109 protein-coding genes (2 of these 109 cut by a window edge) are annotated in these 110,780 nt (G+C 72.7%); 42 read left to right on the plus strand and 67 right to left on the minus strand.

The window, feature by feature from the left end; genetic code table 11:
• Positions 1-250: the final stretch of an alpha/beta fold hydrolase gene (locus tag AB0L33_RS03680; RefSeq protein ID WP_365677484.1), read on the plus strand. It extends 479 nt beyond the left edge of the window; only the last 250 of its 729 coding nucleotides appear in the window; its start codon lies off the left edge, out of view; it ends in the stop codon at positions 248-250.
• Positions 251-320: 70 nt separating this feature from the next.
• Here the strand turns inward: AB0L33_RS03680 and AB0L33_RS03685 are convergent, their stop codons facing one another.
• Both AB0L33_RS03685 and AB0L33_RS03690 read right to left on the minus strand, forming a co-directional pair.
• The gene (locus AB0L33_RS03685) at positions 321-1,502 is read right to left on the minus strand and encodes a hypothetical protein (protein WP_365677485.1); all 1,182 of its coding nucleotides are present in this window, start codon (positions 1,500-1,502) and stop codon (positions 321-323) included.
• Positions 1,503-1,657: 155 nt separating this feature from the next.
• Positions 1,658-2,458: a GNAT family N-acetyltransferase gene (locus AB0L33_RS03690; protein WP_365677486.1), complete on the minus strand. Its 801-nt coding sequence runs from the start codon at positions 2,456-2,458 to the stop codon at positions 1,658-1,660.
• Between the two features lie 113 nt (positions 2,459-2,571).
• Here AB0L33_RS03690 and AB0L33_RS03695 point away from each other — a divergent pair, with 113 nt between their 5' ends.
• The gene (locus AB0L33_RS03695) at positions 2,572-3,510 is read left to right on the plus strand and encodes an aldo/keto reductase (RefSeq protein WP_365677888.1); all 939 of its coding nucleotides are present in this window, start codon (positions 2,572-2,574) and stop codon (positions 3,508-3,510) included.
• Here the strand turns inward: AB0L33_RS03695 and AB0L33_RS03700 are convergent.
• On the minus strand, positions 3,507-4,364 hold the full coding sequence (locus AB0L33_RS03700; protein ID WP_365677487.1) for a helix-turn-helix transcriptional regulator: 858 nt from the start codon (positions 4,362-4,364) through the stop codon (positions 3,507-3,509). The genes AB0L33_RS03695 and AB0L33_RS03700 overlap by 4 nt on opposite strands.
• Before the next feature lie 144 nt (positions 4,365-4,508).
• Between AB0L33_RS03700 and AB0L33_RS03705 the strand changes: the two genes are divergently transcribed.
• The 5 genes from AB0L33_RS03705 to AB0L33_RS03725 all read left to right on the plus strand — a co-directional run bounded on the left by AB0L33_RS03705 (position 4,509) and on the right by AB0L33_RS03725 (position 11,192).
• Positions 4,509-5,291, plus strand: a complete 783-nt coding sequence (locus AB0L33_RS03705; RefSeq protein ID WP_365677488.1) for an NAD(P)H-dependent oxidoreductase — start codon at positions 4,509-4,511, stop codon at positions 5,289-5,291.
• A gap of 137 nt (positions 5,292-5,428) precedes the next feature.
• Positions 5,429-6,253 (plus strand): aldo/keto reductase, encoded by an 825-nt coding sequence (locus AB0L33_RS03710; RefSeq protein ID WP_365677489.1) that lies wholly within the window; start codon positions 5,429-5,431, stop codon positions 6,251-6,253.
• 46 nt (positions 6,254-6,299) lie between these two features.
• Entirely contained in the window at positions 6,300-7,094 is a 795-nt protein-coding gene (locus AB0L33_RS03715) for an SDR family oxidoreductase (protein WP_365677490.1), read from the plus strand.
• A 181-nt stretch (positions 7,095-7,275) separates the two neighbouring features.
• Complete coding sequence (locus AB0L33_RS03720) at positions 7,276-8,724, plus strand: glycoside hydrolase family 76 protein (RefSeq protein ID WP_365677491.1); 1,449 nt, start codon at positions 7,276-7,278, stop codon at positions 8,722-8,724.
• Positions 8,725-8,801: 77 nt separating this feature from the next.
• A complete protein-coding gene (locus AB0L33_RS03725; protein WP_365677492.1) occupies positions 8,802-11,192 on the plus strand; it encodes an excinuclease ABC subunit UvrA in 2,391 nt (796 codons plus the stop codon).
• A gap of 23 nt (positions 11,193-11,215) precedes the next feature.
• Here the strand turns inward: AB0L33_RS03725 and AB0L33_RS03730 are convergent, their stop codons facing one another.
• From AB0L33_RS03730 to AB0L33_RS03745, 4 genes are read right to left on the minus strand one after another with little or no spacing between them, the layout of a single operon-like run.
• The gene (locus AB0L33_RS03730) at positions 11,216-12,130 is read right to left on the minus strand and encodes a class I SAM-dependent methyltransferase (protein WP_365677493.1); all 915 of its coding nucleotides are present in this window, start codon (positions 12,128-12,130) and stop codon (positions 11,216-11,218) included.
• On the minus strand, positions 12,127-13,239 hold the full coding sequence (locus AB0L33_RS03735) for a zinc-binding dehydrogenase (protein ID WP_365677494.1): 1,113 nt from the start codon (positions 13,237-13,239) through the stop codon (positions 12,127-12,129). Before AB0L33_RS03735 ends, AB0L33_RS03730 begins: the two co-directional genes overlap by 4 nt.
• Positions 13,236-14,633 carry an aldehyde dehydrogenase family protein gene (locus AB0L33_RS03740; RefSeq protein WP_365677495.1) on the minus strand — a complete coding sequence of 466 codons (1,398 nt, stop codon included), beginning with the start codon at positions 14,631-14,633 and terminating at the stop codon, positions 13,236-13,238. The genes AB0L33_RS03735 and AB0L33_RS03740 overlap by 4 nt, the downstream gene beginning before the upstream one ends.
• 8 nt (positions 14,634-14,641) lie before the next feature.
• Entirely contained in the window at positions 14,642-15,397 is a 756-nt protein-coding gene (locus AB0L33_RS03745) for a (5-formylfuran-3-yl)methyl phosphate synthase (protein WP_365677890.1), read from the minus strand.
• 173 nt (positions 15,398-15,570) lie between these two features.
• Between AB0L33_RS03745 and AB0L33_RS03750 the strand changes: the two genes are divergently transcribed.
• On the plus strand, positions 15,571-15,858 hold the full coding sequence (locus AB0L33_RS03750; RefSeq protein WP_365677496.1) for a hypothetical protein: 288 nt from the start codon (positions 15,571-15,573) through the stop codon (positions 15,856-15,858).
• 66 nt (positions 15,859-15,924) lie between these two features.
• On the opposite strand, the gene AB0L33_RS03755 is transcribed toward AB0L33_RS03750, so the two are convergent.
• Positions 15,925-17,826: an RICIN domain-containing protein gene (locus AB0L33_RS03755; RefSeq protein WP_365677497.1), complete on the minus strand. Its 1,902-nt coding sequence runs from the start codon at positions 17,824-17,826 to the stop codon at positions 15,925-15,927.
• 317 nt (positions 17,827-18,143) lie between these two features.
• Between AB0L33_RS03755 and AB0L33_RS03760 the strand changes: the two genes are divergently transcribed.
• Positions 18,144-18,707: a TetR/AcrR family transcriptional regulator gene (locus AB0L33_RS03760; RefSeq protein ID WP_365677892.1), complete on the plus strand. Its 564-nt coding sequence runs from the start codon at positions 18,144-18,146 to the stop codon at positions 18,705-18,707.
• A 13-nt stretch (positions 18,708-18,720) separates the two neighbouring features.
• Here the strand turns inward: AB0L33_RS03760 and AB0L33_RS03765 are convergent, their stop codons facing one another.
• The 11 genes from AB0L33_RS03765 to AB0L33_RS03815 form a co-directional block, all read right to left on the minus strand.
• Complete coding sequence (locus AB0L33_RS03765; RefSeq protein WP_365677498.1) at positions 18,721-19,170, minus strand: GNAT family N-acetyltransferase; 450 nt, start codon at positions 19,168-19,170, stop codon at positions 18,721-18,723.
• A gap of 67 nt (positions 19,171-19,237) precedes the next feature.
• Positions 19,238-19,633 (minus strand): hypothetical protein, encoded by a 396-nt coding sequence (locus AB0L33_RS03770; RefSeq protein WP_365677499.1) that lies wholly within the window; start codon positions 19,631-19,633, stop codon positions 19,238-19,240.
• Positions 19,634-19,658: 25 nt separating this feature from the next.
• Entirely contained in the window at positions 19,659-21,050 is a 1,392-nt protein-coding gene (locus tag AB0L33_RS03775) for a phosphomannomutase/phosphoglucomutase (protein ID WP_365677500.1), read from the minus strand.
• Complete coding sequence (locus tag AB0L33_RS03780; protein WP_365677501.1) at positions 21,047-22,648, minus strand: glycoside hydrolase family 13 protein; 1,602 nt, start codon at positions 22,646-22,648, stop codon at positions 21,047-21,049. The genes AB0L33_RS03775 and AB0L33_RS03780 overlap by 4 nt, the downstream gene beginning before the upstream one ends.
• A complete protein-coding gene (locus tag AB0L33_RS03785) occupies positions 22,645-23,865 on the minus strand; it encodes a Gfo/Idh/MocA family oxidoreductase (RefSeq protein WP_365677502.1) in 1,221 nt (406 codons plus the stop codon). The genes AB0L33_RS03780 and AB0L33_RS03785 overlap by 4 nt, the downstream gene beginning before the upstream one ends.
• Entirely contained in the window at positions 23,862-24,941 is a 1,080-nt protein-coding gene (locus AB0L33_RS03790) for a glycosidase (protein ID WP_365677503.1), read from the minus strand. The genes AB0L33_RS03785 and AB0L33_RS03790 overlap by 4 nt, the downstream gene beginning before the upstream one ends.
• A gap of 5 nt (positions 24,942-24,946) precedes the next feature.
• Positions 24,947-25,804 carry a carbohydrate ABC transporter permease gene (locus AB0L33_RS03795; protein WP_365677504.1) on the minus strand — a complete coding sequence of 286 codons (858 nt, stop codon included), beginning with the start codon at positions 25,802-25,804 and terminating at the stop codon, positions 24,947-24,949.
• A 1-nt stretch (position 25,805) separates the two neighbouring features.
• Entirely contained in the window at positions 25,806-26,744 is a 939-nt protein-coding gene (locus AB0L33_RS03800; RefSeq protein ID WP_365677505.1) for a sugar ABC transporter permease, read from the minus strand.
• Entirely contained in the window at positions 26,741-28,033 is a 1,293-nt protein-coding gene (locus AB0L33_RS03805) for an extracellular solute-binding protein (RefSeq protein WP_365677506.1), read from the minus strand. Before AB0L33_RS03805 ends, AB0L33_RS03800 begins: the two co-directional genes overlap by 4 nt.
• A 90-nt stretch (positions 28,034-28,123) precedes the next feature.
• A complete protein-coding gene (locus tag AB0L33_RS03810; protein WP_365677507.1) occupies positions 28,124-29,143 on the minus strand; it encodes a LacI family DNA-binding transcriptional regulator in 1,020 nt (339 codons plus the stop codon).
• Positions 29,144-29,339: 196 nt separating this feature from the next.
• Positions 29,340-29,990 carry a ScbR family autoregulator-binding transcription factor gene (locus AB0L33_RS03815; protein ID WP_365677508.1) on the minus strand — a complete coding sequence of 217 codons (651 nt, stop codon included), beginning with the start codon at positions 29,988-29,990 and terminating at the stop codon, positions 29,340-29,342.
• A gap of 390 nt (positions 29,991-30,380) precedes the next feature.
• Here AB0L33_RS03815 and AB0L33_RS03820 point away from each other — a divergent pair, with 390 nt between their 5' ends.
• Positions 30,381-31,061, plus strand: coding sequence for an HAD family phosphatase (locus AB0L33_RS03820; RefSeq protein ID WP_365677509.1), 681 nt, complete (start codon positions 30,381-30,383; stop codon positions 31,059-31,061).
• 12 nt (positions 31,062-31,073) lie between these two features.
• Here AB0L33_RS03820 and dhaL read toward each other — a convergent pair whose 3' ends face one another.
• Positions 31,074-31,736, minus strand: a complete 663-nt coding sequence (gene dhaL / locus AB0L33_RS03825; RefSeq protein ID WP_365677510.1) for a dihydroxyacetone kinase subunit DhaL — start codon at positions 31,734-31,736, stop codon at positions 31,074-31,076.
• Positions 31,737-31,753: 17 nt separating this feature from the next.
• Positions 31,754-32,752, minus strand: coding sequence for a dihydroxyacetone kinase subunit DhaK (locus tag AB0L33_RS03830; RefSeq protein WP_365677511.1), 999 nt, complete (start codon positions 32,750-32,752; stop codon positions 31,754-31,756).
• 170 nt (positions 32,753-32,922) lie between these two features.
• Here AB0L33_RS03830 and AB0L33_RS03835 point away from each other — a divergent pair, with 170 nt between their 5' ends.
• From AB0L33_RS03835 to AB0L33_RS03845, 3 genes are all read left to right on the plus strand, one after another.
• Positions 32,923-33,477: a hypothetical protein gene (locus tag AB0L33_RS03835; protein ID WP_365677512.1), complete on the plus strand. Its 555-nt coding sequence runs from the start codon at positions 32,923-32,925 to the stop codon at positions 33,475-33,477.
• A gap of 105 nt (positions 33,478-33,582) precedes the next feature.
• Complete coding sequence (locus tag AB0L33_RS03840) at positions 33,583-34,092, plus strand: helix-turn-helix domain-containing protein (RefSeq protein WP_365677513.1); 510 nt, start codon at positions 33,583-33,585, stop codon at positions 34,090-34,092.
• Positions 34,093-34,148: 56 nt separating this feature from the next.
• Positions 34,149-35,003, plus strand: a complete 855-nt coding sequence (locus AB0L33_RS03845; RefSeq protein ID WP_365677514.1) for a M23 family metallopeptidase — start codon at positions 34,149-34,151, stop codon at positions 35,001-35,003.
• Here the strand turns inward: AB0L33_RS03845 and AB0L33_RS03850 are convergent.
• The 3 genes from AB0L33_RS03850 to AB0L33_RS03860 all read right to left on the minus strand — a co-directional run bounded on the left by AB0L33_RS03850 (position 34,991) and on the right by AB0L33_RS03860 (position 37,830).
• Entirely contained in the window at positions 34,991-35,602 is a 612-nt protein-coding gene (locus AB0L33_RS03850) for a dihydrofolate reductase family protein (RefSeq protein ID WP_365677515.1), read from the minus strand. The two genes, AB0L33_RS03845 and AB0L33_RS03850, sit on opposite strands and share 13 nt — an antisense overlap.
• A 124-nt stretch (positions 35,603-35,726) precedes the next feature.
• The gene (locus AB0L33_RS03855) at positions 35,727-36,197 is read right to left on the minus strand and encodes a hypothetical protein (protein WP_365677516.1); all 471 of its coding nucleotides are present in this window, start codon (positions 36,195-36,197) and stop codon (positions 35,727-35,729) included.
• Positions 36,198-36,360: 163 nt separating this feature from the next.
• Positions 36,361-37,830 (minus strand): MFS transporter, encoded by a 1,470-nt coding sequence (locus AB0L33_RS03860; RefSeq protein ID WP_365677517.1) that lies wholly within the window; start codon positions 37,828-37,830, stop codon positions 36,361-36,363.
• Positions 37,831-37,987: 157 nt separating this feature from the next.
• On the opposite strand from AB0L33_RS03860, the gene AB0L33_RS03865 reads away from it, so the two are divergent.
• A complete protein-coding gene (locus tag AB0L33_RS03865; protein WP_365677894.1) occupies positions 37,988-38,635 on the plus strand; it encodes a TetR/AcrR family transcriptional regulator C-terminal domain-containing protein in 648 nt (215 codons plus the stop codon).
• 10 nt (positions 38,636-38,645) lie between these two features.
• Here the strand turns inward: AB0L33_RS03865 and AB0L33_RS03870 are convergent, their stop codons facing one another.
• The 4 genes from AB0L33_RS03870 to AB0L33_RS03885 all read right to left on the minus strand — a co-directional run bounded on the left by AB0L33_RS03870 (position 38,646) and on the right by AB0L33_RS03885 (position 40,642).
• Positions 38,646-38,900 (minus strand): DUF6332 family protein, encoded by a 255-nt coding sequence (locus AB0L33_RS03870; RefSeq protein ID WP_365677518.1) that lies wholly within the window; start codon positions 38,898-38,900, stop codon positions 38,646-38,648.
• Positions 38,901-38,988: 88 nt separating this feature from the next.
• Positions 38,989-39,450, minus strand: a complete 462-nt coding sequence (locus tag AB0L33_RS03875) for a DUF1801 domain-containing protein (RefSeq protein ID WP_365677519.1) — start codon at positions 39,448-39,450, stop codon at positions 38,989-38,991.
• Positions 39,451-39,564: 114 nt separating this feature from the next.
• Positions 39,565-40,032, minus strand: a complete 468-nt coding sequence (locus tag AB0L33_RS03880; protein ID WP_365677520.1) for an AraC family transcriptional regulator — start codon at positions 40,030-40,032, stop codon at positions 39,565-39,567.
• A 70-nt stretch (positions 40,033-40,102) separates the two neighbouring features.
• Complete coding sequence (locus AB0L33_RS03885; RefSeq protein ID WP_365677521.1) at positions 40,103-40,642, minus strand: CGNR zinc finger domain-containing protein; 540 nt, start codon at positions 40,640-40,642, stop codon at positions 40,103-40,105.
• A gap of 151 nt (positions 40,643-40,793) precedes the next feature.
• On the opposite strand from AB0L33_RS03885, the gene AB0L33_RS03890 reads away from it, so the two are divergent.
• Complete coding sequence (locus AB0L33_RS03890; protein ID WP_365677522.1) at positions 40,794-42,047, plus strand: MFS transporter; 1,254 nt, start codon at positions 40,794-40,796, stop codon at positions 42,045-42,047.
• A gap of 86 nt (positions 42,048-42,133) precedes the next feature.
• Here the strand turns inward: AB0L33_RS03890 and AB0L33_RS03895 are convergent, their stop codons facing one another.
• The 3 genes from AB0L33_RS03895 to AB0L33_RS03905 all read right to left on the minus strand — a co-directional run bounded on the left by AB0L33_RS03895 (position 42,134) and on the right by AB0L33_RS03905 (position 45,244).
• On the minus strand, positions 42,134-42,787 hold the full coding sequence (locus AB0L33_RS03895) for a hypothetical protein (RefSeq protein WP_365677523.1): 654 nt from the start codon (positions 42,785-42,787) through the stop codon (positions 42,134-42,136).
• A gap of 109 nt (positions 42,788-42,896) precedes the next feature.
• Complete coding sequence (locus AB0L33_RS03900) at positions 42,897-43,724, minus strand: SDR family NAD(P)-dependent oxidoreductase (protein WP_365677524.1); 828 nt, start codon at positions 43,722-43,724, stop codon at positions 42,897-42,899.
• On the minus strand, positions 43,721-45,244 hold the full coding sequence (locus AB0L33_RS03905) for a DHA2 family efflux MFS transporter permease subunit (protein ID WP_365677525.1): 1,524 nt from the start codon (positions 45,242-45,244) through the stop codon (positions 43,721-43,723). The genes AB0L33_RS03900 and AB0L33_RS03905 overlap by 4 nt, the downstream gene beginning before the upstream one ends.
• 140 nt (positions 45,245-45,384) lie before the next feature.
• Between AB0L33_RS03905 and AB0L33_RS03910 the strand changes: the two genes are divergently transcribed.
• From AB0L33_RS03910 to AB0L33_RS03920, 3 genes are all read left to right on the plus strand, one after another.
• A complete protein-coding gene (locus tag AB0L33_RS03910) occupies positions 45,385-46,068 on the plus strand; it encodes a TetR/AcrR family transcriptional regulator (RefSeq protein WP_365677526.1) in 684 nt (227 codons plus the stop codon).
• A gap of 156 nt (positions 46,069-46,224) precedes the next feature.
• Positions 46,225-46,908 (plus strand): response regulator transcription factor, encoded by a 684-nt coding sequence (locus tag AB0L33_RS03915; protein ID WP_365677527.1) that lies wholly within the window; start codon positions 46,225-46,227, stop codon positions 46,906-46,908.
• A 204-nt stretch (positions 46,909-47,112) separates the two neighbouring features.
• A complete protein-coding gene (locus tag AB0L33_RS03920; protein ID WP_365677528.1) occupies positions 47,113-48,336 on the plus strand; it encodes a cytochrome P450 in 1,224 nt (407 codons plus the stop codon).
• A 63-nt stretch (positions 48,337-48,399) separates the two neighbouring features.
• On the opposite strand, the gene AB0L33_RS03925 is transcribed toward AB0L33_RS03920, so the two are convergent.
• The 13 genes from AB0L33_RS03925 to AB0L33_RS03985 all read right to left on the minus strand — a co-directional run bounded on the left by AB0L33_RS03925 (position 48,400) and on the right by AB0L33_RS03985 (position 60,565).
• Positions 48,400-49,239: an NAD(P)H-binding protein gene (locus AB0L33_RS03925; RefSeq protein WP_365677529.1), complete on the minus strand. Its 840-nt coding sequence runs from the start codon at positions 49,237-49,239 to the stop codon at positions 48,400-48,402.
• Entirely contained in the window at positions 49,236-49,904 is a 669-nt protein-coding gene (locus tag AB0L33_RS03930; protein ID WP_365677530.1) for an antibiotic biosynthesis monooxygenase, read from the minus strand. The genes AB0L33_RS03925 and AB0L33_RS03930 overlap by 4 nt, the downstream gene beginning before the upstream one ends.
• Entirely contained in the window at positions 49,901-51,139 is a 1,239-nt protein-coding gene (locus tag AB0L33_RS03935; protein ID WP_365677531.1) for an MFS transporter, read from the minus strand. The genes AB0L33_RS03930 and AB0L33_RS03935 overlap by 4 nt, the downstream gene beginning before the upstream one ends.
• The gene (locus tag AB0L33_RS03940; RefSeq protein WP_365677532.1) at positions 51,136-52,101 is read right to left on the minus strand and encodes an LLM class flavin-dependent oxidoreductase; all 966 of its coding nucleotides are present in this window, start codon (positions 52,099-52,101) and stop codon (positions 51,136-51,138) included. The genes AB0L33_RS03935 and AB0L33_RS03940 overlap by 4 nt, the downstream gene beginning before the upstream one ends.
• Positions 52,102-52,139: 38 nt before the next feature.
• Positions 52,140-52,910, minus strand: coding sequence for an SDR family oxidoreductase (locus tag AB0L33_RS03945; RefSeq protein ID WP_365677533.1), 771 nt, complete (start codon positions 52,908-52,910; stop codon positions 52,140-52,142).
• A 2-nt stretch (positions 52,911-52,912) separates the two neighbouring features.
• Positions 52,913-54,097: an FAD-dependent monooxygenase gene (locus AB0L33_RS03950; RefSeq protein WP_365677534.1), complete on the minus strand. Its 1,185-nt coding sequence runs from the start codon at positions 54,095-54,097 to the stop codon at positions 52,913-52,915.
• Positions 54,094-55,032, minus strand: coding sequence for an aromatase/cyclase (locus AB0L33_RS03955; protein WP_365677535.1), 939 nt, complete (start codon positions 55,030-55,032; stop codon positions 54,094-54,096). The genes AB0L33_RS03950 and AB0L33_RS03955 overlap by 4 nt, the downstream gene beginning before the upstream one ends.
• A gap of 38 nt (positions 55,033-55,070) precedes the next feature.
• Positions 55,071-55,856, minus strand: coding sequence for a 3-oxoacyl-ACP reductase FabG (gene fabG, locus AB0L33_RS03960; RefSeq protein WP_365677536.1), 786 nt, complete (start codon positions 55,854-55,856; stop codon positions 55,071-55,073).
• 9 nt (positions 55,857-55,865) lie between these two features.
• Complete coding sequence (locus AB0L33_RS03965; protein WP_365677537.1) at positions 55,866-56,147, minus strand: acyl carrier protein; 282 nt, start codon at positions 56,145-56,147, stop codon at positions 55,866-55,868.
• A 91-nt stretch (positions 56,148-56,238) separates the two neighbouring features.
• A complete protein-coding gene (locus AB0L33_RS03970; RefSeq protein ID WP_365677538.1) occupies positions 56,239-57,465 on the minus strand; it encodes a ketosynthase chain-length factor in 1,227 nt (408 codons plus the stop codon).
• Entirely contained in the window at positions 57,462-58,751 is a 1,290-nt protein-coding gene (locus AB0L33_RS03975; RefSeq protein WP_365677539.1) for a beta-ketoacyl-[acyl-carrier-protein] synthase family protein, read from the minus strand. Before AB0L33_RS03975 ends, AB0L33_RS03970 begins: the two co-directional genes overlap by 4 nt.
• Complete coding sequence (locus AB0L33_RS03980; RefSeq protein ID WP_365677540.1) at positions 58,748-59,074, minus strand: TcmI family type II polyketide cyclase; 327 nt, start codon at positions 59,072-59,074, stop codon at positions 58,748-58,750. Before AB0L33_RS03980 ends, AB0L33_RS03975 begins: the two co-directional genes overlap by 4 nt.
• Before the next feature lie 27 nt (positions 59,075-59,101).
• A complete protein-coding gene (locus AB0L33_RS03985; protein ID WP_365677541.1) occupies positions 59,102-60,565 on the minus strand; it encodes an FAD-dependent monooxygenase in 1,464 nt (487 codons plus the stop codon).
• Positions 60,566-60,923: 358 nt separating this feature from the next.
• On the opposite strand from AB0L33_RS03985, the gene AB0L33_RS03990 reads away from it, so the two are divergent.
• From AB0L33_RS03990 to AB0L33_RS04015, 6 genes are all read left to right on the plus strand, one after another.
• Positions 60,924-61,607 carry a response regulator transcription factor gene (locus AB0L33_RS03990; protein ID WP_365677542.1) on the plus strand — a complete coding sequence of 228 codons (684 nt, stop codon included), beginning with the start codon at positions 60,924-60,926 and terminating at the stop codon, positions 61,605-61,607.
• Positions 61,600-61,680: a putative leader peptide gene (locus tag AB0L33_RS03995; protein WP_365677897.1), complete on the plus strand. Its 81-nt coding sequence runs from the start codon at positions 61,600-61,602 to the stop codon at positions 61,678-61,680. Before AB0L33_RS03990 ends, AB0L33_RS03995 begins: the two co-directional genes overlap by 8 nt.
• A 202-nt stretch (positions 61,681-61,882) precedes the next feature.
• Positions 61,883-63,514: an ABC transporter substrate-binding protein gene (locus AB0L33_RS04000; protein WP_365677543.1), complete on the plus strand. Its 1,632-nt coding sequence runs from the start codon at positions 61,883-61,885 to the stop codon at positions 63,512-63,514.
• A 2-nt stretch (positions 63,515-63,516) separates the two neighbouring features.
• Entirely contained in the window at positions 63,517-64,473 is a 957-nt protein-coding gene (locus AB0L33_RS04005) for an ABC transporter permease (protein ID WP_365677900.1), read from the plus strand.
• The gene (locus tag AB0L33_RS04010; protein WP_365677545.1) at positions 64,470-65,387 is read left to right on the plus strand and encodes an ABC transporter permease; all 918 of its coding nucleotides are present in this window, start codon (positions 64,470-64,472) and stop codon (positions 65,385-65,387) included. The genes AB0L33_RS04005 and AB0L33_RS04010 overlap by 4 nt, the downstream gene beginning before the upstream one ends.
• On the plus strand, positions 65,384-67,057 hold the full coding sequence (locus tag AB0L33_RS04015; protein ID WP_365677546.1) for an ABC transporter ATP-binding protein: 1,674 nt from the start codon (positions 65,384-65,386) through the stop codon (positions 67,055-67,057). Before AB0L33_RS04010 ends, AB0L33_RS04015 begins: the two co-directional genes overlap by 4 nt.
• Here the strand turns inward: AB0L33_RS04015 and AB0L33_RS04020 are convergent.
• The 7 genes from AB0L33_RS04020 to AB0L33_RS04050 all read right to left on the minus strand — a co-directional run bounded on the left by AB0L33_RS04020 (position 67,025) and on the right by AB0L33_RS04050 (position 73,220).
• A complete protein-coding gene (locus AB0L33_RS04020; RefSeq protein ID WP_365677547.1) occupies positions 67,025-67,720 on the minus strand; it encodes a 4'-phosphopantetheinyl transferase superfamily protein in 696 nt (231 codons plus the stop codon). The genes AB0L33_RS04015 and AB0L33_RS04020 overlap by 33 nt on opposite strands.
• A 23-nt stretch (positions 67,721-67,743) precedes the next feature.
• Complete coding sequence (locus tag AB0L33_RS04025; RefSeq protein ID WP_365677903.1) at positions 67,744-68,667, minus strand: alpha/beta fold hydrolase; 924 nt, start codon at positions 68,665-68,667, stop codon at positions 67,744-67,746.
• 160 nt (positions 68,668-68,827) lie between these two features.
• Positions 68,828-69,661, minus strand: coding sequence for an ABC transporter ATP-binding protein (locus AB0L33_RS04030; RefSeq protein ID WP_365677548.1), 834 nt, complete (start codon positions 69,659-69,661; stop codon positions 68,828-68,830).
• Positions 69,658-70,737: an iron ABC transporter permease gene (locus AB0L33_RS04035; RefSeq protein ID WP_365677549.1), complete on the minus strand. Its 1,080-nt coding sequence runs from the start codon at positions 70,735-70,737 to the stop codon at positions 69,658-69,660. Before AB0L33_RS04035 ends, AB0L33_RS04030 begins: the two co-directional genes overlap by 4 nt.
• Complete coding sequence (locus tag AB0L33_RS04040) at positions 70,734-71,744, minus strand: iron ABC transporter permease (protein ID WP_365677550.1); 1,011 nt, start codon at positions 71,742-71,744, stop codon at positions 70,734-70,736. The genes AB0L33_RS04035 and AB0L33_RS04040 overlap by 4 nt, the downstream gene beginning before the upstream one ends.
• Before the next feature lie 36 nt (positions 71,745-71,780).
• Complete coding sequence (locus AB0L33_RS04045) at positions 71,781-72,824, minus strand: iron-siderophore ABC transporter substrate-binding protein (RefSeq protein WP_365677551.1); 1,044 nt, start codon at positions 72,822-72,824, stop codon at positions 71,781-71,783.
• 186 nt (positions 72,825-73,010) lie between these two features.
• Positions 73,011-73,220 carry a hypothetical protein gene (locus tag AB0L33_RS04050; protein WP_365677552.1) on the minus strand — a complete coding sequence of 70 codons (210 nt, stop codon included), beginning with the start codon at positions 73,218-73,220 and terminating at the stop codon, positions 73,011-73,013.
• Positions 73,221-73,415: 195 nt separating this feature from the next.
• Here AB0L33_RS04050 and AB0L33_RS04055 point away from each other — a divergent pair, with 195 nt between their 5' ends.
• From AB0L33_RS04055 to AB0L33_RS04075, 5 genes are all read left to right on the plus strand, one after another.
• Entirely contained in the window at positions 73,416-75,521 is a 2,106-nt protein-coding gene (locus AB0L33_RS04055) for a cellulose binding domain-containing protein (protein WP_365677553.1), read from the plus strand.
• A gap of 128 nt (positions 75,522-75,649) precedes the next feature.
• Positions 75,650-76,900, plus strand: a complete 1,251-nt coding sequence (locus AB0L33_RS04060) for an NAD(P)/FAD-dependent oxidoreductase (protein ID WP_365677554.1) — start codon at positions 75,650-75,652, stop codon at positions 76,898-76,900.
• Entirely contained in the window at positions 76,897-78,096 is a 1,200-nt protein-coding gene (locus AB0L33_RS04065; RefSeq protein WP_365677555.1) for a lycopene cyclase family protein, read from the plus strand. Before AB0L33_RS04060 ends, AB0L33_RS04065 begins: the two co-directional genes overlap by 4 nt.
• The gene (locus tag AB0L33_RS04070; RefSeq protein WP_365677557.1) at positions 78,093-78,827 is read left to right on the plus strand and encodes a methyltransferase domain-containing protein; all 735 of its coding nucleotides are present in this window, start codon (positions 78,093-78,095) and stop codon (positions 78,825-78,827) included. Before AB0L33_RS04065 ends, AB0L33_RS04070 begins: the two co-directional genes overlap by 4 nt.
• Positions 78,824-80,377, plus strand: coding sequence for an FAD-dependent oxidoreductase (locus tag AB0L33_RS04075; protein WP_365677558.1), 1,554 nt, complete (start codon positions 78,824-78,826; stop codon positions 80,375-80,377). The genes AB0L33_RS04070 and AB0L33_RS04075 overlap by 4 nt, the downstream gene beginning before the upstream one ends.
• A gap of 6 nt (positions 80,378-80,383) precedes the next feature.
• Here the strand turns inward: AB0L33_RS04075 and AB0L33_RS04080 are convergent, their stop codons facing one another.
• From AB0L33_RS04080 to AB0L33_RS04095, 4 genes are all read right to left on the minus strand, one after another.
• The gene (locus tag AB0L33_RS04080; RefSeq protein WP_365677559.1) at positions 80,384-81,391 is read right to left on the minus strand and encodes a DUF5914 domain-containing protein; all 1,008 of its coding nucleotides are present in this window, start codon (positions 81,389-81,391) and stop codon (positions 80,384-80,386) included.
• Entirely contained in the window at positions 81,388-82,374 is a 987-nt protein-coding gene (locus AB0L33_RS04085) for a phytoene/squalene synthase family protein (protein ID WP_365677560.1), read from the minus strand. The genes AB0L33_RS04080 and AB0L33_RS04085 overlap by 4 nt, the downstream gene beginning before the upstream one ends.
• On the minus strand, positions 82,361-83,914 hold the full coding sequence (gene crtI / locus AB0L33_RS04090; RefSeq protein ID WP_365677561.1) for a phytoene desaturase family protein: 1,554 nt from the start codon (positions 83,912-83,914) through the stop codon (positions 82,361-82,363). The genes AB0L33_RS04085 and crtI overlap by 14 nt, the downstream gene beginning before the upstream one ends.
• 135 nt (positions 83,915-84,049) lie before the next feature.
• A complete protein-coding gene (locus AB0L33_RS04095; protein WP_365677562.1) occupies positions 84,050-84,502 on the minus strand; it encodes a MarR family winged helix-turn-helix transcriptional regulator in 453 nt (150 codons plus the stop codon).
• 49 nt (positions 84,503-84,551) lie between these two features.
• On the opposite strand from AB0L33_RS04095, the gene AB0L33_RS04100 reads away from it, so the two are divergent.
• Positions 84,552-85,145 carry an isochorismatase family protein gene (locus tag AB0L33_RS04100; protein ID WP_365677563.1) on the plus strand — a complete coding sequence of 198 codons (594 nt, stop codon included), beginning with the start codon at positions 84,552-84,554 and terminating at the stop codon, positions 85,143-85,145.
• Positions 85,142-85,858 (plus strand): MBL fold metallo-hydrolase, encoded by a 717-nt coding sequence (locus AB0L33_RS04105; protein WP_365677564.1) that lies wholly within the window; start codon positions 85,142-85,144, stop codon positions 85,856-85,858. The genes AB0L33_RS04100 and AB0L33_RS04105 overlap by 4 nt, the downstream gene beginning before the upstream one ends.
• 3 nt (positions 85,859-85,861) lie before the next feature.
• Here AB0L33_RS04105 and AB0L33_RS04110 read toward each other — a convergent pair whose 3' ends face one another.
• The 3 genes from AB0L33_RS04110 to AB0L33_RS04120 form a co-directional block, all read right to left on the minus strand.
• Entirely contained in the window at positions 85,862-86,860 is a 999-nt protein-coding gene (locus AB0L33_RS04110; protein ID WP_365677565.1) for a right-handed parallel beta-helix repeat-containing protein, read from the minus strand.
• Positions 86,861-86,965: 105 nt separating this feature from the next.
• Positions 86,966-88,060, minus strand: coding sequence for a PP2C family protein-serine/threonine phosphatase (locus AB0L33_RS04115; RefSeq protein ID WP_365677566.1), 1,095 nt, complete (start codon positions 88,058-88,060; stop codon positions 86,966-86,968).
• Between the two features lie 123 nt (positions 88,061-88,183).
• The gene (locus AB0L33_RS04120; RefSeq protein WP_365677567.1) at positions 88,184-88,537 is read right to left on the minus strand and encodes a hypothetical protein; all 354 of its coding nucleotides are present in this window, start codon (positions 88,535-88,537) and stop codon (positions 88,184-88,186) included.
• A gap of 199 nt (positions 88,538-88,736) precedes the next feature.
• Here AB0L33_RS04120 and AB0L33_RS04125 point away from each other — a divergent pair, with 199 nt between their 5' ends.
• Both AB0L33_RS04125 and AB0L33_RS04130 read left to right on the plus strand, forming a co-directional pair.
• Complete coding sequence (locus tag AB0L33_RS04125; RefSeq protein WP_365677568.1) at positions 88,737-89,852, plus strand: SMI1/KNR4 family protein; 1,116 nt, start codon at positions 88,737-88,739, stop codon at positions 89,850-89,852.
• Between the two features lie 160 nt (positions 89,853-90,012).
• Positions 90,013-91,275, plus strand: a complete 1,263-nt coding sequence (locus AB0L33_RS04130; RefSeq protein ID WP_365677569.1) for a hypothetical protein — start codon at positions 90,013-90,015, stop codon at positions 91,273-91,275.
• Positions 91,276-91,306: 31 nt separating this feature from the next.
• On the opposite strand, the gene AB0L33_RS04135 is transcribed toward AB0L33_RS04130, so the two are convergent.
• Positions 91,307-92,476: an aromatic ring-hydroxylating dioxygenase subunit alpha gene (locus AB0L33_RS04135; RefSeq protein ID WP_365677570.1), complete on the minus strand. Its 1,170-nt coding sequence runs from the start codon at positions 92,474-92,476 to the stop codon at positions 91,307-91,309.
• 123 nt (positions 92,477-92,599) lie between these two features.
• On the opposite strand from AB0L33_RS04135, the gene AB0L33_RS04140 reads away from it, so the two are divergent.
• Positions 92,600-93,730, plus strand: a complete 1,131-nt coding sequence (locus tag AB0L33_RS04140; protein WP_365677571.1) for an NADAR family protein — start codon at positions 92,600-92,602, stop codon at positions 93,728-93,730.
• A gap of 22 nt (positions 93,731-93,752) precedes the next feature.
• Here AB0L33_RS04140 and AB0L33_RS04145 read toward each other — a convergent pair whose 3' ends face one another.
• Positions 93,753-94,454, minus strand: a complete 702-nt coding sequence (locus AB0L33_RS04145) for a VOC family protein (protein ID WP_365677572.1) — start codon at positions 94,452-94,454, stop codon at positions 93,753-93,755.
• A 106-nt stretch (positions 94,455-94,560) separates the two neighbouring features.
• Here AB0L33_RS04145 and AB0L33_RS04150 point away from each other — a divergent pair, with 106 nt between their 5' ends.
• Complete coding sequence (locus AB0L33_RS04150) at positions 94,561-96,141, plus strand: amidase family protein (protein ID WP_365677573.1); 1,581 nt, start codon at positions 94,561-94,563, stop codon at positions 96,139-96,141.
• 168 nt (positions 96,142-96,309) lie between these two features.
• Here AB0L33_RS04150 and AB0L33_RS04155 read toward each other — a convergent pair whose 3' ends face one another.
• Positions 96,310-96,675: a hypothetical protein gene (locus AB0L33_RS04155; protein WP_365677574.1), complete on the minus strand. Its 366-nt coding sequence runs from the start codon at positions 96,673-96,675 to the stop codon at positions 96,310-96,312.
• A gap of 258 nt (positions 96,676-96,933) precedes the next feature.
• Here AB0L33_RS04155 and AB0L33_RS04160 point away from each other — a divergent pair, with 258 nt between their 5' ends.
• Both AB0L33_RS04160 and AB0L33_RS04165 read left to right on the plus strand, forming a co-directional pair.
• Entirely contained in the window at positions 96,934-97,902 is a 969-nt protein-coding gene (locus tag AB0L33_RS04160) for a hypothetical protein (RefSeq protein WP_365677905.1), read from the plus strand.
• Between the two features lie 169 nt (positions 97,903-98,071).
• The gene (locus tag AB0L33_RS04165) at positions 98,072-98,626 is read left to right on the plus strand and encodes a hypothetical protein (protein WP_365677575.1); all 555 of its coding nucleotides are present in this window, start codon (positions 98,072-98,074) and stop codon (positions 98,624-98,626) included.
• Between the two features lie 61 nt (positions 98,627-98,687).
• Here the strand turns inward: AB0L33_RS04165 and AB0L33_RS04170 are convergent, their stop codons facing one another.
• Positions 98,688-99,284, minus strand: coding sequence for a TetR family transcriptional regulator (locus tag AB0L33_RS04170; protein WP_365677576.1), 597 nt, complete (start codon positions 99,282-99,284; stop codon positions 98,688-98,690).
• 63 nt (positions 99,285-99,347) lie between these two features.
• Here AB0L33_RS04170 and AB0L33_RS04175 point away from each other — a divergent pair, with 63 nt between their 5' ends.
• On the plus strand, positions 99,348-100,226 hold the full coding sequence (locus AB0L33_RS04175) for an NAD(P)H-binding protein (RefSeq protein ID WP_365677578.1): 879 nt from the start codon (positions 99,348-99,350) through the stop codon (positions 100,224-100,226).
• Here AB0L33_RS04175 and AB0L33_RS04180 read toward each other — a convergent pair whose 3' ends face one another.
• Genes AB0L33_RS04180 through AB0L33_RS04190 form a run of 3 tightly spaced genes read right to left on the minus strand, consistent with a single transcriptional unit; the run spans position 100,227 to position 104,079 of the window.
• A complete protein-coding gene (locus AB0L33_RS04180) occupies positions 100,227-100,739 on the minus strand; it encodes a GFA family protein (RefSeq protein ID WP_365677579.1) in 513 nt (170 codons plus the stop codon). It abuts the gene before it with no gap.
• Positions 100,727-102,169 (minus strand): NUDIX domain-containing protein, encoded by a 1,443-nt coding sequence (locus AB0L33_RS04185; protein ID WP_365677580.1) that lies wholly within the window; start codon positions 102,167-102,169, stop codon positions 100,727-100,729. The genes AB0L33_RS04180 and AB0L33_RS04185 overlap by 13 nt, the downstream gene beginning before the upstream one ends.
• Before the next feature lie 47 nt (positions 102,170-102,216).
• Positions 102,217-104,079, minus strand: a complete 1,863-nt coding sequence (locus AB0L33_RS04190; protein WP_365677907.1) for an ABC transporter ATP-binding protein — start codon at positions 104,077-104,079, stop codon at positions 102,217-102,219.
• A 403-nt stretch (positions 104,080-104,482) separates the two neighbouring features.
• On the opposite strand from AB0L33_RS04190, the gene AB0L33_RS04195 reads away from it, so the two are divergent.
• Positions 104,483-105,142, plus strand: coding sequence for an MSMEG_1061 family FMN-dependent PPOX-type flavoprotein (locus tag AB0L33_RS04195; protein ID WP_365677581.1), 660 nt, complete (start codon positions 104,483-104,485; stop codon positions 105,140-105,142).
• A gap of 135 nt (positions 105,143-105,277) precedes the next feature.
• Positions 105,278-107,023, plus strand: coding sequence for a protein kinase (locus AB0L33_RS04200; RefSeq protein WP_365677909.1), 1,746 nt, complete (start codon positions 105,278-105,280; stop codon positions 107,021-107,023).
• Between the two features lie 8 nt (positions 107,024-107,031).
• Here AB0L33_RS04200 and AB0L33_RS04205 read toward each other — a convergent pair whose 3' ends face one another.
• On the minus strand, positions 107,032-108,582 hold the full coding sequence (locus AB0L33_RS04205; RefSeq protein WP_365677582.1) for an alpha/beta hydrolase: 1,551 nt from the start codon (positions 108,580-108,582) through the stop codon (positions 107,032-107,034).
• A 277-nt stretch (positions 108,583-108,859) separates the two neighbouring features.
• Between AB0L33_RS04205 and AB0L33_RS04210 the strand changes: the two genes are divergently transcribed.
• Positions 108,860-109,504: a hypothetical protein gene (locus tag AB0L33_RS04210; RefSeq protein WP_365677583.1), complete on the plus strand. Its 645-nt coding sequence runs from the start codon at positions 108,860-108,862 to the stop codon at positions 109,502-109,504.
• A gap of 207 nt (positions 109,505-109,711) precedes the next feature.
• Positions 109,712-110,401, plus strand: a complete 690-nt coding sequence (gene lepB / locus AB0L33_RS04215; RefSeq protein WP_365677584.1) for a signal peptidase I — start codon at positions 109,712-109,714, stop codon at positions 110,399-110,401.
• On the opposite strand, the gene AB0L33_RS04220 is transcribed toward lepB, so the two are convergent.
• Positions 110,373-110,780, minus strand: partial view of a dihydrofolate reductase family protein gene (locus AB0L33_RS04220; protein ID WP_365677585.1) — the 3' portion only. The gene runs 156 nt beyond the window's last position; only the last 408 of its 564 coding nucleotides appear in the window; the start codon falls outside the window, past its right edge; its stop codon occupies positions 110,373-110,375. The two genes, lepB and AB0L33_RS04220, sit on opposite strands and share 29 nt — an antisense overlap.

Consider the following 110,780-nt stretch of genomic DNA (forward strand, 5'->3'; position numbering starts at 1 on the left):
CCTGATCTACACGACCTGCCAGCAGATGTACCCGGGCTCCTCGTTCATCTCGCAGATCAGCTCCGGTGACGAGACCCCCGGCGACACCAAGTACGCCACCTGGTACTCGGCGTGCGACGGCGTCATCCTCCCGTACACCAGCACCCGGCTGAGCGGCGCGACGAACAACAACGTGCTCTGCCAGAACCACATCGGGTTCCTGGCGGACACGATCGTCCTCGGTCAGATCGCGCGGTTCGTCGCCTCCTGACCCCGCGCGGCCCGGACGGGTCCGGTCACCGACGGCAGGGCGTCGGTGACCGGACCCGTCCGCCGTCCGCTCAGGCCCGGGCGCGGCGGCGGCGCACCGCGGTGAAGCCCAGGGCGCCCGCCCCGGCCGCGACGAGGCCCGCCGCGCCCACCGCGGTCGCCGAGAGGCCGCCGCTCCCCGTCTCGGCCAGCTGCGCGGACACACCGGACGACGTCGAGGTGGTGCCGGTGCCGGACGGGGTGGGGGAGGACGACACGGTGGCGGTCGGGGAGGGGGACGGGGTGGTGGCCGCCGCCTTCTTCACGGTGATCGTGGCCCCCTTGCCGCAGCTGGTCGTGCCCCGGAAGGTGCCCGGCCCCTCGTTGACGATCGCGCACGGGTTCAGGGTGGTCTTCCCGGCCGGTGCGTCCTTGAGGTAGGTCACCCGGACCTGCGCGGACGTGCTGCCGTGTGCCTTGAGGGAGACGTCCGGGCCGATGACGTTGAAGCCGTACACATCGGGTTCGGCGCTGTCGGTGATCGGCTTCAGCGTGGTCCACTTCCCCGAGCGCAGCACCTGGACGGAGGCATGGCGGCTCGTCATGAGCACATCGCTCACGTTCTCGTACGCGGACGGCGTCGGGTTGTCGACCGTGGCCGTGAAGGTGATCCCCGGCCCGCCCGCCACCGCGGTGGCGGGCACTCCCGACAGGTGGGTGTCCAGCCCGTCGACCGCGACGTCGTCCACATCGGTGTCGTTCGCCGCCCCCGCGGCACCGTAGGAGATCATCGTCGTGAGCTTCAGACGGTCGGTGCCGCCGTTGCTGTCGCCGTTGTGCGGGGTGCCCATGGGGAGCCCGAGGCGCAGCTGCACGGTCCGCGACTTCCCGGCGGCCAGCGGGAACTGCTCGGGCAGCTCACCGCCGTACACGGTGCCTTCGACGAGCGTCAGCGGCACGGACTTCCAGGTTGTCCCGTCGAGCCGGTACTCCAGGCTCAGCGCGTTCTCCGGCAGGCCGTTGCCCCCGTCGATGCGGTAGATGAGGCGCGCCGAGGAGGTGTCGTTCGGGCCGGTGTTGGACGCCGTGGTGGTGAAGGCGACGGGCAGACCGCCGCTTCCGATCAGCGCGGGCGCGTCGGTGGAAACGGCCAGTGTGGGCATTCCGGTGTCGGCCAGGGCGGCCGGGGCCAGAGCGGCGCCGGTGACGGTCAGCAGCAGTCCTGCGGCCGAGGCGACGAAGGTCGAACGCAGGGTGCGGGCAACGGTGTTCAAGGTTTTCCCCCCAAGACGTGTGGGTGCGCGGCCGGTTGCCGCGTCCCGTGGACGGCGGGTGGATCAGCCCGCCGTCTCACCCAGTTGGACAGGCCACCCCGGCTCCGGGTTGTGACCCCGCGTGTCATGGTTCTGTGACAGCGCTTTCGGGCACCTCACACCCGCAACCCGTAGAAGCGCAGGGCCGAGTTCGGGGTGAAGCCGATCCGCGGGTACACCGGAGCCCCCGCCGCCGTCGCGTGCAGCGTGGCGCGGGTCAGCCCGGTCGCGCGGGCCCCCTCGTACAGTGCCTTGCGCGTCACCGCCTCCCCGTACCCCCGGCGCTCCCACGCCGGATCGGTGGCGACGAGCACGACGAAGAGCCGGCCCGCCGCCTCCACCGTCGCGGCACACGTCACCGGAACGCCCTGCCGCAGCCCCAGATAGGCGTGCACCCCGCTCTTCCACAGCGAGGACCCGGCCAGCCCGTCCCGGCCCGCGTCCAGCGGGAAGCCGTACGCGCGCGAGTTCAGATCGGCGTACGCCAGCAGGTGATCGTCCTCGCTCACGCGGACGAACTCCAGCTCGGGGTGGGCCGGTTCGGGCAGCGGGAACAGGTCGCCCGCCATGCCCGTGCCGGGGAAGGCGTACGCGAGACCGGCCCGCTCGGCCGCCGTGTCCAGCGCGGCGCGCGCCTCCGCGTCGAGCAGCCCCTCGAAGACCCAGAGGAAGCCGGGCCGGCGCTTCGCCCGCATGATGTCGGCGGCCTCGGCCATGCGCCGTGCGGCCAGCGCCGCGTCCGCGCCGACGTCGGTCAGGGTGACGCAGTTCCAGAAGGCGAAGCCGCAGTCGGCCCAGCGCACGGCGATCCCGGGCAGGTCGCGTACGTCCGCGCGGCTGTCCCGGTCGAGCACCAACTTTCTCCATCCGGCGGTGAGTTGTTCCATCGATTCGACCGATTCCGCGAGATCCGCCACCACAACTCCTGAAGGTTTCGAACGACGGGCTTGACCTGGAGCGCACTTCAACGCCGAGCATGACGTACATGAACCGCACGGACACCAACCACGCGAACACGGACGGCACCCACATGAACGAGGCGGACACCCGGATCGTTCTGGGCACCATGGGCTTCGGCACCCAAGTGGACGCCGACACCTCCTTCGCCCTCCTCGACGCCTTCGTCGCCGGGGGCGGAGCATGGCTCGACACCGCCAACTGCTACTCCTTCTGGGCCGATCCGAGCGGCGTCGGCGGCGCCAGCGAGCGCGTCATAGGCGCCTGGCTGGCGGCCCGGCCCGGCGCCCGCGACGCCGTGCGGATCGCGACCAAGGTCCGGCAGAACCCGCTCGTTCCGCACTCCTGGCCGCAGAGCGCCGAAGGTCTCTCCGCCCGCGCCGTCCACGCGGGTGTGGCGGAGAGCCTGGAACGCCTCGGCGTCGACCACGTCGATCTGCTGTGGGCCCACGCCGAGGACCGCACCGTTCCGCTGGCGGAGACGGTCGGGGCCTTCGGTGAACTGGTCACCAAGGGCGTGGCGTTGCGCGTGGGCGCCGCGAACCACACCGCCTGGCGCGTCGAGCGGGCCCGGTCCCTGGCCCGCGAGCAGGGCGCGGAGCCGTGGACCGCCCTGCAACTGCGCCACTCCCTCGTCCAGCCGCGCCCGCTCACCCCGCTCGCCGAGGGCGGCCACCGCCTGCTCACCCCCGAGGACCTGGACCTCGCCGAGGCGGAAGGGCTCGACGTGTGGGCGTACAGCTCCCTGCTCTGGGGCTCCTACACGCGCCCGGACAAGCCGTTCCCCGACACGTACGACCACCCCGGCACCGCCAGGGTCCTCGCGGTCCTCGAAGAGGTGGCCGGTGAGGTCTCCGCGACGAAGAACCAGGTCGTGCTGGCGTGGCTGCTGCACCAGGGCATCGCCCCGATCGTCGGCGTGAGCCGCGTACAGCACGTCGGCGAAGCGCTCGTCGCCCGGGACGTCCGGCTCACCGACGACCACCTGGCGCGCTTCGAGGCGGCGCGCTAGCGGGGCCGTTCCTCACGGACCCGGGGCCGGGAGGGCGGCGCGTCGTCGCTCTCCGCCCCCAGGCCGGCCAGCAGCCGCAGCCCGTCCGCCGCCGGGCTGCCGGGCGCCGCCGACAGCACGATCATCTCCCGGCCCGGCGCGTCCGCCAGGGAGAAGTTCTCCTGGTGCAGTTCCAGCAGGCCGACGAGCGGGTGCCGGTACGCCTTGCGCCCATGCGTACGGGCGCGCACATCCGCGCGGGCCCACAGCCGGCGGAACCGGTCGCTGCCCATCGAGAGCTCCCCGATGAGCGACGCCAGCCGCGCGTCGTCCGGATACTTGCCCGCGGCCAGCCGCAGATGGCCGACCGCGTCCAGGGTGCACTGCTCCCACTCCGCGTAGAGGCCCCGCTCGGTCTCCTCCAGGAACAGGTGCCGGGCGGTGTTCAGCCCTGGCAGCGGCCGGCCGTACAGCAGCCGGGCGAGGCGGTTGCCCGCGAGGACGTCCATGCGGTGGTCCATGAGCAGCGCGGGTGCGTCGGTGACCAGGTCGAGCACGTGCAGCAGCTCCGGCCGCACGCGCCCGCCGGGTGCCTTCGCGCGCCGACGGCGCTGACGGGCCAGCCGGTCGAGGTGCTCGCGCTCGGTCTCGTCCAGGCCGAGGACCCGGGCGAGGGCGTCGAGGACCTGTTCGGAGGGCTGCGTCGCGCGTCCCTGTTCCAGGCGCACGTAGTAGTCGACGCTCACCCCGGACAGGTGCGCGACCTCTTCGCGGCGCAGCCCGTCGACCCGGCGGCGGCTGTCGGCGGCGATGCCGGCCGTGGCCGGGTCGACCCGGGCGCGCCGGGTGCGCAGGAATCCCGCGAGATCGTCCATGCCCCCAGTATGGCCGCGCCCGCCCCGCACGAGGGTGGCCCTGCCGGTACCAGGAAGTCCCGTCCGACGGAAGCGGCGCCCCTGAACAACGGGCGCCCCGGCGCCCAGGATCGAAGCCATCCGATCCGAAGGAGTGCGGTTCCCATGAAGACGCTCATCGTCCACGCCCACCCCGAGCCCAGGTCCCTCAACGGCTCGCTCAAGGACCTCGCGGTCTCGACCCTGGAGGCGGCCGGGCACGAGGTGCGGGTGAGCGACCTGTACGCCATGAACTGGAAGGCCACCGTCGACGCGGCGGACTACGGGCCCGACGCCTCGGACCCGCTCAGGCCGGCCCGGGACTCCGGCCGCGCCTTCGACGCCGGGACGCTCACCCCGGACGTGCGCGCCGAGCAGGAGAAGTTGCTGTGGGCGGACACCGTCATCTTCCAGTTCCCCCTGTGGTGGTACACGATGCCGGCGATCCTGAAGGGCTGGGTGGACCGCGTGTTCACGTTCCACTTCGCGTACGGCGTCGGCGAGCACAGCGACACCAAGTACGGCGAGCGCTACGGCGAAGGCACCCTCGCGGGCCGCCGGGCCCTGCTCTCGGTGACCGTCGGCGGCCTGGAATCGCATTACGCGCCCCGGGGCATCAACGGCCCCATCGACGACCTGCTGTTCCCGATCCAGCACGGCATCCTGCACTACCCGGGCCTGGAGGTGCTTCCGCCGTTCGTCCTGTACGGCACCGACCGGATGACCGACGCGGACTACCCGGAAGCGGCCAAGGCGTGGCGGGAGCGCCTGCTCACGCTGGAGACGACCGCCCCGGTCCCGTACCGCCGCCAGAACTTCGGCGACTACGAGATCCCGTCCCTGCACCTCAAGGAAGGGCTGGAACCGGCGGGCCGCACGGGCTTCGGGCTGCACGTCGGGACTGACTGACGCGGGAAGCCGTCGATTGCATTAATGAGCGTCTGCAAGTATTGTCGATGCATGTAAGGCGCTCTTGCATGCATGTGCGGCGAGCCGGCCCGGCTCGCCGCACGGCGCCCGACGAACACGAAAAGGACCACCCCCCCATGGCTTCCGTTCCCCACCTCACGCTCAACAACGGCGTCCGCATGCCCCAGCTCGGCTTCGGCGTCTTCCAGGTGCCCGACGACGAGACCGCCACCGCGGTCGGGCACGCCCTCGAAGCGGGCTACCGCAGCATCGACACCGCCGCGGTGTACGGCAACGAACGCGGTGTCGGCCGGGCCATCGCCGACTCCGGCCTGCCGCGCGAAGAGCTCTTCGTCACCACCAAGCTGTGGAACGCCGACCAGGGCTACGACCGGGCGCTCGCCGCCTTCGACGCCTCGCTGGACAAGCTCGGGCTGGACCACGTGGACCTCTACCTCATCCACTGGCCCACCCCCGCCCGGGACCTGTACACGGAGACGTACAAGGCGCTGGAGAAGATCCTCGCCGACGGCCGCGCCCGCGCGATCGGTGTCTCCAACTTCCAGGTCCCCCACCTGCGGCGGCTCATCGAGCACACCGGGACCGTCCCCGCCGTCAACCAGATCGAGCTGCACCCCGGGCTCCAGCAGGCCGAGCTGCGCGCCTTCCACGCCGAGCACGGCATCGCGACCGAGGCGTGGAGCCCGCTCGCGCAGGGCGCCGTTCTGGGGGACGAGGCGATCACGCGCATCGCTCAGGCCAATGGCGTAACCCCCGCGCAGGTCGTGCTGCGCTGGCACCTGGCGACGGGCAACATCGTGATCCCCAAGTCCGTCACCCCCGCCCGCATCCGGCAGAACCTCGACGTCTTCGGCTTCGACCTGACCGATGCCGACCTGGCCGGCCTCGCCGCTCTCGACCGGGGGCTGCGCACCGGCCCGGACCCCGACACGCTCAACTGACCCGCGCCCGGCCGTGTCGCCGGCCCCGGCGCGAGGAGGACCCGCCATGCACATCGATCTCTCCGGCCGCACCGCCCTGGTCACCGGCTCCACCCAGGGCATTGGCGAGGCCATCGCCGTCGGGCTGGCCCGCGCCGGCGCGCACGTCGTGGTGAACGGCCGCGGTCAGGAGCGGGTCGCCGCGGCCGTCCACGCCGTACGCACCGCCTCGGGGAACGACGAGGTCACCGGAGCGGCGGGCGATCTCGCGACCGAGGACGGCACCGCGGCCGTCCTGGAGGCCGCACCGGCGGTCGACATCCTGGTCAACAGCCTCGGTGTCTTCGGGTCCGCCGCCCCGCTGGGGATCGAGGACGCGGAGTGGCGCCGCTACTTCGAGACCAACGTCCTCTCCGCCGTCCGCCTCATCCGCGCCTACCTTCCGGGCATGAAGGACAACGGCTGGGGGCGCGTCCTCAACATCGCCAGCGACTCGGCCGTGGTCATCCCCGCCGAGATGATCCACTACGGCATGACCAAGACCTCGCTGCTCGCGGTCTCCCGGGGCTTCGCCAAGGAGGCCGCGGGCACCGGTGTCACGGTCAACTCCGTCATCGCGGGCCCCACCCACACCGGCGGCGTCGAGGACTTCGTCCGGGAACTCGTCGGCGACGACCTCCCCTGGGACGAGGCCCAGCACGCGTTCATGGTTCGGCACCGCCCGCAGTCCCTGCTGCAACGCCTGATCGAGCCCGAGGAGATCGCGAACATGGTCGTCTACCTCGCCTCCCCGTACGCCTCCGCCACCACGGGCGGCGCCCTGCGTGCCGACGGCGGATACGTCGACTCGATCCTGCCCTGAGCGCGCCGTCCGCCACCGCTCGTCCACGCAGGCGTCCCGCGCCGCCGCGGCGACCGCGGTCCGGCGCGCGGCCTGCGCCGCAGCGTTGACGTGCTCATGGTGCTTCGCTAGCGTCGGAGAGCGTTCTCCTGTGCGTCGGCGGAGCGCCCTCCGCCGCCCCCACTCGTTCCGGGAGTCCTCCATGAAGCCTGCACGTCCCCGGGCGGCCCTCATCGGCGCCGTACTGACAACGTTGTCCGCACTGCTCGCGGGCGCTGTGCCCGCCGCCGCTGCCCCGGAGGCGGCGGTGTGCAACAAGTACTGCGACGCGCGGGACCCGGCGCTCAGTCCGCAGGACCGGATTCCCGTCACGGCCACCGTCGCCTCCCGCGAGATCGCCCTCCACTTCGACGACACCGACGCGATGGGCTGGGGCTCCATCGACAACGGCGGCGCGGGCGACCACGTCTGGCTGGACCGGTCCATGGACGGCGGCCGGACCTGGGCGTCCGGCAGCAAACTGGGCGACACCGCCGTTCCCTCCGGCGGCCGGGGCTGGCGCACCCAGATGTACAACGTGGACGACTGGAACACCCAGGGCGTCGGAGCCCTGCGCGCCTGCGGGCAGCCGGCGGGCGGCGGCACCATCGCGTGCACCCCATGGGCCCGCACCACATGGAACGCGGGCAGCCGGAGCACCGCCGCCGCGACCGCCCTGATGATGTCGTACGACCGGGGCACCAAGCTCTTCGGCGGCAACGGCTGGTGGACGGCGGCCAACGCGCTGACCGCCGTCATCGACAACATCCGGATCACCGGCATGGGCAGCTACCGGTACGCCATCGCGGACACGTACGAGAAGAACATCAACGCCCAGGGCGGCCGGTTCCGCAACGAATACCTGGACGACACCGGCTGGTGGGGCCTCGCCTGGATCGCCGCGTACGACCTGACGGGGGAGAGCCGCTACCTCGACACCGCCCGGGCCGACGCGGACCACATGTTCGCCAACTGGAACGGCACCTGCGGCGGCGGGGTCCGGTGGAACACCGACGGCAACTACAAGAACGCCATCACCAACGAGCTCTTCCTCGGCCTCACGGCGGCCCTGCACAACCGCATCCCCGGCGACACGGTGTACCTGGAGCGGGCGAAGAACGAATGGGACTGGTTCCGGGGCAGCGGCATGATCAACGGTGACCGCATGATCAACGACGGCCTCGACGGCAACTGCGCCAACAACGGCCAGCCCACCTGGACCTACAACCAGGGCGTCATCCTCGGCGCGCTCACCGAACTGCACCGGGCCACCGGCGACCAGGCCCTCCTGACGACCGCGCGCGGCCTCGCCGACGCGTCGACGGTCCGGCTCCAGACCGACGGCGTCCTGCGCGAACCCGGCGAGGGCGACGGCTGCACGGGAGACGGCCCCAGCTTCAAGGGCGCCTATGTGCGCGGCCTCGGCACCCTCAACCGCGCGCTCTCCGACCACCCTTACGCCGCCCCCCTCACCCGCTGGGCCGACAGCGCCCACGCCCGCGACCGCAACGCCCTCGACCAGTACGGCCCGCACTGGAACGGCGGCGGCGGGACCACCGACTACGGCTGCCAGCAGAGCGCCCTCGACCTGCTCAACGCCGCCACCGGCTGACCTCCCGGGGCGCCCGGCACGCGAAATGCCGGGCGCCGTCACCCGTGAAGGAACACCCGGCTGAGTACGATCCCCTGATGAGCGATGCGCATGCGGCCGGGGTGATCCGCGTGGTCGGCGCGGCGACGAACAACCTCAAGGACATCACCGTAGACGTGCCCAAGAAGGCGCTCACCGTCGTCACGGGGGTGTCCGGCTCGGGCAAGTCCTCGCTGGTGCTGGACACGATCGCGGCCGAGGCCCAGCGGCTGGTCAACGACGCCTATCCGACGTTCGTACGCAACCGGCTGCCGCAGCTGCCCGCGCCCGAGGTCCAGTCGATGGACGGGCTCACGTTCACGGCGCTGATCGACCAGCGCCGCTTCACCGGCAACGCCCGCTCCGTCGTGGCGACCGCCTGCGACGTCGCACCACTGATGCGGCTCGTGTTCTCGCGGATCGGCGAACCCTCCGCCGGGTACACACCCGCGTACTCCTTCAACGACCCGACCGGGATGTGCCCGCAGTGCGAGGGCATCGGCACCGTCGTCGACATCGACCCCGCCGAACTCATCGACCCGGAGAAGTCCATCAACGAGGGGCCCGTCCGCTTCAGCCTCTTCCGGCGCGGCGGATACCGGTGGAAGAGGTACGCGTACAGCGGACTGTTCGACCGGGACAAGCCGCTGAAGGACTACACGAACGAGGAGATGGACCTCTTCCTCCACGCCGAGCAGCTGAAACTGCCCGACCCGGACCCCGAGTTCCCGAAGACCGCCCGCTTCGACGGCGTCATCACCCGCGTGCGCGACACCTTCGTCAAGAACCACCCGACGAAGATCTCCGCACAGGTCCGCGAGGAGCTCGACCGCATCACCACCCGGCACACCTGCCCGGAGTGCCACGGCACCCGGCTCAACGAGGCGGCCAGGGCCAGTCTGATCGACGGCCGTTCCCTCGCGGACTGGTCGGCCATGTCGGTCACCCGGTTACGGGAGCTGCTGGCGGACACCCACGACCCGCGCGTCGAACCCGCGCTCGACGGCATCCGCGCCACCCTCGACGCCCTCCGCTCCGTCGGCCTGGGCTACCTCTCGCTGGACCGGACCTCCTCCACCCTCTCCGGCGGCGAGGCCCAGCGCGTGAAGATCGTCCGGCACCTGGGCAGCGCCCTCACCGACGTCACCTACGTGTTCGACGAGCCCTCGGTCGGCCTGCACCCCGTGGACGTCCACCTCCTCACCCAGCTGCTGCTCCGGCTGCGGGACTCGGGCAACACCGTGCTGGTGGTCGAGCACCACCGGCAGCTGATCGGCATCGCGGACCACGTCATCGACATCGGCCCGGGCGCCGGGGCCGAGGGCGGGCGGATCGAGTTCGAGGGCACGCCCGACGCCCTCCGCGCGAGCGGCACGGTGACCGGGCGGCTGCTCGGGACCCCGCTGAAGGTCGCGGCCAGGGCCCGCCCGTGGCAGGGCTCCGCCCTCGTCCGCAAGGCCCGGGCCAACAACCTGACCGGCTTCGACGCCGAAGTCCCGCTCGGCGTCCTCACCGCCGTCACCGGGGTCGCGGGCTCCGGCAAGAGCTCCCTCGCCACCCGGGAACTCCCCGCCCAGCACCCCGGGTTCACCGTCGTGGGCCAGGACCCGCTGCGCGGCGGACAGCGGTCCACCTCGCTGTCCGTCCTCGGCGTGGCCGACCACGTCCGGGGCGCGTTCGCGCGGGCGTCGGACCTGGACCCGTCCTGGTTCAGCTTCAACTCCAAGGGCGCCTGCCCCGCCTGCCGGGGCAAGGGCCACCTCACCACCGAGCTGGCCTTCCTGGACGACGTTTCCACCCCGTGCGACGTGTGCCGGGGCCGGCGCTTCAACGACACCGCCCTCGCCGTCACGGTCGGCGGCAGCACCATCGCCGATGTGCTCTCCATGGCCGCGCACGAACTCGCGGACTTGTTCCCCGACGACCCCGGAATCGTCGCGGCGATGTCCTGGCAGCAACGCGTCGGCCTCGGCTACCTCGCCGTCGGCCAGTCCCTCGACACGCTCTCCGGCGGGGAGAAGCAGCGCCTTCTCCTCGCGCGCCACCTCTGCGGTGTGGACGACCTGTCCGGCGAGCGGATCGTCCTGGACGAGCCGACCACCGGACTGCACCCCAGCGACGTGGACCGAATCAATGTGCTCTTCGACGACCTGCTGGACGCCGGGGCCACGCTCGTCGTGGTCGAGCACAACCTCCGCGTCGTCGCCCGAGCCGACCACGTCATCGACATCGGGCCCGGGGCCGGCAGCGACGGCGGCCGGGTCGTCTTCACCGGCACCCCGGCCGCCCTGCTCGGCGACGACACCTCGCTGACCGGCCGCGCGCTCCGGCTCGCCGCCGCACCCGAGACCCCGTCGCCGGTCTCCTCGCCGGCACGGAGAACACCGGCATCGCCCTCCTCCCCGTCCAGCGCTGCGAGGAGGGCGACTTCATCGGATACCGCGGACTGAACACGCCCTGGGACCGGCAGGCCCTACATCCGGCGCCGGTACGCGAACACCCACCGGTTCCCCTCCAGCGCGTCGTTCGGCTCCGGCAGGGGGCCGCGCCCGTGGCGGCGGGTGAACTCGAAGGGCGTGTGCGTCGACGCGGACCAGCCCCGCGCGGCGAGCCGCCCCGCCGAGTCGGGCCGCGGGCCCTTGTCGAAGAGGTCGAGCAGGTCGATGCCGATCTGCTCGCGCGTCGCCGTGTAGATCGCGCTGTCCCGGTACGCCAGGAGGTCCGCCTCCAGCTTCGCCTCGAAGGCCAGCGCGCTGCCCTCGGCGGCCAGCAGGTCGACGGTGTCCACGAGATACGTTTCCGCTGGGCCCGGCAGGTAGAACAGCAGCCCTTCCGCCAGCCAGATGCTCGGCGCCGCCGGGTCGAAGCCCGACGTGGTCAGCGCGGTGACCCAGTCGTCGCGCAGATCCACCGGCACGAGCACGCGGCTCACCTTCGGCGCGGCCGACAGGTCTGTCAGCACCTGGTGCTTGAAGGCCAGCACACCCGCCCGGTCGACCTCGAAGAACACGCAGCCGGACGGCCAGTCGAGCCGGAACGCCCGCGTGTCCAGCCCGGCCCCCAGGAGCACCACCTGGCGGGCGCCCGCGAGCACCGACCGCACGACGAAGTCGTCCAGGACCCGGGTCCGCAGCCCGAAGTAGCGGGCGAACCGGCCCCACAACGCGTTCGCGTCCCCGTCGGGCACCTGCTCGATGCGCACCGGCCACCCGGCGCACGCCGGAGCGGCCCGGACGAAGTGCTCGGCATAGATGTCGCGGGCCAGGCTGTCGCGGCGACGGGTCTCGATCGCGCGGGCGGCGGCGACCAGCAGCGCGGTCAGGCCCACACCCGCGTCCACGCCTTCCACCGCCAGGTCCTGGTGCGTCGTACCGGATGCCTCGTTCATCGGTTCCTTCCCTCCGGGATCAGGACGGGTTTGACCACCCGGCCCGCTTCGCAGTCGCGTTCGGCATCGTTGACGTCGGCCAGGGGATAGGTACGGATCAGTCGGTCGAAGGGGAAGCGCCCGGCCCGCCACAGCTCCGTCAGTACGGGGATCAGCAGCCCCGGCACGGCGTCCCCCTCGCAGATGTGGCGGACGCTCCGGCCCCGGTCCAGCGTGCCCGGCTCCAGCGCCAGGGCGCTGTGCAGCCGCGCCACCAGGCCCAGCGTCCCGGTCGGGCGCAGCGCCCGGAGCGCGTCGTTGATCAGGGCGGGCGACGCCGTCGTGTCCAGCGCGTACCGCGCACCGCCGTCCGTCAGCCGGCGGACGCGCTCCGGCAGCCCGGCCGCGTCGGCGGACAGCGGGACGGCCCCGAACCGCTCGGCCAGCTCCAGCCGCCGCGGCAGCCGGTCCACCGCCACCACCGGTACACCGGCCGCCCCCGCCGCCATGACCGCGGCCAGCCCCACCGCCCCGGCGCCGAGGACCACCAGCGGGTCGGCGGGACCGGCGCGGAAGGTGTTCAGCACCGCCCCGGCCCCGGTGAGGAAGCCGCAGCCGAGTGGCCCGAGCAGTTCGAGGGGCAGTCCGGGGTCGACGCGGACCGCGTTGCGGGCGGACACGAGCGCGTACTCGGCGAACGAGGACTGGCCGAACCACCGGGGCGCCAGCGCCTTCCCGTCCGCGTCGCCGAGCCGGGCCGGCTCCCGCGCACGGCCGCCGAAGAGGTTGAGGGCGGCGAAGGAGTCGCAGTACGCGGGAGCCGCGCCCCGGCAGTTCCGGCAGTGCCCGCAGGAGTCGAAGCTCAGCACCACATGGTCGCCGACGCCGGTCTCCGTACCGGGCCCGCCGCCCGACCCCACGACGACCCCGGCCCCCTCGTGGCCGAGGACGGCCGGCAGCGGGCTGCGCCCGGCGGACCGGCGCACCGCGAGGTCGGTCCGGCACATCCCGGTGCCCGCGATCTCCACCAGCAGCTCACCGGCGGCGGGCTCCGTCCGCAGGACGACGTCCTCGACCGCGAACGGCTCCTCGTACGAGCGCAGCACCGCCGCCCGGAATCTCCTGGTCATGGCTCCTCCGGGCGGTGGACGACGAAGGGCCGCAGATTTCCGTACAGCCCCCACGGCCCGCCCGCGACGCCGACCCCGCTGTCCTTGATCCCGGCGAACGGCTGGGCGAGCGACAGTTCCGCGTGATGGTTGATCCAGGCCGTCCCGCACTCCAGCCGGTCCGCCACCGCCTCGGCCCGGTCGAGATCGGTGCCCCAGACGGAGCCGCCGAGCCCGAAGCCGGTGCTGTTGGCCGCGTCGACCGCCTCATCGACGCTCCCGTACGGGAGCACCGGCAGGACGGGCCCGAACTGTTCCTCCGTCACCACCGCACTGTGGGGCGGCACGTCGGTGAGGATCGTCGGGGCGAAGAAGTGGCCCGGCCCGTCCAGCCGGTGTCCGCCGGCCGCGGCCCGGGCGCCGTCGGCCAGGGCCCGTGCGGTGAGCTCGGCCACCCGGGCCAGCTGCGGGGCGTTGTTGACCGGGCCGATGCGGGTGTCCGGGTCGAGGCCGCTGCCCACCGCGACGGACTTCGCCCGCCGGGCCAGCGCCTCGACCACCTCCGCGTGCAGCCGGGCGGGGGCGTACACCCGTTTGACGGCCATGCAGACCTGCCCGCAGTTGCGGAACGCGGCCCAGAACAGCCGGTCCGCCACCTCCTCCACATCGACGTCGTCCAGCAGGACGGCCGCGTCGTTCCCGCCCAGTTCCAGGGTGACCCGGGCGAGGGAGGCCGCCGCGCCCCCGGCGACCGCCCGCCCGGTGGGCACCGAACCGGTGAACGTGACGTGGCGGATGCCCGGGTGCGCCACCAGCCGGGCCCCGAGCGGTTCGCGCCCGGTGACGACGGTCAGCACGTCATCGGGCAGGGCGGCCGCGAGAACGGACCCCAGCAGCCGGGTGGCGAGCGGGGTGTACGGGGACGGTTTGAGTACCACGGTGTTGCCCGCCGCGAGCGCGGGCGCGAACTTCGCCGCCGCCAGCTGGAGCGGGAAGTTCCACGGCACGACCGCGGCGACCGGTCCGACGGGACGCCAGCGGACCTCGCTGCGCACGGGCCGTCCGTCGCTGATCCGCCGAGTCCGGGGGGCCAGGTCCGCGAAGTACCGCAGCCGGGCCGCCGTCCGGGCGACCTCCGCGTGCGACTCGGCCAGCGGCTTGCCCTGCTCCCGGGTGAGCAGCCGCGCCAGGCCGTCACCGGCCGCCTCCACGGCGTCCGCCGCGCCGAGCAGCGCGTGCGCCCGGGCGGCCGCGTCGGCCCGCCACCCGGACCAGGCCCGGTGGGCCCGGCCGATCACCGCGTCCAGCTCGTCCGGCCGCATGTCGGGGGCCTCGCCGCAGGTCTCCCCGGTGGCCGGGTCGGCCACGGAGAACCACGCGCCCCGGCCGCGCTCCACCGCGTCGGAGGTCGGCATCCCGGCGGTCAGCCGGCGAGGGTGACGCCGGCCGCGAACTCGCGGGCGTGCCGGTCCATTTCCGCCCGGAACGCGGCCACCAGATGCGGCTGAATCCTTCCTGCGTTGCGGTCGCCGCCCTCGCAGACCGCACCGCGCACCCCCACGATGTCCGTACCGATGCGGGTCAGCGTGGCGAGGTCCGCCTGTTTGACGCTGCCCGCGAGAGCCGCGAGCAGCCCGGAGGCGTGGGCGAGGCCGACGAACTCGGCGCAGACGTCCGGTGGCACGTGGTCGAAGAGCCGTGAGCCGTCCTTGATGGCCGTGTCCAGCATGGCCGCGTCGGCGCCGGACCTGGCCGCGATGTCGGGCAGCGCGAGCGGGTTGACGCATCCGACGCGGTGGGCGTCGGCGTAGCCCGAGGCGACGACCAGCGCTTCGGGACGGTGGTCCTTCACCGCCCGCACGACCGCCCGCATCACCTCGATTCCCTGGTCGGGGGTTGTGCACCCGTAGAGCCCGACCTTGATGTAGGTGGCACCCGAGACGACGGCCCCCAGCGCCGCCTGGGCCACCGTGCCGGGCTTGTACGGGACATCGCCCACGGTCGCGGAGACCGGCTTGCCGGCCGGGACCGCCTCCCGGATCTCCCTGATGACCCAGGGGAAGTTGGCGCCGAGCGACCCCTCGTCGGGCTTCTTCACATCGACGATGTCGAGATACTCGGCCGCCTTCGCGCAGTCGACGGCTTCCTCGACGCTGTCCGGAGAGATGAGAAGCAACACCATGGGCTCCTTCCGCCGCAGTGGTGCGGATCACCAGGTTGACCTGCGGTGTGCTCATCATTTCCGTCGCCCGCGCGCCCCGGTAGAGCGTGCGGAGCCCCCCGGGAGCACGGCAGCCCACGCGCACTGCGCCGCATGCCCCGGCGCGCGGAGGCACATGGGATCATGCGGGGATGAGCGGAGACCTGGAAGTGAGCGCCCTGGCCGTCAACGTCACCATCCCGGCGGAGCTCCGCTGGACCGACACCCGGCGCGGCACGGAGTTCCAGCTCACCACCCTCAACATCCGGCTCCTCCCCGACGGCCACCTCGCCGCGAAGGCGTACGGGCGTCCGGTGGCGGGCGGACGCGGTGCGTACGTCTCGTTCCCGGTGCCCGACCGGCCCGAACTGGCGGCCCTGGTCGCCGAAGGAGCGAGCCGCGCGGGCACGCTGTGGGCCGCCCACCGCGGTCTCGGCTGAGCCCGGCGGCGTACGCACGGTGCCCCCGCGAGCGGTCCGCTCGCGGGGGCACGCGTCCGAGGCTGCTCAGCCCTCCAGGGCGAACGTCTGCGCCGCCGATCCGTCGCACGGCTGCTGCGAGAGGTGCGCCCCGTTGGCGGTGGATCCGCCGTCCACGGCCAGGCACTTGCCGCTGTTGCGGGCGACGAAGCGGTAGCGGCCGGCCGCGCCGGAGGGCTCCGCCCGCCACTGCTGGTTGCTGCCGCCCACGTACGACCACAGGTGCACCCGGGTGCCGGACGCCGTCGCGCCGGGGCCGCCGTCGACGTCCCACACCTTGCCGTTGTGCCGGTTGACGACCTGGTAGGTGCCGTCACCCGCCGGTCGGAACTGCCAGCCCTGGTTGGCGCCCGTGGTGCAGCTCCACTGCTGGAGCGCGGTCCCGTCGGCGGTGCCCCAGTCGGCGGCGTCCAGGCAGGCACCGCTGTTGGCGTTCCTCACCCGGTACCAGGCGGACGAGTCGATGGAGCCCGCGGGCGGCTCCGTGGTGCCGCCGTCGGTGCCGCTCCACACGAAGGTGGCGACCGCGCCCGCGGGCAGCGTGTAGACCAGCGACCTGCCGTTGTCCGTCAGCGAGAACTTCTGGGCGCTCGTGGCCGAGTTGACCACGTACGCGGCGCGGGTGCCGTCCGCGTTCTGGAAGGCGACGTTCTCCACGCCACCGCTGCCCTGGCTGGTCGAGCCGATGCGGGTGGCCCCGGGCTTGACGAACTTGGCGAGCTGGCCCAGCACGTAGTACTCGGCGTTGCGCGTCACATTGCCGTTCGCGATCTCCACGACGCCGTTGCAGCGGTCCGAGCAACCACCCTGGTGCGGACCGCCGTTCTGGTCCAGAGCCAGGTTCCAGTCGATGACCGTCTCGCCGCCGTTGCGCATGTTCTGTACGACGAGGTTCTCGGCGTGCCACTTGAGGGTGTCGGCGAACGTGGCGGACCGGTCGGCGCTCTCCGTACCGGAGCACTCGGTGAAGAACACCCGCTTCCCGGCGTCGACGACCTGCTGCTGGGCGGACGGGGCGCCGCCGTAGCAGTGGAACGCGGCACCGATCACCCGGCTCATGCCCGGGGTCCCGTTGAACACCTCCAACGGGTAGTTCGGGTGGTCCCAGTTGTGGTCGAAGGCCAGCAGGTTCGTCGGCAGGTTCGCCGCCGTCAGCGTCCGGTCGAGCACCTTGAAGAAGTCCGCCTGCTGGGACGCCGTCATGGTCATCGAGGGGTAACTCGCGGCGAACTCGGGCTCGTTCTGCACGGTGAGGTCGGTCAGCGCGATGCCCTGCTGCCCGTATGCCTTGATCGCCTTGACCAGGTAGTCGGCGTACGCCTGGTAGCTGTCGGTCCTGAGGCTGCCGCCGTTCAGCGCGTTGTTGGTCTTCATCCAGGCGGGCGGCGACCACGGGGTGCCCATGAAGCGGATGGCCGGGTTGACGGCGGTGGCCTGCTTCAGGACCGGGATGATCTCGGCCTTGTCCCGGTCGATGGAGAAGGAGCCCGGGGTGTCCTCGTACGTGTAGAGGCTGCTGTCGGCGTTGAAGTCGCTGCTGCCGAGCGGCTGACGCAGGTAGCTGAGCCCGATGCCGTCGCCGGCCGACGAGAACAGCGAGGCCATCAGCGCGTTCCGCTTGTCCTGCGGCAGGCCCTGGATGAGGTGGGCCGAGGCACCGGTGACCGAAGCGCCCGCCCCGGTGAACCGCTGACCCTTGCTGTTGGCGTCGACGCGGATGTCGACGCTCTGCGGCGTGCCCGTGAAGGCGACGGACCCCTCGGCGGACAGCTTCTTGGCGCCGTCGGGGGTGGTGACCCATACCTGCGCGGTGGGGTCGGCGGCCTGCGCAGCCGTACCGCCGCCGGCCAGGCCGACGGCCGCGACGGCCATCGCCAGGGCCGCGCCTGCGGCGCGCGCCCGTGGGCGCGGGGGAGTGTCGTGGGACATGTGCGGCTCTCCTTCGGTCATGCCTGGGGGAGGACATGGCGCGTCCCTCGGGGACCGTGGCGGGGCGCGGTTCCGTGGACGACGGCGACATGAAAGCACACCCACTAAGTGGTTAGTAAGTAGTCGTACGCGCATTGGTGCCAGGCGGTTCCCCTGCCCTGCCGCCCCCAGGTCAGCGGCCCTGACGCACCCGTTGACCCCTGTTCCCGCCGGTCTAAGCTGTGCCGGTGAGCAACCAGTCAGCAGGCAGGTCCGGCCGGTCGGCGAAGCCCCGCACGCCCAGGAGCCCGGAAGCCCAGCAGCGGCAGCGGGACATCCTGCACATCGCGATGGACACCTTCGCCGCCCGTGGCTACAACAACGCCTCGCTCGCCGAGATCGCCGACCGCGTCGGCCTCACCCAGGCGGGTGTCCTGCACTACTTCCGGTCCAAGGCGCTCCTGCTCACCAGCGTCCTCGAACTGCGCGACCAGTCCGACATCCAGCAGCTGGGCCCGGACCGCCCGCAGGGCCTGGCCTTCCTGCGCCACCTGGTCGACACGGCGGTCCGCAACGCCGAACGCGAGGGCATCGTCCGTCTGTACGCGGTCCTGTCGGCGGAGTCCGTCACCGACGAGCACCCGGCGCAGGACTACTTCCGGGACCGCTACGACGGGCTGCGGGGCTTCGTCGCCGACGCCCTCCGCGAGGCGTGCGGCCTCCCCGACGACGGTTCGGACAAGGTCGAGCACGCGGCCAACGCCGTCATCGCCGTGATGGACGGCCTCCAGGTCCAGTGGCTGCTGGCCCCCGGCGCCGTGGACATGGCCGCCTCGACGGACCTGGTGGTCAACGCCCTGCTCAGGACGCTGGCCCCGGACCGCTTCGGCGCGGACGGCTGAACGGCGCCGCCGGTCACGCCCCGCGCGCGAGGTAGCGCCGGAACCCCTGGGCCCGCGGCTCGAAGCCGCACGCCGCGTAGAACGTGTGCACGTACGCGTCATCGGCGGCCAGCAACTGCACCTTGTAGCAACCGGCTTCCTCCGCGAGGTCCACCATCGCGTCCAGCAGCCGCCGCCCGACGCCCCGGCGGCGCCCGGCTTCGGCGACCACGACGTTCTCCACGAAGAGGATGCCCCGCCCGCCCCGGGTCAGGTTCGGCATGACGATGCTGTCGGCCGTTCCGACGACGGCCCCGCCGGCCTCGGCGACGAGAACGGTGCGCCCTTGCTGTGCCGCGATGTGCTCCCACCCGGCCCGGGCCACCTCCGGCGGCAGGGCCGCGTCGTCGGGGTTCAGCTCCCGGTAGAGGGCGAGCAGCACGGGAAGGTCCCGCTCGACGGCGGTGCGTACGGTGATCTCCATGCGCGCAACCCTGGCACGAGCGCCCCTCGGCGGCACCGTCACCCTGCCGGAAGGCGCCGGGCGGCCGTCACGGTTTCAGCGCGTCGTACGCCCCGTCCCGGAAGGTGAGGACCGTCGGCCGGGTCTCGTCCTCCTCGCGGAAGAAGCCGCCGGGGCCGGGGCTCGCGACGTGCGGGGCCAGCAGGTCCAGGACCGTCACCAGTTCGCCCATGTCGTCGTCCAGCCAGTAGTTGCGGCTGTACAGGCCCCAGCCCCCGTCCTGGAGCCGCAGCGACGCGAAGTCCCCGCCGGGCAGACGGGTGTGCGGGTCCGGGCTGAGCAGCGGATACGCGTACTCGTCCTCGCCGTAGCCCTGCGGTGGCTCCTCGGTCAGGCCGAGGTGCCACCGCAGGGCGTCCAGTACCGGCGCGGGCGTGCTCTCGCGGAGGTAGCAGGTGAAGACGACTTCGTAGTGCAGGCTCATGGCCCGCATTGTGCCCGGCGGGTACTCAGCCCTCGCGCACCGTCGCCAGCACCTCGTCCCGGACCGCGCGCATCAGCTCCTCCGTGCGGGCCTCCACGTTGAGCCGCAGCAGCGGTTCCGTGTTGGACGGGCGGAGGTTGAACCACCAGTCCGCGCCGCTGACCGTGAGCCCGTCCAGCGTGTCGGCCGTGACTCCGGGGCGGGACTCCCACCCCGCGCGGACCGCCGCCGTACGGGCGGCCTGGTCGCTGACCGTGGAGTTGATCTCGCCGGACGCGGCGTACCGCTCGAAGCGGCTGGTCAGCGCGGAGAGCGGGCCGTCCTGGCCGCCGAGCGCGGCGAGGACGTGGAGCGCGGCCAGCATGCCCGTATCCGCGTTCCAGAAGTCGCGGAAATAGTAGTGCGCGGAGTGCTCACCGCCGAACACGGCGCCGGTACGGGCCATTTCGGCCTTGATGAACGAGTGACCGACCCGGGTGCGGACCGGTGTGCCGCCCGCCGCGCGGATGACCTCGGGCACCGCGCGCGAGGTGATCAGATTGTGGATGACCGTCGCGCCCGGGTGCCGTGCCAGCTCGCGCGAGGCGACCAGGGCCGTGATCGCCGACGGCGAGACCGGGTCGCCGTTCTCGTCGACGACGAAGCAGCGGTCCGCGTCGCCGTCGAAGGCGAGCCCGAGATCGGCGCCCTCGGCGCGCACCCGCGCCTGGAGGTCCACGATGTTCGCCGGCTCCAGCGGGTTGGCCTCGTGGTTCGGGAACGTGCCGTCCAGCTCGAAGTACATCTCCACCACCGTCAGCGGCAGCCCTGCGAGCACCGTCGGGACGGTGTGGCCGCCCATGCCGTTGCCCGCGTCCACCACCACCTTCAGCGGGCGGATCGCGGACAGGTCCACCAGGGAGTGCAGATACGCGGCGTACCCGGCCAGGGTGTCCCGCCCGGTGACGGCACCCGCGCGGGCGGCCGGGGCCGGCGCCCCGTCGTCCGTCCACCGCTCGACCAGAGCACGGATCTCCGCGAGGCCGGTGTCCTGGCCCACCGGCTCCGCACCTGCCCGGCACAGCTTGATGCCGTTGTAGCGGGCCGGGTTGTGCGAGGCGGTGAACATCGCCCCGGCCAGCCCCAGCGAGCCCGACGCGTAGTACAGCTGGTCCGTCGAGCACAGCCCGATCTCCGTGACGTCGGCGCCCTGCGCGATGGCGCCGCGCGCGAACGCCCGGGCGAGACCGGGGGAGGAGGGCCGCATGTCGTGTCCCGTCACGATCGCGTCCGCACCGGTGACCCGGACGAACGCGGCGCCGAACAGCTCCGCCGTCGTCTCGTCCCACTGGTCCGGCACCACACCGCGTACGTCGTACGCCTTGACGAGCCCCGACAGGTCGGTCCGGGGCGTCGGGTCGGTCACGGGCGTCGTCATCGGGTGTCTCCAGGTGCGGAACGGTCGGTACGGGAGGAGGGCGGGGCGAGGAACCACACGGCGGTGTCGGGCGGCAGCGCGTCCCCGTCGAGCGGTGCACTGCTGAGCAGCGGGCGGCCGGGCGTACGCACCGGCTCGTCGCCCAGATTGACGGCGCACGCCAACTCGCCGCGCCGGAAAGCCAGAACGGTCGCGCCGGGCTCCGAGAGCCAGACGGGCGGCGCCGCCGGGTCCGGGGCAGGATGGGCGCGGCGCAGCCGGAGCGCCGCCCGGTACAGGGCGAGCGTCGAGCCGGGGTCCGTCTCCTGCGCGGCGACGGTGAGACCGGCCCAGTCCGCGGGCTGCGGCAGCCAGGTCGCCCCGGCGTCAGCCGTGGTGAAGCCGTACGGCGCCCGCGCGCCGGACCACGGCAGCGGCACCCGTGCCCCGTCGCGCCCGCGCTCGGTGCGGCCGGAACGCTCCCACAGCGGGTCGAGGATGCGGTCGACGGGCACCTCGGCCTGGGGAAGACCCAGCTCCTCGCCCTGGTAGAGGTACGCGGAGCCCGGCAGCGCCAGCATCAGCAGGGCGGCGGCGCGGGCCCGCGCGAGCGAGCCGTACCGGGTGACCGGCCGCACCGCGTCATGGCTGGAGAGCAGCCAGGTGACGGCCGCGCCCGGCACCCCGAACGAGTCGTCGATGACGCGGCGCAGCTCCGCCGGGTCCCACGCCGCCTCCAGGAACGCGAAGTTGAACGCCTGGTGCATCTCGTCGGGCCGGATGTAGCGGGCCAGCCGCGCCGGGTCGAAGACGGCCGACTCCGCGACCATCACCCGGTCGTGCGGTGCCACCGCCCCCGGCGGTGCCGGATGGGTGTCGAGCAGCGCCCGCCACTCGCGGTACAGCGGGTGCAGCTCCTCCTGGTCGTAGTACGGCATCAGGTGGTTGCGCAGCGGGTCGGTGTGCTGCCCGGGCCCGGCGTCCGGCAGGCCCTCCGCCTTGAACAGGGCGTGGGCCACGTCCACCCGGAAGCCGTCCACGCCCCGGTCGAGCCAGTACCGCAGGACGTCCGTGAAGGCGTCGCGCACCTTCGGGTTGCGCCAGTTCAGATCGGGCTGCTCGGACGCGTGCAGATGGCAGTACCACTCGCCGTCCGCGACCCGCGTCCAGGCGGGCCCGCCGAACGCCGACTGCCAGTCGTTCGGGGGTAGTTCGCCCGCCGCGCCCCGGCCCGCCCGGAACAGGTACATCTCCCGCTCCGCCGATCCCGGGCCCGCCGCCAGCGCGTCCAGGAACCACGGGTGGCGGTCCGACGTGTGGTTCGGGACGAGGTCCACGATGAGCTTGAGACCCAGCTCGTGGGCGCGGGCGGTCAGCCGTCCCGCGTCCGCGTCCGTCCCCAGGTCCGGGGCGACACCGGTGTAGTCGGAGATGTCGTAGCCGCCGTCGGCCAGCGGGGACGGGTAGAACGGGGTGCACCACACGGCGTCCGCGCCCAGGTCCCGGATGTGTTCCAGGCGCGCGGTCAGACCCGCCAGGTCGCCCGTTCCGTCGCCGTCCGAGTCGGCGAAGGCCCGGGGGTACACCTCGTAGCAGACCATGTCCTGCCACCAGCTCATGCGGGGACTCCTTCGGAGAGCGCCGGACCGGGGGACAGGACGTGCTGCTCGGCGCCGGTCGCGGCGGCGACCGTGGCCGCCTCGGCGACCGCGACCGCCGCGAAACCGCTGACCGGACCGGCCACCGTGGGCGCGCCCGTCCGGGCCGCCCGCACCAGGTCGGCCATCGCGGCGCGCACGCTCTGCGCGTACACATACGGCTTGCGCGGCTCGCCGCCGAGGTCGAGGACGGCGGTCACCCGGTGCGGCACGGTCCGCTCCTCGCCCCGGCCCCGGGCCGGGGCGGCGGACCCGGCGTTCCGCTCCACGCGCACGGTGATCCGCTCACCGCCGCCGGGCCGGAACCCCTCGACGGCCAGCAGGTCGTCCCGCAGCCCCGGCAGCTCCTCCCAGGCACGGGCGCCCTCCTCGTCCACCCAGGCCGTGATCTCCGCGTGCACGGGAATCCAGCCGCTGATCCGCGTCTCCGCGAAGCCGTGGTCCAGGCGCATCAGCTGCCGCTCGGCGCGATGGGCGTGCGTGAAGGAGTGCAGGTGCGAGGCGAGCACACCCCCGGGGTGCACCACATCGGCGCTGACCATGTCGACCGGCCCGCCGGGGCGGCCGACCGCGGTGGCCCGCACACTCAGCGGATCGCTGCCGAGGAGGGCCCGGGCGGCGTCGAAGAAGTGGACGCCGTGCTCGATGAAGATGCCGCCGCTGTGCGCCGGGTCCCAGAACCAGTGGCCGGGGCCCAGGTCCTCGTCCGACGCGTCGTTCTCGAACAGGAACCGGCGCGGCGGCGCGAGCAGCCCCCGCCCGGTCAGCCGCTCCACCGCCCGCAGCAGCGGGTTGTAGCGCAGCACATGGTCCACGACCAGGACGCGCCCGGCGAGCCGCGCCTCGCGGACGACCGCCGACGCGTCCTCGGTCGTGGTGGCGAGAGGCTTCTCGCAGAACACGTGGCGCCCCGCCCGCAGCGCGGCCGTGGCCATCGCGGCATGGGTGGCCGGCGGGGTGGCGATCAGCACGGCCGCCACGTCGTCCCGCCGAAGGAGCTCGTCCAGCGAACCCAGCGCCGGGACGCCGTGCCGCTCGCCGAGCAGCCGGGCCCGCTCCCGCGAGGGGTCGGCGACCGCCGCGAGCCGCAGGCCGGGCAGCCCGGCGATCGCGTCCAGGACGAATTCCGCGAATCCGCCGCAGCCGGCCAGGCCGATGCCCAGGGCGCCGTCGGTCATGCCGTGCGCTCCAGGAGGGCCACGCCGATGTGCGCGTCGGCCATGCCGTAGAACACGTACAGCTCGCCGTCGATCTCCTCGATCGCCGTGGGGAAGACGACGTTCGGGACGGTGCCCGAGCGCTCCTCCTCGGTCTCCGGCGCCATCAGCGGCTGGTCGGAGCGGGCGAGGACGCGGGATGGGTCGGCCGGGTCGAGGATCATCGCGCCGGCCGCGTACGACACGTCCTGGTTCTGGGCCCACGGGTCCTCGATGGAGCCCGACACGCCGTGGTGGATGAGCAGCCAGCCCTCGGGCACCCGGATCGGGGCGGGGCCGCCGCCGATCTTCAGGGACTCCCACGGGAACTCGGACAGGGCCAGCAGGCGGTGGTCGCGGGGCCGGGTCAGCGCGGTGATGTCGGCCTCCACCTCGGCGGCCGGCACGTAGCTGATCCAGATGCCGGGCCGCTCGTCGGTGACACCGGCGGGCAGGTGGACGCCCTCGCCCGGGCGGAACCAGCCCAGGTCCCACATCGGGCGGTGCAGCATCGCGTACGCCGGCTCGCCGTCCGGGCCCGGGACCGGCTCGGGGAAGTGGACGACGTCCTTGTTCGGGAAGAGGTTGAGGTCGGTGTCCAGGTCCGGCTGGTAGGCGAACTGGATCGGACCGAGACGGGTCCAGTCGGTGAGGTTCTCGGACACGGCGAGCGCCGGCTTCGGGCCGAGGGGGCCGTAGGCCACGTAGCTCATGACGTGCTTGCCGAGCGACGGGATCCAGGTGATGCGCGGGTCCTCGACCCCGGCGTTGTTCTTGCCGCGCTCCCAGCCCTCGTCGGGGGAGAGGACGGTGCCGCGGCGCTCGACGCCGTTCGGCACGCCCGCCTCGTCGAAGGTCACCTCGGCGAGGCCGACGCGGGAGACGTTGCCCTCGGCGACCAGGCGCGGCAGCAGGTGCAGGGTGCCGTCCGGGGTGCGGCCGGAGGCGGGGTTCAGGACACCCTCGACCTCGTTCGCCTCACCGGCCAGCGGGGACATGACCACACCCTTGCGCACCATGCGGTAGGGGATGTGGGTGGCGGTGGTGGTGTTGCTCATGGCGATCAGCCCTTTACTCCGGAATCGATGTCGGTAGAGGTGAAGTGGCGCTGGAACAGGAGGAACAGGACCACCGCGGGGAGGGCCAGCACACAGGCGCCGGCCAGCAGGGCACCGGCCGGGTTGGCCACCGTGCCCTGAAGGTTGGAGAGGAAGCTCGCGAGCGAGACGGCCAGCGGCTGCATGTCCGCGTTCTTGGTCACGAGGAACGGCCACAGGAACTCGTTCCACGGACCGATGAACGTCAGCAGCAGCGCGGTCAGCACGGCCGGCCGGGCCATCGGCAGCGCGATCCTCCACAGGATGCGCAGTTCGCTCGCGCCGTCGATGCGGGCCGCCTCGAAGAGCGACTGCGGCATCTGCGCGAAGAACTGGCGGAACAGGAACACGGCCGTCGAGTTGATCGCGAACGGCAGGATCATGCCCAGGTAGTTGTCGCCGAGCCCGTAGTCGCGGACGACGAGCACGTACAGCGGCAGCGTCAGCAGCTGGAACGGGATCATCTGCACGAGCAGGAGGGCCGCGAAGACCGCCCCCTTGCCCCGGAAGCGCAGCTGTGCCAGCGCGTACCCGGCGAGCACCCCGAACACCAGCGTGCAGATCAGCACCCCGATGGTCATGATCCCCGAGTTGAGCAGGGACCGGCCCAGCGAGATCGCGCCGTTGACCGCCGCGTAGTTGTCGCCGGTCAGCCCCGACGGGACCGCCGCCGACAGGTCACCGACCGTCTGCCCGCGCAGCGAGCCGACGATCATGTAGTAGAAGGGGAAGAGGAAGGCGACGGCGCCGAGCGACAGCAGCACGTAGCGGACGGCGCTCCCGGCGGAGAACCGGCGGGTGGGCTTCGGGTTGGTGGCGCTCATGTCAGTCGCCCCTCTCGGTGAGCTTGCGGGCGGCGATCGACACGACCATCACGAAGGCGACGAGAACGACGCCCAGAGCGGCCGCGAAGTCGGGATGCCCCTGCTCGATGCCCTTCTGGTACATGAGCAGGACGGGTGAGGTCGACGCGTGGTCGGGGCCACCGCCGCCGGTCAGCAGGTACGGCTCGCTGAACAGGTTGGCGCCGGTGATGATCGCGTAGATCACGACGAGCGTCGTCGCCGGCCTCACGCCCGGCACCGTCACCGAGAAGAACTGCCGCACCTTGCCCGCGCCGTCCATGGCGGACGCCTCGTACAGCTCCTTGCCGACGTTCTGCAGGGACGCCAGGTACAGCATCACGAAGAAGCCGAGCTGCTTCCAGGTCACGAACACGGCGATCATCGGCATCGCGAGATGCGAGTTGACCAGCCACGACGGATCCGGGGCGTGCGAGCCGAGCAGGTGGTTGACGAACCCGTCCGAGCCGAAGAGGAACTGCCATACGGCCACCAGGGCCACGCTCGCCGTCACGTACGGCACGTAGAACGCGGCGCGGAAGAACGCACGCCCCCGGATCTTCGCGTTCAGCGCGCTCGCCAGCACCAGCGAGAGGCCCACCGTCAGCGGCACGTTGATCACGAGGAAGATCAGGATGTTGAGGAACGCCTGCCCGACGACCGGGTCGGTGAAGACGTCCCGGTAGTTCGACAGACCCACCCACGGCGAGTCGATGTCCGTGCCCGGCGCGGTGAAGTAGAAGCGGTGGAAGGAGATCCACACCGTGTAGACCAGCGGGACCGCGAAGACCACCACGACGAACAGCACGTACGGCGACACGAACAGCGCGCCGGCCCGCGACAGACCACGCCGCGCCCTGCCGCGCGGGGCGGCTCCACTCGTGCGCACGGCGCCGGGCGCCGCGTCCAGGTTCACGCTCATGACGGGTCCCCGTACTCGTTCAGCAGGTCGGTGATCTCGGACGACGCCTTGCGCAGCCCCGCGTCCGTGGACTCGCGGCCGAACACGACCGACTTCGTCCACTCGTCGCGGAACGCCTGCCAGATGTCGATGGAGCCCGGCACGTTCGGCACCTCGACGACGCGCTGGGCCTGGTCGGCGAACGCCTTGTACGTCGGGTTCTTCGCGAAGTAGCCGGGGTACTTCGCCGTCAGGTCCTCGCGCATCGGCATCTGGCCGGTGGTCTCCAGGAACTTCCCGTCCTGCGCGGCGGAGCTCGCGAACTTCAGCACGTCCCAGGCGGTGGCCCGGTTCTTGCAGGCGCTGAACATCGCGGCGGACTTCTCGTCGCTGAACGAGTGCTTGCCGCTCCCGCCGTCGGCGGTCGGCACCGGCACCACACCGATGTCCACACTGTCCTTGTACGCGGCCACCGCCCACGGGCCCACGGTCGCCATGGCGGCCTTGCCGTCGTTCAGCGAGTCGCCCGGATACTGCTCCTGGGGCGCCAGCTTCTCCGCGTACAGCGTGCGCCAGAACGCCGCGACCTGTCGGCCCGCCGCCGAGTCGAACTGCGGCTTGCCGTCCTCGATCAGCTGCTTTCCGCCGCTCTGCGCGGCGAACGCCGGATAGAAGTCGTACCAGGGCTGGAAGAAGTCACTGCTCGGCGAAGGCCATATCGCGGCCTTCGCGGCGCCGCTGTGCACGAGCGTCCGGGAGGTCTCGAGGAATTCCTCGTACGTGGCCAGCTTCGGGTGCTCGGGATCGAGACCGGCCTTCGCGAACAGCTTCTTGTTGTAGAGGATCATGACCGGGTTGCTCTTCCACGGCAGCTGGTAGAACTTGCCGTCGGTGGAGCGGTACTGGTCGGTGAGGGAGCCGCCGCGACCGGTGATGTACTTCTCGCCGTCCGGGAAGTCACTGAGGGGGACGAGGCCGTTCTGCTTCTGGAAGGTCGGCACCGCCGCCGGGGAGGTGTTGAAGGCGAGACAGGCCGTCGTCCCCGCGATGATCGAGGCGCTGATGGCCTCCTCCGAGGTCTTGCCGGCCGGGATCTGCTGCGCGGTGACGTGCTGGTCGGGATGGGCCTCGTTCCACGCGGCGACCATCGCCCTGCCCCACTGCACCTCCTGCGCGTTGTTGGAAAGCCAGACCGTGATCGGGCCGCGCGCCGTAGCGGCGGTGGCCGGATCGGGAGCCGACCGGCCGCAGGCCGTCGCCGTGCCCGCGAGAGCGAGCACGAGCAGCGCGTACGCCGTTCTCCTCAGCATGATTGATCTCCGAACTGTTCACGTGCGGCCTCGTCGCCGCACGGAATTCCCGGTCGGCGCGAGCACGACCGGTCGATTGCCCCCGTTGCGTCACTGGCGGGGCGCGGGCCCCATCGACGCACGGGGCACGAACTGCGCCGGTGCCAGCCGCACATGGTCGGCGGCTCCCTCGGCGACGACCGCGTCGAGCGCGCGGGCCGCCGCCTCGCCCCAGCCCCGGGCATCCGCCCGTGCGGAGGCGAGCGGCGGGAAGCTGTACCGGGTCAGGGGAGCGTCGTCGTAGCCGACCAGCGACAGCTGGTCGGGCACCCGGACACCCAGCTCCTGGGCGACCGAGAGCCCGGCCATCGCGGCGAGGTCGTTGCCGTAGACGATCGCGGTCGGCGGCTCGGCCGACGCCAGCAGCTGCCTGGTCGCCTGCGCGCCGCCCTCGGGCGTGAACCCGCCGGGCAGCACGGGCCCTTCGGGCAGGCCGAGCGTGCGCAGGGTCTGCTCCCACGCGGTCCGGCGCCGGTGGGCGTGCAGCAGCTCCTGCGGTCCTTCGACGTGGGCGATGCGCCGGTGACCCAGCTCGGCCAGGTGGCGGACGGCGGCCGTGTACGCCGGTTCGTCGTCCAGGCTCACTGCCGTCAGGCCGTCACCCCACTCGGGCTGGCCGACCACGACGGCCGGCAGACCGAGCTCCCGCAGCAGCGCGGGGCGCGGATCCTCGCGCCGCAGGTCGGTGAGGAGGACCCCGTCCACCTGCTGCTCCGAGGCGAGGCGCCGGTAGACGCCCTGCTCGTTCTCCGGGGCGGTGATGTGGATCATCAGCCCGTCGCCGCGCTCCCCGATCACCGCCTCGACCCCGGCGATGAAGGCCGGGAAGAAGGGGTCGGCCCCGACCTGCTCCGCGTCGCGGGCCAGGACGAGCCCGAAGGCACCGGCCTTGCCCAGCGAGAGGGCCCGGGCCTGCCGGCTGGGGGTCCAGCCGAGCTCCCGGCTCGCCGCGAGGATCCGCAGCTTCGTCTCCTCGGCGACACCGGGCCGGTCGTTCAGAGCGAAGGAGACCGTGGCGCGTGAAACACCGGCCCGCCGGGCGACATCCGCGATGGTGGGCTTGCGTGCCATGGGCCTGGACTTTCTTGCCGGCGGGCCGAAGACGGGTGTCTTCAAACCGGTTTGACTGCTCGAACGAGGACAACCAAACCGGTTTGGAAGGAGGGCGTCAAGAGGTGGGAGCCTGTGATGCCCGTCACCGGGGAGGGGTGGGGCGGCCGGCTGTCCGGTCCGCGAGACGTCCGCCGGTGCGGCGCCGGTCCGGCCCTCAGGTGTGCGGGCCGTCCGCCTGCGCGGGGATGCGGGCGCGGGCCCGGGCGAGCAGGCCCGCCGGATCGGGCTCCGCCTGGAGGGAGGCGAGGGCCATCAGCCACCACTGTTCGAGCCGCTCCGGCCAGCCCCACTTGCCCGGCATCTCGTCGCTCAGGGCGCAGTGCCCGTAGAACCCGCACACCAGGGCCACGGCCGCGGCCGACGGCTCGACCCCGTCCGCGAGTTCGCCGCGCGTCCGGGCCTGGGCGAGGAGCCGGGCGCAGGCCAGCGCCCAGTCGCCGAACGGCGTCGGCACGGGTGCCCCGATGGCGCGGCGCTCCGCCCACAGCCGCGCACCGGCCCGCGCCACGACGTCTTCGCTGAGGGACTGGGCGACCCGGAAGCTGAGCGCGACCAGCTTCTCCAGCGGGGGGACCCCGGGGGCGTCGTAGGTGGCGGCGAGCTGCGGCCAGGCGGCGAACTGCTCGCGCACGACGGCGAGGGCGAGCTTTTCCTTGCTGGAGTAATGGAAGTAGATGGCGCCGCTGGTCTTTCCCGAGTGGTCACTTATGTCATTGACGCTCGTGCCCGCATATCCCCGTTCTACGAATAGATGTGCCGCCGATTCCAGCAGCACTTTCCGGGTTGCGCGCGCCCTGTCCTGCACCTGTTCCACCTTCGCTCATACGTGCTAGCGCCGCGACGTGAAAGCCCGTCACGTCCCTGGGTGAGAGGCGCGGTCGCATCGCGCGACGATCCTATTATTCATCGGCCGGGTGGCGCAGTCGGCCGGTCATTTTTCATATGTTCCGGTGCACTCGAATTGGTGATTGCGGAATTCAGGGGCCCGGAAATAACGTAATGGTCATGATGTTTCGGACGGCCTGATCCCCGGGGTCGCGAGTCCGACGCGGCGCGCCCAGCGGAATCGACCTGGCCGCCGCGCTCACGGAGCGACGCCCACGTCCGATCCCCTCCTTCCACAGGTGTGCCATCCGGCACATGTCTGCGCCTTCGTACCTCACCGGTCGGCGCAGCCTCCGAGAACGGCGGTTACATGACAGCTCATCGCATCCTTTCCTGGTCCCCCTCCGCCCTCGTCTTCGACTGCGACGGCACCCTGATGGATACGGAAAGGCACTGGCAGGAGGCCCGCACCCTCACCTTCCGGCTCTTCGGGCTCACCCCGCCCGCCGGGTTCGCGGACCGGGCCAAGGGCGTGTACTACACCGATTGCGGCGCCCTGATGGCCCGGGAGGCCGGAAAGCCGGATCTGGCGGGCGAACTCGCGGACACCCTCCTGAGCACCTTCACGGCGCTCGTCGAGGAGGACCCGGTCACCATGCCGGGCGCCGCCTCGCTGGTCCGGCTGGCCGCCCGCCACCGACCACTCGCGGTGGCGAGCAACTGCCCCCGGGCCACGGTGGAGTCGTGCCTCGACCGGGCCGGGCTCCTCGGCTGCTTCCAGCACGTCGTGGTCGCCGGCGACGAGGTGCGGCCCAAGCCCGAACCGGACGTCTACCGGCTGGCCGCCCGCCTCTGCGGCGTACCGCCCGAGGAGGCCATGGCCGTGGAGGACTCGCTGACCGGCATGGTGTCGGCGCGCCGGGCGGGCCTCCGAGTGGTCGGCATCGGGACGCGCCCGCCGGACCCGGACGGTGAGCAGGCCGACCTGTGGGTCGCGAGCCTGGCCGACCCCGAACTGCTCAGCTGGGCCCGCAGCCGCCTCGGCCCCTGACCGGCGTCCGGGTCAGTCACCGGTGAGGTGCGGCGCCAGCGTCCGCACGGTGTCCGTCGCGGACGCGAAGAACAGTGCCATGCCCACGGCCCCCGGGTCGGGGACACCGGTGGCCCGTTCGCCCAGGTAACTGGCCCGTCCCATGCGCGCCGTCCGGGACGCCGTGTCGCGCACCCCTCGCCACGCCGCGTCCGCCGCGGCGGCCAGGGCGTCGGCGGTGGGTGCGGCCCCGGCCGCCCGCAGTGCGTCGGCGGCCGGGGCGAGCGCGTCGACCAGCGTCTTGTCGCCGGGCGAGGCGTCCCCGACGCGGCGGATGGCGGCCAGGCCCTCGGCAACGCCCCGGGCGAGCGCGCCCGTCGCCAGCTCCGGTCCGGAGCCGGCGGCCCGGCCCATCGCCTGGAACAGCAGGCCGAACAGCGGGCCGCTGGTCCCGCCGACCTCGTCCAGGAAGGCGGTGGCCAGGGCGCCGAGGTGTTCGCCGGGGCCGGCCTCCGCCGCCACCCGGTCGAGCAGCGGCCCGGCGGCCCGGACTCCGGCGGCGAGGTTGGCGCCGAAGTCCCCGTCGCCCGCCTGCTGGTCGAGGTCCGTCAGTTCGGCCTCCGTGGCGTGGACCGAGTCCGCGAAGCGCCCCGCCCACTCCCGGGTGCGCGTGCCGTCCAGAGCGTCGCTCGTCATGGGCCCTCCTGTTGCCTTCACCATCGCAGTGCCGGCGTGTGCACGGGTGCGTCGTAGAAGTCCAGGGCGGCCCGGCCGGCCGCCATGAGCGTGAGGGAGAACCCCCGCATGTCCAGCGCCGTCACGTACTCGCCCACCAGATGGCGCGCCAGCCGCACCCCTCGGGCGTCGAGCACTCGGCCCAACTCGCCGAACACCGCGTACAGTTCGAGAGAGGTGACCGACCCGAGCCCGTTCACGAGAGCGATGACGGACTCCTCGGGCCCGGGCCGCAACGCGTCCAGCAGCGCCCCCGTCATCTCCTCCACCAACGCGCCCACGGCGCCCTGTGCCCGGGTGCGGGCGGCGCGCTCACCGTGAATGCCGACGCCGTACTCCAGCTCACCAGGCGGCAGTTCGAACGCGGGCTCACCGGTGGCCGGGGCGTGGTGCGCGGCCGAGGCGACCGCGAGCGTGCGGCACCGGTCCGCTAGGTCCGTACCCAGCTCCACCAGTTCGTCGAGCCCCAGCCCCGTGTCGGCGGCGGCGCCCAGGACCTTCTCCAGCAGCACCGTGGCGCCCGTGCCGCGCCGCCCGGCGGCGATGTCCGCCGAGTCGGTGGCCAGGTCGTCGTCGACGAGCACCCGCGCACAGGCGATCCCCGCGTCGGCGAGGCGTTCGGCCGCGATGCCGAAGTTGATCCGGTCGCCCGTGTAGTTCTTCACGATGTGCAGCACGCCGTCCGGCCCGGCGACCGCGCGCGAGGCCCGGAAGATCTGCCGGTTGTGCGGCGAGGCGAACACCCTCCCCGGACAGGCGGCATCGAGCATGCCCGCACCGACGAACCCCGCGTGCAGCGGCTCGTGCCCGGACCCGCCCCCCGACAAGAGCCCCACCCGTCGGCCGGGCGCGGAGTGCCGCGCGGTGACGAACCCGTCCGCCGCGTCGTACCGCACCAGATCCGCGTGCGCACGGGCGAAGCCGGCCAACGCGTCGGACACCAGTTCACCGGCGCCGTTCTCGAAATACCTGGCCATGAGCCGCACCCATCCCGTCCCTGGCGGTGAGGCCGTACGAGCCGACCCGGACGATAATCCCATGGTGCGGGTAACGATCCGCATGCGGCAACTCGCACAGCGTGGCACCGGGGCGGGTGGTGCGGGTGACACCGGGTGTGCCGTGGGGTGCGCCGGAACGGGGAGGACTCATGACGCGGCTCGACGGAGCGGGTGCGGCCGAGCGGACCGGGTCGGCGCCGTCGTCCGTCTCGATGGCGGTGCTGTGCGTGGCCTTCCTCGCCTCCGGCCCGCTGTGGTCCGGCCCGCTGGCCGGACCCGAGCAGTCCACCGCGGTGCTGCTGGTGGTCGGCGCGCCGCTGCTCTGGGCGCTGAGCGCACTGGTCACCGTCGTGTACGTTCTGCCGCTGGTGGTCGTGGCGCACTGGTTCGGCAGGTGCCGGAGGCGTGGTGAGCGGCGGCGGTACGTGGTGGCGGCCACGCTCCTCGGAGTGCTGGCGACCGCCGGACTTCCCACGCTCGTCCTGAGCGTGCGGGCGGAGGCCGACGAGTGGAGCCGACTCGCCGCGCACGGCGCGCTCGTCGCCGCGGTGCTGTGGACCGCCACGGCGCCGGCGGCCCTGGCCGTTGACCACGTCCTGCTGCGCGAGCGGGCCGGCCGGCCGGTGCGTGCGGTGGCCGACGTCCTTCTGCGGGGGACGCTGGGGCTCTGCGTCGAATATGTCGGGTGGCTCGGGCTCGGCTGATCGAGAGGTCGGCACAGCGTTTCGACCGTCGGCCGGTACTGCCGCACTCCGGCGTAAGATCCGGACGCCCTTGCGCGTAAATCCGTAATTACGTAACCTCGTCGCATGGACCTGGAGGAGCGTGTCACCGCGCTCGAACGACGCCTGGCCGCGCTGGTGGAGGCGACGGCCCCCGCCGCGCCTCCCGTCGCGGAGGGCGACTTCTGGGCGCTCGACGCGCTGAAGGAGCGGCACCCGGTGACGGCGGACGCGGACGGTGCCGTGCTGTTCACCGGCGCGGTGCGCGTTCCGACCGGGCATCGCTACGAATGGCAGTACGGGCTGCTCACCGAGGCGGTGCTGGGCGACGACTGGCCGGAGGCCGCCGCGTCGTTCGCCGCGCTCGGCCACCCCGTACGGCTGACGCTGCTGCGCGAGGTCCTGGGGGGCCTGCGCACCGCGGCCGAACTGGCCGCGCTCGACGGCGTCGGAACGACCGGCCAGGTCTACCACCACCTGCGTCAGCTGACGGCTGCGGGCTGGCTGCACTCCCCGGAGCGCGGGCGCTACGAGATACCGGCGGGGCGAGTCGTGCCCCTCCTCGTGATGCTCACCGCCGCACGCCCCGGGGCCTGACCGATGACGTACACCGATCGCGTACGCCGATTACCGCTACGTACCAGGGGGAAATCATGTCTGCGGACCCATGGAAGATCGCCGCGAAGGCCCAGTACGCGCTGTGGGTGGTCTTCTTGGCCCAGGTTGCCGTCGGGCTCTTCGTGAAGCTGCCGTACGACTACTGGCTCAGCTGGCTTCCGGCGCTCGGTGCGTTGGGGATCGGCCTGGTGACGGCCCGCTCCGCCCGCCACCGGATCAAGAACCGGCCCCCGGCGCCGGTCGCGGTGGCGCCCCCGGTCACCGGCCGCTGGTCCGCGGTCAACAGTCCGGCCGACAAGGTCCCGAGCCACGGAACGCACAGCCTGGCGCAGACCTACGCCATCGACATCGTGGCCGAACCGGCGGACGGGCCCGCCCGTCCCAGGACCGTCCTGCTCTGGCCCGTCGCCCGGCGCAACCGGGACTACCCCGCCTTCGGCGCCCCCTTGTACGCGGTCGCCGGCGGGACCGTCGTGCACGCGGAGGACGGCCAGCGCGACCACCTGAGCCGCGGCTCGCTCCCCGGGCTCCTGTACTTCTGGCTGGTCGAGGGGGTGTTCAGGACCGTGGGCGGCAGCCGTCGCGTCGTGGGCAACCACATAGTCCTCGACCTGGGCGACGGGACGTACGCCGTGTACGCGCACGTCCAGCGCGGCTCCCTGCGGGTCCGGCCGGGCGACGAGGTCGAGACCGGCCGCCTGCTCGGCCGCTGCGGCAACTCGGGCAACTCGACCGAGCCCCATGTGCACTTCCAGCTGATGGACGGACCCGACCTGGAGACGGCGCGCGGCGTCCCGTTCACCTGGCACGGAGTCGGCGTGCCGGGCAACGGCGAGACGTTCACCGTCGACGCGGACGCCACGGCACCGGTGCGGTCTCAGGACGCCTGACCCGGACCACCGGCGTCCTGCCCGCCGGTCGCGCCGGGCGGCCCGTCGAGGACGGTGGGGGCGTACTCCAGCAGTTGCAGCCGGCCGTCGAAGGTGCGGCTTTCGACCAGATCGAGACGGACGTCGGGGTACGCGTCGAAGATCCTTTCCCGCCCGGTGGCACCGGTGATGACCGGGAAGACGACGACGCGGAAGCGGTCCACGAGACCGGCCGCGAGCAGTGCCCGACACAGGCTGAGGCTGCCGAGCGTGCGCAGCGGGCGCGTCTCGCTCCTCTTCATCTCCCGCACGGCCTCGACGGCGTCACCTCTGACGAGCTCGGTGTTCTTCCAGGCGAGCGGAGGTTCCAGCGTGGAGGAGAACACGACCTTGGGCAGGGCGTTCAGCTCGGCGAAGCCGGGGTCGTCGGGGGCCTGGGCGGCGAACCCCGACATCAGCCGGTAGGTCGTGGCACCCATCAGACTGACGTGCCGCTTCTCGCCCTCACTGTCGATCCAGGCGAGGTACTCGGGCCCTTCCATCCCCCAGAACCCGGGCCAGCCCTCCGCGGACGCGTAACCGTCGAGCGAGATGATGAAGTCCACCATGAGACCGGTCATCGGACTGTCCCTTCACGATGCGGGTGTGTCCCAGTGGTGACCGTCGCCGCCCGGCAAACTCATCGGCGGCTGCGGCGGCTGCGGCGGCTGCGGCGCGCGGGCCGACGGGCGGCTCTCGTCCCGCCTACCACCGGTGCGGGCGGCGGGTGGCGACCAGGAGTGCCGCCACCACCGTGACCATGACCAGGGCGATCGCGAAGTGGGCCGCCCAGGCGCCTGCCGCGGTGGGGCCGCCCCAGGCGTGGGTGGGGTCCTCGCCCGCCGTCGCCAGCGGGTACAGCAGGCCGCGGCTGAGGAGCAGGACCACGGAGGGGGTGGCCAGGGCGAAGGCGAGAACGTTCGCCGGGAGGCCGCGGAAGGCCCGGCCGACGACGGTGCGGAAGCGGTCCGGCGCGGGCGCGGGGGAGGCGGCCAGGCCACCGAGTGACGCGAGGCGCCGCTGAAGCCGTCCGGCGGCGGACGCCTTGCCGGTCACGGCCAGCAGCAGTGCCAGGACGGTGACGGGCAGCGCCAGCAGCGCATGGACGAGCAGCAGGGCCGCCCGTCGCGGCAGCGGACGGCGGCGCGCGGGGAGGGCGTCGGGTGCGAGCGTCATCGGGAGCCCTTTCACAGGTTCGGTGCGATGCCCGGAAAGTAGCGGCACGGCCGCGCCGACGACGTCATACCGGGGAGCCAACCCGGCGGTCAGACCCCAGTAGCACGCGCTGCTGCCCGGCAGCCGGGCCCGGGACCGACGGGCCCGGCTGCCGGAGCGGGCGTCAGGCGGGCTCCTCGACGGGGTGTTCCTCGACGCTGTGCGAGTCGGTGAGGTTCAGCGCGCCGACGGCCGCGATCAGCCCGACCACGACGGCGAGCAGCGCGTAGGTGATGCGTTCGCCGTGGAAGAAGGACGCGACGAGGTCGCCGCTCCAGACCCCGGCCGGCAGTGACGTGGTGACCAGTGCGGCGATCAGCGTGCCGACCACCGCGGTACCGACGCTGGAGCCGACCTCCTGGGCGGTGTCGTTGAGGGCGGCCGCGATCGAGGTGCGGTTGCCGGGCATCGCCTCCACGAGGGCCACCGCGCAGATCGTCATCACGGTGCGCAGACCCACGGTCATGACCACCATGCACACCGCGATGACGGCGTACCCGTGCTCGACGCCCCAGGCGAGACCGGCCAGCGACCCCGCCAGACAGGCCGCGCCCACCAGGCAGGCGATGCGGTGGCCGAACCGGCGGGCGAGCCACTCGGACAGCGGGGTGGCCATCAGCATCGTCACGATGATGGGCAGGTTGGCCAGACCGGCCCGGACCGGGCTCCAGCCGTACGCGTACTGGAAGTGCAGGATCAGCCCGAACATCACACTGGCCATCGCGATGGACGTCCCGATCTGCGCGAGGGCGGCGCCCCGCACCGTGCCGTTCGAGAAGACCCGGAGATCCAGCATCGGCGCCGCGCTGCGCCGCTCGTGCCGCACGAAGGCGACCGCGGCCGCGACCGCACCCAGGACGGACGCCAGGGTGATCCCGGAGAGCCAGCCGTTCTCGACACCGCTGGTCAGCGAGTAGCAGGCGAGCCCGATCGCGGCCACGCTCAGCAGCGCGCCCAGCGCGTCGAGCCTGTCCTTGGTCAGGTCCTCCGGGCGGTCGGCCGGGACGCCGAGCCGGACGCCGACGCACGCGATCAGCGCGATCGGGGCGTTGACGAGAAGCAGCCACTCCCACCGGACGTGCGCCAGCGCCGTACCGCCGAGCAGCGGGCCGAGGACGAAGCCGGACATGCCCACGATGATCATGACGGTCATCGCGCGCATCCGCAGCGCCTTGTCGTCGAACAGGCGGAAGACCAGGGAGTTCGTGATCGGCGCCATCGCGGCGGCGGCCACGCCGAGCGCGGCGCGCAGGGCGATCAGCTCGCCCGCGGTCGAGACGAGTGCGACGCACAGGCTGAGCCCCCCGAACACGGTGAGCCCGATGAGCAGCACCCGGCGGCGGCCGAGCCGGTCCGCCATCGATCCGGCGGTCAGCAGAAGGCCGCCGAACGTCAGCGAGTAGGCACCGGTGACCCACTGCAGAGCGGTCGTGCCGCTGCCGAGGTCGCGGCCGATCGTGGGCAGGGCGATCGACAGCAGGGTGTTGTCGACCATCTCGACGAAGAAGGCCAGGCAGAGCGCGGCCAGGGGTATCCACGCCGCACGCAGCGACGGATAGGTGCGGGGCCCGGTTCCGGGCGGGGCGGTAGTCATGGCGCGGTCCTTTCGATCGAACATCGTTCGGCTATCGAACGCCGTACGATGAGCTACGATAGAACAGCGTTCGATGGGATGCAAAGAGCGAGAGGGAGAAGCCATGGCACAGCAGCGGCGCCGGGCCGACGGGGGACGCCGCCGGGCTTCGCATTCGATGGAGTCCGTGCTGACCGAGGCGGTGGCCCTGCTGGACGAGGCCGGCGCGCCCGCGCTGACGTTCCGCGCGCTGGCGCAGCGCCTGGGCGGCGGTGTCGCCAGCATCTACTGGTATGTCGAGAGCAAGGACGAACTGCTGGACCTCGCCACCGATCACGTGGTGGGCACGGTGCTCGCCGACATCGAGAAGATCCCCCTGGGCGACGACCCCATCGACGACCTCCGGGTGATGGCCATGACGCTGTTCGACGCGATCGTGGACAGGCCCTGGCTCGGCGTGTACTTCATGCGCAACACGAACCTCCAGAGCAATTCGCTGCGCCTGTACGAGAAGCTGGGCCGGCAGACGCTGCGGCTGAAGCTCGACGCGCGCCAGCGGTTCCACGCGGTGTCCGCGATCGTCGGGGTCGTCGTCGGCTCGGCCGTCGACATGGGCCAGGAGCCGCCGCAGGAAGTCCTCGACGGTTCCGTGGACCGCGACGAGTACCTCAGCCGGTTCGCGAGCGCCTGGCGCGAACTGGACCCGGCGGACTTCCCCTTCGTCCACGAGATCGTCGACGAGTTCGACGGCCACGACGACGTGGACCAGTTCCGCTCCGCGCTGGACCTGACCCTGGCCGGCCTGCGCCTGCAGGCCGGAGCGTGAGCCCGGCGGCTCAGTGACCCTCGCGGCGCCGGACGTCGAACCGTCGCAGCACCCGCACCACGCGCCACACCCCGGCCGCCGCCCCGAGCAGCGCACCTGCGGTCAGGGTGCGTTCACGTGCCGGGCCGGTGACGTCGAACGCCAGGGCGGCGGTGAAGGACGCCGCGAAGACGGCTGCCCCCAGCGCGGCGGCCGTCACCAGAGCGAAGACGATCTCCACCGTCATCGCGTCCTTCTCCCACCGTGACTCGCGCCCCATGTCCATGGCGCAAGTCTCACATCGCGGTCAACCCCCGCCGCCGGGTCGCGGACGATCCGGTGGCGGGGGCCGAGTGCGGGGGAGTGCCGGAAGGTCAGCCCGCCGCCTTCCGGACGAGCGCGGTGATCTGCTGCTCGGCGGCGGCGGTGAGTTCGGTCAGGGCGTACGCGGTCGGCCACATCACGCCGTCGTCCAGCGCGGCCTGGTCGCTGAAGCCGAGCGTCGCGTACCGCGACTTGAACTTCTCCGCGCTCTGGAAGTGGCAGACCACCTTGCCGTCCCTGGCATACGCCGGCATTCCGTACCAGAGCTTCGGCGCCAGCTCCGGGGCGGTCTCCCTGATGATCTTGTGGACGCGCTCGGCGAGGGCGCGGTCGGAGTCCTGCATCTCGGCGATCTTCGCGAGGACGTCCTGCTCCGCCGCGGCCTCCTTCTCGGCCCGGGACGCGCCGCGCCGGGAGGCCGCCTTCTTCTCCTCGCGGGCGTGCTCCTTCATCGCGGCCCGCTCCTCGGCGGTGAATCCGCTGTAGTTCTCGGAGGACTTCGACGTAGCCATGGCAGGGTGTTCCTTTCGTACGGGGGAGACGTGGCGAAGCGGGGGTGTGCGGGTCAGGCGTGGCTGCCGGAGGCGGTGGGCCCGGTACCGGTGGTGGTGTTCATGAACTTCACGTTAGGGGCCGGGCCTGTGCCGGGCTTCTTGATTCCTGACCGCTCTGGCGACCCGTTGCGCCAGGCACGGCGGCAGCCCCTCGATGCCGTCGGCGGTGTCGGCTCCGTCCTTCGTGAGGCGGCGGAAGCGCTCCGGCGTCAGGCCCACCAGCTCGGTGAAGCGGGCGGTGAATATCCCCGGAGTCGCGCAGCCGACCGCCGCGCTCACCGCGTCGGGGCCGAGTTCACCCCGTAGCAGCAGCGTCGCGCGGTCCACGCGACGGGCCGTCAGATAGGCGTACGGGGACTGCCCGTAGACGGCCCGGAACCGCCGGCTGAGGCAGCCGGGTGCCATGCCCGCCCCGCGCGCGAGCGCCACAACGTCCAGCGGCGCGGCGTAGGTCCGGTCGATGAGGTCGCGGACGCGGCGCAGCCGCGCCACGTCGGCCGGGCGCTTTCCCGGGGTGCTTCGTGCGGGTGCGATGTCCATGTCGAGCAGGCTAGGTACGGCCCGGCGGCCCCCGCTTCTCGATTCCTGACGAGCCCGGCCGGACACCTCGTCAGACGGCCTGGCGCTTCCGGGTGGCGTAGGTGCGGGACTTGTTGCGGTTGCCGCACACCTTCATCGAGCACCAGCGACGGCTGCGGTTCTTCGAGACGTCCCAGAACGCCCAGGCGCAGGTGTGCTCCGCGCAACGCTTGAGCCGGGCCGCGTCGCCGGTCGTGACCAGCTCGTTCCAGGCGATGGCCAGTGCGGCCAGGGCCCGGCGCTCCGGCGGCAGGTCCGGGGCGGCGACGAGCGTGCCCCGGGCGGTGACCAGTACCGGGTGCGCGGCGAGCACCCGCTCGGCGGCGGCGAGCAGCCCGGGGTCGGGTGTGTCGCCCACGTGTGCGCCCAGCTCCTCCCTCAGACCGGCGCGCAGCGCGAGGCAGTCGGCGTGCACGTCCGCCGTGAGCTCTGCGGGGGCGTCGAGCAGGCCGCGCCCGGCGAGCCAGGCGGACAGCCCGGCGGGGGTGGCGATTTCGTCGCTCGCCTCCTCCACGTCGACCGTGTTGGCGAAGGCTTCGACCAGGACGGCCGCGGCCGGCTGCTCCAGCATGCGTATCACTCCTTCCACACCCCCACCATTCTACCGGCTATCGCTTTTACCGGTTGCGCGAGGCGAGCCGGTGAGGCACAGTCATCTCACCGGCTAAAGCGTTAGCCGGTGAGATGACGTGCCGCTGAGACGACCAGGGGGATGGACGGCCATGACCACGACAGCGCCCGAACGCACGGGCACCGCGACCGCCCGGCACGACACCCGGACCCGCCTCGGGCGCCGCAACACCGCCGTACTGGTCGCCTTCACCGCCGCGACCAACCTCGCCGACGGCGTGATGAAGATGGCCCTGCCCCTGCTCGCCGCCCGGCTCACCGGCTCACCCGCCCAGGTCACCGCCGTCTCCCTGACCCTCACGCTGCCCTGGCTGCTCATCGCCCTGCACATCGGCGTCCTCGTGGACCGCTTCGACCGCCGCCGGCTGCTCTGGACGGCGAATGCCATGCGGGTGGCCGCGATGGCCTGGCTCACCGCTTCCGCCGTCACCGCCGGCATCGCGCTCCCCGCGCTCTTCGCCGCCGGCGCGGTCCTCGGCATCGCCGACGTGGCGGCCGCGACCTCGGCATCCGCCCTGGTCCCGGCCGCCGTTCCGCCCTCCGGACGGGAGCGGGCCAACGCCTGGATGGTGGGCGCGGAGACCGTGGGACAGGAATTCGCCGGCCCCTTCGTCGGAGGACTGCTCCTGGCCGCCGGGACCGGCCTCGCCCTGGGCGTGACGGGTGCTTCCTACGCCCTCGCCGCCCTCTCGCTGCTCCTGCTCGTGGGCCGCTTCCGCCCCGCCGCACCCGCCCCGGACACGGCACCCGCTTCGGTCAACAGCCGCATCGCCGAGGGTGTGCGCCTCCTCTGGAACGACCGCCTGCTGCGCACCCTGTCCCTGATCGTCGCCGTGCTCTCCGCCGTCTGGGGCGCCTGGCTGGCGCTCATGCCGCTCTACGCCCAGCAGGTCATGGGGCTCGGCGCCCGTGATTACGGCATCCTGCTCAGCGCCCTCGGCGTCGGCGGCCTGGCCGGGGCGCTGACGGTGACCTGGGTCAACCGGGTCCTGGGCGCCCGGCGCGCGATGTTCGCCGATCTGATCGGCACCATCGCCATGGTGGCGCTGCCCGCGCTCACGACGAGCCTCTGGGCGGTGGCGGCCGGCGCCTTCCTCGGCGGCATGGGCGGCACCCTCTGGTCCGTCAACGCCCGCACCCTCACACAGCGCAGGGTGCCCGACGGGATGCTGGGCCGCTACGGTGCGGCGTCCCGCCTCTTCAACTTCGGCGCCATGCCCCTGGGCGCGGCCGTGGTGGGGCTCGTGGCTGAACTGGGCGGCATGCGCCTCGCGTTCGGCCTGTTCGCCGCCGCGACCGCGGTGACGCCGGTGCTGTTCATCCGGAACGTGCCGCGGTCCGGATGAAAGCCGGGTCCGGCGACCGGTCACCCCTGGCAGCCGGACCGTGCGGCCCGGTCGGTGCGCGGTGAAGCCGACCCGCGGCGACCGTCTCATCGCGGAGCGGCAGCCTCCGGGGCCAGCAGGGTGCGGTGGTGGCGGTAGAGGGTGCCGGTGCCGCCGAAGTCCTTGAGCACCGGGGCCCACACCGCTTCGATGTGGGCGACGGCCGGCTCTTCCGCGACCCACTCGGAGAAGCTGAGCACCTGGCCACCGTCCGCGGCGATGTGGAGGTGCGCGGCAAGGGCGCCCGGGTAGGCACGGTCGTCGCCCTCGGTCCGCTCCTCCCCCGCGAGCAGCCCGTCGAGCCATGCGCGGGCGGCCTGCTCGTCCTCGGCGGGGAAGAACGCCGCCGGGAACGACTCCGGGACGGGCGCCGGCTCCTCCACGGCTGTGCCGCGGACCGTGCGGTAGTGCCGGAACACCCGGGAGACGGCGCCCGCTCCGCCAGGGGCGCCGACGGCCGGAATCCGGTCCTCGGCGTCCCACTGCGCGTAGGTGAGGACGGAGTCGTCGTCACCGCTGGTGTACACGGTCAGGGAGAGGAGCCCGCGCGGCCACGGCGCTCGGCGCGCGTCGGCGACGGCCCGCTCGGCGGTCCGCCTGGTGTGGTCCGGTCCCCGCGTGGCGACGGTGGTGACGAGTACGGCCGCGCTGCGCGGATCGTCGAGCACGGCCCGTACGGGGTCGGCGGACACGTAGGACATGGTGGCGGCTCCTGGGAGTCGGGAGGGGAGGGAGGGGCGGCGCCCTCCCAGTCTCCGGCCGGTGCCGTCCGATTCCCAGGGCCGCCGTTTCAGGTCTTCGTCAGGAGTGTCAACTCCCGGCAAGGAGCCGGTCGGTGAGGTCGCGCAGCCGGCGTGCGGCGGCCGGGTCGAAGCCGGGGGTGCCGACCGGGATGCGACGGCCCTCGACGAAGGCGCTGAGCGCCTCGGCGGGCGGATTGTCGATGGCCTCGGTGATCGGCGGCAAGGCCGCCTCGACGGGCTTCGCGTGCGCCTGCATCGACCGGATGTGAGCGAGCGTCGCGCGGTCGTACTCACCGGCGAAGCCGGTTGCCGTGACCCCGGGGTGGATCAGCACGTAACGGATTCCGGCCGGGCCGTGCCGCTCGGCGTAGGAGACGCCCAGCAGGTCGTTGAGCTTTCCGCCGTGACCGAGCGCGGCCCCGCCGTGGTAGCCGCGGCTGAGCTGGAGGTCGTCCCACCGGACGATGTCGAGCCCGGCGCCCGGACCGGCCACGTTGACGACGACCGGATGCCGGGCCCGGGAGAGCGGCTCGGCCAGGGCCTCGCCCAGCACATGGCGGCTCAGATAGAAGAGCGCGAAGTTCTCCTCGTACCCCTCCGCGGTCTCCGTGCGCCGGAAGCGGTAGTGGCGGGCGCAGAGCACCAGTGCGTCGACCGTCGGGAACGCGACGCGGATCTCCTCGGCGGCGCGGGAGGTCTCCTTCAGCAGGCTGAGGTCGGCCGTGACGAAGAAGGCCCGCTCGGCGGCGCCCGCCGCGCGCGCGGCGTCGAGGAACCGGCGGCCCTTCTCGGGGTTCCGGCCGATGACGACCACCGTGTCGCCCCGGTCCAGGTACACCTCGGCCAGCGCCTTGCCGATGCCGTCGGTACCACCGGCGATGACCAGAGTGCTCATTCGCCCTCCCCGAGCGTTCGAACGGATGTGGTGGAGATCCCGGCGGGCGGAACCTCCGCCGGCGGGCTTCCGGCGGACGAGGGCTCCTCGGGCGGGCTTCCGGCGGACGGGGTCTCCGTGGCCGCGGGGCGGCCCGGCAGCAGGGTCGCCGCCCCCAGAACGAGGGCGAGGACCACGGACACCGTCCAGTACGCGGCGTGGAATCCGCGGACCGGGTCCCCGTCGCCCGCGGTCTGCATCACGAGCGCCACGACGGCGATGCCGATCGACGCACCGAGCTGGTTGAGCATGTAGAGCACCGAGCTCCCCTGCGGCACCAGGGGCCCGGGCAGGGTGCGGTAGAGGGAGGCGATCGTGGGGGCCCCCACCGCGCCGAGGCCCACACCGATGGCGAACGCCGCGACGGCCGGCCACACTTCGGGCGTATCCGCCCCGATACGGGTGAAGGCCAGCGCGCTCAGCAGCGCGAGAGCGCCGCCCGCCCGTACGAGGCTGCGCGAGCCGACCCGGTCCGAGAGCCGGCCGGTGACCGGCATGGACAGGGCCGACCCGATGCCGAGCGGTGCGAGCAGCAGGGCGGCCTCGAAGGTGCTGCGTCCCTGGACCTGCTGGTGGTAGAGGGGCAGGGCGAAGAGGCTGGCGAACGTGGCGAGGCCGACGAGCGAGCCGACCGTCACACTGGCGGCGAAGCTGCCGCGCTTGAACAGGCGCAGGTCGATGAGGGGTGCGGCCGCACCCTCGCCGCGTCGGCGCAGGGCGTGGAACCCGTATCCACCCAGCAGTACGAGGGAGAGCACCAGAGGCACCAGTACCGAAGGGACGAGGAACGCGGCCTGTTCGGCCGCCTGCGAGAGCGCCAGGACACCGGCGGCGACGCCCGGTCCGATCAGGGCGAGTCCGAGGATGTCGAGTTTGCCCGCGGAGGACTTCCCGGCGGGGGTGTCCCCCGGCACGAACTTGAGGGCGAGTGCCAGGGCGACGAGCCCGATGGGGACATTGACGAGGAACATCCAGCGCCAGCCGGTGCCCTGGAGGATGATGCCGCCGACGACCGGCCCGAACACCGGGCCGCTGGAGCCGACGATCCCCATCAGGCCCATGACGCGTCCGGCGCGGGTGGGCCCGGAGGCGCGGGCGAGCAGCGTGAGCATCAGCGGGTCGAGCAGACCGGCCCCCAGGCCCTGTACGACGCGGAAGACGATGAGGCTCGGCGCGTTCCAGGCCAGGCCGGAGGCGACCGAGCCGACGAGGAAGACGACGAGGCCGAGCAGCCACAGCCTCCGTCCGCCGAACCGGTCGACCGCCCACGTGGTGACGGGGATCGAGACGGTGAGCGCGAGCAGATAGCTGGTGGACACCCAGCTGATGGTGGACAGCGAGGTGTCGAAGTCCCGGGCGAGGGTGTCGGCCGCGACGGCGATCATCGAGCCGTCGAGGATCCCCATGATCCCGCCCAACAGGATCACGCCGATCAGCCGCCGCAGGGCGGGATCCAGACGTTCGTCCTGTGCATGCGCCATGACTGTCTCCGGTGAGATCGTGAGCGAGAATTGCACTGGCGAGTGCAGAGTAGGGCACCCATGCGTACGGTTTCAACGCGTGGGGGTAGCTGTTTGCACCCACCAGTGCATTTTTGGGGGCTGATGGGTACGATGGCGTGGTGAGTGGAACGAGCACCCCCAAGGCCCCGTCGCGAGGCCGCATCGACAAGCGGCAGGCGATCCTGGGCGCCGCGTTCACCGTCTTCGCCCAGCGGGGCTATGCCCGCGCCTGCATGGAGGAGATCGCCGAGGTCGCCGGGGTCGCCAAACACACGGTGTACAACCACCTCGGCGACAAGCAGAGCGTCTTCCGCAGCGCGATGGAGGCCGCCGCCGACGAGGTGATGGCGCAGAACCTCGCCGTCGTCGACCTGTTCACCGCCGAGGGGGGCGCGGGTGCCGAGGCGCGGGACGACGACCGGTCCGCCCGGCTGGAAGACCTGGCGTACCGCTTGCTGTTGCGATGTTGCAACGAGCAGTCCTGGGCGCTGCGGCGCCTGCTCTACGCGGAGATCGGCCAGTTCCCCGACCTGCTGGAGATCGTCTGGGGGCGCGGGGCGAGCCGGCTCAAGGAGGCGCTGGCCGACCGGCTGGCCCGGCTCGCCCTGTCCGGCCGGCTGAGGTCCTGCGATCCGGCGGAGGCGGCCGAGCACTTCCTGGCCCTGCTGACCGGCCCGATGGAGGCCCGGTCCCGGCTCGGTACCCGCGCCGTGCCGGAGGCGGAGATCCGGCAGGTGGCACGTTCGGCGGTCGCCGCCTTCCTGGCAGCTTACGGGACGTCAGATCCCTTGCCTGGTTCATGAGTTGACACGTACTGGCAGGTTCGATCGGTCGTACGCGAAGCGGTCGTGAACTTCTGTGAACGCTTCTTTAAGACCCTCGACACGTGCCATGGGATCCCGGGCCGCGCGGAGAACATCGTCTGCGTGCGCACACCCGATCGGATCAATGGAGGCATCGTGCAGATTCTCGTGGTGGAGGACTCACACAACAGCGACGGCGAACTGACCCGGGCACTGGAACGCCACGGGTACGGCGTCGCCTCCGTCAGCAGTGGCGCGGCGGCCCTGGACGCACATCGTGGTGCGGACTTCGTCCTGCTCGACCTCGACCTGCCCGACATCGACGGCCTGGAAGTCTGCCGGCGCATCCGCGAAGACGCGGAGACACCGCTCATCACGTTCACGGACAGCGGCAGCGAACTGGACCGCGTCCTGGCCCTGCGGACCGGCGCGGACGACTGCCTCGACAAACCCTACGAATTCCGCGAACTGGTGGCGCGCATCGAGGCCGTGACCAGGCGCAGGCACGCCCGGCCGGGATTACGGGAGTCCCTGACGGTCCTCTCGATCGGCACGCTGCGCATCAATGCCGCGTCCCGCGAGGTCCTGCTGCGCGGAAGTCCCGTCGATCTCACCCGCAAGGAATTCGACCTGCTCTACTATCTCGCCCGGCACTCCGAGAGCGTGGTCAGCCGGCAACGGCTGATGACCGAGATCTGGGAGGACCCGATGCCGCACGTGCTCGGGTCCCGGGCGACCCGCACCGTCGACACCCATGTCAGCTCCCTGCGCAGCAAGTTGGGGCGGAGCAGCTGGATAAGGACCGTACGCGGTGTGGGGTTCAGGGTCGGACACGAGTGAAACTCCTGACACGAGTGAGAACTCCCGTGGAGGGCCGGCGGAATCCGTACCCCGTCGGCCCGCCGCCCCCACGCCTGCCGGTTTTCCTTTTCCTGACAACGAATTGTCGAGATGTGATGAACCGGCTGACCGGGACGGAAAACGGCGGAATCTAGAGTCGGCAGGGTTCGCGCACCGGTTCACCTCACAGACGGAGACCATCCGATGACGACGACCGAATCCGGGAATTCCCTGTCCTCCTGCCCCTACCACGCCTCCGGCTTCACCTCCGAGCGCCTCGAACTCGATCCGGCCTACGCCAGGCTGCGGAGCGAGGAGCCCGTCGCACGGGTCACGATGCCGCACGGCGGGGACGCCTGGCTGGTGACCCGGTACGCGGACGTACGCGCCGCGCTCTCCGACACCCGGCTGAGCAGGGCCGCCGCCGTCGGAAAGGACGTCCCGCGGTCCAGCCCGCTGATCCAGCAGGCCGACTCCCTCCTCAGCATGGACCCGCCGGAGCACACGCGCCTGCGCCGGCTCGCCGCGAAGGCGTTCACCGCACGCCAGGTGGCCGCCGTCCGGCCGCGGGTGCAGTCGATCATCGACGCCCTCGTGGACGCCCTGGAGGACTCGGGCCCGCCCGCCGACCTGGCCACCGGGCTGGCCTGGCCCATGGGCATCACGGTCATCTGCGAGACCTTCGGCATACCGGAGGAGGACCGCGGCCGGTTCCGCGAGTGGACCGACGCGATGATGGCGCTGACGGTCACCGACCCCGCGACCATTCAGGCGGCGCGGGACAGCCTCGACGGCTACCTGCGGGAGCTGATCGCGCGCCGCATCGCCGAGCCCGGCGATGACCTGCTCAGCCGTCTGGTCACCTCGCGCGAGGGCGTCGACCGGCTGACCGAGCGTGAACTCGGCGTGTTCGCCGTGGATCTGCTCACCGCCGGGCACGAGACGACCGCCAACCAGACCGGCAACTTCCTCTACACCCTGCTGTCCCGGCCCCCGCTGTGGGATTCCCTGGTCAAGGACCCGGACCTGGTCCCCGCCGCGGTCGAGGAACTACTGCGGTACACCCCCCTGGCCACCAGCGTGGCGCCCTTCTCCCGGATCGCCGTGGAGGACTTCGAGCTCGCCGGGCAACTGGTGCGCGCCGGTGACGCGGTGGTCGCGCAGACCGACGCCGCCAACCGGGACGGGACCGTGTTCGAGAACCCGGAGGAGCTGGACTTCAACCGGGAGACCAACCCGCACGTGGCGTTCGGGCACGGGGCGCATCACTGCCCCGCGGCCCCGCTCGCCCGGCTCGAACTGCAGACGGTCATCGCCACCTTGGCCCGGCGGCTGCCCGGGCTGCGGCTCGCGGTACCGGCCGACGAGGTGGAGTGGAACACCAACCGGGTGATGCGGGGTGTCACGCGCCTGCCCGTCGAGTGGTAGCACCGGGACGGCCGTGAGCGGCGCCCCCCGCCGGGGCGCCGCTCACGCACGGGCCGCGGCCGTTCAGCGGAAGGCTTCGGCGTTCTCCTTCGCCCACTGCGCGAAGGAGAACGCCGGGCGGCCGAGCACGGCCGGCACACCGTCGTACGTCCGCTGCGGCCGGCCGTCCCGCGCCGCCTGGTACGCCACGAGTGTGGCGGCGACCGGTTCGGGCACGAACGCGGTGAGCTGCTCGCGGTACTCCTCGGGCGTGACCAACCGCACCACGACGTCCCGGCCCGCTGCCGCCGCCACGAGCTCCGCCTGCCGCCGCGCCGAGAGGGACTGGGGGCCGGTGATCCGCAGAGTGGCGCCCCGGTGGGCCTCGTCCAGCAGCGCGCGCACCGCGACGGCGGCGATGTCCGACTCGTGGACCGGCTCACTGTGGGCCTCGGGATAGGCGAGCCGCAGCGGACGCCCCTCCCGAATCTCCTGCGCCCACTGGAGGGCGTTGGCGGCGAAACCCCCGGCCCGGATGAACGTCCAGCCGATCCCCGAGGCCCGCAGCACGTCCTCCACGAGCCGGTGCTGCTGCGCGATCGGACTCGTGTCCGCCCCGTGGCTGTCGATGGCCAGGGAGGAGAGCAGCACGATGTGCCCGACTCCGGCCGCCGCCGCGGCCTCGGTCAGACGCGCCGCGCCGGCCGGCTGGGCGTACAGGAAGATCTTCCGCACGCCGTGCAGGGCCTCCTTCAGGCCCTGCGGTGAGGCCAGGTCGAGCCGCACCCGCTCCACCTCGTCGGGCAGTGCCGTCAGGGACGCCGGGTCGGCGCTCGCGGCCCGAACCTTCTCGCCTGCGCCAAGCAGTTCGCGCACGACGGCGGCGCCGACCCGGCCGCGTGCTCCGGTCACCAGAATGGTCATGTGTCGCTCCTGTCGGGGGTGATGCCGTGATGGAGGTGGAAACGGCGGAAGCCGATGGGGCGTACGCCGGGGGTGGCACCGGTGGCCCGGAGGGTGGCCGCGCGGGCCGCGCCCTCCAGGAACGCCACGTGCGCCTCGTCACTGGTCCACTCCGCGTAGTTGAGGACCCGGCTGCCGTCCGTGCTCGCGTGGAAATGGGCGCTCAGCATGCCTTCGCGCTGCTCCGCCGGTGCGTCGGTGACGGCCCGCGCCACGGACTCGATGATCCGCTTCTGCGCGTCGGCTCCGTCGACGTCGAAGGTGGCGACGACGACGGCTCCGGGGGGTGTTCCGGTGCGTTCCAGGACCACGCTGGTGTGCAGCCGGTAGGAGACGGCCGCGGCTGCCGCCGGGCCCCGGAGCGTCCGGACGAGGTCGTGGTGGGCGGAGCGGCGCGCGGACTGGACGTAGGCGAGGACGGTGTCCCCGTCCGTGCCCAGATAGGCGTGGAACGAGAGCAGCCCGTCGGGCCACACGGCCGCGGCCCACCGGTCGGACACCTCGTCCAGCAGGGCACGGGCGGCGTCGCGTCCGGGAGCGTGCCAGTGGGTGATGTGGACCGAGGTGGCGTCCGGGCGCGCGATGTCGGGGCCGCGGCGGGCGGCGGCCCGGGGCTCGGGACTCATGCGGGTTCCTTCCGTGAGGGTGGGCCGGCACGTCCGTCGCGGAGTCCGGGGAGAGCGGCGGCCAGGCCCGCCGCCGCCACGACGGCCAGCACGGCGAGGGCCGGCCGCCGGTCGTCGCGGACGGTCAGGAGCCAGGCGGTGAGCGGGAGGAGCAGGACCGCGCCGAGTTGCACGGCCGTCTGGTAGAGCGGGATCGCCGTGGCGCGACGCGACGGCGGTACGGACCCGGCGGCCCGCATGTTGAGCGCGGCGAAGGAGAGCACGAACCCCGCGCCGACGAGGAGCAGCACGGGCAGCGTGCGGGTGAGGTACGCGTCCGAGGGTGGCCGCCACACGGCGAGCAGGTATCCCAGCAGGGGCGCCGCGGCCCCCAGCGCGATGAGCCGGCCCGTGCCGTGGCGACGGACCAGGGAGCCGGCGAACGGCACGGACACGGCGAGCGGCACGCAGGCGGGCAGCAGCGCCAGCGCACTCGTCCAGGGCGAGCGGGCGTACTGTCCCTGCATCTGGAAGGTGAGCAGGAACAGCAGCCCGTGGTAGGTGCCGTTCAGCGTGGCCGCCCCCAGACCGGTGCGCAGCAGTACGCCCTCGCGCGTCGGCGGACCAGGTGCGGGGGGTCCGGCGCGGTCCGCGATCGGAGCCGGCGGCCGGGCGGTCACCTCGTGGGGGACGAGCCGCAGCCCCCACAGCAGGAGGACGAGGGCGACCGGGGCCGGCAGCAGGAAGATCCAGCGCCAGCCCGCTTCCAGGAGCGCCCCGGACACGAGGAGCCCGGCCGTGAACCCCGCGGCCCCGAAGGCGGAGTACACCGAGACGGCACGGCGCCGCTCCGGCCCCTCTGGGTAGGCCGTGCCGATGATGGCGAGCCCCATCGGCGCCGTGAGGGCGGCGCACGCGCCCTTGACCACCCGGGTCGCGATCAGCAGGGCGGGCCCGTCCGCCAGCCCGCCCGCGACCGACGCGAGCGCGAAGCCGAGCATCGCGGCGAAGTAGACGCGCCGCCTGCCGAACCGGGCGGCGAGCCGCGGCCCGGCGGTCAGCAGGGCCGCGAACCCGAGGGCGAAGCCGCTCATCAGCCATTGCACGGTCAGCAGCGAAAGGCCCAGGTCCTCGCCGATGACCGGCAGGGCGACCAGGACGAGCGACACCTCGGTCGCGTCCAGAACCATGTTGCCGGACAGGACGAGGAGCAGGGCCCACGCGTGCCCGACGGAAGGGCGTTCGGTCGTGGTCACGGCAGGAGGCGCGGCAGCTGTTCGGTGACCAGCTCCAGGTTCTCGGCGACCAGGTCGTCCGGCATGCCGGCGATGCTCGCCCAGAAGATGAGGTGCTTGACGGGCAGGCCCTCGGTCAGCTCCTTGATGCGGACGGCGGCGTCCTCGGGGGTGACGATGTCGAGCAGTCCGCGCCGGTCCTCGGCGTCCGGGTCCCGCAGATCCTCGAGGGTCAGCGGCGGCGGGCCCTCGAAAGCGGTTCCCTGGAGGGCCCCTTGACGGTAGGAGTTCACCTGGTGCACCAGGTGGGGACCGACACGGTGCCAGGCGGCCTCCGGGTCCCGGGCGAGCAGGAGGGGGAGCAGATCGCTCACGCGCGCGGTCTCCGGGTCGTGGCCCCCTTCGATCAGTCCTTCGCGGTACTGTCCGAAGCGTTCACGGGAGATGTGCAGCAGTCCGACGCCCAGCCGGCCGGCCAGCCTGGCGCCCCGCGGCCCGTAGAAGCCGCCCCAGACCGGTGGCGGGTCCTGGATCGGAAGCGGAGTGATCTCCCGCTCGCGCCAGAGGCGGAGGATCTCCGTCATGCGTTCCTCGGTCCGTGCGAAGCGGTGGCCGAAGTCGGCGTCGAAGAGCGTGTACTCGGGGACGCGGTAGCCGGCGCCCAGGCCGAGTTCGAGCCGGCCGCCGCTGAGCAGGTCCACGATCGCGGCCTGTTCGGCGATGTCGACGGGGTGGTGCAGCGCCGGCAGGACGACCGAGGTGCCGATGCGCGCGCGGCGGGTGCGTGCGGCGACGGCCGCCGCGAAGGTGAGCGGCTGGGGCAGATAGCCGTCCTCGAAGCGGTGGTGTTCGGTGAACCACAGACCGCCCGCGCCCCGGCGGTCCGCTTCCTCGCAGAACTCCAGGGTCCGCGCGTAGTGGTCCGCCCAGGGCCGGTGCCACTGGTCGGGATTGCGCAGGTCGAAGAGGAGACCGACGTCCATGACAGATGCCTTTCGAAAAGGGGAACGGCCGGCACGGCCTAGCCGAGGAGGGTGCCGCCGGTGGCGTCGACGAAGGAGCCGGTGACCCAGCGGGCCTCGTCGGTGGCGAGGAAGGTGACGACGTCGGCGACGTCCCCGGCCTCGCCCACGCGCCGGAAGGCGGACAGCTTGGCCATCTCCGCCACCGCTTCGGGGATGCCGAAGACGGGGCTCCCGTTGTCGGTGATGCCGGGTGCCACGCTGTTGATCGTGATGCCGCGGGGGGCGAGCTGCCGGGCCAGGTGCAGGGTGAGCTGCTCGATGGCCCCCTTGGTCATGGCGTACGCCACCTGCTCGGGGTTGGCGACCCGGGTCAGGCCCGAGGAGATGTTGACGATCCTGCCCCCCTCGGGAATCGACGGCAGGGCGCGCTGCACCAGGAAGTACGGTGCCTTGGCGTTGACGGCGAAGAAGCGGTCGAACTGCTCCGGGGTGACGTCCTCGGGGGCGACGCCGTTCTGGGTGGTCTCACCCGCGTTGTTGACGAGGATGTCGAGGGTGGTCTCGCCGGTCCGCTCCTTCAGCCCGCGTTCCAGACCGAGGAAGAGTTCGTGGACGTCGCCCGGGACGCCGAGTTCGGCGCGGACGGTGAAGCCGTGGCCGCCCTCGCCCTCGATCGTGGCCAGGGTCGCGTCGGCCGCCTTCCGGTCGTGCGCGTAGTGGACGGCGACGAGCGCGCCCTCGCGGGCCAGCCGGATCGCGATGGCGCGTCCGATGCCCCGGCTCGACCCGGTGACGAGTGCGGTCTTTCCTTCGAGCCTGTTGCTCATGGTCAGCTCCCTGTGGATGCGGGTGGTCGGGGGGTGTCGAGCCCGGTGACGACCCGGGCGAGATGGCGGCGTACGGTGCCCAGGCGCAGGAGCCCGTCGATGACCTCACGCAGGCCGTCCACCTCGGGGCCGCCGAGCAGCAGCCGTGCCTGGGCCCGGATGCCGGTGAGGGCGCGGGCGGTGACCGGGTGCCGCTCGCGGTGGTACGCGTCGAGCTCGTCGTCCCCGGCGCGGCCGGTGACGCGGGCGGCGAGGCGGGGACCGAGGGCGGCGGCGTCCTGGAGGCCCAGGTTGAGCGCCTGGCCGCCCACCGGCATCTGGACGTGCGCCGCGTCACCGGCGAGCAGGACCCTGCCGCGCCGGTAGGCGGTGACCTGCCGGCTGGTGTTGTCGAACGCGTTCAGCCACAACGGCGTGCCGTGGCCGATGTCCTCGCCGGTCACCTCGGCCCAGGCGGCGGTGACCTCCGCGAAGGACGGCGGACCGGTGCGCCGGGCCGGCGGCGCACCGAAGACGTGGACCATCACCCGGGTGGAGCCGTCGGGCCAGCGGTGCGCCGTGGCCAGCCCGCGCGGATGCCGTTCGAAGCGGCGGTCCGGTACGTCGATGCCGGCCACGTCGGCACGCAGCATCTCCAGCGTCCCGTCCTCGCTGGTGAGTTCGAAGCCGCCGAGGCGCCTGACCGTGCTCCGCTCCCCGTCGCAGCCGACGACGAACGCGGCCGTCGTGCTGTGCGTGGCGCCGTCCGTGCCGGTGTGGGCGACCTCCACGCGGTGCGGACGGACCGTGAGCCCCGTGACCCGGTGGCCGCGCCGGACGTGGGCCCCGAGGCCGGTGGCCCAGAGCTGCAGGACGGCTTCGAGCCTGGTCTGGGGGCACTTCCACTGTCCGGCGTGCGGGTGGCCGGGCTCCGCTTCGGTGAGATCGAGGCGGAGCCCGCCGAAATGGCCGGGCCCGCCGTCCGGCAGGGCGCCCAGGCGCCGGAGCACGCCGCGGTCTTCCAGGATCTCCAGGGTGCGGCTGTGCAGGGTCGACGCCCGGGACTCCGTGGCGGGCTCGGTGAGCTGCTCCAGGACGGTCACCCGGGCACCGCCCAGGCGCAGTTCACCGGCGAGGAGGAGCCCGACGGGCCCGGCGCCGACGACGACCACGTCGGCCGCCGGGACCTCGGCCGCCGGCCCGGTCAACGCCGGGCTTCCGCGTACTGCTTGGCGTGGCCCAGGGTGGCGCGGCTGTTGCCGCCGAGGGCGTCGCGGATGTAGGCGCGGGCCTCCGGCACACCGGCGTCCTCGCCGAGTATCTCGGTGATCCTCTCCGCGTTCAGGACGACGGTGTGCTGGGAGGTGGCGGTGGTGACCCCGTCGGCGTCCTCGTCGAGCTGCCAGTAGCCGGTGTGCAGGGTGAGCAGTCCGGGCAGCGTCGTCTGCTTGTAGGCGATCCGGCGGTACGGGAAGCAGACCCGGACCGACTCGGTGGTGTGGGTCGAGCCGTCCTTGGTACGGGTGTCGAGCCGCAGGATCTGGAGGCCGGGGGTCTCCTCCGTGAGCCGGACCCCGGCCACGTGCGGAAGCCGCTCGGACCACAGCGTGGCCTCGTTGAGGAAGTCGTACACGTCCTTGGCGGAGCCCTCGACGCGTACGGAGTCCTCGAAGGAGAGGGAGAGTTCGGCGTCCGTGGCGCCCAGTTCGAGGTTGGTCTTCAGCCCGGGCAGCTCGGCCCGGCTGTTGCGGTCGACGGCCTGGTCGATCCAGACCAGCTTCTCCGGGTCGTCGTCCACGGCCCGGTACTCGTGGAGGAGGCGGACCCGGCTCTCGCCCCCGGGGAGCGGTTCGATGATCCACGTGCCGGTCATCTCGGCGACCGGGTGGGCGGGGATCTCCTGCCAGAAGCGGATCCGCAGGCCCTCGGGGTCGAGGATGCGGATGGAGGTCCAGCTCTTGGCCTCGCCGTTGGCGGTCGCCCAGATCCGGATGCGCTCCTGGTCGCCGTTGACCTCCAGCTGTTCGACGTAGACGGAGGGCGGGAAGAGGCGGGGCCAGTTCTCGACCTCGGCGAGCAGCCGGTAGACCTCGGAGGCGGCCGCCCGGACGGTGATCTCGTGCTCGACCTCGCGGGTCGTCATGGTGAAGTCTCCTGTGGGTCGCGTGATGTGATGAAACGTCAGAAATTGCCGAGGCCGCCGCAGACGTTGAGGGCCTGCGCGGTGATGGAGGCGGCGGTGTCGGACACCAGATAGCCGACGAGACCGGCGACCTCCTCGGGGGTGGAGTAGCGTCCGAGCGGGATCTTGGCGTTGAACCTCTCCAGGACCGCTTCCTCGGTGGTCTCGTAGGCGGCGGCGTAGCCCTCGCGTACGCGCTGGGCCATCGGAGTCTCCACATAGCCGGGGCAGACGGCGTTGACGGTGATCCCGGTCGGGGCCAGCTCGTTGCCGAGCGCCTTGGTGAAGCCGACCACCCCGTGCTTGGAGGCCGAGTAGGGGGCGCCGAGGACGACGCCCTGCTTGCCCGCGGTGGAGGCGATGTTGATGATCCGGCCCCGGTCCTTCCGCCGCAGGCCCCCTGCGTTCAGGACTTCCCGGGTGACGCGGAAGACGCTGGTGAGGTTGGTGTCGATGACGTCGTCCCAGAGGTCGTCGGCGAGGTCCGCGGTCACGCCTCCGCCGCTGCGGCCGGCGTTGTTGACGAGCACGTCGACCGTGCCGTAGCGGGCCACGGCGGCGCCGACGAACGTGCGCACGTCATCGGCGGACCGGACGTCCAGGGTGGTGCCGTCGACATCCAGCCCCTCCGCCCGCAGCTCCTTGACGGTGGCGGCCACGTTGTCGCCGTTGCGGGCTCCGATGAAGACCCGGTGGCCCTGCCCGGCGAGCAGCCGGGCGACGGCGAGGCCGATGCCGCTGGTGGCGCCGGTGACGAGGGCCACGGGGCCCGTGTGCTGGCTCATGGAGTCTCCTCAGACGGTGTGGGCGGCGGTCAGCTGCGCGTTGACCACGTCGATCAGCGCGCGGGGGGTGCCGGCGTCGGTCAGGGTGTCGTCGTCGAGCGTGATGCCGTACTCCCGCTCGATCCGGCCGCCCGTCTCCAGCAGGGCGAGCGACTCGTAGCCGAGCGCGTAGAAGGTGGTGTCGAGGATGTCGGCGTCGAGGTCGACCCCCTCCTCGGCGCCTGCGGCCTCGCGGAGGATGCGGCGCAGGTCGTCGAGGACGAAGACGGTGTGGGTGCCGGGTGCGGACATGGCGGAGCCTTTCGTGGTGTGGGCGCGTGACGGACGGTGGTGCGGCGCGTGCCGGTGGTCGGGGGCTTGGGGTCGCCGTGTGCGGGACGAGTCACCCCGGTGCGCCGGGGCGGCGCACGACGAGGGCGGAGTTGAAACCGCCCTGCCCACGGGCGAGGACCAGTGCGGTCCGCAGCGCGGCGGGGCGGGGGCGGGGCCCGACGAGGTCGATCTCGTATCCCTCGGCGAGGGTGGAGCCGACGGTCGGCGGGATGACGCCGTCCCGCAGCGACAGCAGCGCGGTGGCGACGTCGAGCGGTGCCGCGCCGGAGTACAGCCGGCCGGTCATGGTCTTGGGGGCGGTGACCGGCACCCCGCGCGGCCCGAAGACCTTGGTGAGCGCCTCCGCCTCCGCCCGGTCGAGTTTCGGCACGGCGGCGGCGTCGGCGAACACGACGTCGACGTCGGACGGTTCGCTTCCCGCGTCGGCCAGGGCCAGTTCGATCGCGCGCTGGAGCCCGGGGGCCCGCCCGCTGCCGGGCCGCGGGTCCATCGTGGCGGCGTGGCCGGTGATCTCCCCGTAGACCCGGGGCGCGTCCCGGCGGCGGGCGTGCTCGGCGTCCTCGACGACGAGGATGGCACCCCCCTCGCCGGGCACGTGTCCGGAGGCTTCGCTGTCGAAGGGGAGGTAGGCGCGCTCGGGGTCGTCGGAGGTGGTGAGCCGGCCGCCGGCGATCTGGGCCACCCACCCCCAGGAGCACAGGGAGGCGTCGACGGCGCCGGTGATGAGTACGGGGGTTCCCTTGCGGACCTGGCGGCGGGCCTGGGCGAGGGCGTCGAGGCCGCCGGCCTGGTCGCTGACGACGACGCTGCTCGGACCCCGGGCGCCGGTGCGGATGGAGATCTGCCCGCTGTTGACCGCGTAGAACCAGGCGAACGACTGGTAGGCCGAGACGTAGGTGCCGCCCTTGCTCCACAGGGCCTTCAGCTCGTTCTGGCCGAACTCGAAGCCGCCCGAGTGGCCCGCGGTGATCACGCCGACGTCGTAGTCGGGCAGATCGCCGGGGGTGACGTCCGCGTCCGCCAGGGCCCAGTCGGCTCCGACGAGCGAGATCCGCGTCATCCGGTCGGTCTGCGGCAGGAGCCGCCCCGGCAGGAGTTCGGCGGCCTCGAAGCCGCTGATCTCACCGGCCAGCCGGGAGGGGTAGGGCGTGGGGTCGAACCGGGTCAGCGGGGCGATGGCCCGCCGCCCCGCGAGGGTGGCCCGCCAGTAGGTCTCCAGGCCCAGTCCGTTGGGGGCTGCGACACCGATTCCGGTGATGACCGTCCGGGCGCTCATCGGATGCTCCGATCGGGGCGGGCGAGGACGACCGCGCTCTGGAAGCCGCCGAAGCCGCTGCCGACGGACAGCACCGCGTCGGTCCGCCGGTCGCGGGCGGTCAGGGGCACGTAGTCGAGGTCGCACTCGGGGTCGGGGTTGTGGAGGTTGGCCGTGGGCGGGACGACGTGGTGCTCCATCGCGAGCACGGACGCGGCGACCTCGATCGACCCGATGGCACCCAGCGAGTGGCCGACCATCGACTTGATGGAGGAGACGGGAGTCCGGTAGGCGTGCTCGCCCAGACTCCGCTTGAACGCCGCGGTCTCGTGGCGGTCGTTCTGCTTCGTACCGGAACCGTGGGCGTTGATGTAGTCGATGTCCTCGGCGTCCAGCCGCGCCTCGTCCAGGGCCACCCGGATCGCCTCGGCCATCTCCTTGCCGTCGGGCCGCAGCCCGGTCATGTGGAAGGCGTTGGACCGGGTGGCGTAGCCGGCCACCTCGGCATAGATGTGGGCCCCTCGCCGCCGTGCGGCGCTGAGCTCCTCCAGGACGAAGACGGCGGCGCCCTCACCGAGCACGAAACCGTTGCGGCTGGAGTCGAAGGGGCGGGAGGCGTGTCCGGGGTCGTCGTTGCGGGGGGTGGTGGCCTTGATGGCGTCGAAGCAGGCCACCGTGATGGGGGAGATGGGGGCGTCGGTGGCACCGGCCACCATCACGTCGGCGAGACCGTCCCGGATGACACCGGCGGCGTGGCCGACGGCGTCCAGCCCTGAGGTGCATCCGGTGGAGACGACCGTGCCCGGACCCTCGGCGCCGACGGCCCAGGCGACCTCCGTGGCGAAGGAGCTGGGGACCAGGAAGTTGTAGAGGTGCGGCACGGCGTACCGGTGGTCGACCAGGTCGAGCCTGCCGCCGTCGCTGACCGTGCGGTACTCCTGGTCGAGGCCCGTGGTGGCGCCGACGGCGCTGCCGATGGTGACCCCGGTGCGCACGGGGTCCAGGGCCGTGAAGTCGAGCCCGCTGTCGTGGACGGCCTCGCGGGCGGTGACGACGGCGAACTGGGCGGCCCGGTCCATCCGCCTGACCTCCTGCGGGCCGAGCCCCGCGAGCTCGGGGTCGAAGTCGACCTCCGCGGCGACCTGGGAGCGGAACGGCGAGGGGTCGAAGAGGGATATCCGTCGCGTCGCGGTCCGGCCGTCGGAGATCAGCCGCCAGAAGTCCTTGGTGCCGAGGGCGCCGGGAGCGGTGACGCCCACCCCGGTGATGACGACACGGCGTTCCTGTCCGGACGGGGCGGCGGTCACGTGGCGCTCCAGTGGTAGAAGCGCCGGGCCAGGGCGTCGGCCGGCGAGCGCCAGGTGGCGGGGTCGTAGGCCGCGATGTGGGGCTTGAGGTCGTCGCTGATGCCGATGAACCGGCTGTCCGACTTGGCGGCCTCGATGCGCTCGCCGCCGTCCTCGCCATCGAAGTCCTGCAGGTGGAAGTAGAGCCCGCGGTACGCGAACAGCTGGCGGCGGCGGGTGCCCATCCGGTGGGGCATGTCGGTGGTGTCGAACTCGCCGAAGAGACGGGCGACTTCTTCGGCGCTCCCGATCTCCATCCGGGCGACGATGAGGTTGCTGTGCATGGGGGCCTCTCTGAGAGCGGTCGGGGGTCAGGCCGGTCCGAACCAGCGGTCCAGCGCGGTGGGCAGGTCGTGGTGGCTGCCGGGGGCGGCCCAGGCGACGTAGCCGTCCGGGCGGAGCAGGACCGCGGTGGTGCCGGCGAGGCCGGCGGGCGGGGAGCCGTGCGGGGCGCCGGTGACCACGTCGATCCGGTCCCGCCAGCGGGCGGCCCTGCGGCGCGGCCAGGGGTTGTCCGTGAGGTCCAGCAGCACCCCGCGGCCGGAGCGGAGCAGGGCGGTGGAGCTGGTGCGGCCGGCCCGGGTGGTCAGTTCCAGGTGGGGCATGCGGGCACCGAGCAACGGGTGGGAGCCGCTGCCGACGTCGTACCGGATGTCGGTCCCGCTGACCTTGGCGGCGAGGTGGCGGGCCACCTCTTCGTACGGGAGGAGTTCGGACAGGACGTCCCGCAGCGGCTGCACCTCGTCGCCGCCGAGGATGAGGAGGCTCTGCGCGCGGGTGTTGGCCAGGAGCTGCCGTCCCACCCGGTGGCGTTCCGAGTGGTAGGTGTCGAGCAGGGCGGCGGGAGCCGTCCCGCGCAGGACGGCGGCGAGCTTCCAGCCGAGGTTGAACGAGTCCTGGATGGAGGTGTTCATGCCCTGTCCGCCGGCCGGCAGGTGGATGTGGGCCGCGTCCCCGGTCAGCAGGACGCGGCCTCGCCGGTACTCGGACGCCTGACGGGTGGCGTCGGTGAACGCGGACACCCACACCGCCTCGGCCCCCGAGATGTCGCCGCCCGTGAGCCGCTTCCACACGTCGGCGACCTCGTGGAAGGCGGGCGGCCCGGTGCGCCGCCCCGGCAGGGCACCGCGTTCACCGACGATGACGCGGTGCAGGCCGTCGCCGAGCGGGGCGGACATCACCATCCCGCCGGCGAGGCTCTGCCCGGTCGCCCGGGCATCCACGTCCACGCCCCTGATGTCGGCGAGGAGCAGTTCCGTGGTGGCCTCGGTGCCGGGGAAGTCGAAACCGGCTGCTTTGCGGACCGCGCTGCGTCCGCCGTCCGCCGCGACGAGATAGCGCGCGGTGAGCGTGGTCTCCCGGTCGCCGGCCCTGACGCGTGCCGAGACGGCCTCGCCCGTGTCCTGGAGCGACAGGAACTCGTGTCCGCGCCTGATGTCGGCGCCCAGTTCACGCGCCCAGCCCTCCAGGACCGTCTCGGTGACGGACTGCGGGACGCCGCGGGCGGCGGGGTGGGTGCCGCCGAGGACGGCCAGGTCCAGGGGGATGCCGCCGAAGTGGCCCCGGGTGCTGGTCTCCGGTTCGCCGAAGCGGGACAACAGGCCACGCTGGTCGAGGCTTTCCGTCGTGCGGATGGTGAAACCCAGTCCCCGCGATTCCCCGGTGCGCCGGGAAAGGCGCTCGACCACGACGACATCGATTCCGGCCAGACGTAATTCACCGGCGAGTACGAGTCCTGCCGGTCCCGCTCCGACAATGATGACCGAAGCATCCATGGAGTCTCCCGACTGAAGGTCCGTTCGATCCCTGCTGACGTGAAACATCCTCGGCCGCCGCACTTTTTGTTTTCAAGGCGGAAACGTCAAGGTCCTGCGCAAGGAGATGTCAAGCGAACGTCAAGCCGGCGGGGCCGGTGTCTGACATTTCCGCGGCCGGGAAAAGCGCGGCGCCCGGTCGACTGCGCGGCCGGTGCCAAGGAAATGTCAGGGGAAGTACAAATCCCTGTTGAGGAAGGCGCAGGAGCCCCCCTCGCACCCCTTCCTGTGACCCCGCTCACAGTCAGGCGTGCGACTGGGTGTCTAGCCTGAGGCCGTAACTTCGGTGCTGCGCCCGCGCCATGGAACGGGGGAATTGATGCGCGTCCTGGTCGTTGATTCCGACAGGTCGAACGGAAACACATTGAGTGCCCAGCTGAAGCGGCACGGGTACGACGTGGAGATCTGCACGACGGGCACCGAAGCTCTGGAAATGCACGAGAAGTTCGACCTCTTTCTGATCGATCTCCTCCTGCCCGACATCGATGGCCTGGAGGTCTGCCGGGCCGTCCGGTCGACCAGCGATATTCCCGTCATCGCCTTCACGGATGCCGGGATGAAACTCGACCGGATTCTGTGCCTGCAGGCGGGCTGCGACGACTGCATGGCGAAGCCGTACGGGTTCCGCGAGCTCCTCGCCCGCATCGACGCCGTACTCCGGCGGTCCCGCCCGGCGCCGGCACGGAGTGCGCGGGCGGCGGCCATCGCGCACGGTTCCCTGTGCATCGACCCGGAGACGCGGGAGGTGCGGCTCAACGGCCGGCTGATCGGCCTCACCCTCAAGGAGTTCGACCTGCTGCACAGGCTCGCCTCGGAGCCGCACACCGTGCACTCCAGGGCCTCGCTGATGGCCGCGGTGTGGGGGTTCCCGGGACGTCACGCCCCCGGCGGCCGGGCCAGCCGCACGATCGACACCCACGTGAGCGCGGTCCGCTCCAAGCTCGGCTCGCCCGACTGGATCATCACCGTACGCGGCGTCGGCTTCAGGATGGGCCGTGTCTGAGCGGGTACCGCTGACGACCCGTCGGCACATCGATCTGCAACGCCTCGCCGGCTTCCTCTGTCCGGGGCACTGACCCCCTCCCGCACGCCGTACGGGCACCCGCGTCCCACGCAGGCCCGCGACGCCGTGCCCGCCACCCGGTTCAACCGGACGCCCACCGGCGCCCGGGGCGCACCACGCACGCGTCCCCGCGCCCGGTCCGGCCACCCGTCACCCGTACGGAACCGGCCGCTGTCACCTCAATTCCGCTCTCGCTCACCCGGAGTCGCACCTTCATGTCCAGACGTCCCGCGCCCTCGCGCCTCTTCGCGCGCCCCCCGATGGCCGCCCTCGCCGCCTCGCTCGTCCTCTCGCTCACCGCGACGGCCTGCTCCGGAGCATCCGGGTCCTCCGGCCAGGCAGCGTCCACACCGCGGTCCGGCGGCCACCTCAGGTTCGCCATGGCGGCGGACCCTGGCTGCGTCGACCCGCACCAGGCAACGACCACCGACGCCCTGTACGGGGCCCGCGCCTTCGTGGACTCGCTCACCGACCAGGACCCGAAGACCGGCCAGATCGTGCCGTGGATCGCGCGCTCCTGGCAGGTCTCGTCCGACGCCTCGCGGTTCACCTTCAGCCTGCGCACGGACGCCACCTTCGCCGACGGCACCCCGCTCGACGCCAAGGCGGTCAAGGCCAACCTGGACGCCGTCGCCGCCCTGGGCGCCAAGTCGATGCTGGGCGCCGGCTACCTCCAGGGCTACCGCGACACCGAGGTCGTCGACCGGTACACGGCCAAGGTCACCTTCAAGGGTCCCAACGAGCAGTTCCTCCAGGCGACTTCGACGGCGACTCTGGGACTCCTCGCCCCCGCGAGCCTGAAACTCCCCGCAGACAAGCGCTGCACCGCCAGACTGATCGGCTCCGGACCGTTCACGCTCGACGGCTACACCCCGAACACCTCGGTGGAACTCACCAGGCGCGACGGCTACAAGTGGGGCTCCCCGCTGTGGAAGCACTCCGGAGCCGCCCATCTGGACAAGCTCACCCTCAGAGTCGTCCCCGAGGCCGGGGTACGCAGCGGGAGCCTGAACTCCGGCCAGGTCGACGCGATCGCCGGCGTCCCGCCGCAGGACCAGGAGACCCTCGCGGGGCAGGGGCTGTCCGTCCTCGACCGGCCCAACCCCGGAGTGCCCGTCGCGCTCAGCGTCAACACCGCGCGGCCGCTGACGAAGGACCCGGCCGTGCGGCGCGCCCTCCAGACGGCCGTGGACCGGGACGAGGTCGTGAAGACCGTCCTCAGCCCCAGCTACCTCCCCGCGACCAGCGCGCTGTCCAGCAGCACGGGCGCGTACGCCGACAACAGCGCGCTGCTCGCCCACGATCCGGAGAAGACCAGAAGGACGCTGGACGCGGCCGGCTGGGCACCCGGCCCGGACGGCATCCGGGTGAAGAACGGCAAGAAGCTCAACCTGAAGGTGATCCTGGGCGCGAACTTCGGGCCCAACCAGACCGTTCTGGAACTGATCCAGCAGCAACTGCGCGAGACCGGGATCGGCCTCACCCTCACGCTGCTCTCCCTGCCGGACTACCAGCAGGCGCGCGGCGCGGGCGACTACGACCTCGCCTGGGGCAACGGCACCCGCAACGACCCGGACATCCTGCGCACCGCGTTCTCCGGCAAACTGCTCAACCTCGGGCGCATCGACGACCCCCGGCTGGAGAGCTCACTGGACGCGCAGGCCGCCGCGACCGACCCGGAGAAGCGCGCCGCCCTGGTCGCGACCGCGCAGCGCCGGGTGCTGGAACAGGGCTACCAGATCCCGGTGTTCGAGATGGCGAGCGTCTACGGAGTCGGCCGGAAGGTGCACGGCCTGACCCTGGACTCGACGTCCTACCCGCAGTTCCACGACGCGTGGCTGTCCTGACCATGGCCACGTACGTCATACGCCGGCTCGCCCAGGCCGTGTTCGTCCTCTGGGCCGCCTACACCCTGTCCTTCGGCGTGCTGTACCTGCTGCCCGGCGACCCCGTGACCGTCATGGCGGCCGGCGGCGGGGACAGCACCTCCGTGACCCCGGAACAACTCGCGTCGCTGCGCACCCGCTACGGTCTCGACCGGCCGGTGGCGGAGCAGTACGCAACCCGGCTCGGGCACGCCCTGCACGGGGACTTCGGCACCTCTGTCCACACCGGCGAACCGGTCGGGCGGATGATCGCGGACGCGGCCCCCGCGACCCTGGAGCTCACGGCGGCCACGCTGGCCCTGGCCCTGCCGCTCGGGGCCGGGGTCGCCCTGGCCGGCACGTACACCCGCCGACGGTGGCCGGCGCAGTTCCTGCTGTCGCTCCCCTCGGCGGGGGTCGCCGCCCCGACCTTCTGGACCGGGCTGGTGCTCATCCAGTTCTTCTCCTTCCGCTGGGGGCTGTTACCGGCCTTCGGGGACGGGGGCGCCGCCTCGTTGCTGCTGCCGGCGGTGACGCTGTCGCTGCCGGCGGCCGCGCTGGTCGCCCAGGTCTTCGCGAAGAGCCTGCGCACCGCGCTCGCCGAGCCGTACATCGGCACGGCCGTCGCCAAGGGAGCGAGCCGGCTCCGGGTCCACTTCTCCCATGCGGCGCGCAACGCGGCGCTCGCGCCGCTGACCGTCGTGGGAGTGCTGGTCGGGCACGTGCTGGCGGGCTCCGTGGTGGTGGAGACCGTCTTCTCCCGCAACGGGATCGGCCGGCTGACGGCGACCGCCGTGACGGCGCAGGACATCCCCGTCGTGCAGGGGCTCGTGGTGGCCGGGGCGTGCGCGTTCGTCCTGGCGAACCTGGCCGTGGACCTCCTGCACCCGGTGCTCGACCCCCGGCTCACGGCGACGGGCCCGACGGCGGTGGCCACATGACCGCACTCGGCACGGCCCCCGACGGCGGCGCCCCCGCCACCGCGCCCGGCACGCCCTTCGACGGCGCGCCGCGGGAGGCGCCCGCGCGGCTCCGCCGGACCGCCGGGTTCTGGCTCGCCCGGCCCGGGCTCGTCCTGTCCGTCGTGTTCCTCGCCCTGGTCCTGCTCGCCGCACTGCACCCAGCCCTGTTCACCGTCCGCGATCCGCTGGCGGGGGTGCCCGCCGACCGGCTCCGGCCGCCCGACGGGGAACACCTCCTGGGCACCGACCAGCTCGGCCGCGACCTGTTCACCCGGCTGGTGCACGGCAGCTCCCTCACCCTGCGGGCGACGGCGCTCGCCGTCTTCGTCGGCCTGGTGGCGGGATCGCTGACCGGGCTGGTGGCGGGCGCGGCCGGCGGCTGGGCCGACAGCGTGCTGATGCGGCTCACCGACGTACTCCTCGCCGTGCCCGGACTGCTGCTCTCGCTCGCCCTCGTCACCGCCCTCGGCTTCGGAACGGTGCAGGTCGCCGTGGCCGTCGGGGTGACGAGCGTGGCCATGTTCGCCCGCATCATGCGGGCCGAGGTGCTGCGGGTCGCCCGGTCCACGTACGTGGAGGCCGCCCGGGCGAGTGGCACCCGCTGGTACGCGGTGCTGCTGCGGCACGTGCTGCCCAACGCGGCCGGGCCGGTCCTCGTCTACGCGGCGGTGGACTTCGGCGGCGTCGTGCTCCAGGTGTCGTCGTTGTCGTTCCTCGGTTACGGGGCGCGCCCGCCCGCCCCCGAGTGGGGGGCGCTGGTCGCCGGCGGCCGTGACTACCTGGCCACCGCCTGGTGGCTGACCACCCTGCCCGGACTCGCCCTGGCGGCCACGGTCCTGGCAGCCAACCGCATCGCCCGCGCCCTCGACGGCGAGGCGAAGGAGACCCCATGACGAAACCCCCGACAGCCCCGGCCGGACGGGCCGGGGCATCCGGCCCCCTGCTCCGCATAGAAGGGCTGAGGGTCTCCTACCGCACCCGGGCGGGCCGGGTGGACGCGGTGCGCGGGGTCACCCTCACCGTCGCACCGGGCGAAGTCGTGGCCCTGGTGGGGGAGTCGGGCTCGGGCAAGTCGACGACGGCACACGCCGTCGTCGGCCTGCTGCCGCCCGGGGCGACGGTCACGGGAGGCCGCGTCCTCTTCGGCGCGACCGACCTCGCCGCCGCCGCAGAACCGGAGATGCGCCGCCACCGCGGCCGGGACATCGGCTTCGTCCCGCAGGACCCCATGGTGTCGCTGAACCCGGTGCGCCGCATCGGCCCGCAGATCGGCGAAGCGCTCCTGATCCACCAGCTGGTCTCCGGCCGGCGCGAGGCGGCGGAACGCGCCGTCGAACTGCTCGCCGAGGCGGGCCTGCCGCAGCCGCACCTGCGGGCCCGGCAGTACCCCCACGAACTGTCCGGCGGAATGCGCCAGCGGGCGCTCATCGCGATCGCGCTCGCCGCCCGGCCGAAGCTGCTGATCGCCGACGAGCCGACCAGCGCGCTCGACGTCACCGTGCAGCGCGCCCTCCTCGACCACCTGGACGAACTCGTCGCCCGCACCGGCACGGCGGTGCTGCTCATCACCCACGACCTGGGTGTCGCCGCCGACCGCGCCCAACGCGTGGGGGTGATGGCACAGGGCGAGATCGTCGAGTCGGGCACGGTCGGTGAGGTGCTGGGCGCTCCCCGGCACCCGGTCACCCGGCAACTGCTGCGTTCCGCGCCGAGTCTCGGCTCGGTACGGGAGAGGACCCCGCCGGTCCGGGACGTCGGGGCCACGCGGGACCTCGTGGTGGCCCGGGGGCTGGTGAAGGAGTTCGCCCGGGGCCGTCGCGACGGGGCGCCCGTCCGGGCCGTCGACTCGGTGGACCTGACGATCGGGCGGGGGGAGACGCTCGCCCTGGTCGGGGAGTCGGGCTCGGGCAAGTCGACCACCGCCCGGCTGCTGGTCCGCCTCGCCGATCCGACGTCCGGCACGGTGCACTTCGACGGCGAGGACATCACCTCGCTGCGCGGGGAGGCGCTGCGTCGGCTGCGGCGCCGCATGCAGATCGTCTACCAGAGCCCCTACGCCTCCCTCGACCCGCGCCGGACCGTGGGGGACATCATCACGGAGCCCCTGCGCGCGTACCGGGTGGGCGACCGGGCCGGGCGCACCCGGGAGGCGGTGGCCCTCCTGGACCGCGTGCGGCTTCCTGCCGGCGCCCTCCGGCGGCGCCCGCACGAGCTGTCGGGCGGGCAGCGGCAACGGGTGGCCATCGCCCGCGCGCTGGCCCTGCGGCCCGATCTGGTGGTGTGCGACGAACCGGTCTCGGCACTCGACGTCTCGGTGCAGGCGCGCATCCTGGAACTGCTCACCGAGCTCCAGGACGAGTCGGGGCTGAGCTGCCTGTTCATCTCGCACGATCTCGCCGTGGTCCGGGGCATCGCCCACCACGTCGGGGTGATGCGGGGCGGCCGGCTGGTCGAGTCGGGCCCGGTGGCGCAGGTGTTCGCCAAGCCCGCCCACCCGTACACGAGGGAACTCCTCGCCTCGGTGGCCGGTTCACGCCGTACCGGTGCGGTGGCCGGCAGCTAGCGGGGTGAGGCCGGGCCGGAAGGGGTGCGCGACGGCCGTCGCCGTCGCGTACCCGGGTGGGGCGGCCAGGTCGCGGACGTGCCAGCCGGCCGGCTGCGCCCCGTCCAGCAGGCAGTCGGTGGCCAGACCGCGCGCGAGGCCCGTACCGAGGCCCTTCAGAAAGGCCTCCTTCCGCGTCCACAGCCGGGCGAAGGCGGCCGGGCGCGCTGCCCGGGGGACGCGCGACAGGCCCTCGCGCTCCGCCGGGTGCAGCCGGGGCAGCAGCGCCTCGACCGTCCCGGACCGCGGCACGCGCTGCACGTCGACGCCCACGGGCACGGCGGCGACGGCGATCACGATCAGGTCGTGGCTGTGCGAGAGGGAGAAGTGCGGCCCCTCCGGGAAGCCGAGCAGCACCGGCCGCCCTCCCGGACGGCCGCCCATTCCGCCGGGCCGGGCGCGCCCGAACCGCAGCCGTGCCGCGTCCGTACCGGTGTACTCGGCGAGGACCTCGCGCAGCGCGACATGCGCGGTGACGTAGCGAAGCCGGGCGCGCGGGTCGGCGAATCCGGCGGCACGGGCCCGCTCTCCCGCGTCGAGGCAGTCAGGTACGGGGGAGCGGAAGGGTTCGCCCGGGGCGGGCAGTCCCAGTGTCCGCAGCCGGACCCGGGGCGGGGCGCTCACTCGGGAGGAGCGGGCCGGGGCCGTCACCGCGCGGCGGCCCGGGCGCCGGCGTCCAGGCACTCGTCGAGGAAGGCCAGGGCGCGCAGGTGGTACGCCCGGGCGGCGGAACCCAGGCTGACGTTGTGCCCGGCCGAGGGAAGCCGGTCCACCAGCACCCGCGGCGCCGCCGGGAACTGCGCGGCGAGGTCGACCAGGTCGGCGTCCTCGTGACGCCACCACGCCTCGTGCTCGGCGAAGGTGAAGCGCACCGGCACCCGCACCCGGGGCAGCAGCCGGGGGAACAGCGTGCCCCACTCCACCGCCGATTCGGCCTCCCGCCGGGGCAGCGGCGCGACGACCGCCCCGCTCTCGCGGAAGGTCCCGGCCGGATAGAGCCGCAGCGGACCCCAGTTGAGCCTGCGCAGCCCGGCGGGCGGCGTGGCCCGGCCGAGCAGCCCGGCGGAGGCGGCAGGCCGGTGCCCGCACCCGGAGACGTCCAGGCCGACGAAGGAGCCGGACGGGGCGTCGGCGGCGAGAGCGAGGGCGAGCTTGCCGCCGAAGGAGTGGGCGAGCAGGAACAGCGGCGCGGTCACATGCCGGTCCCGCGCGTCGGCGAGCGCCGCCCGGACCGTCGCCGCCTGCTCCAGCAGCGGCTGCCCGGCCGGCAGATACGGGGCCGACGCGCCGTATCCGGGCCGGTCCAGGGCGAGCACGGCGCAGCCGAGGCGGGCACCGAGCGCCAGCAGGGAGACGTCCGGATGGGCCTGCCCGTCGAAGTACCCGGCGCTCATCCCGCCGCCGTGCAGGGCGACGACGGTCGCACGCGCCGGACGTCCGTCCACGGGTTCGATCAGCAGCGCGGACAGCGGGACCCCGGCCGCGTCGAGGGTGATCCTGCGGACCCCCGGCGACAGGCGTCCGGGGGCGCTGGTCTTGGGTGCAGGGCGTGCCGTGGTCGTCAGCATCAGGCGTTCCCGTTCCGGTCGGTGCCGCTGGCTCCCCTCCAGAATCGGGTGCGCCCACCGGACGGGACAAGGCACGCCGGTTCAGGACTCCGGCAGAACTCCGCCGCCGCCGGGTCAGGGGAACGTCAGGGTTTCGCCGCCCCGCGCCCCGGGGCGGCGCAGGTCAGCGCGCGACCGTCTTCTCCGCTTCCGTCGACGGCTGCCAGCTGTACCCCGGGACGACGAGGCGGCCGCCCGTCAGGGGGTCCGGGATGATGACGGACGACAGACCGAAGACCTCCTGCACCATCTCCGTGGTGACGACCTCGTCCGGCGCGCCCTGCGCCACGATGCGCCCGTTCTTCATCGCGACGAGGTGATCGGCGTAGCGGATGGCCTGGTTCAGGTCGTGGAGCACGGCGACGACGGTGCGCCCGCGCTCCAGGTTGAGACGGCGCACGAGGTCCAGGACCTCCACCTGGTGGGCGACGTCCAGATACGTCGTCGGCTCGTCCAGCAGCAGGAGTTCGGTGTCCTGCGCCAGGGCCATCGCGATCCACACCCGCTGGCGCTGACCGCCGGAGAGCTCGTCCACCGGGCGGTCGGCGAGGGCGGTCGTGTTCGTACGTTCCAGGGCCTCGCTCACCGCGTGCTCGTCGGCCTCCGACCACTGCTGCCACCACTTCTGGTGCGGCTGGCGGCCCCGCGCCACGAGATCGGCGACGGTGATGCCGTCGGGCGGCGTCGGGGACTGGGGCAGCACGCCGACCGTCCGCGCGATCTCCTTCGCGGGGAGGCCGGCCAGTTCCGCGCCGTCCAGCAGGACGGCCCCGCGCCGGGGCTTGAGGAGCCGGCCGAGCGCCCGCAGGAGCGTGGACTTCCCGCAGGCGTTGGGCCCGACGACGATGGTCACCTTGGCGTCGGGTATCTCCAGGTCCAGGCCCTCGACCACGGTCCGGTCCTCGTAGGCGAGGGTCAGGTCGTGCGCCGAGAGTCGGCTGGCGGACGGACGGCTCATGACGAGATGCCTCCGGAACGGCTACGGGTACGGACGATGAGCCACATCAGGTACGGCGCCCCCACCACGGCGGTGAGGACACCGGTCGGCAGCTCGACCGGGGAGAACAGGCGGCGGGCCAGCAGGTCCGCGACCACGACGATCAGCGCCCCGGTCAACGCCGACGACAGCAGCGGGGTCTGAGCCGTGCGGGTCAGCCGGCGCGCGATCTGCGGGGCGAGCAGCGCCACGAAGTCGACCGGCCCGACCGCGCCGGTGGCCACTGACGCCAGGACGACCCCGAGCACGGTGAGGCCGAGCCGGACCCGGCCCAGACGGACACCGAGCGCGGTCGCGGTGTCGTCGTCGAACGACGCGCCGCGCTGTGCCCGCGCCGCCCACAGGGCCGCCGGCAGGCCGATCAGGAGGACGAGGGCGAGGGGGCCGGCCTCCTCGTAACCGCGGCTGTTGAGCGAGCCGGTGAGCCAGACCTTGGCCTGCTGCGCCACCAGGTAGTCGCCCTTGGTCAGCAGCAGCTGCGTCAGCGAGCCGAGCGCGACCGACACGCCGATGCCGACCAGGACGAAGCGGGAGGAGTGCAGCCCGCCGCGCCACGCGAACACGTACACGATCAGGGCCGCCGCCAGGCCACCGGCCACGGAGACGTAGGGCAGCGCGTCGGCGGCGACGGCATTGAAGCTCAGCGCCGCCACCGTGGCCGCGCCCGCCCCGTGCGTGACGCCGATGACGTCGGGGCTGGCCAGCGGGTTGCGGGCGACGGTCTGCACCAGCGCCCCCGCCACACCGAACGCCACCCCCGCGAGGAGCCCCACGACCAGGCGCGGCAACCGCAGCGTGCCCACGACGAGTTCGTCCGGGCTGGGGCGGCCGAACAGGACGCGCAGGACCTCGGAAGGCGCCACGAACGATTCACCGACGCACAGGTACGCCACGACCGCGCACGCCAGCAGCACCGCGAGCGTCACGGCGACCACGGCCGCCCGGCGGTGCACGAGGAAACTCGCACGTCCGCGCCGCAGCACGGCATGCCCGCCCGGACGCGGACGGGGTACGACGGTGGCTTCGAGGTTGCTCACGCGGCCACCACCTTCCGGCGCCGGACCAGCGCGATCAGGAACGGCACACCGAGCAGGGCGGTCATGACCGCCACCGGCACCTCCGAAGGCGGAAAGAGAACGCGTCCGAGCACGTCGGAGCCGAGGATCATCACCGGACCCAGCAGGGCCGCCAGCGGCAGCACCCAGCGGTGGGCCGCCCCCACCAGCGCGCGGGCGATGTGCGGGACGGCCAGACCGGTGAAGGCGATCGGGCCCACCGAGGCCACGGCCGCCCCGGTGAGCACGAGGGCACCGAGCGCACCGAGGACCCTCAGCCGCCCGACGTTGTTGCCGAGATTGCGCGCGGCGTCGTCGCCCAGGGCGAGCGCGTCCAGACCCCGGGCGATCATCGCGACCAGGATCGTCCCGGCCACCACGAACGGCCACACCTGGCCGATCACTTCGCCGTCGCGCCCGCTGAGCGAGCCGACCTGCCAGAACCGGAACTCGTCCAGGGCACGCGCGTTGGTCGTCGCGACCCCGGACACCAGCGAGGCGAGGAACGCGTTCATCGCGGCCCCCGCCAGGGCGAGTTTGACGGGCGATGCCCCGCCGCGCCCACCGCTGGCGACCGCGTACACACCCACGCCGGCCAGCGCCGCTCCGGCGAACGCGAACCACACGTAGCCGTTCAGCGAGTGCACCCCGAAGAACGCGATGGCGGTCACCACGCCCACCGAAGCACCCTGGCTCACACCGAGGATGCCCGGCTCCGCGATGGGGTTGCGGGTGATCCCCTGCATGACCGTTCCCGCGAGGGCGAGCGCGGCGCCCGCGAGCACGCCGACCACCGTCCGGGGCACCCGCAGCGCGCGTACCACCTGGGCGTCGTCGCTGCCGCCGTCGTGGAACAGAGCCTGCAAGGCGTCCCCCGGCGCGATCTGGCGGCTGCCGACGGTGAGGCTCAGCAGGACGGCGACCAGCAGCATCGCCGCGCCGGCCAGCAGCCAGCCCGCCCGCCGGCGGGTGAGGTCGGTTGGCGACATGCGCCGGACTCACTCTCTCTTCTCGGACCGGGGCCCTCAGGCCGTCAGGTACTTCTCGAGGTCGTCGAGGACCGCGTCGGCGGCGGTGACACCGAGGCCGAGGTACCAGGTCTCGTCCGGCACGTCGAAGGCGTGGCCGTCCTTGACCGCCTTCAGGTTCTTCCAGAGCGGGTTGGCCTGCGCCTTGCTCTTGTCGGTCGCCTTGGCGTCGCCGTACACGCCCGTGAAGATGAAGTCGGCGTCGGCCTGGTCGATGTTCTCGGCGCTCACCTCGGCCGCCAGGTCCGCGATGTCCTGGTTCTTGGGGCGCGGGATGCCGACGTCCTTGAGGATGGTGCCGATGAAGGAGTCGTTGGCGTAGAGCCGGATCAGACCGTCGGGCAGATAGCGGACCATCGACACGGTCGGCTTGTCCGCACCCAGCTTGTCCCCGAGGGCCTTGGCCTTCTTCTTGTACGCGGCGAGGTTCGCCTCGGCCTGCGCCGTCCTGTCCAGCGCGGCGGCGTTGAGGAGGTAGTTCTCCTTCCAGGTGAAGCCGGGCCGGATGGAGAAGACGGTGGGCGCGATCTGCGACAGCTCGTCGTAGGAATTGGCGGCGCGCAGCTGGCTGCCCAGGATCAGGTCGGGCTTGAGCGCGGCGATCGCCTCCAGGTTGAGGCTGTTGATCGTGCCGATGTTCTTCGGTGTGCCCGCGTCCTTCTTGAGATACGACGGCAGCTCCGGCGACCCTTCGGTCGGCGCGAGCCCGACCGGCTTCACACCGAGCGACACGACGTTGTCGAGCTCACCGACGTCGAGCACGACCACGCGCTTGGGCTGCTCCTTGATCTCGGTGCTGCCCATCGCGTGCTTGACCGTACGCGGCCACTGACCGGGCTTCGCGTCCGTGCCGAGCGCCGCGGTCTTCGCCGCCGCGTCGCCGAAGTCCTTGCCGCCCTTGGCGACCGACTTCGAGTCCTTGGACCCCGGGGAGGACGCGCCACCGTCCTTCCCGGACGAGTCGGCGCCGCACGCGGCCAGCGACAGTGCGGCAGCGACGGCGAGAGCGACTGCGGCTGTACCACGGCGCCGATGTGACATGAACGTGCTCCTCGTTGGTTCACCTTTAAATGATTAGGTGAGCCTCACCTTATGCCACCGTATCCGTGGGAGGTACACGGGGGCGGTGTTCGCGCGGCCCCCGGAACGCCTGGTACGGGCAGCCGTCGGCGGCGGCGAGCCGGACCGCCCGCCGCCTGTGCCGGCATCCGCCCGCCCGGGCGGGGGTCAGGGTGCCGGAATGCGGATGACGGGGTTGAACGGGCGCTTGACGAACCCGCTGCGGACGTTGCGGCACGTCGGCGCCTCGCACATGAAGAACTCGTCCACCTTGGTGCGCCCCGTCTGCGTCCTCAGCCAGGTCTTCTCGTCGTCGGTGAGGGGCCGGTGGGTCTCGTCGGAATCGCAGGTGAAGCAGAACAGGGTCTGAGGCTTCATGTGATCTCCCAGAAGTTCCGGATGAGCCGGTCATCGACAGTAGAGAAGGCCGCGGCCGCTCCGGAAGCCCCCATTCGGCGGTCTTCGGGTGCGTGTCGACGCCGTTGACAGGGCGTCAGGTCCTCCCCATGATGGGAGCGCTCCCACGCCTGTTCCACTCCACCCGTGCCGCCCAGATCCCAGGGAGGATCACCCATGGCGCCAACGCACAGACCCGCACGCGGCCCAGCCCGCGCCGCCGCCGTCCTCGTCGCCTCGCTCGCCGCGCTGGCCTCGCTGACCGGTGTGGCCCCCGCCGCACCGCAGGCCGCCGACGACGCGGACGCAGCCGTCCAGGTGAACGCCCAGGCCGCGCTGGGCACGCTGACCGGCGCCGCCCGCGGGGTCAACACCGCCATCTGGGACTCGCACATGAACGACCCCGAGGTGGCCGACCTGATGACGGCGGCCGACGTCGGAATGATGCGCTACCCGGGAGGTTCGTACGCGGACATCTACCACTGGGAGACGCACACGGCACCCGGCGGCTACGTCGCCCCGGGCACCGGCTTCGACGCCTTCATGGGCACCGTCCAGGACGCCGGGGCGCAGCCGATCCTCATCGCCAACTACGGCTCCGGCACTCCCGAGGAGGCGGCCGGCTGGGTCAGGTACGCGAACGTCACCAAGAAGTACGGCGCGAAGTACTGGGAGATCGGCAACGAGATCTACGGCAACGGCCACTACGGCAGCGGCTGGGAGAACGACGAGCACGAGGACAAGAGCCCGAAGGAGTACGCGCGCGAGGTGCGCGCCTACGCGGCGGCGATGAAGGCCGTCGACCCCACGGTCAAGATCGGCGCGGTCCTCACCAGCCCGGGGGAGTGGCCGGACGGGGTCGTCGGCGACGGCGACGCGGGCGACTGGAACCACACCGTGCTCCCCGCCGTGGCCGACGTCATCGACTTCGTCAGCGTCCACTGGTACGCGGGCGGCTCGGACACCACCGCCGACGCAGCCCTGTCGAAGCTGGCCAAACTGCCCGGTGAACTCCGCGAGGTGCGCAACCAGATCGACCGGGCCGCGGGCGCCCGCTCGCCCGGCATCGGGATCGCGCTCACCGAGATCAACACCAACACCGGCGGCGCCCGGCTCACCGCCCGCCCCAACGGCCTGTTCGCCGCCGACGCGTTCATGACGGCGCTGGAGAACGGCGTGTTCAACGTCGACTGGTGGAACACCCACAACGGCGCGGGCGCGATCACCACCGTCGACGGCGAGACCGATTACGGCGACATGGGCATGCTGTCCAGCGGCGGCTGCACCGGAGACGTCTGCCAGCCGGCGCCGAACACGCCCTTCCACCCGTACTACGGGATGAAGATGACCGCCGAACTGGGCACCGCGGGCGACACGATGGTCGCCGCCGAGTCCTCCGCGCAGGACGTCTCGGCGCACGCCGTGCTCCGCGACGACGGACGGCTGAGCGTCATGCTCGTCAACAAGAACCCGGACAGCGCGCGGACCGTCGCCCTCGACTACGACGGATTCACCCCGTCCACCACCGCGCCGGAGGTCCGCCGCTACGCACGCGGCGACAGCGACATCACCGAGGTCACCGAAGGTGACGCGACCGCGTCCCGGGTCACGGTGCCCCCGTACGCCCTGCTCACCGTGACCCTGGAACCGAAGACCGGGACGGGGCCGGGCGCTTCGGCGGCGAGCACCCCGGGCACCCCGCGCCTGGACGCGGTCACCGACACCACCGCGCGCCTTACCTGGGACGGTGCGACGGGCGCGTCCCGCTACCTGGTCCAGGAGCGCGACGGCGCCCACACCCGGCTGGTCGGCGAGTCCACCGGCACCTCGGTCACCCTGCGGAACCTGCCACCGGGCAGCACCCACACGGTCAACGTGCTGGCCGCCGACGCGGCGGGAAGACTCTCCGGCGCGTCCTCACCGCTGACCTTCAGCACCGGCACCCCGGCGGACGCGGTCTGCTCCGTGACGTACCACCGTGACTCCAGCTGGGGCAACGGCTTCGTGACCACCGTGACCGTACGCAATCTGGCGGACACGCCGATCACGGGCTGGACCGTTGACTGGGACTGGCCGACGACGGGCCAGTCGGTGGACTCGGGCTGGAACGCCACGTTCCACCAGACCGGTTCCCATGTGCGGGTCACCGCTCCCGACGGCGCGGGCCCGCTGGCGTCGGACGGCGGTTCGACCGCCTCCTTCGGGTTCGTCGGCGCCAACGACGGCCCCAACCCCGACCCGGCCGTCTTCCGTCTGAACGGCGCGGTCTGCTCGGGCGGCTGACGCCGTCGCACGGGGGGCCCGGCTCCCGGGCTCCCCGTGCGTCACCCGGTCCGCACATGCGTGGCTCCTCGCATCGGCCCGCGGAACGTGGTCCGCTGGACCGAACGACCGCCGGGGCGAGGAGCAGCATGACGGATGAGCACCGCCGGCCCACGGACGCCGTCGTCGTCGGAGCCGGTCTGGCCGGTCTGGCCTGCGCGCTGGATCTCTGCCGCTCCGGACGGAAGGTGGCCCTCCTCGAGGCGTCCGACTCGGTGGGCGGCCGGATGCGCACGGACCGCCGGGACGGATTCCTGCTCGACCGCGGCTTCCAGGTCTTCAACACCTCGTACCCGCAGGTGAAGCGGCGCCTGGAGCTGAGGAGCCTGCGCCTGCGGCCGTTCACCGCGGGCATCATCGCCCACACCCGGACGGGCCCCGTCCGCCTCGCCGACCCGACGCGGGAACCGGGCGCGGTGGGGACCCTGCTGCCGGGCCGGGTCCTCTCCGCCCGCGATCTGGGCATCCTCGCGGCACTCACGGCCCGCGACGCGATGCTCCCCGTTTCCTCGGTCAGGCGCCGCCGCGACGAAACCACTTCGGCGGCGCTGTTCCGGGCCGGCCTGTCGGACGACGTGATCACCGGTGTCCTGCGGCCGTTCCTGGCCGGGGTGTTCCTGGAGGACGGGCTCGACACCTCCGCCCGCTTCTTCCACCTGGTCTGGCGGAGCATGGTGCGCGGGACGCTGTGCCTGCCCGCGCAGGGCATCGGCGCCGTACCCCACCAGCTCGCCCAGGGCCTCCCCGACGGCGTCCTGCGGCTCGGCGCACCCGTCGCGGAGATCACCGACACCGGGGCCGCACTGGAGGACGGGAGCGAAGTCCCCGCGAGCATCGTCGTGGTGGCGACCGAACCGGCCGCCGCCGCCCGCCTGCTGCCCGGCCTGTCCGTGCCGGACACCCGCACCGTAACGACGTACTACCACGCCACCGACCGCACCCCGCTCGCCGAACCGACGCTGCTGGTGGACAGCACCGGACCGGTCCTCAACACCTGCGTGCTCAGCGAGGTCGCCCCCACGTACGCGCCTCCCGGCACCGCGCTGATCTCCACCTCCGTGCTCGGCGCCGACCTCCCGGGCCGTGCCCAGGCGGTGCTGCGGCGCCTGGCCGACCTGTACGCCACCGACACGAGCGGCTGGACGCCGATCGCCGCCCGCACCGTCGAGGGCGCGCTGCCGGCGATGCGACCGCCCTGGCCGCTGAGCCGCACCACCCGCGTCCGCCCGGGCCGGTACGTGTGCGGCGACCACCGGGCGACCGGCTCCGTCCAGGGCGCCCTGGCCTCGGGCACCCGGGCCGCCCGGGAGGTGGCGGCGGACCTGGCGCGCCGGACATGAGCCGCTGCGACGTGGCCGTCGTCGGAGGCGGCGCGGCCGGCCTCAGCCTCGCGCACCGGCTGACGGAGACCGGCGCCGCCCGGGTGACCGTGATCGAGCCGCCGGACGGCCCGGAGCGCCCGCCGGAGCGGACCTGGTGCTACTGGCACGCGGAGGCGGACGGCCTCGACGAGGCGGTCGGCGCGTCCTGGTCCGTGCTGCGCGTGCACGGCGCCGACGGCCGCCCGGTCACCGTCGAACCGGCCCCCTTCACCTACCGCATGGTGCGCTCCGCCGACTACGAACGCCTGGTCCACGGGCGCCTGGCCGAGGCGGACGGGGGACGCCTGCTGCGGGCCACGGCGGGCGCGGTGCGCGGGGTGCCGGGCGGCGCCGTGGTCCACTGCACACTGCCGGACGGCTCCACGGTGGACGTGCGCGCCCGCCGCGTGTTCGACTCCCGGCCCCTGCCCGCCCCGCCGCCCGCGCGCACCCAGCTGCTCCAGCACTTCCGGGGCTGGTTCGTCCGCACCGGCGGTGACCGGTTCGATCCCGGGATCGCCGACCTCATGGACTTCCGCGTCCCCCAGCCCGCCCACGGGCTCGCGTTCGGCTACGTGTTGCCCCTGGCCCCGGACCGCGCGCTCGTGGAGTACACCGAGTTCTCCCGCCGCCCGCTGACCACCGAGGCGTACGAGTCCGCGCTCGGCCACTACTGCCGCGACGTACTCCGGCTCGGCGGACTCACGGTGGAACGTACGGAGCAGGGCGTCATTCCGATGACGGATGCCCGGTTCCCGTACCGGGCCGGGCCCGCCGTGTTCCGCATCGGCACCGCGGGCGGCGCCACCCGCCCGGCCACCGGCTACACGTTCGCCGCCGTGCAACGGCAGAGCCGGGCCATCGCCGCCGCCCTGTGCAAGGGCCGGGGGGCCTTCCCCGCTCCCCACGGACGGCGGGCCCTCGCCATGGACGCCATCGTGCTCCGCGCCCTCGACACCGGCCGGATCGACGGCCCGGACTTCTTCACCGGCCTCTTCCGCCGCGTCCCGGCCGAACGGCTGCTGCGGTTCCTCGACGGCGCGGCCTCGCTCCGGGAGGAGTGGGGCATCGGACTGCGCACCCCCGTCCGGCCGATGCTCGCCACCGCAGCCGAACTGCCCTTCCTCCCGCGCCGGACCCGGCCGGCCACCAGAGACGGAGGGAGCCACCGATGACCCTGCTGCGCGACCACGACCTGGCCCGGGCCTTCGACCACGCCTCTCGCACCTACGACGGCCTGACCTCCCTCAACCCCGGCTACCGCACCGACCTCCTGCGCTCGGCCCGGCGGCTCCGACTCCCCGGCGGCGGCGCCGGACTGCACGTCCTCGACCTCGGATGCGGCACCGGCGCCTCCACCCGCGCCCTGCTCACCGCCGCGCCCCTGGCCAGGATCACCGCCGTGGACGCGTCGGCGGGCATGCTGCGCCGCGCCCTGACCAAGCCCTGGCCGGCCCGCGTGCGCTTCCTCCACCTGACCGCCGAGGAACTGGCCACGGCCGGGGAGGGGCCCTTCGACGCGGTGTTCGCCGCCTACCTGTTCCGCAACGTCAGCGACCCGGACGCCGTCCTCGGGTCCGTACGGGCCCTGCTGGCGCCGGGCGGACGCCTCGCCGCACACGAGTACAGCCTCAGTGGCTCACGGGCGCACCGGGCGCTGTGGACCGCCGTCTGCCACGGGGTGATCATCCCGGCGGGCACGCTCACCGGCGACCGCGTGCTCTACCGCCACCTCTGGCGCAGCGTCACCTCCTTCGACACCGCACCCGTCTTCGCCGAACGGCTCGCCCTGGCCGGTCTGACCTCGGTGCGGGTCGTCCCCGTCGCCGGATGGCAGACGGGCATCGCGCACACCTTCCTCGCCCGCAACGGCCACCCGGCCCCGGCACCGGAGCACGCCTCGTGAACGCCCGACCCCCCGCCGCCCGACGAGGCCGCGACCGCAAGGCCGAAGTCCTGCTCCCGGCCTCCGGCGCGGCACGCTTCGGACGGGGTGACGAACCGTCCGCCGTCGTCGTCGGGGGCGGAATCGCCGGCCTGGCCGCGGCGACCCTGCTGGCCGAGCGGGGCGCCCGGGTGACCCTGTACGAGAAGGACGACGCGCTCGGCGGCCGCCTCTCCGGCCACCGCACCGTGCTGGCCGACGGCTCACAGGTGACGATGACCCGCGGGTTCCACGCGTTCTTCCGCCAGTACTACAACCTGCGAGGCCTGCTCCGGCGTACCGACCCCGCCCTCGACCGTCTCGTCCCGCTGCCCGACTACCCCCTGCGGCACAGCGGCGGCCTGACCGACAGCTTCGCCCGGGTCCCGAGGACGCCGCCCCTCAGCGCGCTGGGCTTCGTCGCGCGCAGTCCCACCTTCGGCCTGCGCGACCTGGCAGCCATGGACGCCCGATCCGCGCTCCCGCTCCTCGACGTCCGCGTACCCGAGGTGTACGAGCGCTTCGACGACGTCGGCGCGACCGCCTTCCTGGAGAGCGTGCGCTTCCCGGAGGCCGCCCACCACCTGGCGTTCGAGGTGTTCTCGCGCAGCTTCTTCGCCGACCCGCGCGGACTGTCCGCCGCCGAACTTCTGCTGATGTTCCACATCTACTTCCTCGGCTCGTCCGAGGGCCTGCTCTTCGACGTACCGTCCGAGCCCTTCCCGCAGGCGCTCTGGGAACCTCTCGCCGCCTACCTCGACGACCTCGGCACCGACATCCGGACCGGGACGCCCGTGCACCGGATCGCCCCTCGTGACGGCGGCGGGGCCGACGTCCACACCGCGACCGGCGTCCACCGGTACGACGCCGTGGTGCTCGCCCTCGACACCGAGGGGCTGCGGCACACCGTCGCCGCGTCTCCCGGCCTCGGCACCGCACGCTGGCGCGAGGGCGTCGCCGCCCTGCGCACCGCGCCGCCGTTCCTCGTCTCCCGGCTCTGGCTCGACCGCCCCGTCCGCCCGGACCGGCCCGGCTTCCTCGGCACCAGCGGCTACGACGGGCTCGACAACATCAGCACCCTGGAACGGTACGAGGGCGAGGCCGCCCGCTGGGCCGCGCGCACCGGGGGCTCCGTCGTGGAACTGCACGCGTACGCCGTCGATCCCGGCGCCGAACACAAGGAGGTGCAGGAACGGCTCGTCGAGCGGCTGCACCGCGTGTACCCGGAGACCCGCGACGCCCGCGTGGTCGACTTCCGGCACGCATGGCGCTCCGACTGCCCGCTCTTCGAGACCGGCTCCCACCCGCTGCGCCCCACGGTGCGCACTCCGCACCCCTGGCTGGCCCTCGCCGGGGACGCGATCCGCTGCGATCTGCCCGTCGCCCTCATGGAGCGGGCGGCCACCACCGGCTTCCTGGCGGCGAACGCCCTGCTCGCCGACCGGGGCGTCCGGGGACAGGTGCTGTGGACGGTGCCCCGCAGGGGCCGCTCCCGTGTGCTCCGCGCGCTCGCCGCCGCGGGGCGTGCATGAAACGCCTCAGCCCGGAAAGCGCCCGGTGCTGCGCAGCGTCCAGCGCCTCTCCGCGTACGCCAGGTCGTCCACCCACAGCCGCCCGGCGGTACGGCGCATCAGCGGTCGCAGCACCGGGGCGAAGGACCGGGCGAGCGCGAAGCCCGGCCGGTCCGATGTGGCGACCGTCGCCTCGACGACGGCGGTGCGCGGGCGCTCGTGATCCGGACGGGTCAGCGGCGTCGCGTGCGTCTCGACGACGGAGGACGCGCCCTCGCCGTCCGTGATGCGCATGACGACGGTGCGCGGCCCGGGCGCCGTGAACTCCGCCCGCACCGGGACCACCAGGCGCCCGGCCACCCGGAAGGACACGTCGACCACGAAGGCGTCGTCCGCGTCGCCGCGCGGCTCACGCACCACCGACAGGTCGATGAACGAGTACGGGTGGAACCACGACCCGTGCCACGGGTCGAGCCGGTTGGCCACCACGTCCTGCGGTTCGCACCGCCCGACCGTCGTGAACACCGCGTCCACCGCGCCGCCGCGCGCGGGCCGTACGGGGACCACGGGCCGCTCGGTGGGCTCCTCACCGCCCACCTCGTCCAGCCGCACCCACACCAGTACGCCGTCGTCGTACACCGGGAAGGGCTGCCAGCCCGCGAACGGGGCACCGTCCAGGGCCAGTCCGTGCCAGTGGCACACCAGCGTGCCGCACACCACCCGGCTGTCCCGCAGCGGTGCCCCCAGGTGCGGGCAGACACCGGACCCGGCGCGCGGCTCACCGCCCGCCGCACGCCACAGCACGACCTCCGTGCCGCCGACCGTCCGGCCGTACGGGCGGTCACCGACGCGCACCTCGCGCGAGGCGCCCACCACGTACCAGTTGCCGGACGGACGGGCCGTGGCCCGCTTCAGCGCCTCGGCCACGAGTGCCGGACGCGCGTCGCGCCAGGTGGGCTCCTGCCCTGCCCAGCCGGGGCCGGAGGCCCGCAGCCGCAGCGGCGGCGACCACCGCCGCCCGTTCCGCCTGCTCACCGCACCGGCTCCTTCCGTCCGGCCTCCGGGCCCCCGGCCACGCCCCGGCCGCGGGCATGCCACCTGGCCGCCGCCACGCGCAGCGCACCGGCGGCGGCCGTGGCCGCGCGGCGTCGCCGGGAGACGACCGCACGGCGGTGCAGGACGCGGTAGTCCTGCTCCGCGACCGCGTCGAGGATTCCGCCGTAGAGCGTGAACGCCGCGCGGATACAGGGGCGCACCCGGGGATCGAGCATGCCGATGCCCGGTTCCGCCGTCCGGTACACCCCGCGCGTCAGCTCCGTCGCGGCCACCAGCGCGGCCCGGATGCGCGCGTCCCCGCGCCCGGTGCGCCGGCTCCACTCCAGCAGCGCCCGGTCCACGCCGTGGGAGGAGAGCAGATCGCCGGGCAGGTAGACGCGGCCCCGGTCGAGATCCTCGCCCACGTCCCGCACGAAGTTGGTCAGCTGGAACGCCACCCCCAGCGCGGCCGCGTGCGGCTCGGCCTCCTGCCGGGGCACGACCGTGCCGAGCACGGGCAGCATCTGGAGACCGATCACCGCGGCCGAACCGTGCACGTATGTCTGCAGGTCGGCGTAGGTGGGGTAGTGGGTGACGGTCAGGTCGGCCCTCATCGACGACAGGAAGTCGGCGAACAGGTCGTGTCCGATGCCGTACCTGGCAGCGGTGTCGGCCACCGCCCGGACCACCGGTTCGTCGCTCGTGCCGGTCCTCAGTCCGTGCGCCAGATCGTTCTCCAGGCGCAGCAGCAGCCGGTCGCGCTCGGCGGGCGTCCGGTGCCGGTCCAGGTCGTCCACGATGTCGTCGGCCCAGCGGGCGAAGCCGTACAGGGCGTGCACCGCGGACCGCCGCTCGGGCGGCAGGAGCCGGGTGGCCAGGAAGTACGTACGGCCGTGGCGTGCGTTGAGCTCCCGGCACCGGGCGTACGCGGTGCGCAGCCCGGGTTCGGTGATGCCGGCGGCGTCCAGTTCACGACGGGTCATCGGCACCTGCCCGGACCAGGGGAGCGGAGCCCGTGCGCACCCGGCGGGCGCGGGGCCCGGCGACGCCGGTGATCCGGGCGGCGGCCAGCTTGCCGCTGAGGAGCACGGTCGGCACGCCGACGCCGGGCGTGGTGCCGCACCCCGCCAGGACTGCGTTCTCCGTTCCCCGCAAGAGGTTGCGCGGCCGGAAGGGACCGGTCTGGGCGAAGGTGTGGGACAGCGAGAACGGGCTTCCGGCGGCGTGGCCCCGGGCCGTCCAGTCGAGCGGGGTCACCAGAAGCTCCTCCTCGATGCTGTCGGCGAACCCGTCCAGACCCCGGCGTTCGAGTTCGCGGACCAGCGTGTCGCGGTAGCGCGGGCCGAGATCCGCCCACGCGGTGGCCGGGGGACCGGTCGTGGTGTTGGGGCAGGGGGCGAGCACGTAGTGCAGATGGCGGCCCGGGGGCGCCAGCGAGGGGTCGTGCGCCGTGGGACGGGTGATCAGCAGCGAGGGGTCGCTCATCAGCGTCCCCGTGCGGGTCAGCTCCTCGAACGTCCGCTCCCACGCGGCGCCGAACGAGAGGGTGTGGTGCGCGAGATGAGGCCAGGTGCGGTCCGTGCCGGCATGCAGGACCACGGCGGACGGCGAGTGGCGCGGCCGGACCGGTCGCCGGGGGCGGCGCCCCAGCAGCTCGTAGGCGGCGGGCAGTTCGCAGCTCAGCACCACCGCGTCGCAGGCGATGCGCTCGCCGGTGGCCAGCCGTACGGCCCGCACCCGCCCCGCCGAACGTTCCAGGGCGTTCACCTCGGACGCCCACCGCAGATCGGCGCCCGCCTCCGCCGCCGCGTCGGCCATGGCCCGGGGGAGTGCGTGCATGCCGCCCCTCGGGAACCACACCCCGGCCACGGTGTCCATGTAGGCGATCACGGCGTAGGCCGCGAGCGCCCTGGCCGGGGCCACACCGGCGTACAGCGACTGGAACGAGAAGACCCGGCGCAGGCGTTCGTCGGAGAGGAAGCGGCCGATCCGGCCGTCGAGGCGTCCGAACCCGCCCAGCGCCGCGAGCCGGGCCAGGTCAGGATGCAGCAGCCCGAAGGGCGAGTCGAAGTTCGTGTCGATGAAGCGGCTCATCTGCGCCCGGTACAGACGCTCCAGCCACCGCCGCAGGTCGCGGTAGCCCGCCGCCTCCGCCGGGCCGGCGAAGCGCCGCACCTCGGCCTCCATCGCCTCGCCGTGGGTGTGCACGTCGAGCGAGGACCCGTCCGCGAAGCAGGCCCGGTACGCCGGATGCAGGGCTGTCAGCTCGACGCGGCGGTACAGGCTGTCGCCCACCGCGGCGAACGCCTCGTCGGCCAGGTGCGGCATGGTCAGCACCGTGGGACCGGTGTCGATCCCGAACCCGCCCAGCCGGACCCGCCCCGCCCGGCCTCCGGGATCCGCGTCGCGTTCGACCACGGTGACCCGGCGGCCCGCCCCCAGCAGATGCAGGGCACAGGCCAGTCCGGACAGCCCCGCACCCACCACGACGACATGGCCCGTGGGCCCCGGCACGCCCTTCACCCGGCCCCCATTCCGCTCGCGCGCGCACGCCGGCCTCCTGCCGGGACGCACATCGGGCGATCTCACCCCGCCCGTCGCCGAATGCGGGGCGCGGTACGGCGTGTCGCGCCGCGATTCCTCCGGTCGGCGTACGTGCTACTCGCGCGCCGGCAGGTCGTATGCCACCGCCAGGCGGTCGAGGGCGTCACGGAGTGCGGCCTGCTGGGACGGGGTGAGGGCCGCGGCCAGGCGCGCGTCGAGCGCGAGCGCCATGCCCGTGCACCGCCCCAGGAGCGCCCGGCCCTCGTCGGTGAGAAGCAGCACCTGGCGGCGCCGGTCGGCCGGATCGCGCAGCCGCTGGATCGCGCCCTTGGACTCCAGGTGATCGGCGAGGGACACGACGAGGCTGGGCGCCACTCGCATCAGCCGGGCGATCTCCAGCTGCGAGGAGGCGAGCCCCGCATCGAGGACGCCCAGCACGCCGACGTGCTTGGGCTTCAGGCCGACCTCCGCCAGCTCCTCCGCGTACTGATCGGAGATCACCGCACCCAGGGCACCCAGGCGGAAGCTGAGCGTCTCGGTCCAATTGACATCGTTCACAGACAGCATGCTACCTTCCTCGAACCATTCACTCTCTGAATGATTTGAGGTGAGAACAGTGATCGACCCTCGTACCGTCCAGGTGGTCTTCGCCGACCTCCAGGACAGCATCGTGGCCCTCAGCCGCACGAACAGTCCGGCGGGCATCAGGCGCTCGGCGGGGGCCCTCGGCCAGGTCGCCCAGGTGCTCGGCATCCCGTTCAGCGTGTCGGCCGCGCCCCGCCCCGGCGGGCCCGGCACCATCGCCGAACTTCCCGAGGCTCCCCCTTACGTGCGCGGCGGCCCGTCCTGCTGGGACGACCGGCCCTGGCGCGAGGCGGTGGCGGCCCGGCGCCGCGACGCCCTGGTCGTCTGCGGAGTGACCTCCGAGATAGTGGTCCTGCACACCGCGCTCGACGCCCTGGCCGACGGGTACGACGTGATCGTCCCGGTCGACGCGTGCGGCGGCATGTCGGAGCGCACGGAGGCGGCCGCGCTGCGGCAGGTCGAGGCGGCGGGAGGCTCCGTGACCTCGGTGGCGAGCCTCGTCACGGACATGGTCCGTGACTTCACCGATCCCCCCGGCCGCCAGGTCATCACCGCACTTCACGCCCTGATGAGCCAGAGCCTGCATTCGACAGTCCCGCCCGTGCTTCCGGAGGACACCCCGTGAAACTCGCACCCCATCTGTACCGACTCGGCAACGACGTCGTGTCCTGCTACCTCGTCGACACCGACGAGGGCATCACCCTCATCGATGCCGGGCTTCCCGGTCACTGGAAGGACCTGCTGCGTGAACTCCGCGCCCTGGGCAAGTCCGCCGACGACATCCGCGGCCTTGTGCTGACCCACGGCGACTCGGACCACATCGGCTTCGCCGAACGCCTGCGCACCGCCCACGGCGTACCGGTGTTCGTCCACGCCGACGACGCGCTACGCGCCCGTACGGGGAAGAAGCCCAAGGTCGCCGTCGGCCCCATGCGCCCCGGCCCCGCCCTCGGGTTCCTCGGCTACTCCCTCCGCAAGGACGGCCTGCGCCCCCGCTACGTCGGCGCGGTCACGGAGATCGCCGACGGTGACGTCCTCGACCTGCCCGGCAGCCCGGTGATCGTGGGCATGCCGGGACACTCACCGGGCAGTGTGGCGGTGCACGTCCCGTTGGCCGACGCGGTCTTCGTGGGGGATGCCCTGACTACGCGCCACGTCCTGACCGGGCGCACCGGTCCCCAGCCGGCCCCCTTCACGGACGACCCCGCCGAAGCGCTCGCCTCGCTGGACCGGATCGCCGGTCTGTCCGCCTCCTGGGTGCTGCCGGGCCACGGCGCGCCCTGGCGCACTTCGCCGGACCGGGTGGGCGGGGCCGTGCGGTCGGCCGCCGCCGGGTGACCGTCAGGTGACCGGCACGCCGGGGTTGACCAGCCCGGCGCCGCCGGTCACCCGGTTGTCCGAGGTCACCGTCACGGGGCAGCCCGGTGCGTAGTTGGTGACGTCGATGGCGAAGCGGGTGGGGCCGGTGGCGCCGGTCAGGTCGGCGGTGTTGTTGCGGAAGACCGTGCCGCAGCCCCAGCCCGGGTCCTGGGTGTGGGTCTGGAAGCCGTCGTTGGTGGTGCCGGTGCCCCGGTTGTTCTCGACGGTGTAGCCGTTGCCCTTGATGTCGACCCAGGAGTCGTCGTAGTTGGCCCCGGTGAGGCCGTCGCCGTCGAAAGTGTTTCCGGAGATCAGGCCACCGGTGGTGCCTTCCTTGATGTCGATGTTCTCGCCGCCGATGCCGGGGCCGATGACGTTGTCGAGGATGCTGACGTGGTCGCTGGCGTCCGTCAGGGTGTTCGCCGTGCCGACGTACACCCCCTCGCCCATGCCGTCGCCCGACAGGCCCGTGTCGTGGATGGCGGAGTTCCGGACCACTCCGTAGCTGCTCGACGTCCGGAAGTGGATGCCCTCCATGGTCGTGTGGTGGATCTCGACCGAGTCGGCCACGACGTGGTCGGACGAGTCGATCATGATGCCCTTCTGGCCGCCGGTGACGGTGATGCCCCGGATCACCCAGTACGGCGCGCTCGTGAGCTGGATGCCGTTCCCGCCGCCCGTGGGGGTGGTGAGGACCGCGGCACGCGAGCCGGTCAGGGTGATCGGGGCGCTCGCGGTGCCACCCCGCGTGATCTTGAAGTTGCCCGAGTAGGAGCCGTCCGCCAGCTCGATCGTCTGCCCCGGTACGGCTGCGGCCAGCGCGGCCTTGAGTTCCTTGCCGTTCGTCACCCGCACCACCGCCGCGTCGGCGGAGGCGCCACCGGGCGTGGAGAACAGGCCCGCGCCGACGAGTGCCGCGGCGACAGCGGCGCGCCGCACCGGTCGCCCGGACCGGCCGGAAGGGGAAGGGGTGCGGGGCATGGCGGGACCTCGTCATCTTGGCAGGGGCATAACAACTCACGGGGTGCCCCAGATTGGACTGGACCAGCGGAGTCGTCAAGGGGGAAGCGGCCCGGGCCCGCGAAGTCAGGCCCCGGGACCGGCCCCGTGCCCGATCGCGATCATGGCCGCGTCGTCGTCCAGATGCCCGCCGACGTACCGCAGCAGGTCGTCGCGGAACCGGTCGATGAAGGCGTCTGGGTCGTCCTCGGCCCAGCCGGTGACACGCTCCGCGAGCGGATAGAAGGCGCGGGAGGCGTCGCGGGCCTCGGTCACGCCGTCGGTGTACAGCAGCAGAAGGTCGCCGGGAGCGAAGCGGAAGCTGTCGACGTGATAGCGCGGGTGCGACAGGCCGCCAAGACCCAGCGGGGGAGCGGGCGAGGCGGCGACCACCGTCAGCGGCCGTCCGCCGCGCAGCACGACCGGCGGGGGATGCCCGCAGGAGACCATGTGCACGAGGTCGTGCCGGTCGGGGATGTCGAGCACGGTGGCGGTGATGAACGATTCCCCGGGGCCGTTCCCGTCCGGCTCGGGCAGCCCCCGGGACACGCTCTCGTCCAGGTGGGCGACCAGCTCGTCCAGGCTCGCCCGGTCCCGGGCAGCGGCGTGGAACGCGCCGAGCAGCAGCGCCGCGTCACTGACCGCGCTGACCCCCTTGCCCCGTACGTCACCGATGATCAGTCGCGTTCCCGTATCGGTGCGCGCCGCCGCGTACAGGTCCCCGCCGATCTGCGCCTCCGCCTCCGCCGCGAGGTAGAGCGAGGCCACGCGCAGCGGCCCGAGGCGCCGGGGCAGCGGGGGCAGGACCGCCCGCTGGACCGCCTCGGAGACGTACCGCACCTGGTCCAGCTCGCGGGCGCGGCGCTCTCGCAGCACGCAGAAGACCACAAGGCAGACTCCGACCAGCGCGAGGGCGACGGTTTGTGTCTCGTGGTTGGCCGAGAAGAGCTCGTCCGGATCCCGCAGCACCGCGATCGCCATCTGCGCGACCACCGCCAGCGCGGCCACGAACCCGACGGCCCGGGGGCCGCCGATCGAGGGAGTGATCGCGGGCGCCGCCACGAGCAGCGGGCCCAGATGGATGTCGGGCGGTGCCAGGACGTCCACCAGGAAGACCGCGATGATCCAGCCGACGGGGACGGCGAGCAGGGCCCGGCGGCGGTTTTCGGCGTACTGCGCCATGACTCCTCTCTACACCGCACCCGTCCGTCCCGCACTCGCCCGGCCCCGCGACGGGGCGGCACGCCGAGGGGCTGTGCCCGTGACATCCGGCACAGCCCCTCGGCCCCGTCCGGGGCAGGCGGCTCAGGAGAAGACGACCGACCTGAGGAGCAGGCGGTCGGAAGCCCCCCTGCCGGGCGGCAGGACGTAGTACGTGTCGCCCTCGCAGTCGGCGTCCAGGAAGACGATGGCGGTCGCGTCCGTGAGGTTCTTGGGTGCCCGGGAGGGGGCCCCGGGCACGGACGCGGGCGCCTCCAGGTTGACGCACCGGCCGCTCTCAGGGTTGTTGAGGAAGCCGACGGCCTCGTACCCGTCCACGGTGGTGTAGGAGTACCGGAACTGACCGGTCGCGGCCGACGCCGAGCCGGGCACGGCCACGAGAAGTACCGCCGCGCCGGCCGCCGCGCCGACAGCCTTGGTGAGGGAGCGAAGAGACACCGGGGATCGTCCTCCTTCTTGTTGTCCTTCGGGTCGGTGCCAGAGATGCCCCCGGTGGCCGGAAGCCAACACGGCTTCCCCCCATCGGGCTGCGTCGAATCGTTTCTTCAGGGTCGAATGGCCTATACGTCCCGTACGTCACCCGCGATGTCCGGCCCCGCCACCCGACGGGCCCGGGGCCGATGCGAGCGTAGGGGCCATGACTACTGACGCACCGGCAGAGGAACGGGTCACACGCGTGTGGGCCCAGATCCTGGAATGGCTCGCCGACTACACCCCACCGTCGTACGCGGCTCTCCGGCCTGGCGCGTCCGAGGACGAACTGGCAGAGTTGCAAGCCGCCTTGGGCGTGAACGTCCCGGAGGAGCTGAAGGCGTTGTGGCGGCTGTCCGCCGGCGAGGACGGTGTGAACGGCTCGGGGCTCATGCTGGGCGACTGGGCCCTGATGCCGCTCGACGCCGTGGCCGAGGTCCACCGTCGGCAGATGGAGGGCGAGAAGGAGTTCAGCGAGGCGGACGGCCCGGCGTTCTGGGAGCCCTGGTGGATCCCGTTCTGCTCCCGCGGCCCGGACGACACCGTCGTCGGCCTCTTCCTCGACGGCCGGACCGGCGAGGTCCGCCGCTGGACCGGATACGGGGACCGCGAGCGCGAGTACAGGTCGCTGGCCGGCTACCTCGAACTCATGGCGGTCAGCCTCGAAGCCCCCCTGACGGCCGCGGGGCCGGAGAAGCCCGGCATGCTGGACGGCGCCCTCGTCTGGGGACCCCGCGACGACGAGCGCGGCGACCAGTGGCTGCCGCACCTCGGCGAGGCCGCGCCCCGCCATCCCGCCAAGACCCTCGGCGCGATCCGGGAAGCCCTGCCCCGCGACGAGCGCGACGAGTTCGACCGGCGGCGCGACGCCCTCGACCTGACCGACCCGGAGACCGTCGCCGCCTTCCTGGACCTCTGGTGGGGACGCGCCGTGCAGGCCCAGGAGAAGCTGGAGGACGAGGTCGCGTCCGCGCTGCGCGGCAACGTCCTGGCCCAGCCGGGCGGCAGGCTGGCACCGGAGTACGAGGCCGCGTTGCCGCCCGCGATACGCCCCAGACCGCCGTCCTTCTGGGACATCCGGGCCGCCCTGCGCCACGAGAGCGTGCGCGCACGGTTCGACCAGGACAAGCTGAAGGCGATCCCGCCGCACTTCCCGGCGCTGCTGCTGCGCTGGTGGGACATCGCCCGGCTGATGGCCGACCCCTGCGGCGACCGGGCCGTCCGCGAGGTCGTCAGCGGTCGCCACGAAGCGCGGAAGGCCCGGCAGCCCCGGCCCTCGTGAGCGGTCGCGTGCCGCGCGAGACCCGGGAGCGTGGTAGTGCGTACGGCCGGAACCGGGCGCCGGGCACCGTCTCTGGCCAGTTACGCCCTCCCGTCGCAACCCACGTGGCCGTTACATTCACCCCGACCTGACCCGTACACCTGAGGGGGAACACGTAACGATGCGAGCCACACGCTTACGCTCCGGCAGCCGCACCGTCGGTGCGCTGATCGCGGTGACCGCCACGGCGACGGCCCTGGCGGTCACCGCCATCGGCCCCGCCGCCGCACCGGCCGTCGCGGCGCCCGCCGGAGCGACCTCGCCCCAGCCCGGCGACGCCTGTACGGCGGCCGACCTCGGCACTCGCCACCCGTACATCAAGAGCACCGAAGTCTCCCCGACGATCACCCACTTCAAGGGCTGGTACGTCACCGAGGGCACCACCGGCGAACAATCCGTCACCACCACCACGGCGACCACCATCACGGTCTCCGTCGGCCTCGACGACAAGATCGACGCGAGCTTCGCCGTCGACGCCCTCAACAAGGCCGGTGTGAGCGTGGGCCTCAGCGTGAAGATGGAGTCCTCCACCACCAACACCGAGTCGAACGCCGTGACCTGGAACTTCAACCAGCCCGGCTACTACGGCGTCTACAAGGGCACCAAGAAGGTCACCGGCACCTACGGAAGCCTCAACTGCAACCGGGCCCAGCAGACCGACGGCAGTTGGGCGCTGCGGTGGGCCGAGGGCCCCGGCAGCGGCTCCTTCACCACGTACACCACCCTCGAAGAGGGCGCCGTGCGCTGCCAGGACCAGGTACCCGCCGGCAGCGTCATGGCCAAGGCGCAGACCCTCCTCGACTGCGACTCGCCCACCGCGAAGGCCGCGCACCGGGCGGGCGCGGTCGCACCGACGGCGAAGCAGCGCCAGGACGGCGCCCCCGCGCAGCACGCGGTCCCCACCGAGCAGCCCAGGACCGCCGCGCTCGCCGCCCTCGACTGCCAGTCCGCCGTCTACAAGATCGAAGTGCCCGGCAAGCCGCTGTCCTGGGGCGCGCCGCTCCTCGCGAACGACGGCGTCCGCCTGCGGCCCTCCTCCATCTTCAGCGCCCACCTGGACAACTGGCGCCTGTGCAACGTGACGGAGAGCAACGGAGTCCTCGAAGCGACCCTGTGGAACTGGGGCAACGGCGGCTGCGCGACCATCGCCGGCCAGGACGCCTCCACCGAACGCGCGATCCTGACGACGGCCTCCTGCACCGAGGACGATCTCCAGCGCTTCTACATCTACCGCGACGTACCCGGCAGCTCGGCGATCGGCGTGCAGAACAAGTACACCGGCTCCATGATGGGCCACGACCGCTACGCGGACGGCGAGTTCATCCGCCAGTACTCCAGCGGCAGGCAGGACGGCACGGGCACGTACCACCTGACCGGAGTCTGAACCCCCTCCACTCCGCAGGGCCCCGCGCTCCTCAACGCGCGGGTGCCGCGTCCGGTTGCCGGGGCTCCGGATCTCCGCCCCCGCAGACGCCCGCCGCACCCGCGCAGGGCTCCGCGCCGCGCGGGCCCGCGGAGACGGAGAGGGGCACACCGTTGGACCGCAGCGCCTCGCGTACGTCCAGGATCAGGGAGAAGACCTCGTGGTTGCGGTCCTCGCCCTGCTCGTCCCAGGCCCGCTGCTCCGCCTGGACCGCCATGCGGTCCTGCGCGAAGATGCGCTCGGTGAAGCGCCTGATGAGGGGCGCGGCCACGGTGAGCACGGCGGGCACGCGCGGCTTCTTGATCATGAGCAGCCCGTAGACATGGCAGGCCCGCTGGTCGGCGCCCACGGGAACGTACACCGCCCAGAGGCTGAAGACCGGCTCGTCGGCGCCCTCCGGCACCAGGTCGAGGGTCTGGTACGGGTACTCGGTGCGGATGGTCATCACGTCGCGGGAGCCGCCCGCGATGCCCTCGGCCGCCAGCACGCTCGCACCGGCGTTCCGCTTGCCTCCCGCGTGCGTGAACAGATACCTGGCCTCCACCGAGCGCGCGTCGCTGTGCTGGCCGATGAGCTCGGGACGGAGCCGGCCGACGACCCCCTGGTGCAGGAACTGGTGGTTCATGTCCAGCAGGTTCTCGTGCATGAACGAGTAGTGGCAGCGCACGATCCGCGAGTACGTCAGCGTCTTGTACCGCCCCGAGCTGAAGGCGGGCAACGCCGGAAGCGCGACCGCTCCCGCCTTGTCCGGATCACCCGGGAAGACGAAGACCAGACCGTACGCCTCGCGCACGGGGAAGCCGCGCACGCCCCGGGGCGGCCTGCGGTCCTCCTTCGTCAGATACGGGATCTGCGAGATGCGCCCGTCACCGCGATAGGCCCACGCGTGATACCGGCACCGCAGCACGTCACCCTCCACGACGCCCATGCTCAGCGGAACCTGCCGGTGCGCGCACCGGTCCTCGAGCGCGTGGACGGCCCCGCTCCTCCCGCGGTAGAGCGCGAGCCGCTCACCGGCGAACACGGCCGCGACCACCTTCCCGACGCGCACCTCCCGGGACAGCGCCACCGGGTACCAGTAGTCCGGATCAGCGCCGACGCGCCGCAGATCCACGGCCCCGGAGAGCCCCGCCCGCACCGCGTCCGCGTCGGTCTCCTTCATGCCTCTCCCTCACAGATGGGTCACACCGCCCACCTCATGATGGCCGCGCGGAGCCCGGCTGCCCCGTCGAGCGCGTCCGGACCAGTGACGGGGGGCCAGGTGCGAGGGCGATAGCGTGCTGCCATGACATGGCGGGGACCGACGTATCGGATGGTGGACGGAGAGAGAATCGACGGGGCCTGGTGCCACATCTGGCGGCGTGACCAGTACGGCGGCGGGTACTACCTCGACGACCTGGTCGTCTTCGCGGACGGAAGGATCATCTGCGAAGAGCGCACGGACCTGGCCGGCCTCGCGAAGAAGCTGGCGGCCGGTCGTTGGGCGGTGACCGACCCGGAGGCCCCGCCGCTGCCCGGCCCGTCGTCGAAGTGGGAGTCGCGCTCCGGTGAACCGCTGACACCGGAGGGCTTCGTCCTGGAGGTCGCCGATCGCATCGAAGCCCTCAACCAGCGGCCGACTGCCCGCCAACGCTGCTGGGACGCGATCCGGCAGTACGAGCAGCGGCCGACCGAGGACCACCGGGAACTCCTCCGCGCGGCCTACCTCGCGGTTCCCGCGCACCTTCGGATCTATGTCCTCGGCGACATGGACCGCCAGGACCGTCCCCTGCGCATCCTGCTCACGGACATCGGCGAGACCGTCGACGGCGACGGTCCGGTGGCGACGGCGGAGATGCACCAGGGTGTCCTCGACTACTTCGCCCGCACGAACAAGGCCGTCGAGGGGGAGCGGGAGCGCCGGGCCGTCCAGCACGCGGACGACCCCGCCGCCCCGGGCCGCCCGGCACTCGTCTCCCACGAAACCGTCTTTCCGCAGGGGTGGCCGGACGAGCCGGGGCTGTTCATGCTCCGCAACGACTTTCCCGCACCCGTCGAGTTCGCGGGGGACACCTACGCCTCCGTACAACACGGCTACTGGGCCCTGTCGGCGGCCGACGCCTCCGACAGAGGCCGGATCCGGGACGCCGCCTCCGGCAGGGAGGCGCACGACCTGGGCGGGCGGGCGACGCGCCGGAGCGACTGGCCCGACGTCCGGCTCGCGGTCATGGCGGGGCTCCTTCGCGCGAAGTTCACCCAGCGCCCCGACCTCGCCAAGGTCCTCCTCTCCACCGGGGACGCCAGGATCAGCTACACCGGCTTCGAGGACTCACCGTTCTGGAGAGACGTCCCCGACGACCGGGGGCGGAACTGGATGGGCCGGCTCCTGGAGCTGACCCGCTCCGAACTGCTCGCCCGGCAGCTGCTCGTGACCTGATCACCCCGCGTCGGGCCCCGGCTCAGTCCCGTAGCTCCTGAAGGCGTTCCAGGTCGTCGCGCGCCGACTCGCGCTCCTGGGCGGTGAGGGGGAGCGCGGCGGCCCGGGCGAGCGCGGACGCCGCGGTGGCGTCGTCGCCGAGGCGCCCGGCGGCGTCCGCACGCAGCACCAGGAGACGCAGCAACTGCACGGGGGTGGGCGATTCGGCGTCCAGGCCCAGCACCCGGTCGATGATCCTCGCGGCAGCCGCCGGATCGTTCTTCGAGTCCGCGAAGAGGGACGCGTGATGCAGGGCCCGGGCGAAGGTCTCCTCGGGGGCGGGCCGGTGGTGCTGGTCCCGGCCGGTCTGCTGCCCGATGCGCAGGCAGTTGCCGGCCGGATCGGTGACGAGGAACTGCCTCGCGCCGTACGAGGTGTCCTTCAGCGGCCCCACGCGGGGGAACCCGCGCGTCGGGACCCTGCCGTACGCGGCCTTGAGGCTGCTCCGGAAGGACGAGTACAACGCGTCCACGTCGTCGGTCCGGATGTAGCACGTGCTGTACGACGCGGCGGGGTCGTGCCGTTTCACGCCGAAGAAGTGCAGCTGGATGCCGCCGCGTTCCACGACCGCGTACGGGTTCGGGCTCGTCTGCCGGAAGGTCGCCTCGAATCCGAGGGCGGCGTAGAAGTCGAGCACGGGCCGGATGGTCCGGCAGGGCAGGATCGGGATCGTCGTCTCGCTCATGCACCCCAGTCTAGTCAAATTTGAATAGTCGAGGTAGGGGATCGCGCCCGGCCGCGAGGTGAGGGCCCCTTGTGCCGTACCGGTTCCATGTAGTGGGGTGTCCGCCATGAAGATGAGAAGCATGGCGGCCCTGACCGCGATCCTGGTCGTGGCCCCGTTAGCCGCGGTGGCGCCCGGTCCGCAGGCAGTCGCTCAGTCCCGCTCCGGCGACTCGGCGCGATCCGCCGAATCCACGCTGGTCGGCGGCATCGACCTCGACACGGTCACCATCCCCGAACTCCAGGCCCGCATGGACCGGGGATCGCTGTCCTCGGTCCGGCTCACCCTCGCCTACCTGCGGCGGATCAAGGCGGTCGACCCGAAGATCAACGCGGTCCTGCACGTCAGCCCCACGGCCCTCGGGCAGGCGGTGGCCAGTGACGTGAGGCACCGCCTCGGCCGGACCCGTGGCCCGCTCGACGGCATCCCCGTCCTGCTCAAGGACAATGTGGACACCCGTGACATGCCGACGACCGCCGGGTCGCTCGCGCTCGCCGGGAAGCCGCCGGCGTCCGACGCGGAGCTGGTCGCGAAGCTCAGGGCGGGCGGCGCCGTGATCCTCGGCAAGGCCAATCTGTCCGAGTGGGCCAACTTCCGTGCGGCCAAGCCGACATCGGGATGGTCGGCGGTGGGCGGGCAGACCCACAACCCGTACGTACTGGACCGCAACCCCTGCGGCTCGTCCGCCGGATCGGCCGCCGCGCTCGCCGCGTCGCTGGCCCAGGTGGCGATCGGCACCGAGACGGACGGCTCCATCGTCTGCCCCGCCGGGATGAACGCCGTCGTCGGCCTCAAGCCCAGCCTCGGCCTGGTCAGCCAGTCGGGCGTGGTCCCGATCTCCGCCGAACAGGACACCGCCGGGCCCATGGCCCGGAACGTGACCGACACCGCGCTCACCCTGTCGGTCCTCAGCGGCCGTGACCCCGACCCCGGCCTCGCCGAAGCCGCGTCCCGCCCCGGCGCTCTGCGCGGCAAGCGGATCGGCCTGTGGCGGCTGCCGGCGCTCGGCGCCGAGGTGGATGCCCTCATGACACGTACCGCCGAGCGGCTGCGGGCCTCGGGCGCCGAGGTCGTGGAGGTGGACCTCCCGTACCAGGAACGCCTGGCCGAACTCGAATTCCCGGCCCTGCTCAGCGAGTTCCACCGCGACATCGACGCATACCTCGCGACCAGGAAGGGGCCGCGCGACCTGGCCGCGCTCATCGAGTTCAACCGGGCCCATCCGCAGGAGCAGACCTGCTTCGCCGGTCAGGAGCTCTTCGAGCAGGCCCTCGCCGCACCGCCCACCACCGACCCGGAATACCTGGCGATGCGCGCCGAGTTGGCGGACCTGTCCCGCCGTTCCATCGACGAGGTCATGACCGAGCACGGGCTGGACGCGATCGCCTCCCCGGCGAACCCGCCCGCGTGGACCACCGACTGCGGCCGGGGAGACAACGACGTGATCCCGTCGTCGACGCCCGCCGCCGTTGCCGGCTACCCCTCGCTGTCGGTGCCCGCCGGCTTCGTGGGCGAACTGCCGGTCGGGCTGCTCCTCATGGCCGGAAATCACCAGGACGCCGACCTGCTGGCCCTGGGCGCGGCGGTGGAGCACCGGCTGGACGGCCGGCGCGCGCCCCGGTACCTGCCGACGCTGCCGACCGGCTGAACGGCGGGGCGTGTTTCGAGTCCTGCCTGCGCCGGGACTCGGCTCACTCCGTGCGGCCCGGAGTTGCCGTGGCAACCGCCCCGCTGGGCGCTGCCACGGCCATTTCGGTGGCGTGTCCCGTGCCGGTGACGCTTGCCGTCGTGACCTTGGTGGGCGTCGGCTGATCGGTCAGCGCATGGGGCGGACCCGGTAACTCACCGCCTGGTAGGGGAAGTCCGCCGTGTGCAGGCTGCCCAGCGCGAAGCTCAGGTCGCCGTCGGACCCCGGGGCGCCCGGACGGCAGTCGGCGTTGAAGAACACGTCGACATCCACGGCCGCGTAGTTGAGCGCGGAGGCCGAAGGTGCGGCGAGGTTGTGACACTCGGTGCTGGTGAGGTCCACGGACGTCGCCGCGCCCGTCTGGTGCGCGCCGGCGTAGAAGACGACGCCCGGAGACTGTGCGGCGGCGGGCTGGGTCAGTCCCGCGCCGACCGCGAGGGCCGCTCCACAGGTCGCGGCAACGGCTCCGGTGTACCAGCGGTGGTTACGGCTCATCGTGTCTGTCACCTTTGCGTTCGGGTTCACGGTCGAGAGGACGGGACCCGATTATTGCGCCTTCAACCAGATGCGGAAGATCGTTTTCCAGCCATGCGGGTTACGCTGCCGAGCGGCTGGGGTCGCGCCCGTAGCGTGGGGCGGCGTGACTGCCACGTACGACTCCGGTCCCGGCGACGCCCGCCCCGGGCGCCGGGGCGCCCGCGCGTTCCCGGGCGGAAGGGACGGGGCATGACGAGGACCACGCCGGCCAGGCCGGTGTCCGTGGAGGCCGTGTTCCCGGAGCTGGCCCCCTACCGGGCCCGGACGACACGGCTGCACCCGAGGCCCGGGCGGCCCGGCCCGCGCGACAGCCACATCGGCGGGCCGATGCTGTGGCCGGCGGACGAGCCGTGGCCGCTCTGCCACGAGCCGCACGGGCGCGAGTTCGAGGGGTACGCGCCGGAGGAGATCCGCAGCGCTCGCACCGCGGGCGTCTCGCCGCGGAGCAGGCCGTGGCCCGGCGCGGAAACCGCGGGAGACGACGACCCGGCCCCCTTCGTCGGGCTGGCCCAGCTCTTCCGCCGCGACATCCCGGGCCTCGCCTGCGGCCCCGACGGCGCGGACCTGGTGCAGGTCTTCCGCTGCCCGCTCACCCACGGCCCGTACCTGGAGCGCCGCTACCACCTGCGTTGGAGACAGGCCGCCCGGACCGAGAGGGCGGAACGCCTCCTCGCCGCGCCGCCGCAGGTGCCCCTGCGGCGGTGGGAGCACGAACTCCCCGAACCGTGCGTGCTGCACCCGGAAGAGGTGGACACGTATCCCTGGGCGGAGAACGACACGCTGCCCGCGCCCCTCATCGCGCGTATCGACGCATGGGACGACGAGCAGCTGGCGGAACACGGACTCGACGCTCCGAGCTACCAGTACGACCTGTCCATTCCTCCCGGCTGGCGGGTCGGCGGCTACCCCACCTGGGCGTCGACGGGTCCGATGACCATCGACTGCGCGTCCTGCGCCACCCCCATGGAGCTGCTGCTGACGGCGGACGGCTGCGAGATGGACGGCGGTTCGCACAGCTGGGCGCCGCTGGAGGACCGTGACCCGTCGCTGCGGGGGAAGGCGTCGATCCGGGGCGGTGTCTCGGTCGCACGGCCCACGCGGCTCCGTTTCGGCCGGGACCGCGATCTGCACGTCTTCGTCTGCCCGGCGGATTCCGGCCATGTGCCGCGATGGGTGCTCGCGTAGCCCTTCGGCCGGGACTGCACAGACGCTCGGTGGATCCTTGCGCGTGCGAAAAAAGGCATCTGCACCACTTAACGGTGAACATGGCCGCTATGTCCCTTGAAACGGGGGCCAGTTGGAAAGCCTGGTCGTGCACCTCGAAGAGGCGCACGACCAACCGGAGGAGAAGACCTTGAAGCGTGTCCCGTTCCGCCGTTCCGCCGGACTGATGGCCGCCGCCGCGGCCCTGATCGCCGGCCCCGCCCTTTCCGCTCACGCCATGACCCCCGCCGCCCCGGGCGGACAGCAGCCCTATGCCGCGCAGGCGCGGGCCGCCGGGCTCACCGACCAGCAGGCCGGGGAGCTCCAGCGGCAGGTCGACGCGGTACGCGCCCAGGAACCCCAGGCCCGCCAGACCTCCGCGAACACGCTCGACATCCCCGGCGGCACCATCACGCTCCCCGCCCCCGGACAGTCCGAGACCCGCGGCCTGGCCTCGCCCGGAACGGCCCTGGCCTGCGGCAACGGGCACCTGTGCATCACGGACGGGCGCGGCGTCAACTACGACTACTACCGCTGCGGCTACTACGACTTCAACGGCGTCGGCGACGGCACCTTCAACAACAACCAGACCTCGGGCACCCGGGCCCGCTTCTACAACAGCGACGGCAGCGAGCGCTGGTCCCACGTGGCCAAGGGCACCGGCACCGCGTCCTGGACCCCCGTCTTCCACATCCGCCCCTGCTGAACCACCCACCTGTCCCCGCCCCGGCTTCCGGGGCGGGGGCTGTGCCCGGGGGTGTCGCCTGTCAGCGCAGTTGGCCGAATGCCTGGTCGGCGTCGGCGGTGGCCTCGGGGTGGACGGCGTGGGCGCTTCGGCCGTCGGCGATCTTCTGCCAGTTGGTGCGGGCGAGCACCCGTTGGACCGCGAGCACCTGGGCCGCGCGCAGGTGTGCCTGGATGCCTCCGCCGAGGGCGTCCGCCAGCGCCTCCTCGTCGTCGAGCCGGTACTGCGTGAGCCGTCCCGCCAGGCTCGGGGTGGTGAACACCAGCCGGTGGAAGGCCACCACCTCGGGGTGATCGTTGAGACCGGTGACGGGGTCGTGCCGGTCGAGCCCGGTCCGGAAGTGCCGGTGGAGCGCCGTCATCGGCTCGACGCCGGGGCCGCGATCACGCACGACGCGCGCTGCCTCGCCCTGGTGGTCCGCGAAGCGGTGCAGCACCAGGTCTTCCTTGGTGGGGAAGTAGCGGAAGAGGGTCGGCTTGGAGATCTCCGCGGCCGCGGCGATGTCGTTGACCGAGACGCGGTCGAAACCGCGTTCAAGGAACAGTGAGACGGCCGCCGCGCCGATGGCGTCACGCGTCCGCTCCTTCTTGCGGGCCCGCAGTCCCGACGACTCGCTCATGTGATCACCGTAACACTTGTTACTCGGTTGCATTATTAACTCAGTAACGTTTTCATGGGTGGTATGAATCAGACAGACATTGCTCCCGTGCTCGTCACCGGCGCGACGGGCCGGGTCGGCCGCCTCGTCATCGGTCAACTCCTCGACGCGGGCGTCCCGGTCCGGGCCCTCGTCCGTCGCCCGGAGGCAGCGGCGACACTGCCCGCGAAGGCCGAAGTCTTCATCGGCGACCTCACTGTGCCCGGGTCACTCGAACCGGCGCTGAAGGGCGCCGGCGCGGTCTTCCTCGTCTGGGCCGCCCCGCCGCGGACCGCGGAGACGGTCATCGAGCGGTTGGCGGCCCACGTGCGGCGGGTCGTCCTTCTTTCCTCCCCGCATAAGACGCCGCACCCCTTCTTCCAGCAGCCCAATCCCATGGCGGAGCTGCACGCCGACATCGAGCGGTTCATCGCGGCCACCGAACTCGAGGCGACGATCCTGCGGCCGGGGATGTTCGCGTCGAACGTGAAGGCCTGGTGGGCGCCCGCGATCCGGGCCGGCCAAGCCGTCGTCCGGTGGCCCTATGGCGCTGCCGAGTCGGCGCCGGTCGACGACCGCGACATCGCGGCCGTCGCGGCGCGGACGCTCCAGCAGGACGATCACGTCGGCGGCGACTACGTGCTCACCGGCCCCGAATCGCTGACCCATGCCGCGCAGGTGGACGTCATCGGCGCAGCCCTGGGCCGCCGGATCACCTTCGAGGAGATGACGCCGGACGAGTTCCGCGGCCTGTGCGAGGGTACGGTGCCCAGCTCCGCCGTCGACATGCTGCTCGCCGCGTGGAGCGCGGCGGTCGGACAGCCCGCCTACGTCACCACCGCGGTGGCCGACATCCTGGGCACGGCGCCGCGCACGTTTCGCCAGTGGGCCACCGACCACGTCGCCGCGTTCACGACGCGCTGACTATGCCAGGGCGACGGCCATCCAGGGGGCGGCCTCCTGCCGGTAGGAGTGCCCGACGGGGTCGGTGCCGCTGAGGTCGGTGAGGCTGAAACCGGTGACCATGACCGTGTCGGACCCGTCGGCGACGGAGACGAGATGCGTCCCGCAGCGCGGGCAGAAGCCCCGGCGCAGCGTGGGCCAGGTCGCATACCACGTCGGCTCACCACCGGGGCCGGTCCACGTCAGCCCGCCCAGGCCGAAGCCGACCCAAAGGACCGCGGGTGCGCCCGAGATGCGCGTGTCGTGCGGGCATGAGCACAGGTGCGGGTCGATCGGGTCGCCCAGGACCCGGTACGTGATGTGGCGGCACTGGCAGTGCCCGGTCCGGGCCTGCTCGGAAGAGGGTGCGGGGGCGGCGGTCATGGGGGCCTCGATTCGGTGCGGGGTGGGGCTGCCCTCCGGCCCCCGGGCTCCCTCGCGTACGGCCAGCAGGTGTGCGTCCACCGGCGCGTCGGTGCGGGTCAACGCGACCACCCCAGCTCCGTGTAGGCGCGCCCGGCCCGGATGCCCTCGATCGCGGCGCGCGCGTAGGGGACCAGCGGCTCCGGGAGGTCCTTCGCGTTCCACCACCGCCAGGCCACGCACTTGTCGGGCTCTCTCAGTTCGGGCGTGCCCTCCCAGCGTCGTGCGCGGAAGAACAGGCCGATCCGGGGTCTGCCGCCCGGCCGGTCGACCATGTGCACGGTGTGGACGAGCTCGGTGTCCGCCGGGTCGATCACCAGCCCCGCCTCCTCGTACGCCTCCCGGACCAGGCACGCCGTCGCGGACTCCGCCTCGCAGTGGCCCGCGAGCACGTGCCAGGTGTCGCCCGCGTACGCCGAGCCCGGGTGCCGCAGCCCCAGCAGGACCTGGCCGTCCCGCTCCAGGTAGAGGTGGACGCCGACGACGTTCGGGACCGCATCCGGTGCCGGGCCGGCGGGCGCGTCGTGCTCGGCGGCGTGGCGCTCCAGAAGCGCCCGGGTCGACGGCAGCATCGTCATGTACGGGAACTTCTCCGGCCGCAACCAGGCGACCATCACGCCCTCGGTGAGCGGCAGCCGGGTCGGGTCGCCGTTCCAGCGGCCGGTGAACACCTGGACCGGCACCCGGGTCCCGTCCGTGCCGGTGACGCACTCGACCGCGTACGGCACCAGGCCGGTGACCGTCAGATCGGCCTCCTCGCGCAGCTCCCGCCGGACCGTGTCGAGCAGCGTGCGGTCCTCCGGCTCCCGGCCGCCGCCGAGGAGCGACCAGCACCCCGGCTCCCAGATCCACGGCTTGTTCGCGTCCCGCAGGTGCAGCAGATACCGGCCGCGGCCGTCGTGAATGATCGCGGAGGCGTTCAACGGCTCGGGTCGCCCGCCCGGTTGTGCGTGCAGGAGCTTCGTGCGCAGGGTCGACGACCTGACTTCCGCCAGGGGGAGCCACTGCGCGCCGGACACCTCCTCGTCCTGCACGGCGATCGCCGGCGGTTCCTCGTCGGCGAGGTGGAAGACGTAGCGGAAGTCGTAGTGCCGGTGCGCCTGTTCGCCCTTGGCGGGGCGAGCGTCGATGTCGTGCACGTCGATGTCGATGGGGGAGCCGACCGCCTGCCGGGTCAGGCACACGGCGCCCGGAGGGATTCCCGTCTCCTCCTGGAGCTCGCGCAGCGCGGCGGTGAGCAGGCTGCGGTCGCCGGGCTCGGTGTGGCCGCCGGGGGTGAGCACGAGGCCGTCGGAGGCCCGGTGCCGGATGTGCAGGACCCGGCAGCGGCGGTCGATGACGACAGCGCTGCACGTGATGTGGGCGGGGAGCGTCGCACGGTCGGCCGGGTCGGCGGTGCCGTCCAGGAGGGACAGCAGCCCGGCGAGGGATTCCCGCTCGTGCGGATGGCGTGCCAGGTACTCCTCGGTGGTGGCGCGGATGTGGGAGCGGGTGAGCGGCATGTGGTGACCTCGCGACGGCGGAAGGGGTACGGGGAGGCCGCGGCGGCTCACGCGGGGGCCTCGTGCTTGTCGTCGTCCTGTTCGGACGTGATCTGGTAGGACAGCAACTGCTTGAAGAGCCCCGGTTGTTCGGCGAGCTCGGCGTACGTTCCCTCCTGGACGACGCGGCCCGCGTCGAGCACGACGACGCGGTCGGCGACGGCCACGTTCGTGATGCGGTGGGTGACCAGCAGCACCGCCCGGTCCCGGGCCAGGGCCCGCAGCCGCTGGAAGATGCGGAACTCGGCACGGGGGTCGAGGTTGGCCGTCGGCTCGTCCAGGACCAGCAGCCCGGCCGGGCGGAAGAACGCCCTGGCCAGGGCGATGCGCTGCCACTGGCCGCCGCTGAGCTCCTCGCCGTTGAGCCACTCCCGGGCCAGGAGGGTGTCCAGGCCCGCGCCCAGCTTGTCGACCACCTCGTCGGCGTCGGCCGCCTCGCACGCCTCACGGACCGCCGCGTCGCCGCCCGGGGTGGGCTGTCCCTGGGTGACGTTCTCGCGCACGGTCAGCGGCCAGTGGGCGTAATCCTGAGGTACGAGGGCGACTTGCCGCCACAGGGCCTGCGGGTCGGCCTCGGTGGTGGGGACGCCGTCCCACAGCACCTGCCCGTCGGTGGGCAGGTAGAGCCCGCTGACCAGCTTCGACAGCGTCGACTTGCCGGAGCCGTTGAAGCCCACCAGGGCGGTGACCTCGCCCCGGCGCAGGGTGAGGGACGCCGCGGACAGGGCGTCGTGCTCCTTGCCCGCGTAGCGGTGCGTGACCGACTTGACCTCGATCGTCTCCGGCGGCTCGGGACGGTGCGGTCCCCGCCGCATGCGGAAGCCGCCCGCCTTGTCGAGGAAGCCGGTCCAGTCGTCCATGTACAGCCCCGTCCGTACGGCGCGCGCGCCGACCGCCACCAGGCCGCGCACCGACATGCCGACGGTCTGCAGGGCGAAGACGGCCGTACCGGCGTGACCGACGCTGATCCGGCCGGTCGCGAGCAGCCAGACGACCGCCGCCCACACCACCGCCGACCCCAGCCCCCCGCACACCGCGCCGACCAGGGACATCCGCGCGCCCTGGTCGGCGGCGGCCCGGTCCTCGCGGTTGATGCGGGCGACGGTGTCCCGGTACCGGCCGGACAGGAAGCCGGCCATGGTGCCGGCGCGGATCTGGTCGGCGGCGTCCTTGGTGTAGATGTGCCAGCGCAGCACGGACAGCATCCGGTTGTCGCCGTTGCTGCGGAGGTTGGCCAGGTACCGGACGCGCGCGGCGCTGACCTGGGCCACGGCCTGCGGCAGGCTGGCCGCGACGAGCAGCGGCAGCAGCACCCAGTGCACACCCGCGAGCACGACGGCCCCGGCGAGGAACGCGGCCGCCGAGGCGATCAGGTCCTGCCCCTCGTTGATCAGGTCGCCGGTGACCTGGGCACCGCGGTCCGCGGCCTCGCGGTCACGGTTGAAGTCGGGGTCGTCGTACGCGCACAACTCCACCTCGGCGCAGCCGGTGAGCAGCATCTGCTCGGCCTCGCGGGACATCAGCGGGCCCAGCCTGGAGGAGAGCCAGCTCACGGTGATGCCCAGGAGGGCCCGCACCCCGGCGGCTCCGGCGAGCAGGGCGACGGACGGCCATGCCTGCAGGAGACGGTGATAGACGTCCCCGTCGCGCAGCAGGGCCGTCAGGGTGCCCGCGATGGCGACCAGACCGAGGGCCTGCATCACCCCGGTGACCAGTTGGCACAGCAGCAGGCCGACCGTCGCCCGCCGGTCGACCCGCCACGCCAGGGCCAGTGAGCGGCGCACCAGCTGCGGCAGCCGGCGGGCCATGTCACGCATCCGGATCGACCGGCCGGCCGCCTCACGGCTGCCGGTGAGATCGACGTAGCGCATCTGCGTCCCGGGGGCCGCTCCGGAGGGCGCGGGCGCTAACGGGACGGGGCGCGGTCCCGGGACTCCGTCGGCCGGTACACCGGTGGGCTCACTCATGGTCGCTCGCCTCCGCCGGGCGCCGCCGTTCGATTTCAGGAGGCTGCTGCGAGGGGGAAGGGGCCGGGTGCATGTCGTTCCTCCGTCTGGGCGTCGATGTGGCACTGATGCTCTAAAAACGCGGTGAATCCGATCCCGTAACGGCCGGATCGGAGAGCATGGGGCGAACGCAAGTTCTCATGGAGGGCTCAGGCCGTGGGGTCTCTGGGGTGTCGCCGCCGAAACTCGTTCGATCAGGTCGGGTCACCCCTGCGGGGGATTGCGGCCCCTGCGCGGCTGTCCGGGCCGTCGCCCGTAGGGTCGCCGTATGACGACACTCCTTACCGGCAGCGCGTTCGACGGGCTCCGAGCCGACGCCGTACGCGACGACGAGGCCCTGCGCCGGGCGTACGAACTCCCGCAGGAAACGGCGCTGCGCAAGCAGACCGCCGAACTCAACGAGCGGACCGAGCAGTTGATCGCGTGCTCGTCACTGGTCCTGGTCGCCAGCGCGGACCCGGAAGGGCGTTGCGACGTCTCCCCGCGCGGCGGGCCCGCCGGGTTCGTGGCCGTGCTGGACTCCCGGACGTTGGCGATACCGGACGCGACCGGCAACAAGCGGCTGGACACCTTGCAGAACGTCATCGCCACCGGCCGGGCCGGGCTGCTGTTCATCGTCCCGGGGCGCACCACGACGCTCCGGGTGAACGGCCGGGCGTGCGTCTCCACGCGACCGGAGCTGCTGGCGCGGCTGACCGCCGTGGGCAAACCACCGGCCAGCGCGCTGGTGGTGGGCATCGAGGAGGTCTACCCGCACTGCCCCAAGTCCCTTATGCGCAGCGGCGTCTGGAAGCCGGAGCAGTGGCCGTCGGCGGACGACCAGCCCACCTCGGCCGAGGTGACGCTCGCCCAGCTGCACATGCCGGAGCTGACGATCGCCGACATCGAGCGGGCGGAGGCGGATTCGCTGAAGTACCGGTACGAGTAACGGTCCGTGGCCGTCCGTCCGTCGCGCGAACGGCGTGCATTCGGTGAAACCGGCATCGCCGGTGAGCCGTCTCCTCTACTCTGACCAGTCGTTTGTGCGCCCCGGGGGCGCATGGTGCTGAAGGAGGACGTGCCTGTGCGGGCCCTGCGGGCGGACGACCCTGTACGCGTGGCGGACTACCGGCTGCTCGGCCGGCTCGGCGAGGGCGGGATGGGCGTGGTCTACCTCGCCCGGTCGCCGCGCGGCCGCATGGTCGCGGTCAAGTCGATCCGGCTCGAACTCGCGGCGCTGCCCGACTTCCGGCTCCGCTTCGCCGAGGAGGTCGCCATCGCCCGGCGCGTGGGCGGCGACTGGACGGCCGCCGTGCTCGACGCCGACCCGCACGCCGAACGGCCCTGGGTCGCCACCGCGTACGTCCCCGGCCCGACCCTCGCCGAGGTGGTGTCCCGTCACGGGCCGCTGCCGGAGCGCTCGGTACGCGGGCTGGCATCCGGCCTCTGCGACGCCCTGGCCGACATCCACGCGGCCGGGCTCGTCCACCGTGACCTGAAGCCCTCCAACGTGATGGTCACCATCGACGGCCCCAGGGTGATCGACTTCGGCATCGTCCGCGCCCTGGACGGCCCGACCCACGGCGGACTGACCTCCACCGGCGTGGTCGTCGGCTCCCCGGGATTCATGGCGCCCGAGCAGGTGCGCGGGGAACGCCTCACCACCGCCTGCGACATCTTCTCGCTGGGCTCGGTCCTCGCCTTCGCCGCCGGCGGACGCCTGCCCTTCGAGACCCCCGAAGGGCGCCCGCACGCCCTCATGTACCGGGTGGTGCACGAGGAACCCGACCTCAGCGGCGTCCCGGAGGCCCTGATCCCGCTGATCGGCGACTGTCTGGCCAAGGACCCCGGGGCGAGGCCGACGCTCGCCACGCTCCGGGAGCGCGAGGAGACGCAGTTCCGGCACCTCGGTCCCTGGCTGCCCGCTCCGGTCCTGGCCCGGCTAGGGCAGGACGCGGCCCAGCTCCTGGAGCACGAGGACCCGGGCACCGTTCTGACGGGGGAGGGCGGCCCGCCCCCGGCGCAGCCGCCCGAGGACGAGATCGGAACCGTTCCGGCCCCGCGCCCCGCCGTCCCGGCCACCGCCCCCGTCACCGCGCGGGCCGAACCGGAGCACCGGCACGGGACGTCGCGCACACTGGCCGAGGAACGCAACGGGCGCAACGGCCCCGCTCCGTCCACGGTGGCCGTGTACGTGACACTCGCCCTGTTCGGGCTGGCGGCGCTGGGCGCCACGATCACCCAGCTGAATATCCTGGGCGACAGGTACTCGTACATCGCGTCGCTGGACGAGGAAGTGGCCTACCCCTGGGGCTACATCCAGACCGGGACGGCGGTCGGCTTCATCGTCGCCTGGCTGATCTGGTGCGCGAAAGCGCGTGCCGTCGCGGAGGAGTTCGCCCCCGGCCGGCTGCGTTACAAGCCCCGGCTGGCCGTCCTCTCGTGGTTCATCCCCGTGGGCAACCTCTACCTGCCCAAGCAGATCGCCAACGACATCTGGCACGCCTCCAGCCCGACGGCCCTGGGCGGCGCCATGGCCCCGGCCACCCGGCTCCACGTCTGGTGGGGATGCGCTGTCTTCACCTTGGTGACATCGCCCCTGTACCTGTACTGGGCGGGTTTCGCATGGGCCGAGTACGGCGACTTCACCCAGCACGACAACGGGGTCGCCTACGGGGAGGACGGCTACGACGACTGGTACACGTACGACATGGCGGACGGCGCGTGGGTGGGCCTGGCCCTCCGCGTCCTCGTGCTCCCCGCCGTGGTGACGACCGCCCTGTACGTCTCCCGCCTGACCGCGATGCAGCAGGCGCGTCGCACCACCTGACGACGGCGCTAGGACATGTCGCCCGGGCACACCGTCCCCGAGGCCGGAGCGCGCCCCGAGCGGAGGTACCGGTCGACCGCCTCCACGACGCAGCCGTTCTGCGGATACGTCCCGTGGCCCTCCTCCTCGGCCGTCAGGAGCACGCCCACGCCGTCGCCCAGGGCGCGGGCCATGTGCTGGGCACCGGCGTACGGGGTGATCGGGTCACCGGTGCCGCCGACCACCAGTATGGGACTCGCGCCCTCGGCGTCCACCCGAGGGGTGACCCGCTCGCCGTCGAACGGCCAGTCGTAGCAGAGGTAGACGCCCGAGGACCAGGCCGCACCGAACACGGGCGACGCGGCCTCGACGCGCCTCGAATCCCTGTCGAGGCGGTCCAGGTCCGGGCGCAGGCTGGAGTCCGCGCAGGTGATCGCGGTCAGCGCGACGCGGCCGTTGTCGAGCGGGTCCGCCGTTGCGTCGGCGGACCCGCGACGGTCCGAACCCCTGGCCAGCGGGCGGCCGTCGTTGTGGTCGGTCAGCGCGGTGAGGGCCTTGGCCAGGGCCGGCCATCCGTCCGTGCCGCGGGCGAGGTGGTCGCCGACAGCAAGCGCGAAGTCGTCGGCGTCCAGGGTCCTGTCGCCTCCGGCCGGCGCGGGCTTCTTCTCCAGACGCCCGGCCAGACGTGCCATGCGGCGGGCGGCCTCCTCGGGCCCGTCGCCGGTCGGGCAGCCGCGGACATGGGCCGCGCAGTGCACGGTGAACCGGTCGAACGCCGCCTGGACCGCCTTGGCCTGCGCCACCTGCTCCTCGCTGAGGTCCACCGTCGGATCGACCGACGCTTCGAGGACGAGCCTTCCGACGTGCGACGGGTACAGATGGGCGTAGACCGCGCCGAGCGCCGTGCCGTACGAGACGCCGAAGTAGTGCAGCCGCTCGTCGCCCAGGAGGTAGCGCATCAGCTCCAGGTCGCGCGCGGTGTGCGAGGTGCCGATGTACGGGAGGATCGCCCCGGAGCGCCTGGCACAGGCGTCGGCCCCCTCGTACGCGGTGTCGTCCGCGGTCTTCCCGCAGCGCACGGGGATGGTCGCCCCCACACCGCGCGGGTCGAAGGAGACCAGGTCGTAGCGGTCGAGCAGCGGTCCGTACTGGCGGATGCGTGCGGGGAGTCCCCTCACGCCGGACACACCGGGCCCGCCGAAGTTGAGGACGAGGGAACCGATGCGCCGGCTGTTCGGCCCCGTGGCCCTGCGCCGTATCAGCGCGACGTCGATCGTCCGGCCGTCCGGTTTCCGGTAGTCGAGGGGCGCCTTCATGACGGCGCAGTCGTAGCCCTTGCGCGCGGCCCGCGGCGAGGCGCAGCCGGACCAGCGAAGGTGCTGGCCGGTGGTGAGCGCGGCGGGCAGACCAGCGGGCGGGTTGGTCGCGGTGAACTCCGTACGCGGCTCGGCGTGCTGCCGTGCGTCGCGCTGGAACCAGGCCCCGACGGCCCCGATCAGGGTGAGGAGGACGACCGCCATGACACGCGCACCGACCGAGAAGCCCGGTCCGCGGCTGCGTATCCGCTGCGCGTCGCTCATGGAAAACCCCGCGTTCCCGCCCCTGCACGCCCGCACCGCATCGCGCGCCCGAACTGATGCCCGTCGAATGAGTGCAGCGTACAAGCCGCCCGCCCGCTCACAGCCGGGGCACAGCCGTCGCGTGGCTGTGCCGTCTCCGGGACGATCCTGTGTCATTCCTGGATCAGGGTGAGTGGGGCGTCGCGGCGCGCCTCATTGACGCACTGCCGTCGCCGTGTCGCCCGCACGTCCGTTCCGGCTGTCGTACAGCGCAGCCCCTACCGCGAGTTAGGTCAAAATGAAACGCAAGGGACGCATCGTCTTCGCAGCTGCCCTCACCACCCTGGGTCTCGGGCTCACGGCCTGCAACGACGGCGAGGACGAGGCAGTGGGCCAGGAATCGCCTTCGGCCTCCGCCCCGGCCTCGACCGCCCCGAGCAGCGCAAGCCCCTCCGCGGAGCCGAGCGACGACGCTTCCACCGCGCCCAGCGGTGACGTCGCCGCACCGGGCACGAAGCTCAAGGTCGGTGACCGGGCGGTCGTGCCGTTCACGTACGGAACGTCAAAGAAGGGCACGGTCGCCATCACGGTCACGGCGATCGAGAAGGGCACCGAGGCCGACATGGCCCCCTTCGGTGACAAGGCGAAGGGCATGACGCCGTACTACATCCGGATGAAGGTCGAGAACGTCGGCGGCACCGACCTCTCGTACTCGTCGCTGAGGCTGCGCGGCAAGCTGGCCGGCGGCGCGCCCACGGGCGTCATTCTGATCGGTGACCTTCCGGGCAAGTGCGACAGCGAGACGGCACCCCGCGACTTCACCACCAAGGGCGCCTCGTACGAGACGTGCTCGCTCAGCGCCACCAAGACCGACCCCATCACGGTCGCCTCGTTCGAGGAGGGGGACGCGTACAGCGACAGCCCGGTCCTCTGGACCAGCTGAACAACCTGTATCCGAGTCGTTCGTACGCCGGGTGTCCCGCTCTTGGCGGAACACCCGGCGTACGAACGGTGCGCGCCCCCGCCCGCGTCAGCCGAGCCGCGGGCGTGACGGTTTGGGCGCGCGACACGCTGTGTGGGGTGTGTGGCGGATCAAGGGAACGGGTGGGACTTCATGAAGCGGCGGAGTGTGGCGCGGGGTTGGCGGGCCGTGGCCTGGGGACTGACGCCCGCCGGGCTGGTGCTGCTGGCCGGCTCGGTCGCGTACGGTCTCACGCGGTACGAGACGGTGACCGTCGCGGGCGACTCCATGCGCCCCGGATTCCCGTCCGGGACCCAGGTCCGGGTGGAGCCGATCGGCTCCGGCGCCATCCGCAGGGGCGACGTCGTCCTCATGGATCCGCCCGAGCCGTACATGAAGGAGCCGGTGCTGCGGCGCGTCATCGGCATCGGCGGCGACCACGTCACGGGCTCCGGAAGCCGGGTCACGGTGAACGGGAAGACGCTCGACGAGCCCTACGTGGCGGAGACGCAGGGCGATCCCCATGCCGAGCCGTACGACGTGCGGGTCCCGCCCGGTCGGCTGTTCGTGCTGGGCGACTACCGGGCCAACTCCAACGACTCCCGCTACCACCTCGATGCGCACGCAGGCAGCTTCGCGGCCGCGGGCGTACGAGGACGAGTGGCGGAGGACGCCACCGTGCCCACCGGCCCCGCGATGTTCGCGGTGCTCGGCCTCGTACTGACCGCGGCCGGTCTCGGCGGGTACGCGGCCGGACGTCTGAGCCGGCGCCGCGGTCATCCCCTGGGCGGCGGCCACCGCGATTCCGGCCCGTGCACCGTGCGGCGATGCCGGGCCGGAGAGCGGTCGGTCAGCGGGCGACCCTGCGGTAGCGGGTGAGGACGGCCGTGCCGACCCGCTCGGCGGCCAGGCATTCCAGGTCGATGTGGGGGCCCTCGGCGGGGAACAGCGTCTGCCCGGTGCCGAGGACGGTGGGGAAGGTCAGCAGCCGGTACTCGTCCACCAGGTCGGCGGCCATCAATCGGCGCACGACGCTCAGGCTTCCGGCGACGACCACATCCCGGCGCTCGCGCTTGACGGCATCGGCCGGATCGCCTTCGAGGAGCTGAGAGTTTCTCCAGACCGACATGTCGGCGGGGGCCGGCGAGCGGGAGACGACCAGCTTGGGCACGGCGTTCATGCGCGCGGCGAACGGGTCGTCGCGACCCGGCCAGATCCGCGAGAACAGCTCCCAGGTGGCGCGCCCGAGCAGCAGCAC

This window comes from Streptomyces sp. NPDC052299 (genome assembly GCF_040679335.1).
Classification (GTDB): domain Bacteria; phylum Actinomycetota; class Actinomycetes; order Streptomycetales; family Streptomycetaceae; genus Streptomyces.

What these genes read in the sequence shown, in the direction of transcription:
- AB0L33_RS03895 (WP_365677523.1), bottom strand. Translation starts at nt 42,787, where the DNA reads ATGTCCTACGTGTCCGCCGACCCCGTACGGGCCGTGCTCGACGATCCG.
- AB0L33_RS03875 (WP_365677519.1), bottom strand. Translation starts at nt 39,450, where the DNA reads ATGGCTACGTCGAAGTCCTCCGAGAACTACAGCGGATTCACCGCCGAG.
- AB0L33_RS04050 (WP_365677552.1), bottom strand. Translation starts at nt 73,220, where the DNA reads ATGAAGCCTCAGACCCTGTTCTGCTTCACCTGCGATTCCGACGAGACC.
- AB0L33_RS04095 (WP_365677562.1), bottom strand. Translation starts at nt 84,502, where the DNA reads ATGCTGTCTGTGAACGATGTCAATTGGACCGAGACGCTCAGCTTCCGC.
- AB0L33_RS03740 (WP_365677495.1), bottom strand. Translation starts at nt 14,633, where the DNA reads ATGCCGACCTCCGACGCGGTGGAGCGCGGCCGGGGCGCGTGGTTCTCC.
- fabG (WP_365677536.1), bottom strand. Translation starts at nt 55,856, where the DNA reads ATGAGCCAGCACACGGGCCCCGTGGCCCTCGTCACCGGCGCCACCAGC.
- AB0L33_RS03725 (WP_365677492.1), top strand. Translation starts at nt 8,802, where the DNA reads ATGAGCGATGCGCATGCGGCCGGGGTGATCCGCGTGGTCGGCGCGGCG.
- AB0L33_RS03865 (WP_365677894.1), top strand. Translation starts at nt 37,988, where the DNA reads ATGGAGTCCGTGCTGACCGAGGCGGTGGCCCTGCTGGACGAGGCCGGC.
- AB0L33_RS03870 (WP_365677518.1), bottom strand. Translation starts at nt 38,900, where the DNA reads ATGGACATGGGGCGCGAGTCACGGTGGGAGAAGGACGCGATGACGGTG.
- AB0L33_RS04055 (WP_365677553.1), top strand. Translation starts at nt 73,416, where the DNA reads ATGGCGCCAACGCACAGACCCGCACGCGGCCCAGCCCGCGCCGCCGCC.
- AB0L33_RS04175 (WP_365677578.1), top strand. Translation starts at nt 99,348, where the DNA reads ATGAATCAGACAGACATTGCTCCCGTGCTCGTCACCGGCGCGACGGGC.
- AB0L33_RS04070 (WP_365677557.1), top strand. Translation starts at nt 78,093, where the DNA reads ATGACCCTGCTGCGCGACCACGACCTGGCCCGGGCCTTCGACCACGCC.
- AB0L33_RS04115 (WP_365677566.1), bottom strand. Translation starts at nt 88,060, where the DNA reads ATGGCGCAGTACGCCGAAAACCGCCGCCGGGCCCTGCTCGCCGTCCCC.
- AB0L33_RS03790 (WP_365677503.1), bottom strand. Translation starts at nt 24,941, where the DNA reads ATGAGCAACACCACCACCGCCACCCACATCCCCTACCGCATGGTGCGC.
- AB0L33_RS03720 (WP_365677491.1), top strand. Translation starts at nt 7,276, where the DNA reads ATGAAGCCTGCACGTCCCCGGGCGGCCCTCATCGGCGCCGTACTGACA.
- AB0L33_RS04170 (WP_365677576.1), bottom strand. Translation starts at nt 99,284, where the DNA reads ATGAGCGAGTCGTCGGGACTGCGGGCCCGCAAGAAGGAGCGGACGCGT.
- AB0L33_RS03800 (WP_365677505.1), bottom strand. Translation starts at nt 26,744, where the DNA reads ATGAGCGTGAACCTGGACGCGGCGCCCGGCGCCGTGCGCACGAGTGGA.
- AB0L33_RS03775 (WP_365677500.1), bottom strand. Translation starts at nt 21,050, where the DNA reads ATGACGACGCCCGTGACCGACCCGACGCCCCGGACCGACCTGTCGGGG.
- AB0L33_RS03845 (WP_365677514.1), top strand. Translation starts at nt 34,149, where the DNA reads ATGTCTGCGGACCCATGGAAGATCGCCGCGAAGGCCCAGTACGCGCTG.
- AB0L33_RS04205 (WP_365677582.1), bottom strand. Translation starts at nt 108,582, where the DNA reads ATGAGCGACGCGCAGCGGATACGCAGCCGCGGACCGGGCTTCTCGGTC.
- AB0L33_RS04045 (WP_365677551.1), bottom strand. Translation starts at nt 72,824, where the DNA reads ATGTCACATCGGCGCCGTGGTACAGCCGCAGTCGCTCTCGCCGTCGCT.
- AB0L33_RS03955 (WP_365677535.1), bottom strand. Translation starts at nt 55,032, where the DNA reads ATGACGACCCGCGAGGTCGAGCACGAGATCACCGTCCGGGCGGCCGCC.
- AB0L33_RS04195 (WP_365677581.1), top strand. Translation starts at nt 104,483, where the DNA reads ATGACGACACTCCTTACCGGCAGCGCGTTCGACGGGCTCCGAGCCGAC.
- dhaL (WP_365677510.1), bottom strand. Translation starts at nt 31,736, where the DNA reads ATGACGAGCGACGCTCTGGACGGCACGCGCACCCGGGAGTGGGCGGGG.
- AB0L33_RS03700 (WP_365677487.1), bottom strand. Translation starts at nt 4,364, where the DNA reads ATGGACGATCTCGCGGGATTCCTGCGCACCCGGCGCGCCCGGGTCGAC.
- AB0L33_RS03970 (WP_365677538.1), bottom strand. Translation starts at nt 57,465, where the DNA reads ATGAGCGCCCGGACGGTCATCACCGGAATCGGTGTCGCAGCCCCCAAC.
- AB0L33_RS04145 (WP_365677572.1), bottom strand. Translation starts at nt 94,454, where the DNA reads ATGAGCGAGACGACGATCCCGATCCTGCCCTGCCGGACCATCCGGCCC.
- AB0L33_RS04140 (WP_365677571.1), top strand. Translation starts at nt 92,600, where the DNA reads ATGACATGGCGGGGACCGACGTATCGGATGGTGGACGGAGAGAGAATC.
- AB0L33_RS04015 (WP_365677546.1), top strand. Translation starts at nt 65,384, where the DNA reads ATGACGAAACCCCCGACAGCCCCGGCCGGACGGGCCGGGGCATCCGGC.
- AB0L33_RS04085 (WP_365677560.1), bottom strand. Translation starts at nt 82,374, where the DNA reads ATGACCCGTCGTGAACTGGACGCCGCCGGCATCACCGAACCCGGGCTG.
- AB0L33_RS03925 (WP_365677529.1), bottom strand. Translation starts at nt 49,239, where the DNA reads ATGACCATTCTGGTGACCGGAGCACGCGGCCGGGTCGGCGCCGCCGTC.
- AB0L33_RS03715 (WP_365677490.1), top strand. Translation starts at nt 6,300, where the DNA reads ATGCACATCGATCTCTCCGGCCGCACCGCCCTGGTCACCGGCTCCACC.
- AB0L33_RS04135 (WP_365677570.1), bottom strand. Translation starts at nt 92,476, where the DNA reads ATGAAGGAGACCGACGCGGACGCGGTGCGGGCGGGGCTCTCCGGGGCC.
- AB0L33_RS03710 (WP_365677489.1), top strand. Translation starts at nt 5,429, where the DNA reads ATGGCTTCCGTTCCCCACCTCACGCTCAACAACGGCGTCCGCATGCCC.
- AB0L33_RS03990 (WP_365677542.1), top strand. Translation starts at nt 60,924, where the DNA reads ATGCGCGTCCTGGTCGTTGATTCCGACAGGTCGAACGGAAACACATTG.
- AB0L33_RS04110 (WP_365677565.1), bottom strand. Translation starts at nt 86,860, where the DNA reads ATGCCCCGCACCCCTTCCCCTTCCGGCCGGTCCGGGCGACCGGTGCGG.
- AB0L33_RS03730 (WP_365677493.1), bottom strand. Translation starts at nt 12,130, where the DNA reads ATGAACGAGGCATCCGGTACGACGCACCAGGACCTGGCGGTGGAAGGC.
- AB0L33_RS03860 (WP_365677517.1), bottom strand. Translation starts at nt 37,830, where the DNA reads ATGACTACCGCCCCGCCCGGAACCGGGCCCCGCACCTATCCGTCGCTG.
- AB0L33_RS03885 (WP_365677521.1), bottom strand. Translation starts at nt 40,642, where the DNA reads ATGCTGGAGCAGCCGGCCGCGGCCGTCCTGGTCGAAGCCTTCGCCAAC.
- AB0L33_RS03735 (WP_365677494.1), bottom strand. Translation starts at nt 13,239, where the DNA reads ATGACCAGGAGATTCCGGGCGGCGGTGCTGCGCTCGTACGAGGAGCCG.
- AB0L33_RS04185 (WP_365677580.1), bottom strand. Translation starts at nt 102,169, where the DNA reads ATGCCGCTCACCCGCTCCCACATCCGCGCCACCACCGAGGAGTACCTG.
- AB0L33_RS03880 (WP_365677520.1), bottom strand. Translation starts at nt 40,032, where the DNA reads ATGGACATCGCACCCGCACGAAGCACCCCGGGAAAGCGCCCGGCCGAC.
- AB0L33_RS03695 (WP_365677888.1), top strand. Translation starts at nt 2,572, where the DNA reads ATGAACGAGGCGGACACCCGGATCGTTCTGGGCACCATGGGCTTCGGC.
- AB0L33_RS03840 (WP_365677513.1), top strand. Translation starts at nt 33,583, where the DNA reads ATGGACCTGGAGGAGCGTGTCACCGCGCTCGAACGACGCCTGGCCGCG.
- AB0L33_RS03850 (WP_365677515.1), bottom strand. Translation starts at nt 35,602, where the DNA reads ATGACCGGTCTCATGGTGGACTTCATCATCTCGCTCGACGGTTACGCG.
- AB0L33_RS03755 (WP_365677497.1), bottom strand. Translation starts at nt 17,826, where the DNA reads ATGTCCCACGACACTCCCCCGCGCCCACGGGCGCGCGCCGCAGGCGCG.
- AB0L33_RS03985 (WP_365677541.1), bottom strand. Translation starts at nt 60,565, where the DNA reads ATGGATGCTTCGGTCATCATTGTCGGAGCGGGACCGGCAGGACTCGTA.
- AB0L33_RS03810 (WP_365677507.1), bottom strand. Translation starts at nt 29,143, where the DNA reads ATGGCACGCAAGCCCACCATCGCGGATGTCGCCCGGCGGGCCGGTGTT.
- AB0L33_RS03820 (WP_365677509.1), top strand. Translation starts at nt 30,381, where the DNA reads ATGACAGCTCATCGCATCCTTTCCTGGTCCCCCTCCGCCCTCGTCTTC.
- AB0L33_RS04010 (WP_365677545.1), top strand. Translation starts at nt 64,470, where the DNA reads ATGACCGCACTCGGCACGGCCCCCGACGGCGGCGCCCCCGCCACCGCG.
- AB0L33_RS03890 (WP_365677522.1), top strand. Translation starts at nt 40,794, where the DNA reads ATGACCACGACAGCGCCCGAACGCACGGGCACCGCGACCGCCCGGCAC.
- AB0L33_RS03945 (WP_365677533.1), bottom strand. Translation starts at nt 52,910, where the DNA reads ATGAGCAACAGGCTCGAAGGAAAGACCGCACTCGTCACCGGGTCGAGC.
- AB0L33_RS03830 (WP_365677511.1), bottom strand. Translation starts at nt 32,752, where the DNA reads ATGGCCAGGTATTTCGAGAACGGCGCCGGTGAACTGGTGTCCGACGCG.
- AB0L33_RS04190 (WP_365677907.1), bottom strand. Translation starts at nt 104,079, where the DNA reads ATGCGCTACGTCGATCTCACCGGCAGCCGTGAGGCGGCCGGCCGGTCG.
- AB0L33_RS04150 (WP_365677573.1), top strand. Translation starts at nt 94,561, where the DNA reads ATGAAGATGAGAAGCATGGCGGCCCTGACCGCGATCCTGGTCGTGGCC.
- AB0L33_RS03805 (WP_365677506.1), bottom strand. Translation starts at nt 28,033, where the DNA reads ATGCTGAGGAGAACGGCGTACGCGCTGCTCGTGCTCGCTCTCGCGGGC.
- AB0L33_RS03750 (WP_365677496.1), top strand. Translation starts at nt 15,571, where the DNA reads ATGAGCGGAGACCTGGAAGTGAGCGCCCTGGCCGTCAACGTCACCATC.
- AB0L33_RS03795 (WP_365677504.1), bottom strand. Translation starts at nt 25,804, where the DNA reads ATGAGCGCCACCAACCCGAAGCCCACCCGCCGGTTCTCCGCCGGGAGC.
- AB0L33_RS03770 (WP_365677499.1), bottom strand. Translation starts at nt 19,633, where the DNA reads ATGAGCCTGCACTACGAAGTCGTCTTCACCTGCTACCTCCGCGAGAGC.
- AB0L33_RS04125 (WP_365677568.1), top strand. Translation starts at nt 88,737, where the DNA reads ATGACTACTGACGCACCGGCAGAGGAACGGGTCACACGCGTGTGGGCC.
- AB0L33_RS03785 (WP_365677502.1), bottom strand. Translation starts at nt 23,865, where the DNA reads ATGACCGACGGCGCCCTGGGCATCGGCCTGGCCGGCTGCGGCGGATTC.
- AB0L33_RS03765 (WP_365677498.1), bottom strand. Translation starts at nt 19,170, where the DNA reads ATGGAGATCACCGTACGCACCGCCGTCGAGCGGGACCTTCCCGTGCTG.
- AB0L33_RS04005 (WP_365677900.1), top strand. Translation starts at nt 63,517, where the DNA reads ATGGCCACGTACGTCATACGCCGGCTCGCCCAGGCCGTGTTCGTCCTC.
- AB0L33_RS03705 (WP_365677488.1), top strand. Translation starts at nt 4,509, where the DNA reads ATGAAGACGCTCATCGTCCACGCCCACCCCGAGCCCAGGTCCCTCAAC.
- AB0L33_RS03940 (WP_365677532.1), bottom strand. Translation starts at nt 52,101, where the DNA reads ATGGACGTCGGTCTCCTCTTCGACCTGCGCAATCCCGACCAGTGGCAC.
- AB0L33_RS03835 (WP_365677512.1), top strand. Translation starts at nt 32,923, where the DNA reads ATGACGCGGCTCGACGGAGCGGGTGCGGCCGAGCGGACCGGGTCGGCG.
- AB0L33_RS04155 (WP_365677574.1), bottom strand. Translation starts at nt 96,675, where the DNA reads ATGAGCCGTAACCACCGCTGGTACACCGGAGCCGTTGCCGCGACCTGT.
- AB0L33_RS03905 (WP_365677525.1), bottom strand. Translation starts at nt 45,244, where the DNA reads ATGGCGCATGCACAGGACGAACGTCTGGATCCCGCCCTGCGGCGGCTG.
- AB0L33_RS03900 (WP_365677524.1), bottom strand. Translation starts at nt 43,724, where the DNA reads ATGAGCACTCTGGTCATCGCCGGTGGTACCGACGGCATCGGCAAGGCG.
- AB0L33_RS04030 (WP_365677548.1), bottom strand. Translation starts at nt 69,661, where the DNA reads ATGAGCCGTCCGTCCGCCAGCCGACTCTCGGCGCACGACCTGACCCTC.
- AB0L33_RS03920 (WP_365677528.1), top strand. Translation starts at nt 47,113, where the DNA reads ATGACGACGACCGAATCCGGGAATTCCCTGTCCTCCTGCCCCTACCAC.
- AB0L33_RS03980 (WP_365677540.1), bottom strand. Translation starts at nt 59,074, where the DNA reads ATGCACAGCAACCTCATCGTCGCCCGGATGGAGATCGGGAGCGCCGAA.
- AB0L33_RS04210 (WP_365677583.1), top strand. Translation starts at nt 108,860, where the DNA reads ATGAAACGCAAGGGACGCATCGTCTTCGCAGCTGCCCTCACCACCCTG.
- AB0L33_RS03930 (WP_365677530.1), bottom strand. Translation starts at nt 49,904, where the DNA reads ATGAGTCCCGAGCCCCGGGCCGCCGCCCGCCGCGGCCCCGACATCGCG.
- AB0L33_RS04065 (WP_365677555.1), top strand. Translation starts at nt 76,897, where the DNA reads ATGAGCCGCTGCGACGTGGCCGTCGTCGGAGGCGGCGCGGCCGGCCTC.
- AB0L33_RS04000 (WP_365677543.1), top strand. Translation starts at nt 61,883, where the DNA reads ATGTCCAGACGTCCCGCGCCCTCGCGCCTCTTCGCGCGCCCCCCGATG.
- AB0L33_RS04060 (WP_365677554.1), top strand. Translation starts at nt 75,650, where the DNA reads ATGACGGATGAGCACCGCCGGCCCACGGACGCCGTCGTCGTCGGAGCC.
- AB0L33_RS04130 (WP_365677569.1), top strand. Translation starts at nt 90,013, where the DNA reads ATGCGAGCCACACGCTTACGCTCCGGCAGCCGCACCGTCGGTGCGCTG.
- AB0L33_RS03780 (WP_365677501.1), bottom strand. Translation starts at nt 22,648, where the DNA reads ATGAGCTGGTGGCAGGACATGGTCTGCTACGAGGTGTACCCCCGGGCC.
- AB0L33_RS03965 (WP_365677537.1), bottom strand. Translation starts at nt 56,147, where the DNA reads ATGTCCGCACCCGGCACCCACACCGTCTTCGTCCTCGACGACCTGCGC.
- AB0L33_RS04040 (WP_365677550.1), bottom strand. Translation starts at nt 71,744, where the DNA reads ATGTCGCCAACCGACCTCACCCGCCGGCGGGCGGGCTGGCTGCTGGCC.
- AB0L33_RS03855 (WP_365677516.1), bottom strand. Translation starts at nt 36,197, where the DNA reads ATGACGCTCGCACCCGACGCCCTCCCCGCGCGCCGCCGTCCGCTGCCG.